At 52.0% G+C, this 115,343-nt stretch carries 107 protein-coding genes and 3 pseudogenes (1 of these 110 running past the window's edge); 62 read left to right on the top strand and 48 right to left on the bottom strand.

The features are described from left to right. Both CKL79_RS06650 and CKL79_RS06655 read right to left on the bottom strand, forming a co-directional pair. A partial coding sequence (locus tag CKL79_RS06650; protein ID WP_170943993.1) for a leucine-rich repeat domain-containing protein occupies positions 1–475 on the bottom strand: 475 nt, incomplete at its 3' end. Between the two features lie 60 nt (positions 476–535). Continuing rightward, the gene (locus CKL79_RS06655) at positions 536–778 is read right to left on the bottom strand and encodes a hypothetical protein (RefSeq protein WP_121968813.1); all 243 of its coding nucleotides are present in this window, start codon (positions 776–778) and stop codon (positions 536–538) included. A 57-nt stretch (positions 779–835) separates the two neighbouring features. Here CKL79_RS06655 and CKL79_RS06660 point away from each other — a divergent pair, with 57 nt between their 5' ends. The 5 genes from CKL79_RS06660 (at position 836) to CKL79_RS06680 (ending at position 3,388) form a co-directional block, all read left to right on the top strand. Beyond that, a complete protein-coding gene (locus CKL79_RS06660) occupies positions 836–1,195 on the top strand; it encodes a nucleotidyltransferase family protein (protein ID WP_121968814.1) in 360 nt (119 codons plus the stop codon). A gap of 156 nt (positions 1,196–1,351) precedes the next feature. Then, a complete protein-coding gene (locus CKL79_RS24345) occupies positions 1,352–1,543 on the top strand; it encodes a HepT-like ribonuclease domain-containing protein (RefSeq protein ID WP_346427053.1) in 192 nt (63 codons plus the stop codon). Positions 1,544–1,846: 303 nt separating this feature from the next. Beyond that, positions 1,847–2,188, top strand: coding sequence for a hypothetical protein (locus CKL79_RS06670; RefSeq protein ID WP_121968815.1), 342 nt, complete (start codon positions 1,847–1,849; stop codon positions 2,186–2,188). Beyond that, positions 2,178–2,435, top strand: coding sequence for a hypothetical protein (locus CKL79_RS06675; protein WP_121968816.1), 258 nt, complete (start codon positions 2,178–2,180; stop codon positions 2,433–2,435). Before CKL79_RS06670 ends, CKL79_RS06675 begins: the two co-directional genes overlap by 11 nt. Positions 2,436–2,488: 53 nt before the next feature. Further along, positions 2,489–3,388: an ROK family protein gene (locus CKL79_RS06680; RefSeq protein ID WP_121968817.1), complete on the top strand. Its 900-nt coding sequence runs from the start codon at positions 2,489–2,491 to the stop codon at positions 3,386–3,388. A gap of 260 nt (positions 3,389–3,648) precedes the next feature. On the opposite strand, the gene CKL79_RS23775 is transcribed toward CKL79_RS06680, so the two are convergent. Then, positions 3,649–4,149 (bottom strand): TetR/AcrR family transcriptional regulator C-terminal domain-containing protein, encoded by a 501-nt coding sequence (locus CKL79_RS23775; protein ID WP_240518721.1) that lies wholly within the window; start codon positions 4,147–4,149, stop codon positions 3,649–3,651. On the opposite strand from CKL79_RS23775, the gene CKL79_RS06685 reads away from it, so the two are divergent. Together CKL79_RS06685 and CKL79_RS06690 are read left to right on the top strand one after the other, a co-directional pair. After that, entirely contained in the window at positions 4,093–5,121 is a 1,029-nt protein-coding gene (locus CKL79_RS06685) for an HlyD family efflux transporter periplasmic adaptor subunit (RefSeq protein ID WP_240518731.1), read from the top strand. The two genes, CKL79_RS23775 and CKL79_RS06685, sit on opposite strands and share 57 nt — an antisense overlap. After that, positions 5,118–6,083, top strand: a complete 966-nt coding sequence (locus CKL79_RS06690) for an ABC transporter permease (RefSeq protein WP_240518722.1) — start codon at positions 5,118–5,120, stop codon at positions 6,081–6,083. The genes CKL79_RS06685 and CKL79_RS06690 overlap by 4 nt, the downstream gene beginning before the upstream one ends. A gap of 5 nt (positions 6,084–6,088) precedes the next feature. Here the strand turns inward: CKL79_RS06690 and CKL79_RS06695 are convergent. Then, positions 6,089–6,250 (bottom strand): annotated as a pseudogene (locus CKL79_RS06695) (DUF2442 domain-containing protein); the annotation flags it as partial. A 138-nt stretch (positions 6,251–6,388) separates the two neighbouring features. Here CKL79_RS06695 and CKL79_RS06700 point away from each other — a divergent pair. Both CKL79_RS06700 and CKL79_RS06705 read left to right on the top strand, forming a co-directional pair. Continuing rightward, positions 6,389–6,727, top strand: a complete 339-nt coding sequence (locus CKL79_RS06700) for a DUF4342 domain-containing protein (RefSeq protein ID WP_121968820.1) — start codon at positions 6,389–6,391, stop codon at positions 6,725–6,727. Positions 6,728–6,901: 174 nt separating this feature from the next. Next, a pseudogene (locus CKL79_RS06705) lies at positions 6,902–7,193 on the top strand (PEP/pyruvate-binding domain-containing protein); the annotation flags it as partial. A gap of 117 nt (positions 7,194–7,310) precedes the next feature. On the opposite strand, the pseudogene CKL79_RS24350 reads toward CKL79_RS06705, so the two are convergent. Together CKL79_RS24350 and CKL79_RS06720 are read right to left on the bottom strand one after the other, a co-directional pair. Further along, positions 7,311–7,406, bottom strand: a pseudogene (locus CKL79_RS24350) (ABC transporter ATP-binding protein); the annotation flags it as partial. 13 nt (positions 7,407–7,419) lie between these two features. Then, the gene (locus tag CKL79_RS06720; protein ID WP_121968822.1) at positions 7,420–8,502 is read right to left on the bottom strand and encodes a DJ-1/PfpI family protein; all 1,083 of its coding nucleotides are present in this window, start codon (positions 8,500–8,502) and stop codon (positions 7,420–7,422) included. A gap of 321 nt (positions 8,503–8,823) precedes the next feature. Here CKL79_RS06720 and CKL79_RS23125 point away from each other — a divergent pair, with 321 nt between their 5' ends. Beyond that, entirely contained in the window at positions 8,824–8,967 is a 144-nt protein-coding gene (locus CKL79_RS23125; protein ID WP_170943994.1) for a hypothetical protein, read from the top strand. A gap of 76 nt (positions 8,968–9,043) precedes the next feature. After that, the gene (locus CKL79_RS06725) at positions 9,044–9,505 is read left to right on the top strand and encodes a universal stress protein (RefSeq protein ID WP_121968823.1); all 462 of its coding nucleotides are present in this window, start codon (positions 9,044–9,046) and stop codon (positions 9,503–9,505) included. Positions 9,506–9,545: 40 nt separating this feature from the next. On the opposite strand, the gene CKL79_RS06730 is transcribed toward CKL79_RS06725, so the two are convergent. Then, positions 9,546–9,782: a DUF4327 family protein gene (locus tag CKL79_RS06730; protein WP_121968824.1), complete on the bottom strand. Its 237-nt coding sequence runs from the start codon at positions 9,780–9,782 to the stop codon at positions 9,546–9,548. 187 nt (positions 9,783–9,969) lie between these two features. On the opposite strand from CKL79_RS06730, the gene CKL79_RS06735 reads away from it, so the two are divergent. The 3 genes from CKL79_RS06735 to CKL79_RS06745 all read left to right on the top strand — a co-directional run bounded on the left by CKL79_RS06735 (position 9,970) and on the right by CKL79_RS06745 (position 13,410). Continuing rightward, the gene (locus CKL79_RS06735) at positions 9,970–11,517 is read left to right on the top strand and encodes an NAD(P)/FAD-dependent oxidoreductase (protein WP_121968825.1); all 1,548 of its coding nucleotides are present in this window, start codon (positions 9,970–9,972) and stop codon (positions 11,515–11,517) included. Positions 11,518–11,614: 97 nt separating this feature from the next. Further along, positions 11,615–12,889, top strand: coding sequence for an FAD-dependent oxidoreductase (locus tag CKL79_RS06740; protein WP_121968826.1), 1,275 nt, complete (start codon positions 11,615–11,617; stop codon positions 12,887–12,889). A 287-nt stretch (positions 12,890–13,176) separates the two neighbouring features. Beyond that, complete coding sequence (locus CKL79_RS06745) at positions 13,177–13,410, top strand: Nif11-like leader peptide family natural product precursor (protein ID WP_121968827.1); 234 nt, start codon at positions 13,177–13,179, stop codon at positions 13,408–13,410. Positions 13,411–13,726: 316 nt separating this feature from the next. On the opposite strand, the gene CKL79_RS06750 is transcribed toward CKL79_RS06745, so the two are convergent. Further along, the gene (locus CKL79_RS06750) at positions 13,727–14,602 is read right to left on the bottom strand and encodes a LysR family transcriptional regulator (protein ID WP_121968828.1); all 876 of its coding nucleotides are present in this window, start codon (positions 14,600–14,602) and stop codon (positions 13,727–13,729) included. 130 nt (positions 14,603–14,732) lie between these two features. On the opposite strand from CKL79_RS06750, the gene CKL79_RS06755 reads away from it, so the two are divergent. The 3 genes from CKL79_RS06755 (at position 14,733) to CKL79_RS06765 (ending at position 17,713) form a co-directional block, all read left to right on the top strand. Beyond that, positions 14,733–15,221, top strand: a complete 489-nt coding sequence (locus CKL79_RS06755) for a redox protein (protein ID WP_121968829.1) — start codon at positions 14,733–14,735, stop codon at positions 15,219–15,221. A gap of 391 nt (positions 15,222–15,612) precedes the next feature. Continuing rightward, positions 15,613–17,232, top strand: coding sequence for a 2-isopropylmalate synthase (locus tag CKL79_RS06760; protein ID WP_121968914.1), 1,620 nt, complete (start codon positions 15,613–15,615; stop codon positions 17,230–17,232). A gap of 340 nt (positions 17,233–17,572) precedes the next feature. Continuing rightward, positions 17,573–17,713 (top strand): hypothetical protein, encoded by a 141-nt coding sequence (locus tag CKL79_RS06765; protein ID WP_240518723.1) that lies wholly within the window; start codon positions 17,573–17,575, stop codon positions 17,711–17,713. A 96-nt stretch (positions 17,714–17,809) separates the two neighbouring features. On the opposite strand, the gene CKL79_RS06770 is transcribed toward CKL79_RS06765, so the two are convergent. Next, complete coding sequence (locus tag CKL79_RS06770; protein ID WP_121968831.1) at positions 17,810–18,190, bottom strand: hypothetical protein; 381 nt, start codon at positions 18,188–18,190, stop codon at positions 17,810–17,812. 375 nt (positions 18,191–18,565) lie between these two features. Beyond that, positions 18,566–18,775 carry a hypothetical protein gene (locus CKL79_RS22860; protein WP_141242165.1) on the bottom strand — a complete coding sequence of 70 codons (210 nt, stop codon included), beginning with the start codon at positions 18,773–18,775 and terminating at the stop codon, positions 18,566–18,568. Between the two features lie 62 nt (positions 18,776–18,837). Here CKL79_RS22860 and CKL79_RS06775 point away from each other — a divergent pair, with 62 nt between their 5' ends. The 9 genes from CKL79_RS06775 (at position 18,838) to CKL79_RS06815 (ending at position 28,030) form a co-directional block, all read left to right on the top strand. Further along, positions 18,838–20,442, top strand: coding sequence for a type I restriction-modification system subunit M (locus CKL79_RS06775; RefSeq protein WP_121968832.1), 1,605 nt, complete (start codon positions 18,838–18,840; stop codon positions 20,440–20,442). Continuing rightward, positions 20,439–21,698: a restriction endonuclease subunit S gene (locus CKL79_RS06780; RefSeq protein WP_121968833.1), complete on the top strand. Its 1,260-nt coding sequence runs from the start codon at positions 20,439–20,441 to the stop codon at positions 21,696–21,698. Before CKL79_RS06775 ends, CKL79_RS06780 begins: the two co-directional genes overlap by 4 nt. 51 nt (positions 21,699–21,749) lie before the next feature. After that, on the top strand, positions 21,750–22,361 hold the full coding sequence (locus CKL79_RS06785; RefSeq protein ID WP_121968834.1) for a Uma2 family endonuclease: 612 nt from the start codon (positions 21,750–21,752) through the stop codon (positions 22,359–22,361). Positions 22,362–22,373: 12 nt separating this feature from the next. After that, complete coding sequence (locus CKL79_RS06790; protein ID WP_121968835.1) at positions 22,374–23,558, top strand: AAA family ATPase; 1,185 nt, start codon at positions 22,374–22,376, stop codon at positions 23,556–23,558. Continuing rightward, positions 23,558–24,121 carry a DUF4276 family protein gene (locus CKL79_RS06795; RefSeq protein ID WP_121968836.1) on the top strand — a complete coding sequence of 188 codons (564 nt, stop codon included), beginning with the start codon at positions 23,558–23,560 and terminating at the stop codon, positions 24,119–24,121. The genes CKL79_RS06790 and CKL79_RS06795 overlap by 1 nt, the downstream gene beginning before the upstream one ends. Before the next feature lie 62 nt (positions 24,122–24,183). Then, on the top strand, positions 24,184–24,477 hold the full coding sequence (locus CKL79_RS06800) for a nucleotidyltransferase domain-containing protein (protein ID WP_121968837.1): 294 nt from the start codon (positions 24,184–24,186) through the stop codon (positions 24,475–24,477). Beyond that, positions 24,474–24,773, top strand: a complete 300-nt coding sequence (locus tag CKL79_RS06805) for a DUF2281 domain-containing protein (protein WP_205879017.1) — start codon at positions 24,474–24,476, stop codon at positions 24,771–24,773. The genes CKL79_RS06800 and CKL79_RS06805 overlap by 4 nt, the downstream gene beginning before the upstream one ends. Then, positions 24,752–25,150: a type II toxin-antitoxin system VapC family toxin gene (locus CKL79_RS06810; RefSeq protein WP_205879018.1), complete on the top strand. Its 399-nt coding sequence runs from the start codon at positions 24,752–24,754 to the stop codon at positions 25,148–25,150. The genes CKL79_RS06805 and CKL79_RS06810 overlap by 22 nt, the downstream gene beginning before the upstream one ends. 3 nt (positions 25,151–25,153) lie before the next feature. Next, positions 25,154–28,030 (top strand): type I restriction endonuclease subunit R, encoded by a 2,877-nt coding sequence (locus tag CKL79_RS06815; protein ID WP_121968839.1) that lies wholly within the window; start codon positions 25,154–25,156, stop codon positions 28,028–28,030. Positions 28,031–28,097: 67 nt separating this feature from the next. Here the strand turns inward: CKL79_RS06815 and CKL79_RS06820 are convergent, their stop codons facing one another. After that, complete coding sequence (locus tag CKL79_RS06820; RefSeq protein WP_121968840.1) at positions 28,098–29,294, bottom strand: Coenzyme F420 hydrogenase/dehydrogenase, beta subunit C-terminal domain; 1,197 nt, start codon at positions 29,292–29,294, stop codon at positions 28,098–28,100. 162 nt (positions 29,295–29,456) lie between these two features. Between CKL79_RS06820 and nei the strand changes: the two genes are divergently transcribed. Beyond that, the gene (gene nei / locus CKL79_RS06825; RefSeq protein ID WP_121968841.1) at positions 29,457–30,278 is read left to right on the top strand and encodes an endonuclease VIII; all 822 of its coding nucleotides are present in this window, start codon (positions 29,457–29,459) and stop codon (positions 30,276–30,278) included. Positions 30,279–30,551: 273 nt separating this feature from the next. Continuing rightward, entirely contained in the window at positions 30,552–32,765 is a 2,214-nt protein-coding gene (locus CKL79_RS06830) for a response regulator (protein ID WP_121968842.1), read from the top strand. A 17-nt stretch (positions 32,766–32,782) separates the two neighbouring features. On the opposite strand, the gene CKL79_RS06835 is transcribed toward CKL79_RS06830, so the two are convergent. Continuing rightward, positions 32,783–33,124 carry a hypothetical protein gene (locus CKL79_RS06835; RefSeq protein WP_205879019.1) on the bottom strand — a complete coding sequence of 114 codons (342 nt, stop codon included), beginning with the start codon at positions 33,122–33,124 and terminating at the stop codon, positions 32,783–32,785. A gap of 160 nt (positions 33,125–33,284) precedes the next feature. On the opposite strand from CKL79_RS06835, the gene CKL79_RS06840 reads away from it, so the two are divergent. Both CKL79_RS06840 and CKL79_RS06845 read left to right on the top strand, forming a co-directional pair. Beyond that, complete coding sequence (locus tag CKL79_RS06840; RefSeq protein WP_121968844.1) at positions 33,285–33,659, top strand: response regulator; 375 nt, start codon at positions 33,285–33,287, stop codon at positions 33,657–33,659. Positions 33,660–33,892: 233 nt separating this feature from the next. Beyond that, positions 33,893–34,108, top strand: coding sequence for a universal stress protein (locus tag CKL79_RS06845; protein ID WP_170943995.1), 216 nt, complete (start codon positions 33,893–33,895; stop codon positions 34,106–34,108). Positions 34,109–34,379: 271 nt separating this feature from the next. On the opposite strand, the gene CKL79_RS24160 is transcribed toward CKL79_RS06845, so the two are convergent. Both CKL79_RS24160 and CKL79_RS06855 read right to left on the bottom strand, forming a co-directional pair. Then, positions 34,380–34,511, bottom strand: a complete 132-nt coding sequence (locus tag CKL79_RS24160) for a hypothetical protein (RefSeq protein ID WP_276299349.1) — start codon at positions 34,509–34,511, stop codon at positions 34,380–34,382. A 49-nt stretch (positions 34,512–34,560) separates the two neighbouring features. Then, the gene (locus CKL79_RS06855) at positions 34,561–35,451 is read right to left on the bottom strand and encodes an AEC family transporter (protein WP_121968847.1); all 891 of its coding nucleotides are present in this window, start codon (positions 35,449–35,451) and stop codon (positions 34,561–34,563) included. A 159-nt stretch (positions 35,452–35,610) separates the two neighbouring features. Here CKL79_RS06855 and nblB point away from each other — a divergent pair, with 159 nt between their 5' ends. Beyond that, positions 35,611–36,288: a phycobilisome degradation protein NblB gene (nblB, locus tag CKL79_RS06860; protein ID WP_121968848.1), complete on the top strand. Its 678-nt coding sequence runs from the start codon at positions 35,611–35,613 to the stop codon at positions 36,286–36,288. 871 nt (positions 36,289–37,159) lie between these two features. Further along, on the top strand, positions 37,160–37,717 hold the full coding sequence (locus CKL79_RS06865; RefSeq protein WP_276299352.1) for an anti-sigma regulatory factor: 558 nt from the start codon (positions 37,160–37,162) through the stop codon (positions 37,715–37,717). A 74-nt stretch (positions 37,718–37,791) separates the two neighbouring features. Here CKL79_RS06865 and CKL79_RS06870 read toward each other — a convergent pair whose 3' ends face one another. Next, positions 37,792–38,109, bottom strand: coding sequence for a DUF6439 family protein (locus CKL79_RS06870; protein WP_276299354.1), 318 nt, complete (start codon positions 38,107–38,109; stop codon positions 37,792–37,794). A gap of 65 nt (positions 38,110–38,174) precedes the next feature. Here CKL79_RS06870 and CKL79_RS06875 point away from each other — a divergent pair, with 65 nt between their 5' ends. From CKL79_RS06875 to CKL79_RS06930, 11 genes are all read left to right on the top strand, one after another. Next, positions 38,175–38,528 (top strand): hypothetical protein, encoded by a 354-nt coding sequence (locus CKL79_RS06875; RefSeq protein ID WP_121968849.1) that lies wholly within the window; start codon positions 38,175–38,177, stop codon positions 38,526–38,528. Between the two features lie 77 nt (positions 38,529–38,605). Further along, complete coding sequence (asnS, locus tag CKL79_RS06880) at positions 38,606–40,012, top strand: asparagine--tRNA ligase (RefSeq protein WP_121968850.1); 1,407 nt, start codon at positions 38,606–38,608, stop codon at positions 40,010–40,012. Between the two features lie 111 nt (positions 40,013–40,123). Next, the gene (locus CKL79_RS06885) at positions 40,124–40,771 is read left to right on the top strand and encodes a ParA family protein (RefSeq protein ID WP_121968851.1); all 648 of its coding nucleotides are present in this window, start codon (positions 40,124–40,126) and stop codon (positions 40,769–40,771) included. After that, positions 40,768–41,445, top strand: a complete 678-nt coding sequence (locus CKL79_RS06890; protein ID WP_121968852.1) for a hypothetical protein — start codon at positions 40,768–40,770, stop codon at positions 41,443–41,445. Before CKL79_RS06885 ends, CKL79_RS06890 begins: the two co-directional genes overlap by 4 nt. Before the next feature lie 58 nt (positions 41,446–41,503). Continuing rightward, the gene (locus CKL79_RS06895) at positions 41,504–42,286 is read left to right on the top strand and encodes a thioredoxin domain-containing protein (RefSeq protein WP_121968853.1); all 783 of its coding nucleotides are present in this window, start codon (positions 41,504–41,506) and stop codon (positions 42,284–42,286) included. A gap of 38 nt (positions 42,287–42,324) precedes the next feature. Then, positions 42,325–43,131: a hypothetical protein gene (locus tag CKL79_RS06900; RefSeq protein WP_121968854.1), complete on the top strand. Its 807-nt coding sequence runs from the start codon at positions 42,325–42,327 to the stop codon at positions 43,129–43,131. 46 nt (positions 43,132–43,177) lie between these two features. Beyond that, positions 43,178–44,521, top strand: a complete 1,344-nt coding sequence (locus tag CKL79_RS06905) for a four-carbon acid sugar kinase family protein (protein ID WP_121968855.1) — start codon at positions 43,178–43,180, stop codon at positions 44,519–44,521. A 93-nt stretch (positions 44,522–44,614) separates the two neighbouring features. Then, a complete protein-coding gene (locus tag CKL79_RS06910; RefSeq protein WP_121968856.1) occupies positions 44,615–45,604 on the top strand; it encodes a cysteine synthase A in 990 nt (329 codons plus the stop codon). Positions 45,605–45,853: 249 nt separating this feature from the next. Next, positions 45,854–46,606 (top strand): glutathione peroxidase, encoded by a 753-nt coding sequence (locus tag CKL79_RS06915; RefSeq protein WP_121968857.1) that lies wholly within the window; start codon positions 45,854–45,856, stop codon positions 46,604–46,606. A 350-nt stretch (positions 46,607–46,956) separates the two neighbouring features. Next, complete coding sequence (gorA, locus tag CKL79_RS06920; protein WP_121968858.1) at positions 46,957–48,309, top strand: glutathione-disulfide reductase; 1,353 nt, start codon at positions 46,957–46,959, stop codon at positions 48,307–48,309. Positions 48,310–49,059: 750 nt separating this feature from the next. Continuing rightward, positions 49,060–49,350: a Mo-dependent nitrogenase C-terminal domain-containing protein gene (locus tag CKL79_RS06930; RefSeq protein ID WP_121968860.1), complete on the top strand. Its 291-nt coding sequence runs from the start codon at positions 49,060–49,062 to the stop codon at positions 49,348–49,350. A gap of 249 nt (positions 49,351–49,599) precedes the next feature. Here the strand turns inward: CKL79_RS06930 and CKL79_RS06935 are convergent, their stop codons facing one another. From CKL79_RS06935 to CKL79_RS06945, 3 genes are all read right to left on the bottom strand, one after another. Further along, entirely contained in the window at positions 49,600–50,610 is a 1,011-nt protein-coding gene (locus CKL79_RS06935) for a DUF4922 domain-containing protein (RefSeq protein ID WP_240518724.1), read from the bottom strand. Then, entirely contained in the window at positions 50,565–51,653 is a 1,089-nt protein-coding gene (gene aroC, locus CKL79_RS06940) for a chorismate synthase (protein WP_121968861.1), read from the bottom strand. Before aroC ends, CKL79_RS06935 begins: the two co-directional genes overlap by 46 nt. Positions 51,654–51,759: 106 nt before the next feature. Next, on the bottom strand, positions 51,760–51,957 hold the full coding sequence (locus CKL79_RS06945) for a M23 family metallopeptidase (protein ID WP_121968862.1): 198 nt from the start codon (positions 51,955–51,957) through the stop codon (positions 51,760–51,762). Positions 51,958–52,262: 305 nt separating this feature from the next. On the opposite strand from CKL79_RS06945, the gene CKL79_RS06950 reads away from it, so the two are divergent. Continuing rightward, positions 52,263–53,036 carry an MBL fold metallo-hydrolase gene (locus CKL79_RS06950; protein WP_121968863.1) on the top strand — a complete coding sequence of 258 codons (774 nt, stop codon included), beginning with the start codon at positions 52,263–52,265 and terminating at the stop codon, positions 53,034–53,036. On the opposite strand, the gene CKL79_RS06955 is transcribed toward CKL79_RS06950, so the two are convergent. Further along, positions 53,037–53,522 carry a hypothetical protein gene (locus CKL79_RS06955; RefSeq protein ID WP_141242166.1) on the bottom strand — a complete coding sequence of 162 codons (486 nt, stop codon included), beginning with the start codon at positions 53,520–53,522 and terminating at the stop codon, positions 53,037–53,039. 184 nt (positions 53,523–53,706) lie between these two features. Here CKL79_RS06955 and CKL79_RS06960 point away from each other — a divergent pair, with 184 nt between their 5' ends. Continuing rightward, the gene (locus CKL79_RS06960) at positions 53,707–54,201 is read left to right on the top strand and encodes a DUF1499 domain-containing protein (RefSeq protein WP_346427054.1); all 495 of its coding nucleotides are present in this window, start codon (positions 53,707–53,709) and stop codon (positions 54,199–54,201) included. 68 nt (positions 54,202–54,269) lie between these two features. Here the strand turns inward: CKL79_RS06960 and recA are convergent, their stop codons facing one another. Next, positions 54,270–55,412, bottom strand: a complete 1,143-nt coding sequence (recA, locus tag CKL79_RS06965; RefSeq protein WP_121968866.1) for a recombinase RecA — start codon at positions 55,410–55,412, stop codon at positions 54,270–54,272. Positions 55,413–55,806: 394 nt separating this feature from the next. Between recA and CKL79_RS06970 the strand changes: the two genes are divergently transcribed. Beyond that, the gene (locus CKL79_RS06970; RefSeq protein ID WP_121968867.1) at positions 55,807–55,998 is read left to right on the top strand and encodes a hypothetical protein; all 192 of its coding nucleotides are present in this window, start codon (positions 55,807–55,809) and stop codon (positions 55,996–55,998) included. Between the two features lie 46 nt (positions 55,999–56,044). Here the strand turns inward: CKL79_RS06970 and CKL79_RS23785 are convergent, their stop codons facing one another. From CKL79_RS23785 to CKL79_RS06995, 4 genes are all read right to left on the bottom strand, one after another. Next, a complete protein-coding gene (locus tag CKL79_RS23785; protein WP_240518726.1) occupies positions 56,045–58,042 on the bottom strand; it encodes a glycoside hydrolase family 15 protein in 1,998 nt (665 codons plus the stop codon). 171 nt (positions 58,043–58,213) lie between these two features. Beyond that, positions 58,214–59,146 (bottom strand): mechanosensitive ion channel family protein, encoded by a 933-nt coding sequence (locus tag CKL79_RS06985; protein ID WP_121968868.1) that lies wholly within the window; start codon positions 59,144–59,146, stop codon positions 58,214–58,216. A 25-nt stretch (positions 59,147–59,171) separates the two neighbouring features. After that, positions 59,172–60,620, bottom strand: coding sequence for a MarR family transcriptional regulator (locus CKL79_RS06990; protein ID WP_121968869.1), 1,449 nt, complete (start codon positions 60,618–60,620; stop codon positions 59,172–59,174). A 99-nt stretch (positions 60,621–60,719) separates the two neighbouring features. Then, positions 60,720–61,682: a mechanosensitive ion channel family protein gene (locus tag CKL79_RS06995; protein WP_121968919.1), complete on the bottom strand. Its 963-nt coding sequence runs from the start codon at positions 61,680–61,682 to the stop codon at positions 60,720–60,722. Between the two features lie 129 nt (positions 61,683–61,811). Here CKL79_RS06995 and CKL79_RS07000 point away from each other — a divergent pair, with 129 nt between their 5' ends. Then, complete coding sequence (locus tag CKL79_RS07000) at positions 61,812–62,756, top strand: DMT family transporter (RefSeq protein ID WP_240518727.1); 945 nt, start codon at positions 61,812–61,814, stop codon at positions 62,754–62,756. A 137-nt stretch (positions 62,757–62,893) separates the two neighbouring features. On the opposite strand, the gene CKL79_RS07005 is transcribed toward CKL79_RS07000, so the two are convergent. Then, entirely contained in the window at positions 62,894–65,992 is a 3,099-nt protein-coding gene (locus tag CKL79_RS07005; RefSeq protein ID WP_121968870.1) for an efflux RND transporter permease subunit, read from the bottom strand. Positions 65,993–65,995: 3 nt separating this feature from the next. Then, entirely contained in the window at positions 65,996–67,339 is a 1,344-nt protein-coding gene (locus CKL79_RS07010; RefSeq protein WP_240518728.1) for an efflux RND transporter periplasmic adaptor subunit, read from the bottom strand. 376 nt (positions 67,340–67,715) lie between these two features. Here CKL79_RS07010 and CKL79_RS07015 point away from each other — a divergent pair, with 376 nt between their 5' ends. Further along, positions 67,716–68,972, top strand: a complete 1,257-nt coding sequence (locus CKL79_RS07015) for an ABC transporter permease (protein ID WP_121968871.1) — start codon at positions 67,716–67,718, stop codon at positions 68,970–68,972. Between the two features lie 210 nt (positions 68,973–69,182). Here CKL79_RS07015 and CKL79_RS07020 read toward each other — a convergent pair whose 3' ends face one another. Continuing rightward, positions 69,183–69,611, bottom strand: a complete 429-nt coding sequence (locus CKL79_RS07020; RefSeq protein ID WP_121968872.1) for a hypothetical protein — start codon at positions 69,609–69,611, stop codon at positions 69,183–69,185. Between the two features lie 231 nt (positions 69,612–69,842). Here CKL79_RS07020 and CKL79_RS07025 point away from each other — a divergent pair, with 231 nt between their 5' ends. The 4 genes from CKL79_RS07025 (at position 69,843) to CKL79_RS07040 (ending at position 76,040) form a co-directional block, all read left to right on the top strand. After that, positions 69,843–70,445, top strand: coding sequence for an ester cyclase (locus tag CKL79_RS07025; RefSeq protein WP_121968873.1), 603 nt, complete (start codon positions 69,843–69,845; stop codon positions 70,443–70,445). 202 nt (positions 70,446–70,647) lie between these two features. Next, entirely contained in the window at positions 70,648–71,202 is a 555-nt protein-coding gene (locus tag CKL79_RS07030; RefSeq protein ID WP_121968874.1) for a hemerythrin HHE cation-binding protein, read from the top strand. Positions 71,203–71,868: 666 nt separating this feature from the next. Further along, positions 71,869–72,582 (top strand): SDR family oxidoreductase, encoded by a 714-nt coding sequence (locus CKL79_RS07035; protein ID WP_121968875.1) that lies wholly within the window; start codon positions 71,869–71,871, stop codon positions 72,580–72,582. 314 nt (positions 72,583–72,896) lie between these two features. Continuing rightward, on the top strand, positions 72,897–76,040 hold the full coding sequence (locus tag CKL79_RS07040) for an amino acid adenylation domain-containing protein (RefSeq protein WP_121968876.1): 3,144 nt from the start codon (positions 72,897–72,899) through the stop codon (positions 76,038–76,040). On the opposite strand, the gene CKL79_RS07045 is transcribed toward CKL79_RS07040, so the two are convergent. Next, positions 76,037–78,364 carry an ATP-binding protein gene (locus tag CKL79_RS07045; RefSeq protein WP_121968877.1) on the bottom strand — a complete coding sequence of 776 codons (2,328 nt, stop codon included), beginning with the start codon at positions 78,362–78,364 and terminating at the stop codon, positions 76,037–76,039. The genes CKL79_RS07040 and CKL79_RS07045 overlap by 4 nt on opposite strands. A 152-nt stretch (positions 78,365–78,516) precedes the next feature. Here CKL79_RS07045 and CKL79_RS07050 point away from each other — a divergent pair, with 152 nt between their 5' ends. Next, a complete protein-coding gene (locus CKL79_RS07050) occupies positions 78,517–78,714 on the top strand; it encodes a hypothetical protein (protein ID WP_141242167.1) in 198 nt (65 codons plus the stop codon). Positions 78,715–78,814: 100 nt separating this feature from the next. On the opposite strand, the gene CKL79_RS07055 is transcribed toward CKL79_RS07050, so the two are convergent. The 3 genes from CKL79_RS07055 to CKL79_RS07070 form a co-directional block, all read right to left on the bottom strand. Then, positions 78,815–80,131 (bottom strand): hypothetical protein, encoded by a 1,317-nt coding sequence (locus CKL79_RS07055; RefSeq protein WP_121968879.1) that lies wholly within the window; start codon positions 80,129–80,131, stop codon positions 78,815–78,817. 102 nt (positions 80,132–80,233) lie between these two features. After that, positions 80,234–80,776 carry a histidine phosphatase family protein gene (locus CKL79_RS23465; protein ID WP_205879021.1) on the bottom strand — a complete coding sequence of 181 codons (543 nt, stop codon included), beginning with the start codon at positions 80,774–80,776 and terminating at the stop codon, positions 80,234–80,236. Positions 80,777–80,973: 197 nt separating this feature from the next. Continuing rightward, positions 80,974–81,225 (bottom strand): hypothetical protein, encoded by a 252-nt coding sequence (locus CKL79_RS07070; RefSeq protein WP_121968881.1) that lies wholly within the window; start codon positions 81,223–81,225, stop codon positions 80,974–80,976. Between the two features lie 110 nt (positions 81,226–81,335). Here CKL79_RS07070 and CKL79_RS07075 point away from each other — a divergent pair, with 110 nt between their 5' ends. Continuing rightward, entirely contained in the window at positions 81,336–82,661 is a 1,326-nt protein-coding gene (locus CKL79_RS07075) for a DUF697 domain-containing protein (protein ID WP_121968882.1), read from the top strand. Here CKL79_RS07075 and CKL79_RS07080 read toward each other — a convergent pair. The 9 genes from CKL79_RS07080 to CKL79_RS07115 form a co-directional block, all read right to left on the bottom strand. Further along, positions 82,651–82,908, bottom strand: a complete 258-nt coding sequence (locus tag CKL79_RS07080) for a hypothetical protein (protein WP_121968883.1) — start codon at positions 82,906–82,908, stop codon at positions 82,651–82,653. The genes CKL79_RS07075 and CKL79_RS07080 overlap by 11 nt on opposite strands. A gap of 431 nt (positions 82,909–83,339) precedes the next feature. Further along, complete coding sequence (locus tag CKL79_RS22865; protein WP_141242168.1) at positions 83,340–83,534, bottom strand: hypothetical protein; 195 nt, start codon at positions 83,532–83,534, stop codon at positions 83,340–83,342. Between the two features lie 207 nt (positions 83,535–83,741). Next, a complete protein-coding gene (locus tag CKL79_RS07085; protein WP_121968884.1) occupies positions 83,742–84,071 on the bottom strand; it encodes a hypothetical protein in 330 nt (109 codons plus the stop codon). A 178-nt stretch (positions 84,072–84,249) separates the two neighbouring features. Beyond that, complete coding sequence (locus tag CKL79_RS07090; RefSeq protein ID WP_121968885.1) at positions 84,250–85,209, bottom strand: orange carotenoid-binding protein; 960 nt, start codon at positions 85,207–85,209, stop codon at positions 84,250–84,252. Positions 85,210–85,638: 429 nt separating this feature from the next. Then, entirely contained in the window at positions 85,639–87,099 is a 1,461-nt protein-coding gene (locus CKL79_RS07095) for a 1-acyl-sn-glycerol-3-phosphate acyltransferase (protein WP_121968886.1), read from the bottom strand. Positions 87,100–87,219: 120 nt separating this feature from the next. Continuing rightward, positions 87,220–87,705 carry a translation initiation factor IF-3 gene (gene infC, locus CKL79_RS07100; RefSeq protein WP_121968887.1) on the bottom strand — a complete coding sequence of 162 codons (486 nt, stop codon included), beginning with the start codon at positions 87,703–87,705 and terminating at the stop codon, positions 87,220–87,222. 270 nt (positions 87,706–87,975) lie between these two features. After that, the gene (locus CKL79_RS07105) at positions 87,976–89,763 is read right to left on the bottom strand and encodes a vanadium-dependent haloperoxidase (protein ID WP_121968888.1); all 1,788 of its coding nucleotides are present in this window, start codon (positions 89,761–89,763) and stop codon (positions 87,976–87,978) included. 418 nt (positions 89,764–90,181) lie between these two features. Continuing rightward, positions 90,182–91,735 (bottom strand): GMC family oxidoreductase, encoded by a 1,554-nt coding sequence (locus CKL79_RS07110; RefSeq protein WP_121968889.1) that lies wholly within the window; start codon positions 91,733–91,735, stop codon positions 90,182–90,184. Between the two features lie 448 nt (positions 91,736–92,183). After that, positions 92,184–92,786, bottom strand: coding sequence for a GIY-YIG nuclease family protein (locus tag CKL79_RS07115; RefSeq protein WP_121968890.1), 603 nt, complete (start codon positions 92,784–92,786; stop codon positions 92,184–92,186). A 390-nt stretch (positions 92,787–93,176) separates the two neighbouring features. Here CKL79_RS07115 and CKL79_RS07120 point away from each other — a divergent pair, with 390 nt between their 5' ends. The 5 genes from CKL79_RS07120 (at position 93,177) to hepA (ending at position 101,230) form a co-directional block, all read left to right on the top strand. Further along, positions 93,177–94,904 (top strand): hypothetical protein, encoded by a 1,728-nt coding sequence (locus tag CKL79_RS07120; protein WP_121968891.1) that lies wholly within the window; start codon positions 93,177–93,179, stop codon positions 94,902–94,904. Between the two features lie 490 nt (positions 94,905–95,394). Further along, positions 95,395–96,426: a glycosyltransferase gene (locus CKL79_RS07125; RefSeq protein WP_121968892.1), complete on the top strand. Its 1,032-nt coding sequence runs from the start codon at positions 95,395–95,397 to the stop codon at positions 96,424–96,426. An 81-nt stretch (positions 96,427–96,507) separates the two neighbouring features. Beyond that, positions 96,508–97,977, top strand: coding sequence for an NAD(P)/FAD-dependent oxidoreductase (locus CKL79_RS07130; protein ID WP_121968893.1), 1,470 nt, complete (start codon positions 96,508–96,510; stop codon positions 97,975–97,977). A gap of 334 nt (positions 97,978–98,311) precedes the next feature. After that, positions 98,312–99,241, top strand: coding sequence for a glycosyltransferase family 2 protein (locus CKL79_RS07135; protein ID WP_121968894.1), 930 nt, complete (start codon positions 98,312–98,314; stop codon positions 99,239–99,241). A gap of 129 nt (positions 99,242–99,370) precedes the next feature. Continuing rightward, positions 99,371–101,230: a heterocyst formation ABC transporter subunit HepA gene (hepA, locus tag CKL79_RS07140; RefSeq protein ID WP_121968895.1), complete on the top strand. Its 1,860-nt coding sequence runs from the start codon at positions 99,371–99,373 to the stop codon at positions 101,228–101,230. A gap of 111 nt (positions 101,231–101,341) precedes the next feature. On the opposite strand, the gene CKL79_RS07145 is transcribed toward hepA, so the two are convergent. The 7 genes from CKL79_RS07145 to CKL79_RS07175 form a co-directional block, all read right to left on the bottom strand. Continuing rightward, the gene (locus CKL79_RS07145) at positions 101,342–102,271 is read right to left on the bottom strand and encodes a glycosyltransferase (protein ID WP_121968896.1); all 930 of its coding nucleotides are present in this window, start codon (positions 102,269–102,271) and stop codon (positions 101,342–101,344) included. A 27-nt stretch (positions 102,272–102,298) separates the two neighbouring features. Next, entirely contained in the window at positions 102,299–103,384 is a 1,086-nt protein-coding gene (locus CKL79_RS07150; RefSeq protein WP_121968897.1) for a glycosyltransferase, read from the bottom strand. A gap of 52 nt (positions 103,385–103,436) precedes the next feature. Continuing rightward, entirely contained in the window at positions 103,437–104,711 is a 1,275-nt protein-coding gene (locus tag CKL79_RS07155) for a glycosyltransferase (RefSeq protein WP_121968898.1), read from the bottom strand. Between the two features lie 101 nt (positions 104,712–104,812). Further along, complete coding sequence (locus tag CKL79_RS07160; RefSeq protein WP_121968899.1) at positions 104,813–105,796, bottom strand: glycosyltransferase family 2 protein; 984 nt, start codon at positions 105,794–105,796, stop codon at positions 104,813–104,815. Positions 105,797–106,581: 785 nt separating this feature from the next. After that, positions 106,582–106,794, bottom strand: a complete 213-nt coding sequence (locus tag CKL79_RS23470; RefSeq protein ID WP_205879022.1) for a hypothetical protein — start codon at positions 106,792–106,794, stop codon at positions 106,582–106,584. Between the two features lie 85 nt (positions 106,795–106,879). Further along, positions 106,880–108,031 (bottom strand): glucokinase, encoded by a 1,152-nt coding sequence (locus CKL79_RS07170; RefSeq protein WP_121968900.1) that lies wholly within the window; start codon positions 108,029–108,031, stop codon positions 106,880–106,882. Positions 108,032–108,180: 149 nt separating this feature from the next. Next, positions 108,181–108,945, bottom strand: coding sequence for a Uma2 family endonuclease (locus CKL79_RS07175; RefSeq protein WP_121968901.1), 765 nt, complete (start codon positions 108,943–108,945; stop codon positions 108,181–108,183). Between the two features lie 192 nt (positions 108,946–109,137). On the opposite strand from CKL79_RS07175, the gene trpB reads away from it, so the two are divergent. Both trpB and CKL79_RS07185 read left to right on the top strand, forming a co-directional pair. Further along, on the top strand, positions 109,138–110,346 hold the full coding sequence (trpB, locus tag CKL79_RS07180; protein WP_240518734.1) for a tryptophan synthase subunit beta: 1,209 nt from the start codon (positions 109,138–109,140) through the stop codon (positions 110,344–110,346). Positions 110,347–110,406: 60 nt separating this feature from the next. Continuing rightward, entirely contained in the window at positions 110,407–111,030 is a 624-nt protein-coding gene (locus tag CKL79_RS07185; protein ID WP_121968903.1) for a ribonuclease H-like domain-containing protein, read from the top strand. A gap of 6 nt (positions 111,031–111,036) precedes the next feature. Here the strand turns inward: CKL79_RS07185 and CKL79_RS07190 are convergent, their stop codons facing one another. Continuing rightward, entirely contained in the window at positions 111,037–112,083 is a 1,047-nt protein-coding gene (locus tag CKL79_RS07190) for a hypothetical protein (RefSeq protein ID WP_141242169.1), read from the bottom strand. 720 nt (positions 112,084–112,803) lie between these two features. Between CKL79_RS07190 and CKL79_RS07195 the strand changes: the two genes are divergently transcribed. Further along, positions 112,804–115,343, top strand: partial view of a choice-of-anchor I family protein gene (locus CKL79_RS07195; RefSeq protein WP_121968905.1) — the start only. The gene runs 3,757 nt beyond the window's last position; 2,540 of the gene's 6,297 nt are visible here — the first part of the coding sequence; its start codon is at positions 112,804–112,806; the stop codon falls past the right edge of the window.

Raw genomic sequence — 115,343 nt, forward strand, 5'->3', positions numbered from 1 at the left:
CTGCCGGTAACTCCGTCAGCTGGTTGTAACTGAGGTCGAGCGTTTGCAGGCTGCTCAACTGCCCGATGTCTGCCGGTAACTCCGTCAGCTGGTTGTAACTGAGGTCGAGCGTTTGCAGGCTGCTCAACTGCCCGATGTCTGCCGGTAACTCCGTCAGCTGGTTGTAACTGAGGTCGAGCGTTTGCAGGCTGCTCAACTTCGCGACAATTTCTGGCAGCTCTGTAAACTGATTGCCATAGAGAAAGAGCGATCGCAACTCTGTCAACAGCCCAATCTCATCCGGTAGCGCACTCAAATTATTGCTGCGAGATTCTTCCTTTTTCTTATCCCAACGTCCCAAAACCAGCGTCTTCAAATTCGTCAGCTTGCCAATCTCCGGCGGCAGCTCGCTCAGGTTCTCTCCCGATAAATCCAAAGTCGGGCGACCATCCGCCGCCGCTTCATCAATCAGCCTGAGCAATTCTTCCTGAGTCACCGTTTTTCGCCATGCTTGCTGCGGCTAGCATATCGCATAGGCTTTCTAATTCATGCGGCGCTACACCGTTTCTTTATCGGCGGGCTGAGGCATTGCAGCAATCAAGGCTCTCAGTACTTTATTAACCGACTCCGGTGTTGTAAATACTTGAGCGACATCCTCATCTAGCACCACAACTCTCTTTGCCGATGCCCCTTCCTGGCTCGCAAAACGATTAGGCTTTGCCTGCGCGTAGTCAAATCTATATTCCGGTAAAAGTTCGTCGTTCAGATTTTCCATGTTTTCAGAAGACGTTTTGCTCATCATAAACGTCTGAAACTAGGTAAACTAAGGCAAACGACGACATACCTGTAGTCAACGATGTCTGATCAACTACCAAGCAGCGTTCAATTCGTAAAACCTGTGCAGACAGTAAAGACAAAAGCTCAAGTTCTATCGTCGCTGTATGAGCATCGTCAAAAGCTGCAAGACTTTGGAGTCGAGCGCTACGGGGTTTTTGGCTCCTTTGGACGCGATCGCAATATTCACCCCCTCAGCGACGTAGATATCCTGGTTTCTTTTACGCCAGAGAAAAAGACTTTTGACAACTTCATGCACCTCGGGTTTTTCTTAGAAGATCTGCTTGGCAGAACCGTCGACCTGGTAACCACTGAGTCATTAAGCCCACATATTGGCCCACATATTCTAAGCGAGGTAGAATATGTCTCTACAGGTTCGTGAGTTTTTACAGCATATTCTTGACGAAACTCACTACATCATGACTAGCTCAGAGGGTGTGACCAAGGCTGATTTCTTAGAGAACGAAACGCTTAAAAGAGCTTACGTCAAAGAGCTTACGTCAGAAGTATCGAGGTCATCGGAGAAGCCGTTAAGCAGTTGCCAGAAGCGCTACGCCAAAAGTATGAAAAAACGGAATGGCGTAGTCTAGCGAGGATGCGCGATCGCCTCATTCATCATTATTTCGGCATTGACTACGATATCGTTTGGGATGTAGTCAGCACTAAAATCCCGACGTTAAATTCTGAAATACAGCACATCTTAAGCCAAGAATATTCGCAGGACAGCTAATCAGAGCGTAAGAAAGCAGCACTCCCCGCTGAAAATTTCTCAGCAAAAATAGTTGACGCCTACAAAATAAGACTGTACGCTATTCGTCATAGTTGTTGCCGCGTGGAACCGTCGCAATTGCTCAACCGCTCGAAAATTTAGTCGCTGCCGCTGATTGCTTGGAACCAATCAACGACAGCTAGCCCACTGAACTGACAACAGCAGTCCAGGTGACTACGGCCATGATGCCATAGCCGCCCTGACTTTTAGTAAGTTTGGGCGGCTAAATTTTCGTGCTTTTTTCAACCCCGCACTGAAAAAATCATGAAAACCATTGCCTATCTCGCCAGCGATCTGCCCAAACTCAGTCAGCGCAACGAACAGAGCCGTCTCTATCAGACCGATGCCGATCAGAGCAACGAGCCCGCACCGTTGACGCTACCGACACCGCTCCGCCCTACCCCAGCCGAAAGCCGTCCTCCCCGAGAAGAACTGCGCCACATTTTGCTAGGCAGTCCTGACGCCATTGAGCAGACCATTCACCTGCTCTATCGGCTGAACTACACAGAGCCAGGGCTATGGAGCCCCATTACCGCAGTAGGCGATCAGCTCATCATCACCGCCGCGCAAGCAGAAGCGATTAGTCTGCTCAGGCGTGCGATGTAGGCTTGAGCGCAAGCTGCTACGCGAGAAGTGTGAGCTACTCAACGAAAAGCGCAAGCTGCTACGCGAGAAGTGCGAGCTGCTCAACGAAGAGCGCAAGCTGCTACGCGAGAAGTGTGAGCTGCTCGGGGAAAAGTGTAAGCTGCTGCGCGAGAAGTGCGAGCTGCTCGGGGAAAAGTGTAAGTTAGTGTTGCAGAAGGGCGAGTGGCTCTGTGAGAAGCGATCGCCCTTTGCACTCAATTTGTTTTAAGTCACGCTACCTGAGTAAATGTCCATACCCACCGCTCACACGAGGGCCACCGCATGTCACTTCTAGGCGCGATCGAAGCAGGCGGCACCAAATTTATCTGCGCCATCGGCACCGGCCCAAACGACCTGCGAGCAGTCACCCGCATCCCCACCACCACCCCCGCCGAAACCCTCCCTCAAGTCATTCGCTTTTTTCGTCAGCAAATAAAACAACAAGGAACACTAGCAGCGATCGGCATTGGCGCTTTTGGCCCCGTAGATGTCCGCCCCGACTCTCCCAAATTTGGCTGGTTCTTAAACACACCAAAACCCGGCTGGCAACAGATTGACTTTGCAGGCATGATTCAGCGCGAGCTAAATATTCCCATCGGCTTCGATACAGATGTCAATGCAGCCGCCTTGGGCGAGCATCAATGGGGCCATGCGCAAGGCTTAGAGACCTTCATCTATCTGACCGTGGGCACCGGCATTGGCGGCGGCGGCATGGTCAGCGGCCAGCCAATTCACGGACTGCTGCACCCCGAGATGGGCCATATTCTCATTCCTCACGATCTATCTGCCGATCCGTTTCCGGGGGTTTGTCCCTTTCACCAAGACTGCTTAGAAGGCTTAGCCTCCGGCTCTGCCATCGAAAAAAGATGGCACCAAAAAGCCGCCTCCCTCCCCGCCGACCATCCCGCCTGGGCCTTAGAAGCCAACTACTTAGCCATTGGCCTGGTCAACTACACCCTGATGCTTTCACCAGAGCGGATCATTCTCGGCGGTGGCGTCATGGAACAATCACAGCTCTTTCCGCTAATTCGCTCACAGGTTCGCCAAAAGCTAAACGCCTACCTGGACATACCCAAAATCACAGACGACATCGAAGCGTATATCCTACCGCCGCAGCTAGGCGCTCAGGCGGGCATCATGGGCGCATTCGCACTGGCACAGAGAGCCACCCAGAGCAAATAGCCGCGAGCCCCAGTCTAAACCACAGCTTAAGAGGATGTTTTAAAAGTGCTAATAGTTACTGCGTGGCCCCCCGAGCCCCAATCCTGGGGGCTCTGAGTTCGCGGGCTAAACGTCTCAGTTTCAGATAGCTTAGCTGCGCTCTAGCTTCCCCCAGGATTGGGGGACTGAGGGGGCCAATGCAGTAAGTTTGATACTTTTCATACAGCCTCTAAAACGATCAAAACTGTTCTTGAGAAAAGCAGCCCTAAACAACACCGCTCCTATCGAATAATCAGCTCCAGCAGACTATCAATCATCACCTCCTGCTTCATCGGCAAAATCTCTTGCCCGTGGAGCAGCTTTTGCGTGAGCACATAGCTCATCAGCGTACCCATAAATATGCGAGCAGTGGCCTCAGGGTTAGTATGGTTTAGCTCAGGGTGGGCCTCAAAATATTCCTCTAGCAAGCGCCAAACCCGCTGCGGCAGCGCTCGAAAAAATAGCTGAGCCAACGCCGGAAACCGCCCCGATTCGGACAGCAGGGCAGCCTGAAGAAGAAACTGCGGCGGCCGATTCCGCTGGGGCTGCTGATTGTCGCCGCCGGGTTTGGCATTCGCTACTGGCTGACCCGGCCTGACGACAGCGCCATTGAGCTGAGCGGACGACTCGAAAGCTACGAAAGCGATTTGGGCGCTAAAGTCGGCGGCAAAGTGAAGTCTGTGGCCGTGCGGGAAGGCGACAGGGTGAAACAGGGCCAGGTGGTTGCCCAGCTTGACGATCAAGAACTCAGGGCACAGCTAGAGGCCGCTAAAGCCAAGGTGAATGCGGCGCAGCAACAGGTGACGCAGGCCGGGCTACAGATAGAGGTGGTAGAAAGCCAGGTGCAGGAAGCGCAGCTAACCTTAGAGCAGTCTCAGGGAGACACTACTGGCCGGGTCAGTCAGGCTGAGGCGACGGTAGCCACGGGGCAGGCGCAGCTTTCATCGGCCCAAGCCCAGGCACAGCAAGCCCAATCAGCCTTAGCGCTGGCACGAACAGACCGTGATCGCTTCTCTACTTTAGTCTCCCAAGGCGCAGTCTCCCAGCAACAGTTCGACCAGGCCCAAACCCAGTTTGAAACGGCTCAAGACACGCTAACCGCGCAGCAAGCCGCCGTCGCCGCCGCCCGTCAGCAGGTCGCCGCCAACCAGGGAGCCCTCACCCAGACTCAAACCAGCCAGCTCAACCCAGACATTCGCGCTGCTCAGGTCACCCGCACGCAAAAGCAGCAGGCCCAGGCCCAGGCTCAGCTAGCCGCCGCCCAAGCAGAACTGGCACAGGCAAAAGCAGCTCAAGCTGAAATCGAATCGCGGCTCAGCGCCCTAGCAATCACCAGCCCCATTAATGGCGTTGTGCTCACCCGCACAGTAGAACCTGGCGAAGTAATCTCGCCGGGAACGACTGTTCTCACGGTGGTCAATCTAGAAGAGGTTTATCTACGCGGCTATATTCCTGAAGGAGAAGTTGGCGAAGTGCGGGTTGGTCAAGCCGCACAGGTGTTTTTAGATTCTGCGCCGGAGCAGCCGCTAGCGGCAACAGTGACGGCCATTGATACTGAAGCCTCTTTTACGCCTGAGAATATCTACTTTGAAGAGGATCGGGTAACGCAGGTGTTTGGGCTAAAGCTAGAGATTGACAACCCGAGCGGCTTTGCCAAACCCGGCATGCCCGCTGACGGCAAGATTTTGCTAGAAGCCGCAGAGGCAAGTGAATGACAGTAGCGCCTCTCAAAACAACGGCTGAAATGGAAACGGCAGATAGCGCGATCTCCGTCCACAGTCTGCGCAAATGCTACGGCTCGACCGAAGCGCTCAAAGGCATTGATTTTACAGTAAAGCGCGGCGAGATCTTTGGCCTGATCATTCCGCCCGACTTTGCCCCAAAGCTCGCAGCGGGTAAATCTGTGGATGTGCAAGTGCTGATTGACGGCGTTGATGCTAATACTGCCGGTATCGCCAACGGCTACACCAATCAGCTAGTCAATCGCTACGGTCAAACCCTGGGCCAAACTCTGGGCCAACCTGAGAGAGTGCCGCCGGTTCAGACAGCGGTGATTTTTCTCTACAATCCCGGTTTGCTCAGCAGTTGGTTTTTCGTGCCGGGTGTGATTGGCGTAGTCCTAACGCTGACCGGCTCATTAGTCTCGTCATCGACGGTCATTCGTGAAAAAGACGTTGGCACGCTGGAGCAGCTTTTGATGACGCCCGCCGCCGGTTGGGAGATTTTGACGGCTAAGATTGCGCCGCTGTTTGTATTGTCAATGGGCGATGTACTGCTGGCTTCGGCGATTGGCCGCGTGGTGTTTGGATTGCCGTTTCGCGGTAATTATTTTCTGTTTCTGGCGCTGTCGGGCATTTACGTGTTTGTCTGCATTGGCATCGGTATTTTGTTGGCGACGGTCTCTCGCAATCAGCAGCAGGTGATTTTGACTTCGTTTTTCTTTAACGTGCCGCTGATTCAGCTTTCAGGGGCGATCGTCCCCATCGAAAGCATGCCAAAATTCTTCCGTATTCTCTCCTTCTTCGACCCCTTACGGCACTACGTCACCATCGCCCGCAGCCTCATCCTCAAAGGCGTTGGCGTCGGCGTCCTGCTCCCCGAAATCGTCGCCCTCACCGTCTTCGCAGTACTGCTATTAGGCGTCAGCATCAGCCGATTTCGCGCTCAGCTCAACTGATACTTTCAGGCAGTTTCTACTCGCGAGTTTAGCCAGCGCTGAAAAGATTTTTGACTCTCTCCAGAAGGCTGTCCAAGCAGCAGGTTCTTCAGACTAATGTCTTCGTCAAGCTCATGCCAATGAATGCCGCTGCCGTTACCGACGAATCGATAGTCACTGCGCTCTTTTGGATATCCAGAGCTGACAGATTCTTCTTTGGGGCAGCCCAAATGCGGCCACCGTGACTTTTGAGCAGCGACTCACCTCACAGTTTCCTCACAAGTTCTCTGTAAGCTGAAATCATAATTGTTTAAGAGAAATCTGCAATGAGTACGAATCCTGACGAAGCCGTTTTTGTGTCGGATACAGTCGCTACCGACACCCCACCGGAAACAGGCGCTGAGGAAAAAGTAACGGTAGAGGAATTTAAGATTTCAGGAGATGCGCTGGTTACCCGTATCAAAGCGCTAATTCAGCGAGGCAATATTCGCCGCATCATTATCAAAAATGAAGAGGGCCATACGCTGATCGAGATTCCGCTGACGGTCGGGGTGATTGGCGGCACGATTGGTGCAGCTTTGTTTCCGGTGGTCGCTGCGGTTGGGGTGATTGGCGCAATGGTGGCCCACCTGACTGTGGTGATCGAGCGCCAGGCATCCGACTAAATCCAACCGATGCTTTCTAACAGAATTTCAGTGTATAGGAGAAGGCAATCGTCAGCTTCTACAGGTTGTCTCTCAGAGTGAGTTTTTATGGTACAGGCGACACATACAGCTTCGGCGACTCCCCACGGCAGCACAGACCACGGCAGCACAGACCACGGCAGCACAGACCACGGCAGCACAGACCATGCCTACCGAGACTTTATCCGTGAGGCGGGGTTAGAGGCCCAGATGCGATCACATTTTGAGTCTCTCAATATTGAAGATCTCGAAGCCCTTCGCCAGTGCAGTCGCCGGGTTCGAGACCTGATTTTGGAAACGCCCTTTCCATGTCGCGCTGATCACAGCGGCCTACGGCCTGGGTGAAAATGTTGTACAGGGCGCGGTCATTCCAGATGAGTATTTAGTCTTTAAGCCTACGCTGGCGCAGGGCTATCGGCCTATTTTGAAGAAACGTTTGGGTAGTAAAGGCAACTAACGGACTCTATTCATCAACCGAGTTTGTTATTTACGACTTATCTAGCTTCGACTTTTCGCCCAGATTCGAGCTGTTCAATAGCTTTTTGCCCAGTGCTTTCATCGCTCTCTACCATTCCAGTTCGGCAGGCGATCGCTTATTCACATTCCGCTTAATCTCAGCAATATTGCCGCTGCGCATGTACACGACGCGATCCGCCATCGCGACCCGCTGCTGTTCACCCCCCGATAGCAGCGACGGTAGTGGGCAGGGGTGGCTGTGGGGGCAGTGACTGATTGCGATACAGCGCGGCTAAGTACTGTTCATATTTAGAAAGATCGGTGACAATGGTGTCCAGGATCTCTGCTGTGACCGGATCGCTCAGCTGGTTGCATAGCCTATAGGCGTCGATAATCCCGGTTTGTAAGTCACCGAGAGTTCGTCGGATAATGGCGCGATCGCCGCTAGATTGCAGCCAGCTTTGGAGGGCCGCTAAGGCTTCTCCCCCAAAGGCTTGCCAGGTGACGGCTTCACCAAAGCCATCGTGAAGTCTGTCACTGAGCTGTTTGATATGATGCTGTTTACTGTCGATAATTTCTGTCAGGATCGAAACAACACTGGGATCTTTGGCCCGGTAGCTGTACTGCTTTAACAACTCCAGAGTATAGCGTTCGCCAACGATGGCCGTGTTCAGCGCTTTCACCAACTCCACCCGGCTGGTTCCGCCCCAGGCTTCACCCAACGCCCACCAGTCATGATGGTGGAGGTGGTTCGTTGACGGAAGCTCTTTGTCAGGGGGCAAAATCTCCAATAGCCTGAATAATGTGGCCATCACAATCGGCAAATCGCCAGGTCTGCGGGCGGTGATCAAGGGAGTGTCAACCGCCGTCGGCGTGTCTATGTAGGTCGCACCTGCATTCTCAATATCTTTGCGAATGGCGCGAAAGCCAGTGACCTGTTTGCCTGAGAGCTGATCGGCCTCAATTAAAACCTGAGGGCCAGTGCCAATGGCGACGATCCATTTTTGCAGGGCGATCGCCTCTCGAACTAGCCTGATCACGTTGGGGTTCACCCGAATACTGCCTCCCAAAATCACAAAGGCATCAAAATCTTCTGCGTGCACCTCTGTCGTTGTCGCATCCGGCGTTACGCTCACTGTCCCGTGATGGCCTTTGTACTCATCGTTCATCCGCGCGCCTAGCACAGTGACGACCACGCCCGCTTGCTTGAGAGCGGCGTTAGGAAGCTTAAAGGTAATATCTTCGAATTCGTTTTCCACCAAAATCGCAACTCGTCTCGTTCTTTGGATTTGAGCAGTCATGGTTTTATCCCTTCCAAGCTAAATTTATTCGACAACGTCGATAACGCTTTGTCGATAACGCTTTTCTCTCAGGTTAGCTAGAAAACTTGAGGATTTTCTGAGGATTTGCAGGCAGGGAGATGATCTACTGTAGATATTTCGTAACAGTCAAACCCCACGAGAACCTCACGAAACGTAAAAATTACTGACTGCTTTAGTCGGTACGGTCTAGCATGAAGGGTATAAGGGAGGGAGCCCCTGACCACTTCAGAGCCTGACCACTTCAGAGATTGAGAGGAAGCCTCTCTCTTCTATAAGCCCATCTTATCTCGAAGGACAACTATGATCTTCAATATCTTTGCATCCTGGTGGCAAAAGGTTCGGCAAGATCCGACCGGTTGGGGGGCGCTGTTGCTGTTTGCCGGTGGGGTAAGCACGCTACTTATCCTGATGAAATGGATGTCTACGGTGCCCAGTACGGTCTAAAGCGGCAGTCTAAAGCGGCAGCCAGAAGCGGTGGGCAGCTTTCTTAGCCTGCCCTCTACATTTAACGAAAAAAGCTATGAATATTTTAGTCGCTATTGACCTCTCTGACGCCACAGAAACGGTTGTAAACAAGGCAGAAGAAATTGCCAAGGCGCTTTCAGCTCAGATGTGGATTGTCCATGTCACTCAGCCCAAACCAGAGCTGCTTGAATTTGACGCAGGTCCCCAAGCCGAACGAGATTTTCTAGCGGAAAGATATCACGATGAGCACAGCCAAATCCAGGAGATTTCAGCGCGTCTGCGACATGAGGGACTGAAGGCGACTGCGCTGCTGGTTCAAGGCGAAACAGTTGAGACAATCTTAGCGGAAGCATTGAAGCTCCAAGTGGATATGATCGTAGTCGGGTCGCATGGACGTGGCATGATGTCTCAGCTTTTTGTGGGGAGTGTGAGTCAGGGCATTCTCTCTCAGTCGAATCGACCTGTGCTGGTTATTCCTAACACCTATCTGGGGGCTGTCCTGGGCGTTGATGCTTAAGGGCGATCGCTTCGATTCGTTAAGCTAGCCGTGCGTCTGGTTAGGCGTCTTCTTCCCAGCTTTCCTGGCTGAGCAAATCGACAATGTGGTCGCGCTGCAAAAACTCGTTTTCTTCTAGCTCGATTTTAAAGCATTCCCATTCACGGCCTGGAATGTAGCGGCACAGTGTATAAATGGGCTCCTGGCGAGTCACAGCGCCTTTGTCCACTAGCGCTCTGGCTTCATCGCGCAGCATATCGAGGGTGTAGATATTTTTCTGGAGCTTGATCGTGTTCATGGCACTCTTCCTTAAGGCAGAGAAAGCCTTTTCTGGTTCATCTTCATAGTACGAACCAATGTTGATGGAAATATGAGGAGCCAACTGTCGGCCAGTCTCTAAGGGCGATCCCGGATAGTCCTCACAGATTCTTCATTGTTTGCTTCTACTGTAAGACCTATGGTTTCGGTCGTAGGTTATAAAAGCGATGCGAGAAAATTATCGGATAGACTATTTGATTTTGGGTAGCGGCCTATCTGCGCTGGCGTTTGGAGCGCTGATGGCAAAGTCTGGAAAGACCGTTTGCGTGCTCGAAGCGCATGAGTATCCGGGTGGATTTGGCCACACCTTTACCATGGCCAAAAAATATCACTTCAACGCCCAACTGCACTACGTTTGGGACTGTGGTGAAGGGAATACCGTTAATCGGGTACTGAAAAAGCTTGGACTCGATCAAGACGTGACCTTTGAGCGCTACGACCCGGATGGGTTTGACCACATGCATCTACCGGGCTACTCCCTGGAGATTCCTTCTGATTCGGACCAGCTCTCGCGGCGGCTATCGGCTCTGTTCCCTGAGCACAAGACCCATATTCAGGGGTTCTTGCAGGCGGTACAGCAAGTCCGCCAGGGGCTGAAGTGTCTCTCGCCGCCCGTGCGCCCTCAGCTATTGCTAACACAGCTCCCAGTGGCGGTAACCGCGCTCAAATACTATGGCAGCACGCTGCAAGACGTGTTTGATGAATACCAGCTTCCTGAAGCCGCGCAAGCTCTGCTGGCTTTGCAGTGGCCCGATTTTTTACTGCCGCCCGAGCAGCTCTCTTTTTACGCCTGGGTGATTTTGTTCACGGGCTACCAAGAAGGGGCCTACTACCCGACGCAGCATTTTGAACAGGTGATCAGTTCTCTGGTGAATACCATTGAAGAGAATGGTGGCAAGGTGCGCACTGAAACAGAGGTCACTGAGTTTCTAGTTGAGGGCAACACGGTTAAAGGCGTCAAGGCACTCGATCAGCGCAGTCATGAAACCATTGAGTTTTTAGGCGATCGCGTCATTTGTAATATCGATCCCAAAAAAGCGGCGGAGATGATTGGCCTGCAAAAATTTTCCCGAGGGGTGCGGCGTCAGCTGGACTATGACTATTCGCCATCGAACTTTATGGCCTACTGCGTGGTGAAAGATCTAGACCTTCGTGAGTATGGGTTTGGCCCCTGGAATACCTTTCATAGTGAAGATCCTGACCTCAATGCGGCCTTTAAGCGAATGTACGAAGACAATGATTTTTCTCGGCCAAGCTTTGCGATAACGACGCCGACGCTGCTGACGACGGCAAAGCGAGATTGCCCTGAGGACTGCCAGATTATTGAATTTTTGACGGTGGCGAACTATCGCTATTTTGATGAGTTGCAAAGGAATGATCGCAAAGCCTACAACCGCAAAAAAGAAGAAATCTTAGAGACCCTGCTGGACATTGTCGAAAAGCATTACGTCCCCACTATTCGAGAGCATCTGGTCTTTAAGATTACCGGTAGTCCCACCACGAATGAGCGCTTTTGCCGGTGCCCTCAGGGCAATTCCTACGGCTCTAGCCTCACGCCAAAGAACATGGGACTGGGCCGGTTAACGCATAAAACCTCTCTCAACCATTTCTACTTCTGCAATGCCTCTTCGGGCTATCCGGGGTTTGCGCCCACTTTTTGGACAGGTGCCCTGCTGTACCAGCGGCTATCGGGTGAGCCACTCCTTACCGCGTAGCCGCCGAGTAGTCACAGAGTAGTCACAGAGTAGTCACAGAGTAGTCACAGAGCAACCTTCGGAGCGATCGCTTATCTCTCATCAGGAGCAAACACGTATGAAAATCGCAATCATCGGCGGCGGCGCTAGCGGCATGGTTTTGGCCTACTTATTAGACCGGCAGGGGCACAGCGTGACGGTCTACGAGTGGCAGAGCACGTTAGGCGGGCATATTCGGACGTTGAATGGGAATATTCAGGCTCGAACAGATTGCCCAGAGCGATTGGAGACTGGGGTCTTGGAGTTTTCGGCTAAGTTCACTAATTTTCTAGCGCTGATGAAGGAGCTGGCCGTTCCGCTAGCGCCGGTTGAAGTGGGGTCTGGTCTCTTCTTTAAAGATGGCCCTCATTTTCTCTCACCCGCCATGATTGATCGCAATTTTCGGGGCGTGCAAAAGTGGCGCGAGTTTTTACACCTGGAAATCCTTTATGCTCAGTCCTTGGGACTTTGGCTAAAGACCCATCGGGCGCGATTGGAAGATCTAACGGGTCAGCCGCTCTCCAAGTATTTTTCATCTGAAAGCGATCGCACGACCTGGCTCAAGCTGCTAACGATGTACAGCTATTCTATGCCGTATGAAGCCATTGATGACTTTCCCGCCGCTCTGGCGATTCCATCGCTGTGCCGCTATATCTTTGGTGACTGGTATCGCATCAAAGGGGGGGTCTATTCTTACATCGAAAAGATCCTCTCTAAATTTTCGGGAGAGGTGTGCTTAGGGACGACTGTTACATCGGTTCGCCGCTCGGATGAGGCGGTTCAAATTGAAGGCAAAGGGAGGAATGCGCCTCCGTTTGCAGAGCAGTTTGACAAGGTTGTTTTCGCCACGCCACCGGATCAGATCTTATCACTGCTAGAGGATGCCAGGCCGGATGAGGTCAGGCGGTTTCAAGCTTGGAAGCCAAATTACATCACGACGGTTTTGCACAGCGATCGCGCCCTCTACAAGCCTTACAACATTACCCGAGGCGCTGAGTTTGACTTTTTCCAAACGAACGCAGGCTGGGGCTACAACGCCTATCTCAATCAGTTGTGTGGCATTACTTCTGAGCAATTCTACAGTCTTGCGTTTAATTTAGAAAAAGCAATCTCCCCTGAGAAAATTATTCATACGCAGCAGCACCATACCCCGTTTTATGATGCCGACTCTTTTCGGTCCCGGGATGAGGTAATTGCGACCAATGGCGAGAACAACACCTATCATGCAGGCGCTTACCTGAGCGACGGCCTGCATGAAGGCGCGGTGACATCGGCCATGGCGGTAGCAGAGGCGATCGCTGCTACCGCCTCAAATGACCCCGTCAGACAATCACAGCCTCAACTGGTCGCCTGAATGATCGCGGCATTTTCGGCCCATGACCAAAATGTTTAATGCCGCCGCCTGCAGGACAAAACAATGCTGTCTACTCTGTTTGCAGCGCCAGTGATCTACGCAGTCAGCCTGAGTCGTTGCAAATCTGATAGAATAAAGAGAGCTCATAGCATCTTTTTTATGCATTGCTGAGCCTGACTAACAGCTAAACCTGGCAGCTAAACCTGGCAAAAAACAATAAGCCCATCATTATTGTCAGATAACGCTATCAGTCAAAGTTCAATCCTTTTCTCCAGGAAATTAAGATCATGCCAGAACAAAACGCGGCACGACTATATAAGAGCGTTCAAAAAGCCCACGCCAATCAGGAGAGAACCGCTGCTCTGAATGACCCGGCGGCGTTTGTTAAGCTTGCTGCTGCGCAAGGCATTGCCTTAAATGCGGAAACGCTGGAAACGCAAATCAGCCAACTGTCTGACGAAGAAGTTGCGGCCATCTTCAATCCAGGCATTTCGCCTCGCCGTCACATCTTTCCTCGCTAGTCCAGGTCTAAACAAACGTATTCGGTAGATCAATGGGCAAGATCAACGGGCAAGATCAATGGGCACCGGGCAGGGTGAAGTAGACATTGGTGCCCACGCCGGGTTCGGAAGCTACCCCAATACGGCCCTTGTGGTTTTCAACAATCTTTGATCTCGCCCTTAACCAGGTAGTCTTGGGCTCCTTCGCGAAGGGCTGCGATCGCACTGTTTTCATTATCAAGCCCGGTCGGGACAATAATCGGCAGCTCAGTATCGGCTGTACAGAGGTGTTAAAAGGGGATGGGGCGCAGCTCGTCATTGAGCCGTTACCGCCTGTCTACACTGCAAACCTCCCCTGATTTTGCAAAACGTCTAAGAACATTTTGACGGCGGGTGCGGGCGGGGTATTGGCTAATATCGCTGCGCCGATGATGCGATTGAGGCGAATGGGGAGCGATCGCACATACACCCCTTCTGGAATTGGCAGCGCTGCTAGCCTTGGCAAAACAGCCGCCCCTAACCCCTGAGCCACCATACTCACAATTGTGGAATCTTCTTTGATCACATAGCCCACTTCAAAAGGCTGACCGCACTGCGCCCAGTGGTCGCGCACTGCGCTGGTGCATTCGGCATAGTTAAAAAGAATAAAGGAATACCCGGAGAGGTCTTCCCAAGTCAGATTTTTGGGCGGCAGTGCTTCTGTCTTAGGCAGTAGAACCACGTACTCATCCCGAGCGATTTCTAACGTCTTAAACTCTTCCGAGCGAGGCAGGGGAATTAAGCCTATATCGGTTTGCCCTTCGCGCAAAGACTGTTCTACCCCAGCCGGATCGAGTTCGGCAATGGTGACTTCGACATGGGGAAACTGTTTGCGAAAGCGGGCAATATTAGCCGGTAACAAATGTGTCGCGGCGCTGCGAAAGGAGGAAATCCGCAGGCGGCTATTGTAGAGCCCTTTTTCTAAATTAACCTCGTAATCTATATGTTCCTTGAGGTCTAGCATTTTTTGGCTGTACTCAATCACCCGTTCACCCACAGGCGTTAGATTGGCTCCAAAGCGGCCTCGGGTCAGCAGCGGCACGCCCAATTCGCTCTCTAGCGAGGCCACGGCTCGGCTCACCGCCGACTGCGAAACCTCCAGGTTAACTGCCGCATCCGAAAAAGTACCGCATTCTGCCACGGCAGACAAAACCTCAAGGTGAAAGATGTTCATAGCCAACTTCTATTCGCTTTCCGCATAGACATACACCAGTAGCCGGTTTGATCCTAAATATGGCTAAGGCTAAGGTAGCAACAATTCATCAATTCGCTGGAAATCTTCAGCCAAGATTCACGGGGTTCCTATGTTCCAACTGCTGCAGTTCCAAAAGTTTAGAGACACACCCAGCGTTCAGTTTTTTGATATTACGGTACCCTCCTCCAACGCCAGAGACCTGGTTTCTCACGCTGGCCCCGCCATTAGCCCAAACAACGCTCAAGATAGCAGCTGGCAGTTTTATCTCCATCCCCGTCAGGAAGATAACCTATTGGCACTGTCGGGCGGACGCACCTTTCATTTGGTCAATTTTGACTGGGAATGTCCGTACCATGTCGTTCGGCTAGATGCCAACCGTCACATTTTGCGCATTCCCCCCGGTACTTTCCACCGCTCAGAATCTGATGTCGGCGGCTCTTTGGTTATCAACCAGGCTGTTCGCACAGAAAGCGCCAAGCTTGACAACGAATTTCGGGTCTATAACAGTGGGGAGATTCCTAAGCTACAGCAGCTCTTAGCCTCAGGTCTTCAGCCTCAGTATCATGGCTTTGAGGTGGAGTATTTACGAGCCGCTTAAATCGGACGATAAGTCAGCCTCATTCGCCGAAGCGACTTTGACCTTTAGATAAAAAATCGGATAGAATTTTCGACAAAAAGGCATCTGCGACAGAGACGACTGAGTCTTTGCAACGGATGTCTTTATTTTTTAGTTTTTTTAGTAGCGGATTGCCCAAGCTTGCGGTGGCGGCGGCCTTTGAACCTTGCGGGCTGGCTGGGAGCGTTGCTCACTGCCCAAATGACTGCTGAAAACGTTGCGTATGGCGGGCAAAGTGGCGCGGGCAAATGAATGCATCCCTACGCTTGCTATAGAATAATAAAGCGGGCTTCACACTAGCATTTACGCGCCCATCTCACAGCAGGTACCCTTTGCGATGACTCAGCCAAATTCAGCAGATACCATCCAGTCCTTGAGCAGTCAGCTAGACCGGGTGCTGATCTTTGACACGACGCTGCGCGATGGCGAGCAGTCACCAGGGGCGACGATGAATGTGGCTGAGAAGCTGGCGGTGGCTAAGCAGCTAGCGCGGCTGAATGTAGATATTATCGAAGCGGGGTTTCCGTTTGCCAGTCCCGGCGACTTTGAGGCGGTGCAGACGATTGCCGGTGAAGTCGGTACGCCGAATGGCCCGACGATTTGCGGACTGGCACGAGCGACTAAAGGCGACATTGAGGCAGCGGCGCGGGCGGTGGCTCCGGCGGCAAAGGGGCGGATTCATACCTTTATCGCCACTTCCGATATTCACATGCAGTACAAGCTGAAGAAGTCGCGGGCAGAGGTGCTGGCGATCGCTGAAGAAATGGTGGGCTATGCCAAGAGCTTTACAGGCGATGTGGAGTTTTCGCCGGAAGATGCGGGCCGCAGCGACCCTGAATTTTTGTATGAGGTGTTGGAGCGGGCGATCGCTGCTGGTGCCACTACGTTAAATATTCCTGACACAGTGGGCTACCTGACCCCCAGCGAATTTGGCGACCTGATTCGCGGCATCAAGGCGAACGTGCCCAGCATTGACCAAGCGATTATCTCAGTTCACGGTCACAATGACTTGGGGCTGGCCGTGGCGAACTTTTTGGAAGCGGTGAAAGCGGGTGCCAGGCAGCTAGAATGCACCATCAACGGTATTGGCGAGCGAGCTGGAAACGCGGCGCTAGAAGAACTGGTGATGGCTCTGCATGTGCGCAGGCAGTATTACAATCCTTTCTTTGGTTTGCCGCCCGAATCTGAAGCGCCTCTGACGAATATCCATACGCAAGAGATTTACAAGGCTTCGCGGCTGGTCTCGAATATGACGGGCATGTTGGTGCAGCCGAACAAGGCGATTGTAGGGGCAAATGCCTTTGCGCATGAGTCGGGCATTCACCAAGACGGCGTGCTAAAAAACCGGCTGACTTACGAGATTATGGACGCGCAGCTGATTGGCCTAAATGACAACCAGATTGTGCTGGGCAAACACTCGGGCCGCAATGCGTTTCGCACTCGGCTGAGCGAGCTAGGCCATGAGCTGGGCGACCAGGAGCTAAACAAGGCCTTTTTGCGGTTTAAAGAAGTTGCCGACAAAAAGAAGGAGATTAGCGATCGCGATCTTGAAGCCATCGTTAATGACGAAGCTTTGCAGGTGGCCGAACACTTTAAGCTAGAGCTGGTACAGGTCTCTTGCGGCAGTAACGCGCAGCCAACGGCCACTGTCACCATCCGCATGCCAGACGGCGAAGAGATTACTGACGCCTCTATCGGCACCGGGCCAGTAGACGCCATTTACCAGGCGATTAACCGCGTGGTCGATATCGAAAATGACCTGATTGAATATTCTGTTCAATCGGTAACGGCAGGTATTGACGCGATGGGAGAAGTCACCATTCGGGTGCGTAACGGCGCGAGAATTTATTCGGGTCATGCGGCGAATACTGACATTATTGTTGCTTCAGCCCATGCCTATGTCAATGCGCTAAATCGGCTGTATACGGCATTGCAAGCAGGCGTTTCGATTCATCCGCAGCGCGACAAGGTACCGGCTGGGACAGGGGTATAGATTAGATCAGGTCTTTGCCCTTTCAATTGCGCTAGCGAGCCGCCTGCGTATTTATCAAGATTCCCTGTGTCAGATAGTTGACGCTTTTGAATGGGGGCTGATACGCTGTTTTTTAGTGATTGCGCTTCTCGCAAGCTGCGGGAACCGGTGCGATCGCTAAACTGCCTCGAAAAATTTAGCCGCTACCGGCGTTGGGGTCCAGCCAACACCGATAGCTCGCCCCTAACACTGACTAACCAGTGAGAGAGGTTGTGGTCATTTTCCCACAGCCCCCCTGACTTCTGGCAAGTGTGGAGGAAGGCGATCGCTCCGCCACATTTTGCTCGGCCACCCCGAAGACGTGCGCCAGACGATCCATCTGCTGCACACCCTGCACTATGCCGAAACTGTGCTGTGGAGCCCGGTTATGACCATAGAGGAGCCGCTAATGATTGCGCCTGCCCCCAGTGAAGCGATTAGCCTGCTGCGGAGGTTAGTCTAAGCGGCATTGAGCGAAAAAAGGGAGATGGCCGCTGTCATCTCCCTTAGGGTCGTCATAGCAAATAGTCAAATCAGAGCAGGCAAACAAGAGCGATCGCTATACAGGCGCTGTCACCGGAGCTACTGCCGGACGAGCTGCCGAACGAGCTGCCCGTCGCCGCTCACTCCGACGCACCCCACCGGCCATTTCATATTCGCTGCTGTCTTTGCCATATTTTACAGCGACGGATAGCAGCATCTTTTCAGATAGGCTAGACAGCAGTTTTTCGGTTTGCTGAATATCGTTAGAAGCATGGTCTACTTTAGAGAGCAGCGTATTGTAAGCCTGTATTTTTAGGCGAAGCGCGCCGATCTCTTGCTCAAAGGTTGCTGCTGTCATGCCGTTGCCCAGGTCGAGTTTGGCATCAATCGACTGCATCCCGGCCAAACGGCTTTCGGCCTTGGGTAAAATGCTAGATTTCTTTTTTCGTCTTGCCATATGTATTGCCTGATCCTTTTGTAGGTGAATTTTTGGCAGTAGAATTTTTCTGCTGAGGCAGGGGTGTTCTGCTGCTATCACTATGCCCGTAGCGACAGACGAAAATTACAGGGCAATCTCAGTACAACTACAGAAGTTTTGAGTGGGGCAAAAGTGGGGCGCTGCTAATGCTCGTGATTTTACAGGCGAGTAAGGAGTATTTGCTACTCTGCGAGAAGCGTGAACGACTCGCAGAGTAGTGGGAACGACTCACAGAGTAGCGTGAACGACTTATAGAGAAGTGCGAGCTTCACCGCCACAAGTGCGAACGACTCACAGAGAAGTGTGAGCTGCTTCGCCATAAGCACGAACGGCTCACAGAGAAGTATGAACGGCTCACAGAGAATCGTGAGCTGCTCGGTGAAAAGTGCGGGTTGCTCTGGCAGAAGGGCGATCGCTTCCCTGACCAGTGCGAGCTGCCATGTAAGCAGTAGTTGGCACTGCGGAATGGTGGGGCGTGACGATGGTGGGAATGGGTAGCGCTCGGTGGGAACGCTTGGGCGGGTTGAAGGCGTGCTGGGTCAGCGGTGGCTGCGGTGGTAGCATGGCTAAGCGTTTAGAATGCTGATGGCGCGATCGCCCTGCCTCAAGAGATACCTAAGAGATATATGGATAACGGCCAAAAGAAAAAGTTAGAGACTCAGCTTTGGAATATTGCCGATTCGCTGCGGGGCAAGATGAATGCCGATGAGTTTCGGGACTATTGTTTGGGGTTTATTTTTTATAAGTATCTGTCTGAGCGTCAGCATCTGTATGCGAATGGCATTTTGGCTGAAGATGAGATCGATTTTTTAGAGATTGATGAGGGCTCTGAAGCGGGGCAGGAGTATTTGGCGGCGCTGCGGGAGGAGTCGATTGAGACGCTGGGTTATTTTCTGAAGCCGTCGGAGCTGTTTGGGGCGCTGGCGACGCGATCGCTGGGCAACCAAACCGATAAGGATGAGGTGAGCGACGAGGATTTGGAAAAAAGCTCGGTCTTCATTTTGGGCGATTTGGCGGATGTGTTGAGCAATATTGAGCGCTCGACGATGGGGAAGGAAAGTGAGGAGGATTTTGATCATCTGTTTGAGGATCTAGATCTCACTTCGACGAAGCTGGGCCGCACGCCAAAGGCGAAGAATACGCTGATTGCGAAGATTTTGGTGCATCTGGATAAGATTGATTTTCGGCTAGAAGATACCGAGAGCGATGTGCTGGGCGATGCCTATGAGTATTTGATTGGGCAGTTTGCGAGTGGGGCGGGTAAAAAGGCGGGGGAGTTTTATACGCCGCAGCAGGTGAGTAAGGTGCTGGCGAAAATTGTGACGACGGGGAAGGATCGGCTAAAGGCGGTGTATGACCCGACTTGTGGATCGGGTTCGCTGCTGCTGCGGGTGGCGCGGGAGGTGACTTCTGTGGGCGATTTTTATGGGCAGGAGATGAACCGCACCACTTACAACCTGGCACGAATGAATATGATTTTGCACGGGGTGCACTATCGCAATTTTGACCTGCGGCAGGAAGATACGCTAGAGAAGCCGCAGCATGAGGGAATGCGGTTTGAGGCAGTGGTGGCGAATCCGCCGTTTTCGGCGAATTGGAGTGCGAGTGCGCTTTTTGAGAGTGATGATCGCTTTAGTCAGTATGGCAAGCTTGCGCCTAAGTCTAAGGCGGATTTTGCGTTTGTGCAGCATATGTTGCATCACCTGGATGATAACGGCACGATGGCGGTGGTGTTGCCGCATGGGGTGCTGTTTCGCGGGGGGGCGGAGGGGCATATTCGGGAGTATGTGATCAGGGAGCGGAATTGGTTGGATGCGGTGATTGGGCTGCCTGCGAATATCTTTTATGGCACGAGTATCCCGACTTGTGTGCTGGTGTTTAAGAAGTGTCGGGAGCAGCCGGAAGATGTGTTGTTTGTGGATGCGAGTGCGCATTTTGAGAGGGCGAAGAGTCAGAACTTTTTGCGGGATGAGGATGTTGATAAGATTGTTGAGACTTATCGGGGGCGGTTAGAGGAGGAGAAGTATAGCTATCGGGCGGGGTTGGCGGAGATTGCGGAGAATGATTACAACCTAAATATTCCGCGCTATGTGGATACGTTTGAGGAGGAGGAGCCGATTGATTTGGCGGCGGTGGTGCGGGAGTTGCGAGAGGTTGATCGGGCGATGGAAGAGACGGATCAGCTTATTCGCGGTTTTTGTGAGGAGTTGGGGATTGAGTCGCCAGTATGAGAAAGCCTGAAAGAGATATTCCCAATGTAAGATTTGTGGAATTTACAGAAGATTGGAAAAAGCTTAAAGTCGAACAGATTAGTGAATGTGTTACAAGCGGCTCGCGTGGCTGGGCAGAGTATTATTCTACTCAAGGTGCTAAGTTCATCAGAATGACGAACTTAGATCGCAACAACATCCAATTACAGCTAAGCGACCTAAAGTATGTATTGTTGCCCAGCCATAGTTCAGAAGGGAAAAGAACTGCTTTAAAGACTGGCGACATCTTAATATCTATCACAGCAGAGCTTGGAAAGATTGGGATAGTTCCCAATAACTTAGGAGAGGCATACATTAATCAACACGTATGCTTGGTTCGTCCTAATCCTGCCTACGTCTTTCCTCATTTTCTAGCTTTTGGGCTGTCTACTTTCGAATCGCATAAGCGTTTGAATAGGCTAAATGACTCTGGAGCGAAGGCGGGGCTAAATTTAGGCAGTATCAAAAAATTCTCAATTAAGACTCCGACTATCTCAGAGCAGAAGAAGATTTCTGGTTTTTTAGAAGCGATCGCAACCCACCTAACCCAACTCCGCCGCAAACACGAACTATTGCAAACCTACAAACGGGGCGTAATGCAAAAAATATTCTCCCAACAAATTCGCTTCAAACAAGCCGACGGCACCCCCTTTCCTGAATGGAATGGAAAGAGATTAAAAATGCTGGGTGACTTAAAAAACGGTTTTAATGCGGATAAGCAAGCCTTTGGAGAGGGAACACAGTTTATAAATCTGATGGATATTTTTGGACAAAATGAAATCACTAAAACAACACTTGGCAGAGTTAAGATAAGCTCTAAGCAAATAGAACAATATAAAATTCAAAAAGGCGATGTTTTATTTGTTCGATCATCGGTAAAAAGAGAGGGTGTCGGCCAATCTTGCCTTGTAAATGATGATTTTTCTGACACTGTTTATAGTGGTTTTATCATCCGATTTAGAGAACACTCAACTGAATTGAACCATCTATACAAAAAATACTGCTTTTCATCCGCTCAGTTTAGAAAAAAGCTACTCTCACTAGCTACATCTAGTGCCAATACAAATATAAATCAGGAATCATTATCTAATATCCAGTTATCTTATCCTCATCCCAAAGAGCAAGAAAAAATAACTAATCTTCTAAGCGCTATTGACGAAAAGATAAGACTGATATCTTTTAGGATTGAATGCGGAGAGAAGTTCAAGCAAGGCTTACTACAAAAGATGTTTGTGTAAATCATTAGAATAAAACTAAGCAAATAATCGCTGACTCGGAGCTGACTCATCATGATCGCAGCAAAAGAAAATATCCCACAGCTCACCCCCGAAGAATACTTTGCCTGGGAAGAACAGCAGCTCGAAAAACACGAATACATTGACGGTCAAGTCTACGCACTGTTTCGTAATAACAAAAGTGGCGGCAGCAAAAACCATAGCCTAATCTCCGTCAGACTTACTACACTACTCGCTAATCACCTAGAGGGCAGCGGCTGCGAAACCGGCAACTCAGACCTGAGAGTAAATATTGTAGAGACTAACGATTATACCTATCCAGACATCAGCGTCACTTGCGACGAACGAGACAAAGCAACCACTCAATACATTACATACCCTTGCCTAATCGTCGAAGTCCTATCCAGCAGCACCGAAGCCTACGACCGAGGCGGCAAATTCAGACTCTACCAAAACAACCCCGCCCTACAAGACTACCTACTCGTCAGCTCCACCCGCATCGAAATAGACCTGTACCAAAAAACCGACACCGGCAACTGGCTCATCATCAACTACAAAGCAGGCGACGCGATCAACCTCAAAAGCATCAACCTCACCTTCCCCATAGAGCAAATCTACCGCAACCTCACCCTAGGCCCAAAAGACACCGCCCAACTGAGTTCCTAAGCTGTTAAGCCTATGAAAATCACCTCTATAAAAATCAAAAACTATCGCCTCTTTGAACATCTAGAAATCAAAGACCTCCCCGCCTTTTGCGTCATCATCGGAGCCAACGGCACCGGCAAATCCACCCTATTCGATATCTTTGGCTTCTTACGCGACGCCCTAAAAAATAATATTCGCCAAGCCCTGCAAATCCGAGGCGGCTTTAACGAGGTCGTCACCCGAGGCAAAGAAAAAGAGGATATCGAAATAGAACTAAAATTTCGCATGAAGATTCTGGAAACAGAACGCCTCGTCACATACATCTTAATTGTCGGCCAAGACCAAAACCGCCCTGTCATAAAAAGAGAAATTCTCCGCTACAAACGCGGCGAATACGGTTCCCCCTACCACTTCTTAGACTTCCAACAAGGCAAAGGCTACGCCATCACCAACGAAGAAAACTTTGAACAAACCGACGAAGAACTCGACCGCGAAGAACAACAGCTCGAATCGCAAGACATTCTAGCCATCAAAGGCTTAGGCCAGTTTCAACGCTTCAAAGCCGCCAGCGCCTTCCGCTCCCTAATAGAAAACTGGCACGTCTCCGACTTCCATATCAGCGAAGCTAGAGGCAGCAAAGCCGCCCTCTACGCCGAACACCTCTCCCCCACAGGCGACAATATGGCCGTCGTCGCCCAATACATCTATCAAAACCACCCCGATATCTTTCAAGCCATCCTCGACAAAATGCGCGAAAGAGTCCCCGGCATTTCTCAAGTAGAAGCCAAAGAAACCGAAGACGGCAGACTCATTCTAAAATTTCAAGACCAAGCCTTCAAAGACCCCTTCATTGATCGCTACGTCTCCGACGGCACCATGAAAATGTTCGCCTATCTCATTTTGCTCTTCGACCCCAACCCTCACCCCCTGCTCTGCGTCGAAGAACCCGAAAACCAGCTCTATCACACCCTCCTACGCGAACTCGCCGAAGAATTTGCCAGCTACGCCCACCGAGGCGGACAGGTCTTTGTCTCCACCCATTCCCCCGACTTTCTCAACGCCGTTCCGCTCAGCAGCATCTTTTGGCTCACCAAAGCCCAAGGCATTACCCAGATCTTTCGAGCCAGCGATAGCGAAGTACTCACAAACCTGGTCAAAGCAGGCGACCTACCCGGCTACCTCTGGAACCACAACTGGTTTGAAGGAGTCGCCCCTTAATGAGCTACGACCTGATCTTTTTACTCGAAGAACCCTCTACCAAAACCGTCCTAGAAACAATCCTGCCTAAACTCATTCCTGAAGATATCCGCTACAAGTGCATCGATCATCAGGGCAAGCAAGATCTTCAAAACTCAATCCCTAAAACCATCAAAGGCTTTAGCTTTAGCCCAAGCACAAAATTTGTAATCGTTCACGACCAAGACTCCCACGACTGTAAAAAGCTAAAAGCTGAGCTACGGCAGCTTTGCCAAAGCGCTAGGAGCCCAAAGGTCATCATCCGAATTATCTGCCACGAGTTAGAATCCTGGTTTCTCGGCGATCTAGCAGCCGTCGAAAAAGCCTACAGTCTAAACGCCCCAAGCCTGAGTAAAAACCAAACTAAAAATAAGTTTCGCAATCCTGATCGACTCAACTCCGCAAAAGAAGAACTCAAAAAACTCGTACCAGAATATTATCCTGGTACTCACTCTAGAGCGATCGCCCCTCACCTATCTCTCACCGCCAACACTTCTCACAGCTTTCACGTCTTCCTCAACGGCATCAACCAAATCTTAAGCTAAAGCGCTACAACCCAAGTCAAAGCCCAGCCGAAACAAAGTCAACATCACACACAGGCAAAACCATGACGCTTAACGACCTGACCCCAGAAACCAAAGCAGCCATTAAAGCAATCTGCACCCAACACGGAGCCTTTAACGTGCGGATATTTGGTTCTGTCGCCAGAGGACAAGCCGATCAAAACAGCGATCTAGATCTGCTAGTAGATTACGACCTAGATAAAATTAGCCCCTGGTTTCCTGTGCGCCTCATCCGCGATCTTGAAAACCTTCTAAGCGTCAAAGTAGATATCGTCACCCCCAAAGGACTAAAAGCCAGAATCCGCAGCGAAGTTTTGCAAGAGGCGCTAACCCTATGAGAAGCGATCAAGAAAGAATGCGCGACATTCAAGAATCAACCGATACCCACCGAACAACCATGCTAACCCTAGAAACAGCCATTCAAAAGATCCAGCAGCTCCCGCTTGAGCAGCGTAACAAAGTCATTGAATTCATTGAATTCCTAGAATTTCAGTCTAACCAACGCCAAAAAGAAAACTTGGCGCAGGAAGATCAGTCTACTCAGGAATTTTTTGAACTAGCCGGAATTTGGAAAGATAGAGACATCACAACCGACTCTATCCGCAGCCAAGCATGGGGCGAAAACAGACAGTGATTTTATGCGATACCAATATCCTTGTAGAGTTCTATAAAGGCGACTCAGCCGTCATCAGCGAGCTACGACAAATAGGCGTCAGCCAACTAGCAATTAGCGCTATCACACAAGCCGAACTTTATTACGGTGCAATCAATAAAGCAGAACTTAAGCGCATTCAAAAGCAGATCGGTTTATTTCACAACTTTCCTGTTGACCAAGCCATCTCAATCCGGTTTATTCAACTAATGGAAGAATACTCTCTTAGCCACAAACTGGCTATCCCAGATGCACTCATTGCCGCCACAGCATTAGTAAATGACATCAGCCTCTACACACTCAACATTAAAGATTTTCGCTTTATCGAAGGACTAACCCTACATACCTATCAGCCATAGCCCATGCCTCAATCAGAACTAGAACTAGAAAAAAACCTAATCGAACGCTTAACAGGGCTCGGCTACGAACGCGCCACCATCCGCAACGCCGCAGACCTCAAAGCCAACCTCAAAACCCAGCTCGAAAAACACAACGCCACCACCCTCAGCCCCCAAGAATTCGCCCAAGTCCTCAACCACCTCGACAAAGGCACCGTCTTCACTCGCGCCAAAACCCTGCGCGACAAAATGGAACTCCTCCGCGACGACGGCACCACCACCTATCTCGAATTCCTCAACACCGAACACTGGTGCCAAAACCAATACCAAGTCACCAGCCAAGTCACCCAGCAGGGATCATACAAAAACCGCTACGACGTAACCTTACTGATCAACGGCCTGCCCCTCGTCCAAATCGAACTCAAACGCCGAGGACTCGAACTCAAAGAAGCCTTCAACCAAATCAACCGCTACCAGCGCCACTCCTACAGCGCCGAACTTGGCCTCTTCAACTACGTCCAAATCTTCGTCATCTCCAACGGCGTCAACACCCGCTACTACGCCAACAACCGCAAACAAGAATACAAACAAACCTTCTACTGGGCCAACGAACAAAACACCCTAATCACCCAGCTAGACGACTTTGCCGACAGCTTTTTGGAAAAATGCCACCTCTCCAAAATGATCTGCAAATACATCGTCCTGCACGAATCCGACAAAGTGCTGATGGTACTGCGCCCCTACCAGTACTACGCCGTAGAAGCCATCATTAAACGAGTCGAAACCACTCACAAAAATGGCTACATCTGGCATACCACCGGATCGGGCAAAACCCTCACCAGCTTCAAAGCCGCCCAAATCCTCACTGCCCTACCCAAAGTACACAAAGTCCTCTTCGTGGTAGATCGCGCCGACCTCGACTACCAAACCAGCAAAGAATTCAACTACTTTAGCGAAGGCTGCGTAGACACCACCGACAGCACCCGCCAGCTCGTCAGCCAAATGACCGGCGACAGCTCGCTAATTGTCACCACCATTCAAAAGCTCAACACCGCGATCAAAAGCCAGCGCCACGAAGCGGCAATGGCCCCCCTTCAAGATCAGCGCATCGTCTTTATCTTCGACGAATGCCACCGCTCCCAATTTGGCGAAACCCACAAAAATATCGTCAAATTCTTCCCTAACGCCCAACTATTTGGCTTCACCGGCACCCCCATCTTCGCCGACAACGCCGCCAGCAACGAACACGGCAAACGCACCACCAAAGACCTCTTTGAAGAACGCCTACACCGCTATGTGATTACCAACGCGATCGCCGACGAAAACGTCTTAAAGTTCTCCGTCGAATACTGGGGCAAAATTAAGCGCAAAGACGGCACCCTCATCACCGAACCCAAGCTAGATAGAGACTTCTTTGAAAACCCCGACCGCATTTCTCTGATCGTCGATTGGATCATTGCCCACCACGCCCGCAAAACCAGCGGCAAAAAATTCTCCGCCATGCTCTGCGTCAGCAGCGTAGACACCCTCATCACCTACTACGAAACCTTTAAGCGCAAGCAGCAGCAAGGACTGCACGATCTGCGAGTCGTCACTATCTTCACCCCCGGCACCAACGAAGCCGACGAAGACGCCAACGGCCTAATCGGCGAACCCGACTTTAATATCGTCGCCGACACCAGCCGCCCCCACAGCCGCGACAAACTCAACGAATTTATCACCGACTACAACCAGCAATACCAAACCAAACAGTCCGCCAAAGACAGCAAAGCCTTCTACACCTACTACAAAGACATCGCCAAGCGCATGAAAGACCGTGACAGAGAAGGCTTTCAAGACAAAGACCGCGCCGATATCTTGCTAGTGGTCAACATGTTCCTCACCGGCTTCGATGTCAAACACCTCAACACCCTCTACGTCGATAAAAACCTCAAATACCACGGCCTGATTCAGGCATACTCCCGCACTAACCGCATCCTCGCCGAACTCAAATCTCAGGGCAATATCGTCTGCTTTCGCAACCTCAAAGCCAACACCGATCAGGCCGTCGCCCTCTTTTCCGACCCCAACGCCAACGAAGAAATATTCATTGAGCCCTACGAGCACTACACCGAACAATTTAATGAAGGGGTGCAGGTATTGAGAGCGATCGCCACACTCCCCAACGATGTTAACCAGCTCATCAGCGAAGACGATCAGGTCGAATTCGTCAAAGCCTTTCGTACCCTCATCCGCCTGCTAAACGTCAGCAAATCATTCACCGAGTTTGATTTTTCTGACCTCAACCTAGACGAACAAACCTTTGAAGACTACAAAAGCAAATATCTAGACATCTACGATAGAACCCGCTCCCCAGGTGAAGAAAAAGAAGACTCCCTGATCGAAGAAATCGACTTTGAGCTAGAGCTAATTCAAAGAGACAACATCAACGTTGCCTACATCCTCAAACTGCTAGGAGACCTACAGCGAGACATTAAAGACGACGCCACCCAAGCAGACTATCAGCAGAAAAAAGCATCCATCCTTGAGCTACTCGACAAAGAAGCCCAGCTACGCGGCAAACGCGATCTCATCGAAAAATTCATTGAAGATCGGATGCCTGCCATAGAGCCAGAAGAAACCGTCGAAACCGTGTTTAAAGACTTCTGGGATCAGGAACGAATTGAAGCCGTTCAGCAGCTCTGCGCCGCCGAAAACCTCAACGAAGCCGCCGTCAATAAAATGATCGCCGACTACAAATTTTCAGGCAAAGAGCCCCTGAGAGAAACCATAATCAGCGCCTGCAACGAAAAGCCCAAGCTCCTGGAGCGCAAAAAAATATTCAAGCGAGTCGTCTCGCAGCTACTCACCATCATTCACAAGTTCGATGATGCACTAGGCGAATTTGAAACAGAAGAATAAAACCGCTTCGAGCCCTGGCAAACCGTTTCAGCGTATCCCCATCCGTCTTTATTTGAGGCAGACGGTCTTAATCTTTAGGCAGCTTGTACTGCCCGACAATTCGCTTGGCAAATTCTGGCACATGCGCCGCTAGCTTCTCAGGATAATTGCGCCGCGTATACAGATAGTTGCGCGTAAAGTGCGAGTCGATAGAAAAGCGAGCGTACTCCAGACCCTTCGGGCCAATTTTTTCGATCACAACGCCCATGAGCTTCGCCGCCCACATCGGTAGGGTGACGCCCTTGTCATAGGCAGGGATGCTGTTTTGTACGGCTTGTTTGCGATCGCCCTCACTCATTACCGGCTGCGTCTCAATGATTCCATCCAACAGCTCAAACATTTCCTGCCCGGTGTCATTGCGCACCACAATCCACTGCCAGCCAAAAGGCGCACCCATATAGCCCACCACAATATCCGCCAGCGAATTGGTGTAGTCAAAGCAGCTCATACAAGACGGCGCAAACACATCCTTCAGCTGGTTCGTTTTCAAGCCAAAGAATGGCACTTTCTCCTCCGAGCCATCTTCATGCTTAAAATGCACCTGAAAATCTTGCATAAATTCGTAGGCGACGACCGTATCCGGCGAGCGGCTCGTCGTATCTAAAAACTTCTGCAAGCCCGCCCGCGTCACATTATCTACACAGGGCATTCCCAGCACGTATAGTTTCTCTATCCCGAGCTTATCTTGCACAGATCGCAGCGCCTGCACCTGACAGCCCACCCCAATCACCAGCAGCCGCTTCATCCCCGACTGTTCTACCTGGTCAAGCACCGACAGGTTCGGCGACAGTGTCGGCTTATTCACCCGCGCTGCCAAAATATCTTCGGGCGATCGCGCAATCACCGGCAGCGGCTGAAAGCGATCGTCTTCAGTATGCTGCACGCACACCACCCCCTCAACCAGTCCCCGGTTTAGCATTTCTATTGCCAGCGTGCTGACAATGCCTGTCCACTGTGCGCCGTCAATCGGGGCTAGCTTGCGGGCTGCCACCATCTGCTGCTGCACGCCAAAATACAGCTCGTCTTCATTATCCAAATCGCGACTGCGCCCATGATTAGCCGCTTCCAAATCGCTTACCTGCTGGTTTAAAAACGCGCAGGCATCTTTGACATAGTGAATGTATGAGGTATCGCACAAACCGCACTCACTGCACAGCTCTTTAGCAGGCTTAGCCGCACCGGGCTTGAGAGGTCGGGCTTTGGCATGGGGCTGAGCTAGAGACATAGAGGTAAGGCCGTTCCTAAAGCAATGTAACCGTGATTTAACCTATGATCACAATAGCGCAACGGCCTCTCAGGTTTACCTGCAGTCAACCTTTTTGTAACCTTTCAAGAGAATAACCGTTCGCCCCTTCCCCTTTCTCCCTTTCCCCTCCTCTCCTCCCCCATGCCCGAAGGCCCCGAAATCCGCATCGCTGCCGACAAAATCGAAAAAGCCATCTGCCCCTACCCCGCCACCGAAATTTTCTTCGCCTTCGACCATCTCAAACCCTTTGAAGCCGACCTCACCGGCTGCCGGATAACCGGGGTCGAAACGCGGGGCAAAGCCATGCTCACCCATTTTGACAATGGCCTGAGCGTATACAGCCACAACCAGCTCTATGGTAAGTGGATGATACGCAAAGCTCATGATCTGCCCGACACAAACCGTCAGCTACGCTTTGCCATTCACAATGCCAAAAAGTCAGCCCTACTCTACAGCGCCTCCGATATCCAAATTTTGAGTGAGCCTGAGATTGAGGCGCACCCGTTTTTGAGCAAGCTCGGCCCCGATGTTCTCAGCTCAAAGCTTCAGCCGGAGCAATTGCAGGCTTCTCTCAAGGCTAAAAAACATTACCGCCGCCGCTTAGCTACCCTCTATCTCGATCAGCATTTTCTAGCAGGCATCGGCAACTACTTGCGCAGCGAAATTTTATTCATTGCCAGGCTCCATCCGCAGCGCCGCCCGATGGACTGCACAGGCGATCAGCTACTGGCGCTAGCAGAAGCCTCGATCTCAACCGCCTATCAATCGTACAAATACAGGGGCATTACCAATGATCTGGATTTGGCTAATAAGCTGAGGGCAAAGGGCGATCGCTACCGAGACTATCGGTACTGGGTCTTTGGCCGCGATCAAAAGCCTTGCTATATCTGTAGTACACCCATCGTCAAAGAGCGAGTGAGCAATCGACGAATTTACTACTGCCCGCAATGTCAGCCCGTCTGAGCTAGGCTCAAGAAGCGGACTATTGAGATGAGAAGCCCATTTAAAGGCGGCGGGCACAGTTGCCCTTGTCGTCGCTTTTTGTCAGATATCGGTCTTCAAAGCCGCTATATAGCGTTGGTCACTTGGCTTGAATACAGCAACGTAGGCATAACTTTTGCATAACAACAGGCCAAGTGACTCGCGTTACCCGAATGTATCCGGGTAACGCTATATTCGACACAGAGGCAGCACAGTTTTGACCAGACAGCCGCAGACTTTCCCGGAGCTACCCCAATGCGCATACTGCTAGTCGATGATGACGAAGCCCTAATGGAGTCTTTGGCAGAGCGGCTAATTCAGCAGCGCTACGCAGTAGATATTGCCGTCAATGGCCGCAGCGCGCAAGACTATGTCGATTTGTTTAACTATGATCTGGTCGTACTGGATTTGATGCTGCCCGACGGCGATGGCATTCAGTTTTGCGGGCAGTTTCGTCAGGGGGGCTATACCAATCCGCTGATGATCCTCACAGCCAAAGGGAGCACGGCTGAAAAAGTCAGCGCCCTGGATGCAGGAGCCGATGACTACGTCGTCAAGCCGTTTGATTTTGATGAGCTGTGCGCCCGGATTCGGGCTTTACTGCGCCGCGATGCTCAGGGGCTGCCGCCGGTTTTGCAATGGGGGCCGCTGTCTTTAGATCCCAGCACTTGCGAAACCACCTATCAACAGCAGCCCATTCACCTGACGCCGAAAGAATTTTCGATGATGGAGCTGTTTTTGCGTCAGCCTCATCGGGTTTATAGCTTGGGAGCCATTATTGACGATCTCTGGTCGTTTGAAGACTCACCCGGCGAAGACGCCATTCGCACGCATATCAAAGGGCTCAGGCGCAAGCTACAGACAGCGGGTGCGCCTAAAGACCTGATCAAAACGGTATATGGCCTTGGCTACCGCCTCAACGAGAAAATTGTTTGGAGCCACGACGAGCTGGCGCTGACCGCTGAGGTTCGTGAGTCTGAGGTTTATGAGTCCAAGGCTTATGAGTCTGGGGTTTATGAGCCTGGGGTTTACGAGAAAGATGCTTACAAGGAAGGCGACGCAGATGTAGCACTGACTTCGCAGGCGATCGCCAAAGCCTGCCAGCGCTATCTCAGCAGTGCTAGCCAGCAGGTGACCATCCTCGAAGCTGCCGCTAGCGCCATCAGCCGCGACGCGCTAGACCCACAGCTCCGCTATGCCAGCCAGATCAATGCTCATAAGCTAGCCGGATCTTTGGGCTGCTTTGGCATTGCCGAAGGCTCACAGATCGCCCGGCAGATAGAAACTCAGCTGCGATCGCTCTCTTCATTTTCTGCGCAGGAGACAGCAAACCCCGTCTCGCAGAGTATTAACCAGCTCGTACAAGCGCTGCGCCAACAGCTCGATCAAGCCTCGGCTGACGTGGCTACTCAGTCGGTGTCAGCGCCGGTGCCAGCAGGCAAGCCGCTCCTGCTGATCGTCAGCGAAGACGAAAATCTGACGCAGCAGCTAGTGCAAATTGCAGCGGCGGATGATCTGCAAGCTCAGGTCGTGACGGACCCCCAGCAGGCAAAAGATCTGTTTGACCTGAGGCGGCAGTCGGCAAAAACTGAAGATAGCTTCTGGTCAGATTCGATTTCATACGACCCGATTTTATACAATCCGATCAGCAGCCTAGCAGCCTGTGCGGTAGCGGCGGTTAATGGCTCTGGTGCCAGCCAACTTGCCAGCCAACTACCCGATCTGCTGCTGCTCGACCTCGCTGCCGATGCCACTGCTTTCTCAGGGCTGATTCGAGCGGCCAGACAAGACTACGCCATGCCTACGATGGTTTTAGCAGACCGTCAGCTAGCGCTAGCGGATCGGCTTGAGCTGGTAAAACAAGGGGTCGCGCTGATGAGCGATCGCACTGCCCCGCCAGCGCAGATTATAGCCTCTGCAGCCAGCCAGCTCAAAGCGAGGGTGAGTTCTATTCGGATTGCGATCGCCGCCGCCGACCCGCAGATATTGGCCCTGCTCAAAATCCGCTTAGAGCCCCAAGGATTTCAGGTGCAAACCTTTGAAAGCGCCCTTGACCTGTGGCAGTGGCTGACTGCCGCTAGTACAGCTGCTAGCCCTACAGCCGCTAGCCCTAACAGTGCAGAAGCCACCTCAGAGCCCAAGCCCACCGCCCCCAAAGTTGACATGCTGATATTAGACGTAGAGATGCCAGAGATGAACGGCCTGGAAATTTGCCAGGTACTGAGAGCCGACACTCGCTTTCAGACGCTGCCTATTCTATTTTTGACCGCGCACCCAGAAGACAGCTTGCGCAACCAGGCGTTTCAAGCGGGCGCTAATGGTTTTATTGACAAAGCGATCGCCCCTACTGATCTCGCCGCCCGCCTACGCAATCAGCTCGATCACCAGCCGCTAGCTCATCACCCATCCATCAATCCCCCTCAGCGCGAAGCGAGCAGCTCGACCACCTGCCCACTGATCCGCTCGTAGCTGCGGTTATTTCTCAGCTAAACCAAACTCGGCGGGCAATAGCCTAAGCCCCGCACAAAAGTCGCCCGAAAATCTTCTATATCGGCTGGCTGCAGGGCACCGTGAGAAACTACTACTACCTGGCATCGGTTCATCACCTCAGTGATCGACATACTGGCATCTAGTCCGTCGAGTGCTCGCGAAATCGGCACAGACGGCCGATATGAGCAGCCGTTTTCATTCAGAAAAGCTCTAAAATCGAGGTCTTGGTCAGGCAAAAGAGAGTCTTTTAGCTTAATCCGGACCACCCACCGGTCTACCAGATAGATCACCGTTACCGCATCGAGGTTGATCGCTACCCGCTTCGATAGGTAGGTCAAAAGGCGTATAACCAGGCTTGTGTTAGCAAAACAATAGAGGTATTGCATAGTCTGAAAAGCTGCTGACTCGAAAAATTGCTATGAGTAGCGTAGCCCTCAAATCTGAGTAAACTATGAAGATACGCGTGCTTTTGTCAGAAACACGCTGTAAACATAAGCAATGACTCGCAAACAGATTTTGCTGATCGATGACCAACCCGATATTCAAACAGTTGTCCGCCTGAGCTTGAAAGTCGTCCGGGGCTGGCAGGTATTCACAGCTAGTTCCGGTAAAGAAGGCATTCAGCAGGCCAAAACCCATCAGCCCGACGCTATCTTACTGGATGTGATGATGCCAGAGATGGATGGGCCAGCGACGCTCGCCGTCCTCAAAGCCGATCCGGTCACTCAGTCTATTCCGATCATTTTTCTGACGGCTAAAGCCAGAGCTATTGACCGTAAAAAGCTCTACGAACTTGGCGCACAAGGCGTCATCAATAAACCCTTTAGCCCCACTACCCTCGCCAGTCAGATAGCGGGCTTTTTGAGCTGGTAAGACCAGCGCTGGCATATCGGCGTGCTAACACAGCTTTAAGCAATTCTGCTCTTCATAGTTTCCTCAGATTGTTGTCTTACAGTTTTTATAGAGTTAATTCATCAGACACAAAAAATTCTAAAGTCTATCTCCAAAGACCTATCTCCAAAGGGCTTGCAGCATCTGACAACAGATGTATGAGAGCAAATAAAATGCCGGGAGAGGCTTTAAAGAACGTTGCCAGGGAGGAAGCTATGTTCAAAAAAGTATTAGCTGCGCTTGACTTGTCAGATGCTAGCGAGGCCGTGTTTGAGAGTGCTTTGGAGCTGGCGATCGCCTCTCACTCACAGCTTATGCTCCTACATACCCTCGTTGCCGAGCACAATGGCGGCCCCGCGCTACCTGTTTCTGCCCCTTGGGACTACTATGCCGATGAACGAGTAGATGAACTGGCGGCTTCAAACTTATGAACTATCCCATGAACACTTGTATTTGCTGCGATCGCACTCTCCTCAGACACATTCTCCACGGCCAGACTTACTGGTACTGCACTCACTGCCGTCAGGCAATGCCCCGTTTAGATAGACGCACTAGCGTAAGCAAGCCAATCGGACTGTCTTCTGATCAGTTGACAGCTGCTCAGACTGTCACATAGAAATAGTAGGTTTTGAACGAGGCGAACTGATTGGTCCGGCCGTTGACTGCGACGGCGATGGCCTCAGCGACGATCTCGACCCAAATTTAAACCAGCCGCTGATCGTTCAAGCCCCGGTTGATGGCATTCGCTACGACTTTGACCTGTCGCAAGCTGACGAATTCTACGAGTATGCGATCGCCAGTTACAGCGGCGATGTCGGTCTGTACATTTACCAAAACGGCGCACAGATTTTCGCGCCCCCCTGCGAGCCCGTTCCCGCAGCGGCTAGCGCGTCACCAGCCACAGCACCAGCGGCAAACTCGCAAAGCTGAGCACAGTCGATAGCACGATAGTCTTAGCGACTCGCACCGTATCGCCGCCCAGCTCAGTCACCCAAATCAGCGTATTGACGGCCACCGGCATCGCTGCCTGCATCACCAGCACAGCCAGATCGAGCCCCGCCAACCCCAGCAGCCGACCAATGCCGTAGGCGCTCAGCGGCGAAACCAGCAGCCGCAAACCCGCTGAAAGCAGCTCATAGCGGCCAAAGACAAGCTGTGTCCGCGCCAGCTGAATACCGAGTGTCAGCAGCGCCACTGGGATCGCCGCATCGCTTAGCAGCGCTAAAGCCCGATCTATAGCCAGCGGCACTGACCAGGCAAAGGCTTGTAGCGCCAGGCCCATCAGCGTCGCCCAAAAAACCGGCAGATTGAGCGTGACTTTCACCCCGGGGCGGATGCCTTCTCCTTTGAGAATGATGGGACCGGCGATCGCAATCGAAATCGAAGACGCCACCAGATAGACAATGGCGCGCTCTAGCCCTGCCTCCCCTAAGGCAAACAAAATAAACGGCAGGCCGATATTCCCCGAGTTAGCTAGCAGCGTCGTCGCCACCAGGCTTTTGCGCGTGTCAACTGGCAGCTTTAAGCCTTTGCCGAGGGCGATCGCCAGCAGATAGAGCACCACCGAATTCAGCAAAAACCCAGCGACAATGCCCAGCGCACTCCCTAGCGCCAGGGTGTTGTCATACAGCCCCGTTAGCACCAGCGCCGGTAGCAGTACATAAATATTGAGCCGGGCCAGCGTTTTGATATCTAGCGGAAACGTGCGGCCCACCCAAACGCCCGACAGTGCAACCAAAGTAACCGGCAGCACTGCCGATATCAAGACACCCATAAACTCGCCGCCGCCTGATGCTTAACCTTTTGTTACTACAGTCTAGACCGCCCAGCCCAGCCCAAGGCCCGCTTGCGATCTGTGCCTGGCGATGCGTGATCGATGAAATGCTCAGCCCTTATGCTTAAGAAGGTCGCTATAAAATATCCTCAGAAAACCATGAATGCTAACGATGCTGCCAACGCCCCTACCCCAGAGCAGATTAGCCAGGCGCTAAAGTCAGAGAACTTTGGCGATCGCATCAAAGCCCTCAATCAGCTACGCGATATCGATCCGGCAGTCGCTTTTAAGCTAATTCAGCCGCTTTGCGACGATAGAAACACCCGCGTTCGCTACGCCGCCGTCAGCCAGATATCTACCCTGGGCGAACAAGATAAGTCCACTGCCCTCAGCGTGCTTACAGCTTCCTTAGGCGACCCTGAGCCAGATGTCCAAGCCGCTGCAGCAGACTCACTCGGCGCGCTCAAGCTCACCGCCGCGCTAGACGATTTGCACGAACTCTATCAGCAAACCCCTGAGTGGCTGGTAAAAATGAGCATCATCGCTTGCCTGGGTGAAATGGGCGATCGCCGCGCCTTTGATCTACTCCAGTCAGCCCTGACCAGCGACAACGCCTTAATTTCTGTCTCGGCCATCGGCGCACTCGGAGAACTCAAAGATGAACGCGCCCTGCCGCTGCTATTGCCCTACGCCGACAGCGACGACTGGCAAGTCAGACACCGGGTAGCTCAGGCCCTTGGTCACTTCAGCGATCAGTCCGAAGCTGCGCAAGCCCTGCAAAAGCTAGCCAAAGATGAATCCGCCATTGTTGCTGAGACCGCCCAGAGCCACAAATAAGTCAGCGCCGGGCAGGACACTTCTCAGCAACAGCTATTGCCAATCAACAGCGCGATCATTTTGAGTTGCGCAACAATTCTTAATACCTTTTGACCGGACAAAGCTGAGTAATCAACCTCTCCAGCCAGATTTGTATGACTAGACAGATAGCAACTGTAAGATTACGCAACTGTTTTAACTTTGTCCGGGAGAGTTCACTATTTACCGTAGCGATCGCCTCAAGCACTCTCTAGAAAAGGAACAAACTATTACCTGAGTACAAGCCTGAATTGAATACATAAAAGCGCTCTTCCCGGTAAGAACAGCGCTCTTATTCACACTGACAAGCAGACTCGTTGTCCATCATCAAAACTTTATCTTCAGACAGTTTAATACCTTTATTCATGTCAACTTCAACACCCAAAACCCGACCGCTTTGGCTCGCACTCGCCATCCTAATCTTGCGTTTTACTTCGCGCATGACATCTAGAATCCTTGTGTACACATAGGTCTGACTCTATGCTAAGCGTCTTCTGCGAAATTTTCCTCTCCGTAGATTTCGCTAGTTGCGCAGACCAACCATGATATTCACTGGCTTAGTCAAAATCACAGCCTGACAGCAATACTACGGAGATTACTGAGGGCCAATATTCCTATACTTGGCAATCTACTGATATGTTCTGATAAACTAGGAACATATCAATATGGATTTATTTCAAATCAGATAATCTTCGAACGGGCCATCTCAAACAAGTTAATTTCAAATAGATAAAGGCCGGTATTGTCCAATACAGTTTTTATTTTATTTTCTTTGTAATTAAAGTGCTCTATTTCTAGCTGTCGCCTAGCGCGAGGGATTGTTCAGCTATGTCTAGATTCCTAAACTGGTTTTTTGAATACGAGTTTTCCGGGAGAGTCATCTAACTTGATTTACTCTGCTACCTCTGTTGTAAAGTCGCCTGCTGCCAACCGGTGGGAGAGCTTGAGCTTTACCTCTACTCTGTATCTCTGCCCTATTCTAGACGCGCTTCTAGAGCCGACACCCGATCCGCTGCGCGATGAGCTACGGCTCGGCCTGCAAGAGGCGCTGGTCAATGCGGCCAAGCATGGCAATGGCCTAGATCCTCAAAAGGTCGTTTCGGTTCGCTATGCCAGGGCTCACGGCTATTACTGGTGGATTGTCACCGACCAGGGCAACGGATTTGAACGGCCCGCTGCCTGCCTTTGCCCTTCGACAGAGAGTCCGCTGGTCAGTGAGTGCGGTCGCGGCCTCTACATCTTGCATCAGGTTTTTGATCAGGTTTGCTGGAGTGAAGACGGTAAAGAAGTTCATCTGATTAAGCAGATGCAGCCTTCCTTTTTGCCCGGCTGGGTTAGTGCCGTTTTTATGATGAGAGCGATTGAAGCCTGGTGGCGAAAATGGTTGCCTATCTCTATTCGCAGCGCCTGAAAGCACGACCTGAAAGCACGATTAGTAATCAACTGGTCAAGGCTTAAGGTCAACTTCTAACCCACCACAGGATTTTACTGAAGCGATCGCCGCTCCCCGTGAGTTGGGCAAGGGGGTGCTTTGAGGGTTTTATCTAACCAGCCGACGGCCTGAGTGAGCCGAGGTAAAGCTTCCTCTGGTCGGTCTTTGAGCAGATAGACCAGGGCCGCTGCCGCCTGCTCACGGGCGCGCACGGTGCGGTTAGCACTCAGCCGATGCCAGTCATTGGGTGAAATTGCCAGCTGTTCAGCTAGGGCCTGAGCCAATACTTCAGGGCTAAAAGATTGGAGTACCGAGCGGTCGGTCGGTGCAGCGCTAGCCGCTGACTGCGCGGGAGAAGTCGGGGGTACCAAAGCTATGTCCCTTTATAGTGATGGCCATCTATACTCTACTTTAGCGATCGCACTCTACTAAAGCCATGAAATTATTCCGCCGAGCCTCCAAGCGCAAACCCCATCTGCCGAGCGATGAAGACCTGGCAGCCTTTGAGAAAGATCTCAAAGCGGCGGCTGATGATTTCTTGCTATTGCGCGATCGCTTCTTTGCCATTCGTCGGGCCAAAGCCAAATATGAGCAAGATACCTCCATAGACATCAGCCGCCTTCCTGCCGAAGAACTTGCCCAGATGAGAGATCGAATTGAAGCGCTCAAAGTCACCTTAGAAAGTCATCTGCTCACTTGGCGCGAGGTGCAAGAACCCTTCTGGCAGGTGGTGCAGTTTGCCGGATTGGGGCTGGTCGTGGGCTGGTTTTTACGCGGTTGGCTCAGCTGAGCTGATGATTGGTTAGTTACGATTAGCCCAATAGAGCAGTCTGCCTTCATCCATCCACACTGCATAACTAAAGACATATGACGACTTCCCAGCGCATTAAGCACATCCTTAAGACCGGACAGCCCGGTGAAGCGCTGACCATTCAAGGCTGGGTCAGAACCAAGCGCGCCGCCAAGAAATTTACCTTTATTGAAGTCAATGACGGCTCTTCGATGAATGGGCTACAGGTAGTAGCGGGCGCAGATCTGCCTGACTATGTGGCCAGTATGGAGCGCCTCAGCACCGGCGCATCGGTCGAAATTAGCGGCACGCTAGCCGAGTCACCGGGTAAAGGGCAGCGCGTCGAGCTACAGGCCAAAACCATTGAAGTATTTGGCGAGTCAGACGGGGAGACTTACCCGCTGCAAAAAAAACGCCATTCATTCGAGTTTTTGCGCACGATTGGCCATTTGCGCAGTCGTACGAATACGCTGGGCGCAGTTTTTCGGGTGCGCAACGCCTGTGCCACGGCCATTCATCAGTTTTTCCAGGAGCGGGACTTTTTATGGATGCACACGCCCATTCTTACCGCTAGCGACTGTGAAGGGGCCGGCGAAATGTTTACGGTGACTCGCTTTAACCTCGACCAGATTCCGACCGATAAAAGCGGTAAAGCCGACTATGGGCAAGACTTTTTTGGCAGACCCGCTTACCTCACCGTCAGCGGTCAGCTCGAAGCCGAAATTATGGCGATGGCCTTCAGCAATGTCTATACCTTTGGCCCCACATTTCGCGCTGAAAACTCAAATACCTCGCGCCACTTAGCCGAATTTTGGATGGTAGAGCCCGAAATGGCCTTCTGCAACCTGGCGGGCAATATGGACTTGGCGGAGGCTTTTTTAAAGTACGTTTTTGCGTACGTGATGGAGCACTGCGCTGACGATATGGAATTTTTCAATCAGCGGATTGACAATGCCGTGCTCGAAACCGCTGAGAATATTATCAACAGCGAGTTTACCCGGATTAGCTATAGCGAGGCGATCGCCCTGCTCGAAACTGCCATCGAAAAAGGGGATAAAAAGTTTGACTATCCAGTTTCCTGGGGCGTTGATATGCAGTCAGAGCACGAGCGCTACCTGGCCGAAGAGTACTTTAAAAAGCCCGTGATCGTCACCGACTACCCGCGCGAGATTAAAGCCTTTTACATGCGCTTGAATGACGACGAAAAAACCGTCGCCGCGATGGACGTATTAGCCCCACGCCTGGGCGAAATTATCGGCGGCGCGCAGCGAGAAGAGCGGCTAGACATATTGGAGCAGCGCATTACCGCCGCCGGACTGCCTAAAGAAGACTACTGGTGGTATCTTGACCTGCGCCGCTACGGCACTGTGCCTCATGCTGGCTTTGGTCTGGGCTTTGAGCGCCTGGTTCAATTTATGACCGGCATGGCCAATATTCGCGACGTGATTCCCTTTCCGCGTACGCCCGATAATTTAGACTTCTAACGCGCCCCAGACACCCGGCGTAACAGGAAGATACAAACTCAGCCCAGCGCGACCAATAGCCTTTATTCTTAGATCTCGTCGGCTGTTTACTTTTTGGCTGACTCCCCCCTTATGGCCCCCAAAATTCTGGCAGTCTTTAACGGCAAAGGCGGCGTTGGCAAAACAACTACCGCAGTTAATCTGGCGGCGATTTTGGCCGAGACGCATTCGGTGCTGCTAGTCGATGCCGACTCGCAGGGTTCAGCTAGCTGGTGGGTGGGTAGGGGCGATCGCACGAAGACTCGTCCCCCTGGCTTTGATGTCAGTCAGGAAGCCGATCCGACATTGCTTGGTAAACTAAAGAAAGTCGAAGGGTATGAGCTAATTGTGGTGGATACGCCCCCCGCCCTCAACTCACAGTCGCTGGCTGCGGTGATCCCGATTGCTGACTACCTGCTGCTGCCGACACCGCCCGCGCCGATGGACATTGCCGCCCTGGTGCAAACGGTCAAAAAGGCGATTGTTCCCTCGGGAGTTTTACACCGGGTGCTGCTTACTAAAGTCGATTCGCGCAGTCTGGGAGAGGCGCTCGAAGCCCAAAATATGCTGATGGAACTAGATATTCCTACCTGCCATGCCTTTGTCAGAACCTACAAAGCCCATGAGCGGGCTGCCCTAGAGGGCGTGGCCATTACCCAGTGGAAGGGTAAAAACGCAGCTGAGGCCAGAGCTGACTATCACCGTGTTGCCAACGAAATTCAAAGGGACTGGAGATCATGACTAAAAAGCGGATTGCTGACCTGCTCAAAGAAGAAGTAGAGAAGCCAGCTGCGGGAGAAGCAGGCCCGACTGACGGCGACGACACAAAAGGTACTCGCAAACGCGCCGCTGCCAGCCAGTCTACCGCTCAAAAAGCGGCGGCTACTCAGACCCCATCGTCTAAGGCTCCGGCAGCTAAGGCTAAAGCCCCGGCTGCTAAAACTTCTGCGGCTAAGTCAGCGACAAAATCGACGAGCGATCGCCAGCTCACGGCCAAAATTACCGAATTAGAAGCCGCTCTCGCGCAATCTGCTGAAAAAGTGAACGCCCTGCAAACCGACGTAGACACGCACCAAAACCGCATTTTTGAATTGAAAGATAGTTTGGAGAAGACTGATGGCGATCGCCAGGCGCAAACCGTCCAAATCACCCAGCTCACTGCCGAACTCGATGAAGCCAAGCAGGTCATCCTCAAGCTGACTGAGGCCAATCAGCAGGCTAAAGCTCAAGCTCAAGCACGGGCCGAGCAGGAAGAAGCCGCTGCCAAACCAGCGGAGCGCCAATCCTTAAAGTTGGGGCGACCACCTTACGGCAGCTACAAGTCCATTCCTGAATATGCCATTCAGCGGGGCACACCCGCAGGCGGCCAAAATAACAGTATGCTCAGCGATGACGATATTGGCTGGGTGGATTAAGCCACTGCCGGTAAGCTAATCGGTTAGGATTGCCAGTAAGTTTCGGTGAAGGCTTTTTATGACTTCAGATCACCCAGAGCCCAAAGATCGCTCATCTTCCCAAAAACGTCGGCGAACTGTGCTGCTGTGGGCGATCGCCCTCGGCTCAATAGGCCTATTGACTGTCGCCCTGGCGCTGCTGATCCCTCGGCAAACCGAGCCGTCCCCCGAGGCCATTGCGTCAGCGCAGGCGGATGCGTCACCCGAAGCTGAAGCCGCTGCTCGGGCTGAGTGGGAAGCGCAAATGCAGCGAGTGCAGGGCGTACTGCAATCGATGGATCGCGCCGAACTGGTCGGCACTTCTCCGACTAAGGGCCCGCAAGATGCTGAGATCGTACTGATCAAGTTTTCAGATTTTCAGTGCCTCTACTGTGCGATCGCCGCTGCCGATATGAAGACCTTTACGGCGGCTCATACGACAGATGTGCTCTACGTCTATAAGCACTTTCCGCTAGTTAGCATTCATCCAGAAGCCATGCCCGCTGCCAAAGCCGCCTGGGCCGCTGGCCAGCAAGACCGGTTTTGGATCTATCACGATGGCCTGTTTGCCTATCAGAACAAGCTCGGTGAAGACTATTACGTAGAGCTTGCTGGGCAAATTGGGCTAGATATGGAAAAGTTTAACCGCGATCGCAATAGCCCCGAAGCCCAAGCCGCCGTCGAAAAAGACGCCGAACTCGCTCAGCAGCTCGGACTCCAGGGCACGCCCACCTTTTTAATGAACGAGCTTTTGATCCCTGGCGGGGCTCCTCTAGAATTATTTGAAGAAGCAGTTGTCAGGCTAAAAGCCGCCGCGCCATAGCTTGAGCCGCAGCTGGCTACGTCCCTGACAGAAGACTCATGGCATACGACTCTGAAACCTACGGCCAAAGCCCGTTTGGCACCCCTAGCAAGCCAGGCGGTAATGGCAGTCAGCCCGGAAAGAGCGCTGTCCCTGCCCAGAGCGGTCCTGATCAGAGGGCCGATCAGCCCGGCCCAGCAGATAGCTTTCCGGCTGTGCCAGCGGCGACTCCAGCAGCGGCTCCATCAGCGCCTAAGCCTACTAGCCCTGCGCCCAAAGCTGCCAGCACACCAGTCAATGCGCCACCTAATACCCCAAGCACAGGTGCAGATAAGGCCAGCAGCAAGCGCAAGTCACGGACCAGCCGTAAACCCGCCGCTCGTAAAAGTAAAGCTAAAGCAGCTTCAGCCGCTCAGCTCTCAGACACCGCTGCTCCCGAAGTCGCTAGTCGGTTTGATGAAGAAGATCGTCGCGCCTATCTATCGCTGCTCTATAAGACGGGCATATCGGGCCTGGTGTGGGCAGTGCTGCGGCTCTCCCGCTATGAGATTTCCGATCAGGCGATCGCCATTGTCAATATCATTCTCCATCCGCTAGTGATGGCTGCTGTTGCCCTGCTCGCCATCGTCGGGCTCACCTTTTGGCTGCGCTACCTGCTCAAAGACTTTGCTCAGCACACCCAGCAGCTCCATACCGATGCCGAAACGCCCGACGCCCAGAACTATCGCCCCACGCTAGAGATTGTCGGCGACGCGCTCGAATACAACCCTAAGCTGCGCAAAAATTTTGCGGCTTTGTTTAATGCAGCCTCTATTCTGGTCTGTAGCCTGGTGAGCTATCTGGTTACCAGCGCCGTTTTGCCCTAGCCCTAGAGCACCTCCCAAAGCATCCCCAGAGCATCCCAAAGCACCTATGAATCAGCCCACCAGCCAGCCCGCTAGCCAGCCCAAGATTATCGTGCTAGATGACGATCCGACCGGGTCACAGACGGTTCATAGCTGTCTGCTGCTGCTGAAGTGGGATGTAGAAACGCTGACCCTGGGGCTACAAGATGCTGCGCCGATTTTCTTTGTGCTGACCAATACGCGATCGCTCACCCCTGAAGCTGCCAAAGCCGTCACCGCCGAAGTCTGTGAAAATCTCAAGCTGGCGCTAGCAAAAACGCACACGCCCAATTTTCTCCTGGTCAGCCGCTCAGACTCTACGCTGCGGGGGCACTATCCGGTTGAGACAGATGCGATCGCCCAGCAACTCGGCCCGTTCGATGCTCACTTTCTCACCCCGGCCTTTTTTGAAGGCGGTCGGGTCACCCTTGATAGCACTCACTACATTGAATCAGATGGCAAACGGACGGCCACTCACGACACCGAATTTGCCAAAGATTCAGTGTTTGGCTACAGCACTAGCTACCTCCCCGACTACGTGGCAGAAAAGACAAAAGGAAAAATCCCTGCCAGTCAGGTAGAGCGCTTTCTGCTTGACGACATTCGCCAGGGTTCTTTAGCCCGACTGATGAATTTGCACGATAACCAGTGTGTCGCCGTCGATAGCCAGCAGCAGAGCGATCTCGATAAATTTGCCGAAGATCTGATTGCTGCCGCCGCTCAAGGCAAAAAGTTCTTATTTCGCAGCGCCGCCAGCCTGCTCACGGCCCTAGCCAAGCTGCCGCCACAGCCCACCCCACCCGAGGAGATGAACCGCATCACCCGATCTTCATCGGGCGCGATCATCATCGGCTCTCACGTCAAAAAAACGACCCAGCAGCTGCAAAAACTGCTCGAAGTCCCTGGTATTAAAGGTATCGAGCTTGACGTTGCCCGGCTTAAAGAGAATCCCGAAACTAGCCATGACGCGCTCTTACAAGAAGTCACCAACCAGATAGAACAGATCCATACCAGCGGCCAAACCCCCGCTGTCTATACCAGTCGCGAAGAGCTGACTTTCTCAAATGCTCAAACCCGTCTGGCTTTTGGAGAAGCTGTCTCTACGCTGCTGATGGATATTGTTAAAAGTCTGCCCAGCGACATTGGCTTTTTGATTAGCAAAGGCGGTATTACCTCCAACGACACTCTCAGCAAAGGGCTGGCGCTCACCTCCGCGCGGCTGCTAGGCCAGGTCATTCCGGGAGTATCGATCGTCACGACGGCTGCCGATCACCCTCAATTTGCCAATCTGCCAGTGGTGCTTTTTCCCGGAAATGTGGGCGATGATGACGGGTTAGCTTTAGCCTATCAACGCCTCGCCTCGCCAGCCTAGACCCTCTTTTTGAGATGAGCCTGTCTAATCTTTAGCGTGCTATCGGGCGATCGCGTAGGATAAAAGAGTTGAATGGCAAAGCGCACGTAGCAGATGGATATTAAATCGGGATTTGTAGGCACCGTTGGCAATACGCCCCTCATTCGGCTCAATAGCTTTAGCGAAGAAACCGGCTGTGAAATTTTGGGCAAAGCAGAATTTCTCAATCCGGGCGGTTCCGTCAAAGATCGAGCAGCGCTTTACATTGTTGAGCGGGCCGAAAAAGAAGGCCGACTGAAACCGGGCGGTACTGTTGTAGAAGGCACAGCGGGTAATACCGGCATTGGCCTGGCCCATATCTGCAATGCCAAGGGTTACAAGTGCATCATCATCATTCCCGAAACGCAGTCCCAAGAAAAAATAGATCTGCTGCGCACCCTCGGCGCTGACGTGCGGCCCATTCCCGCTGTTCCCTACAAAGATGAGAATAACTACGTCAAGGTCTCCGGTCGCCTGGCCGATGAGCTAGACAATGCCATTTGGGCCAATCAGTTTGACGATCTGGCCAACCGTCAGGCTCACTACGAAACCACCGGGCCTGAGATGTGGGCGCAGACCGACGGCAAAATTGACGGTTGGACAGCAGCGACTGGCACCGGCGGCACCTATGCTGGAGTGGCCATGTTTCTCAAAGAAAAAAATCCGGATGCGCGCTGCGTCGTCGCCGACCCCATGGGCAGCGGCCTCTATAGCTATGTCAAAACGGGCGAAATCAAACCCGAGGGGAATTCGGTCACCGAAGGCATTGGCAACAGCCGGATTACTGGCAACATGGAAGGCGCGCCCATTGACGACGCCATTCAGATAGACGATCACGAAGCGCTGCGAGTAATTTACCAGCTGCTGTACAAAGAAGGGCTGTTTATGGGTGGCTCAGTGGGGATCAACGTGGGCGCGGCGGTGGCACTGGCCAAACAGATGGGGCCAGGTCACACAATTGTGACTATCTTGTGCGACGGCGGCTCGCGCTATCAGTCGAAAATCTTCAACCGTGAATGGCTCGACTCTAAAGGGCTCTGGTCTGACGATTTTTTGCCAGCCTAGTAAAAGAGCCAATGCAGGAGCCAATGATGTTTCCCTGGGCTAGGCGTCTTTGCTCTGCAAAAGGATTAATCTATGCCCTTTGAGGGTTTTATTGGCGCAGCCTGTTAACTCAGGTTGCTAAAACGTACTCATAACGAGTATGATTTAATTTGTACGCAGTACACACAGTATTTTTAGGGCTATGGCTGAGTCATAGCATCCTAATTCAGTGCTTCAAGTTGACTAAAGTGATAAGGAGATTTCTGTTTCATGGCATTAGAAAATCGTGAAGGGCAAAAAGTTCCTAACGTCAAGTTCCGCACCCGTCAGAATGACGAATGGGTGGATGTGACGAGTGACGAGCTTTTCAAAGGCAAGACTGTTGTCGTCTTTTCGCTGCCGGGCGCATTTACCCCGACCTGTTCGTCCACTCACCTGCCTGGCTACAACGAGTACGCTGGACTGCTGAAAAAGAACGGGATTGACGACATTATCTGCATGTCGGTTAACGATACGTTCGTAATGAATGCTTGGGCTGAAAATCAGGAAGCTGAGAACATTACCGTTCTTCCTGATGGCAATGGCGAATTTACGGAGCAGATGGGCATGCTCGTTGACAAAGCTGACTTGGGCTTTGGGGCTCGCTCTTGGCGCTATTCTATGCTGGTCAAAGATGGCACCATCGAGAAAATGTTCATTGAGCCGGAAGTGCCTGGCGACCCGTTTGAGATCTCTGATGCGGAGACGATGTTGAACTACATCAACGAAAAAGCGGGCAAGCCTCACCGCGTATTTATGATTAGCAAGCCCGGCTGCCCCTTCTGTGCCAAGGCCAGAGACCTGCTAGACGCGCACGGCATGTCTTACGAACAGGTAGAGCTAGGCGGCGGTATCACTACCAAATCGCTCTATGCGGTTTCGGGCGCGGGTACGACGCCTCAGGTATTTGTAGACGGTCACTTAGTTGGCGGCTCGGATGACCTGGAAGCCTACTTCCAAAAAACGGAGAAGGCCGCTGTATAGGGATCTAGCCCTTGACGGCCTATCTCTAATCTCTGTATGGCTTTTGAGTGTGCTGCTCTAAAGCTGTAACAAAAGAATATTCCCCCTTCTTAGTTGCCTCACTCGCCCTGCTCTAGCTAGTCAGGTCGGTGGGTAAAGGGAAGGGGGATTTCATTTCTCAGACAGGGAAAATCATCATTTTGTAAATTCATTTATGATTTATATAGATGATCTCGATAGAGTGGCTGCCCATAGTTTTTATTTTCCATAGCGGCTGGGTGCGTTTTTTGCCCGCTAGTTTTTACTGATATTTCTAACGACATTCTCTGTCAGCATCGAACTTTTTATTGTTTATCCGGAGTAGCTCATTGATGGCTTACGATTTTGACCTTTTTGTAATTGGCGGCGGCTCGGGTGGAATCGCGACTGCGCGGCGAGCGGCTTCTTATGGGGCCAGAGTCGCGGTGGCCGAGAGCGATCGCCTGGGCGGCACCTGTGTAAACCGGGGCTGCGTACCTAAAAAACTGATGGTATACGCCTCTCGCTTTCCTAAATACGCCGCCGAGTCGGCAGGCTATGGCTGGGATGTTAAACCCGGTAGCTTTGACTGGCACCAGATGATCACCGATGTCAACAATGAGGTAAAACGGCTCAACAGTATCTATCAGCGTATGGTAGACACCGCCGAAGTCAAGATATTTCCTGTTCACGCCAAGCTACTCGATGGTCACACGCTAGAAGTGGGCGACCAAAAAGTCACTGCCGAAAGAATTTTGCTCGCTGTTGGCGGTAAGCCTGTTAAGCCTGATATTCCGGGAATTGAGCACGCAATCACCTCTGATGGCATGTTTGAGCTGAGCGAGCAGCCCAAGCGAATGGTCATTTTGGGCGGTGGCTACATTGGCTGCGAATTTGCCTGTGTGATGAATGGGCTAGGGACTGAAGTCACTCAGATCATCCGCAAAGAGCAGATTCTCAACGGATTTGATACCGATGTACGCAATGAGCTGCACGAGGCGCTGGTGAAGCATGGGATCAAGATTCTGACTAATTCTGAAATCGTAGGCATCGAGAAAACCAGCGATGGGGTGACCGTCACTATCAGCGACGGTAAAGACCAGCAGGTAATTGTTGCTGACGCGGTGAGCTTAGCGGCGACCGGACGGCGGCCTAAGCTAGAGAATTTGGGTTTGGAGAATACGGCGGTGGAGACGCACAAGGGCGCGATCGCCGCTGACAAATATAGCCAAACTGCAGAACCGAGCATCTATGCCATCGGCGACTGCACCGACCGGATTAACCTGACGCCCGTCGCTATTAACGAAGGCCGGGCACTAGCCGATACGCTCTATGGCGGCAAGTCACGCATTATGAACTACGAGGCCGTTCCTTCAGCGGTCTTTACCACGCCCGAAGCTGCCAGCGTTGGCATCACCGAAGCGGAGGCGATTGAGCAGTACGGCGAAGACAATATTCACGTTTTCCGATCGCGCTTTCGCTCGATGTACTACACCTTGCCCAACAAAGACGAAAAGACCCTGATGAAGCTGATTGTGCATACTGAGAGCGACAAGGTTATCGGCGCGCATATGGTTGGCGACAGCGCGGCTGAAATTATTCAGGGGGTGGCGATCGCCCTCAAGATGGGCGCGACCAAAGCCGACTTCGATGCGACCGTTGGCATTCACCCCAGCTCAGCCGAAGAGTTTGTCACTATGCGTTAGACAGACAGGCGTTAGACGGACAGGCAACGCTTCCCTTTGTAATCTAATAGCGCTCCCCAGAGACGGTCTGAGAATTGTCTTTGGGGAGCGCTTTAGTTTGGGCTTTAGAAGAGAGTTAATGACGGTCAGTAGATATACTCATCTGGCCGAAAAGCCGCATGAACCTTATGTGAACTTCGCATAATCTGAGCAAAAATGTTCTCTGTGAACCTGCATGCAAATTTTCTACGGTTACGATAGCCACCAGATTAGTAGATGCGAGGCTTATGCATAGCGATCGCCGCTTCTAAAAAACCTCAACTGTCACACCCATGACTATGACGCTTCGCAAACGTGCCCCCTGACCGGCAGTAACACAGCTCAGCATCGTTAACGTATTAGTAGATCGCCTAGATCTAACAACGATGCCCGCCTAGTCTGTGTTAACCCAAGTGCCTTACGCCCCGATTACCTCACTCACTTTACTGCTACAGCTCAGGGGGCAAGTTATTCACATCCCCCACATCTTTTCGATTATCAGCTCTTATAGCGTGAGTTTGCAGCCTTCTGTGGGCCTAGCCACGGCTGTTGAAAATCAAAAGACTGTCGAGGCTTGCCTTCATCAGAGTTTTAGCTGATTTGCATCAAGTTTATCGGTTGCTTTAACCAGTAATTCCCTCGAATGATTATCTTAGAGCCGTGGGAATGTTTAGCAAGTACAGCTTTCTCCGTCACTGAATACTACTGGGTCTATCCCAATACGTTTTGATCATGAATTCTTCTATCCTCAGAAACAAAAAATCATTAGACCTTCTAACACCCGTGCGACGCCGGATTGAGCAGATTCCTGTCGAAAACCAGCAAACTGCTCGCCGCATCGTTTCTCTCATTCCCGCCGACTGCCCGTTTGAGAGAGACCTGAAGCTCTTTGGCCGCACGCTCGCTCACATTCCGCCGATGTGTAAGATCAACCCACTATACGAGCCGCTGGTCATGCTGCGCTTTAAGGCACTCTGCTACTTAGTCGATGAGTGCGGCGAAGATATCACGGCATTCAGCTAGGGTCCCGACGGTTTTTCCGGTAGGTGGGGATCAGCGATCGCTCCTCAGCTGTTCCAATCCACTCAGGCTTAAGCCCGTGCTCTGACTAATCATCTCGGCAGTACACCGAGCAAAGAACAGCAATTTCATCTGAGCGTTGCTTAGGTCGGCTTTGGCAGGCCCCTTCAAAATCACTGCGCGTAGCCGACACCTCTATATGAGCGAGGTCCGCTTGAGCCGCTCCGCGTTTTCGAGCCAGCTTTAGTAGCACTAGCGTCGGTAGCCTACTGCTTGTAGCAGATTGAGCGGGCCGACCGCTTTCAGCCGGGTTAGTGTCTTTTCGTTTTTAACCAGCAGCGATCCGGCAAAGCCGAGCGAATTGACTGAAATGTCTAAGTATTTTTCCTGGCTGCGCGGAACGACCATCATCCACTGCCGGGTACAGAGCAGGTTATACGCGGCTGTTTGCGTTCCCTGCCAGTTGTTGTTACTCGATATGCCGACAGCGCTCAGCAGCTGGTGGTAGCTAGTCAGATATCGCTGGGCTGCATTTGAGCCTTCAGCAGTCTGCTGGTCGGCAGGTTGAACGAGACTGGCAAGACTGTCTGAATAGGCAAATTTGGTGATCGTATGGCGAAAAGGCAAAAGCGATGATCTGCCTACTGCTTGTTCATCTTCGCTCTGCTCATGCCTGGCCTGCTCGTATTCCACTGCTGCGATCGCCGCCGCCATCGAAAAATCCACCTGTTCTCTGACGTTGGGCACAACTTGCAAATGCTTATGAGGCTGACTAGACCCAGCCACCGTGCCGCCATTAAAGAAGGCCAGTCCTTCTACTTCTGAAAGACATCGAACCAGGGCTTCAAAATCTGCCAGCGTCAGCCAGTTTTCCTGCGACTCGTACTCGCGGGTGACGATTAAAAAGTGATGGTCTACGACGTTAAATTTGTTGAGCAGGCACAGGTGAGTCTCTGAAATATCGGTGACGTAAAGGTCTTCTTCGTAAGGCAAAAAAGGATTGGCGGGGATCGTTTTGCCTTGCTGCTTGCGGGCCTTTTCTTTGCGCGACAGGTTGGCTAAGATTCGCACGACAAAGCGCATACCTACCGATTCGAGATATTCGGCAGTCGTCTCAATGGACTCTAAAGCGCCGGTGCGTAACCCATGCGCACTCCGCGCCTTGAGCCGAGCCCAAAGGTGACCTGTCTGCCAGGGAATGCGATCGCCTGTCTCGCTCAAAGCGTGCCGCACTGCGCCTGCTGACGCAGCAGATGGTCGCACAGCACCAGGGCAACCATCGCTTCTACCATCGGGACGGCTCTGGGCAATACGCAAGGGTCGTGACGGCCTTCAGCCGCTAGCGTGGTTTCTTGCCCATCGCTATCGACAGTTTTTTGGGCTTTGCGAATGGTGGCCGTAGGCTTAAAGGCGACCCGCAAGACGATGTTTTCACCGTTAGAAATGCCGCCCTGAGTGCCGCCGGAGCGATTGGTGCGCGTGCGAAAGCCGCCGTCTTCGCCCCGATAAAACTCGTCGTTATGCTGACTGCCGGTGAGCAGCGTGCCCGCGAAGCCCGATCCCATTTCAAAGCCTTTGGTGGCCGGTAGTGACATCGCTGCTTTAGCGAGATCGGCGGTCAGCTTATCAAATACGGGCGATCCCAACCCTTTTGGCACGTTTCTAGCGACGCATTCGACCACGCCCCCAATCGAGTCGCCTTCTTTGCGAACCTGATCAATCCGCTCGATCATCTGCTCGGCTACGTCCTGATTGGGGCAGCGCACGATGTTGCTTTCGACCTCTGCCAGGGTGACGGTGTCAGGATCTAGCGGTGCTTCGATGTCTTGAATGCGTTTGACATAGGCGATGATTTCTACCCCAGCCACCTGCTTGAGAATTTTTTTGGCGATCGCTCCCGCTGCCACCCGGCCAATCGTCTCCCGCGCCGAAGATCGACCGCCGCCCTGCCAGTTGCGAATGCCGTACTTAGCGTCGTAAGTGGCATCGGCGTGAGAAGGCCGATATTTTTTGGCCATCTCGTCATAGTCCTGAGAACGAGCGTCTTTGTTGCGCACCAGGATAGAAATTGGCGTGCCCAGGGTTTTTCCTTCAAACACACCGGAGATAATCTCGCAGGTATCGGTTTCTTTGCGAGGGGTGGTGATTCGGCTTTGTCCTGGCCGTCGCCGGTCGAGATCGACCTGAATTTCTTCAGCCGAAATTTCCAGCTGGGGCGGGCAACCGTCAATCACAACCCCGACCCCGCCGCCGTGAGATTCTCCAAAAGTCGTGATCCGAAAAAGATGGCCGAAGGTGTTGCCCATATACTGCTCGTCTGTCTACATTTGGCCTGGTTGCGATCGCTTAATCGCCAGGAATTCTTACGATCCTATCGTATTTAGGGCTTGCAGATAGATCCTTGTAGCGCGTCTATTGAGGATTACTCGCGGCGCGAGATTCAGATAGCTTCAGCAGCTGACGCGGATTGACCGCTTCGTCGTTTTTATAAATGCTGTAGTGCAAATGAGACCCAGAAGACCGCCCGGTACTGCCGACATGGCCAATGACCTGACCGCGCTTGAGGCGATCGCCCGCTTCCACATCGCTATTCAATGAGGTTTGTTGCATGAAAGATTGAAGGCGTTTGCTTGCGCAGTGCTTAGAAAAATCGAGATTCTGTGATGATTTTCGCAACTCCGAAATTATACGGGGATCATGGACTCAGCTACTAAAGACTTCTGATTTTTTGTATGCAATCTTGATATGTCACAAGAAAAACTTGAGACAATTTGTCTATATTTTTCCGGCAGATCTGACGCGGCAATTGAGATCTGAGCGCCACTATTATTCCGTTTTTATGGCGCTAGAGGGTTGTCGCGATCGCCCAATATTCGTCAAAGTAAGACATTCATGATGTGGCAAGTAATAACGCGATGAAGCTTACCTGGTTCGATGCAAATACCTGGCTAATCGAAGCTGGAAATAAACGAATTTTGATTGATCCCTGGCTGGTTGGCGACCTGATATTTGGCAATATGCCCTGGTTAGTGCGCGGCAGCAGGCCACAAGCGGCTACTATTCCGCCGGATATCGATCTGATTTTGCTCTCTCAGGGGTTAGCTGACCATGCCCATCCGCCGACACTGCAGCAATTAGACAAATCGATTCCGGTATGGGCCTCTCCCGATGGCGCAAAAGTCGCAGAGGGATTGGGTTATCAGTCAGTGACGGTGCTCAACCACGGCGACACGCTGCGTTTAGACGATGTTAAGATCCAAACGTTTGTCGGGGCTGTAGTCGGCGCGACGAAGCGGGAAAACGCCTACGTGTTGACCTTTTTGACAGACGGCACCCGGCTGTACTACGAACCGCACGGCTACCCCGATGCTGAGCATCTGAGCGATATCGGTAGCGTCGATGTGGCGATCACGCCCATGGCCGATCAAACGCTGCTGGGAATAGCGCCAGTCATTCGAGGGGGCGTTGCCGCGCCGCAAATTGCTGACCTGCTCAAGCCTCGGGTAATGTTGCCGACGGCAGAGGCGGGCCGGGTGACCTACGACGGGCTGATTTCGCCGTCGCTGACGACAAAGGGAGGCGCTGCCAGAATGCGATCGCGCTTTGCCGATGAAGGTAAAGATATTCGGATTATTCAGCCGGTTTCGGAAGAGGTCATTGAGCTAGATTTGCAAGCGGTAGCTGGCTAGTCAGTTAAAGTCCGCCTGAGATTTGGCAGTGGCGACTGTTGGCATAGCCTGAGCATTTGCCTTTGCCGAGGAATCGATGGTGTCAGAGGTAGCCAGATCGGTGGAGACGGCTTTGGGCAAAGCCAGCAGGGACTTAATTTCGGCGACGACCTGGTCTTGCTCCTGGCGCAGGGCGTCTAAGCGGGCCATGAGCTGGCTAATTTGTACCTCCTCTTCAGTTGGGGGCGTCATCGTTGCTCGTCGCCATAGCCACTGACTCAGCGCTAGCGGCAGTTTTAAAACGAAAGTCAGACCCGCCTTCAGGGCGCGCTTAATCAGATCGGCAATAATTTGCAGCAGCGTGATCGTCAGTACCACCGCAGCGATCGCCCGAATCGGATGGCTGACCGCAGCTGTGATCGCGCTCTGTAGCTGAGCGGCCAAACTGCCCAGCGTATCTAGAGAGTCAGGCAGACTGGCCCAGGGCAGCGCCAATGGAAGGTTCAAAGTAATTAGCCACATGGGGCGTCGCTGATATTTGGTCTATGCTGAAAAGCGATGATGGCGAAGACACTCAGGAATTGCCTCAGTATCCATTTTCAACACTACAAGGTTTCAACACTGTAAGGAGCGACTGATCGCAATGAGATCTGTTTTGTCTATTTTTTTAACGATTGCTTTAACGGTGCTGATGAGTCTGAGCATACCGGCTCAAGCGCTGGCCCAGCCAGAACCCTTGGCCGTATTACCAGGCTTGAAGGGCGTTTTTGCCAGCAGTCGCCCCGACAATATTGGCGTAAAGGATGGCACGCTCGCTAGCTGCCCGGCTTCGCCTAACTGTGTAGTCAGCCAGGGCGCAGATGAAGACCATGCGATCGCCCCCATTTCCTACAGCACAGACCGGGCTACGGCGCGTCAAAGCCTGATCGATATTTTGGGCGTTGTGCCCCGCACCCAAATCATTGAGCAGCAGGACGACTATATTTTGGCTGAGTCTGAGAGCCGGCTGATGGGCTTTGTCGATGACAGCGAATTTTACTTTCCTGCAGACGAGAAGGTCATTCAGATGCGGGCAGCCGCTCGACTGGGTGAGTCAGACCTGGGCGTAAACCGTCGCCGTCTGGAGCAAATTCGCCTAGCCTTTGCAGACTTAGCGCAGCGAACCGCCCAGAGCAATACCCGGTAGCAATCCGCTGTGCCTGTTCCTTTTTTCAGAAGCCTAGCGCTAGCTGAACAGGCGAATTGTTCAGAGGGCTACTGAGCCTTACTTTTGCTGCGACCTTTTTTGCTGGCCTTCTCTTCAGCCTCAGCAACGACTTCCTCAACCTCTTCTTGCATCTCGACATCAACTTCGACGGGTTCAATCACCTCGCTTTCAGTCTCGGGCTCGATGGGAATCGCTTCAGGCTTGAGCTTGGTCATCACCTGAGCTTTGACCTTGGCGGCAAATTCGGGGTCTTCTTTCATGCGGATGATGGTGTTATCGCGGCCCTGCCCCACGTTCGCACCTTCAAAGCTATACCAGGCCCCTTTGCGCACGACAATATCGTACTCTTCGGCAATGTCTAGCAGGCAGCCCAGGGTGGAGATGCCTTCACCAAAAATGATGTCAAATTCAGCGATGCGGAAGGGCGGCGCGACTTTGTTTTTGGCAACCTTTACTTTGACGCGGATACCGAACTGGTCATTGCCCTTTTTCAGCGTCTGAATGCGGCGAATGTCTAGCCGGACAGAGGCGTAAAATTTCAGTGCGTTGCCGCCGGTCGTGGTTTCGGGGTTGCCGTAGGTGACGCCAATTTTCAGGCGCAGCTGGTTGAGAAAAATTACCGTACACTTCGATTTGCCGATGTTCCCGGTGATTTTTCGCAGTGCCTGGCTCATCAACCGGGCCTGCAAACCCATGTGCGAGTCACCCATCTCACCTTCGATTTCGGCACGAGGGGTAAGGGCCGCAACTGAATCGATCACGATCAGGTCAACGGCAGAAGAGCGAACGAGCTGGTCGCAAATTTCCAGACCCATTTCGCCGGTATCGGGCTGCGAGATCAGCAGGTCTTCGACGTTAACGCCTAAAGCAGCCGCGTAGTAAGGGTCGAGCGCGTGCTCTGCGTCAATAAAGGCGGCGACGCCCCCCTGCTGCTGAATTTCGGCGATCGCATGCAGCGCTAGCGTCGTTTTACCCGAACTCTCCGGGCCGTAAATTTCAATCACTCTGCCTTTGGGCAGACCGCCACCGAGCGCCATATCGAGCGTGAGCGCGCCGGTGGGAATAGTTTCTACATGCATACGGCTGGCTTCACCTAACCGCATAATGGAGCCCTTGCCAAAGTTGCGCTCAATCTGGGTGAGCACTGAGGTCAGGGCTTTTTGCCTGTCGGAAGAAGCGTTGGCAGCCATAGGTGTGTCCGAGGATTCCTTTGAGTTTGCGTTGAGGGAGGGGGAGTGAAAAGGTTGATTAGATAAAATTCGCTATACTAATTTTAGTACACTTGAACTAACTTGAACTAACTTGACATCGATAAATTAGCGCTTGGGGGTCTGCCAGCCTGTCTACTCCAGTTTATCTAGCAACGGCATCTATAGATGAGCCTGATAATAGCCCTGACAATAGCCCTGACAATAGCGCAGTCTACCGCTTACTTGCAGGGGGCTCTTTACACCCTATATATGTATAAATTAAAGATGAATTAGGATGACATACTGAGTGACCGGGCGACTAATTTTGAGAGATTGGGTTCAAGGGTGATGCGCGATCGCGACCGTCCTTTTTACATACCTTACGCTTCAAATCATGCAAGACTGTGAACTCGTCGATGTTTTGACCTATCCCGGCTGGGCGATCGCCATTGGTCGCACTGCGCTGGGCTATCGCTGCTGGGTATTTACGCCCGACTTTACGGTGCTAGATGACGGAGAATTTTATCCGACCAGTGAAGCCGCTGCTGAAACAGCCCGCTGTTTGATTATCGATTCTAGAGAATAATTCTAGAAAATATTAGAAGAAACAGCGCTCTTAGTCCCGCCGCCAGCTATTTTTCGAGAGCTTCACTGAGGTTCCAGGCCGCACTGATTAGCGCAATATGAGTAAAGGCTTGCGGAAAATTGCCTAATGCTTCGCCGCTGATGCCGGTTTCTTCGGCATAGAGACCGAGATGGTTAGCGTAGGTGAGCATTTCTTCAAAGATCCGGCGGGCTTCGTCGAGCTGCTCAGGATCGGCTCCGCCTGCGCGGGTCAGAGCTTCAACCAGCCAGAAAGTACAGAGGTTAAAGGTGCCTTCTTCTCCGGTCAAACCATCGCTAGATTCGCCACTGTCGAGAGAGTTATAGCGATACACCAGGCTATTGGCAGTGAGCCCACCCTCCTGCGGTGGTTTTTTGACAGCGCGGATGGTTTTCAGCATTTTAGGATCGCTCGGGGCCATGAAGAAAACCAGTGGCATAATCAAGCAGCCCGCATCGAGGTCTTTTTCGCCATAGGCTTGGACAAACGCCTGACGGTCTTCGTCCCAGCCTTTTTCTAAGATTTCTTCGTAGATTTCATCTCTGACTTTTTCCCAGCGCGATCGCTCTGCCGGAAAAGATCGGCTCTCGGCAAGGCGTAATCCTCGGTCAACGGCGACCCAGCACATCAGCCGGGAATACACATGATCTTTCTTACCGCCGCGTGACTCCCAAACGCCTTGATCTTTACGCTGCCAGTTGTCGCACACCCAGTTGGTCAAATAGCGCAGATGAACCCAAAAATCATAGGAGATAAATTCACCATATTTGTTGTAAAGATAGGCTGAATCCATCAGCTCGCCGCAGATATCGAGCTGGAGCTGCTCAAAAGCACTGTTACCGATGCGCACAGGCTGAGATCCCTTGTAGCCCTCTAAGTGATCGAGAAAGTCTTCTTCTAGATCTAACTTACCGTCGATGCGGTACATGACTTCTAAACTGCCGCCTTCACCTAGCTCCTGGCAGCGGGCTTCTAACCAGCCCATAAAGTCTCTTGCTTCGGTTGTAAAGCCAATGCGCATCAGGGCATAGACGGTAAAGGCCGCGTCTCGAATCCAGGTGTAGCGGTAGTCCCAGTTACGCTTGCCGCCTACATGCTCTGGCAGGCTAGTTGTTGGGGCGGCAATGATGGCACCGGTTGGTTCGTAGGTCATCAGCTTGAGAGCTAGGGCCGAGCGCTCCACCTGTCTGCGCCAGCGGCCAGTGTAGACACACTGTGAAAGCCATTTCCGCCAGTAATGAGTGGTCTCATTGAAAAACTGTTCAGCCGTTTGGTTGAGATTTTCGAGCTGCGTCTGAGAAAGTGAGAGCGCAGGCTGAATTTGACCATCTTGCTGTCTGGCCTTTTGGGTGTTGATGGGTCGATCTGACTTCTCTTCTATCTCCTCGTAATCAGCTATTTCACAGTCATCACTCTGATTGGTGGCTGGCTTAAAGATAAAAGTTGCTGTTTCTCCTTCCTTGAGAGTGAACTCGGCAAAAGCGCCTTTGTCGTTAATGGTCAGCGGCACCTCGGTAACGAGTTCAAAGCATTGGCACTGCGCCTCAGCAGGATTTTCAACTGGGTCATTATCGCCTTTGCAAGGATCTTCATCGCAAAAAAATCTAACGCCTGTGTCTGTTGTTATGGTTTTATGAGCGGCGCGGCCATAGTCAAAGGCGGGGTAGCACTCAGCGCGAAAAGAGATTTCTTTGCGAACGGTGCGCACCTGACGAACAATCCAGTTATGTACGGTCGAGTTGCCCAGAGGCATAAAGTCAACCACTTCGCCCACCCCGCAGTCACAGAGAAAGCGGGTGATCAAGATGTTGGTTTCGGGATAATAAAATTGCTTGTGGTTGTCTTGTGACACCGTTGACTCAATTTTGAAGTGGCCGCCTTTTTGGCCGTCTAGAATGGCCGCAAATATGCTGGGTGAGTCGTGACGAGGATGACAAAACCAGTCAATAGAGGCATTCAGCCCAACTAGCGCAGTCGTGCGCATGTTGCCAATAAGGCCATAGTTCTCAATGGGCTGATAGCTCACAAAAATCCCTGCCGGTATAACTTTCTCGCCTTATTTTATGCCATTCCGCAATATTTCCTGTGTGGATCAAAGAGTGCGATCGCAACTTCTACCTTTCGAGCCGTTTGTCGCTTCACCATAACGCTCTGAAGGCTGGTTTCTCAGCGACAACCCTATCTCTTTAGAGCGGTTTTATGGACTGTCAGGTTCTGTCAGGTCAAACCGTTTGGGGTAGGGCAGGTTGTGTTTGGTAAATTCCTTTTTGGCGCGAACGGTGAGGTCAGTCGCGTAGTCAAATTCGTCGCGAGCATCTAGCGGGTATGAGCGCAGCTTAAACAGACTGCCCCAGCTATGGTCTGACATCACCACTTTAATTGGCAGCTTCAGATGGGTGTATTTGCTGGTATAAGCAATGCGATACAGAATGTTTTCAACCTGCTCGGGGTTGGCTTCGTGCGCCAGGTAAAATTCGGTAACGACCTGCGCTTCTAACTTGCCCACGTTAGCGTTAGAGACAGAGTTAGTCCAAATATAATTGTGCGGGACGGTGACAATGTTGTCGCTAGGGGTGCGCAGGCGAATGCCCCGGAGACCGTAGTTGACAACTTCGCCATATTCGTCGTCTATGGCAATGCGATCGCCCACCCGATAAGGCGCTTCAAACAGCCCTACAATGCCCGCAATCACCGAGCTAGCATAGTCTTTAAAGGCAAAACCCAGCGCGACTGCTACGGTACCGGTAACAGCTAGCACATTGTCTCGCGAGAGATTTAAAAACATGTTCATCAGCGTAATGATGGTGACCATCATCACAAAGGTGCGCACAAAAGGCTTAAACTGCTTGATTTGCAAGCGGTTGTGCCTGGCTACCCGCTCTGAGATAGTCACGACCAGCCAGTCTACTGTTTTGATGATGACATAGGCTACAACGATGACAATCGCCGCCTGCAAAATTTTTGGCCCAGTAATCTTAGTGAGAATCTCTCTGGTTTGATTGGCCGTTTCGCTAGCGGCTTCTCCTGCACTCTGGGCGGCACCCTTGGCAGCATCACCGGCTTTTTCTCCGGTTGATTGAGCAAGCAGCAGCAGACCTAGATATTGACTATTCACGATAGAATTCACCATTGACGACTACTCTCCTTACTAGGCCCTAAGGCATCTCAATGATGAAATTGTTCTTAGCCAGCTCGCGACGGAGCTTGGGATAGTGAACCGGATTAGCCTTAATGACTTTTCCCTTTTGCTCAATCACGCCGGTTTTACGCAGTACCTGCACCTGATTGTTGACAATCTGAGGGGCATCACCCAAGCTCTCCGCCATCGCCCGAATGGTCAGGTCGCCATGGAGCATTAGGGAGTAAAGCAAATACATATCGCTTTGGTCGAGTTCAGGCAGAGGGGGCAGCTTAGGAATGCCAGCGACCATTTGGCGATCGCCTTGCGGCTTATCCTTTTCTGGCGTTTCTTTGCCGGCCTGCTTTTCGGTCTCTATAGCCTCGGCTTCTACAGACTCGTCTGCTTGCTGCTCTAGCTCTGCCCCCTCTTTGCAGCGCAAAGACTTGATAAATAGCTGTACAGCTACTACGCTCACGCCGTCGGAGATATCGGCTAACCGCTCAAAGTAATCGCGCTCTGGGCTTTCGTCTGCCTCTTCATGGACATCTTCCGGCGTAAACTCGTCTTTAATCGCGCGCACTGAGGATTGCAGCGTGGCGCTCACTTCCTGACTAATTTCAGAAATTGCTTCAATGGGTTTATCTGCCGAAACATCTATTTCTAGCAGGCTGTCTGGATGCTTAAGACGCTTGTGCAGCGCCGCGTCACTGAAGTGGATATCGAACTGATCGACAATAGGTCTAAGCCAGTTTTGCAGCTCTTGGCCTGTCAGCTTAGGAAGGATTACCGTCTCGCCGCAGTAAGCGTGAAACTTGAGCGTTGATTTGAGGTATTCCCAGCTCACCATACCGCTACCAATCACCCAAAACTGCGAGCGGTCTTCTAGCAGCGTATCGCGCAGATAGTCTACCCCGTTCAAACCTTCAGCACTGCGTAAAAAGCACCAGCCTAGATTGGGAATGACCGCTAAGTTTTTGCCGTCTCTCTGCTCCAGTCTGTCTGAGGTTTGACTGACGCGATCGCTCGCTGAATCGCTTTCTGAAGCTTCAGCATCAGACCAGCCTAACTCTTCTCGAAGCTGCTGCTCAATTGACTTAGCCTCGGGCGGGCGCTCTACCCAGCCTAAGAGATTGACTGGCAGCAGCTCGTCATGAACATCTCGGTTGCCTAGAGTGTCAACCAGGATGCGAGAGACCGAAGTTACCGACGTGCTCAAAATCACCATAGAATTGGCTGACGTGCGGGGCCGGTCTTGCCATTGAGAAATCGCTTCATCCAAAGCATCTAAAACAGCCGCTTGTTCGCGAGGAGGAGTAGGCAGTGCTTCAACTGCTGCTGTGAGCGCCTCGGCCAGCTCGTCAGGCATCTGAGAGAGCGCTTCTTCAGGCTGCGGTTTATACTGCGGATCTTTGGCAAACCGCTTCACCCTGAAAGCACGCCTCTCAAGTAGCCAGTCCTTAAACTTTGTAATTCGATTGGCCATTAACGATGATCAGGCGCTGACTTGGCTAACTTAGTCCGCTCTAAACGCTGGTTTAAAGTTTGGAAAAACATCTTCTATTATGCTCCTACTATTATGCTTCTATTGGTGGTTGCTTTGTTTTGCGGGGTCAGTTTGACGCTGGCTGCGCTGATTCTGCACCATCGTTAATACCGAGCGAGACAGGTTGAGGGCGCGGGGTGGGTCACTCTTAGGTGAAACCGGCCAGCCTTCTCGCTGCCGGGATCTATCGCCATCGGTTTCTTCGGTTTGGTCGTGAAAGAGAATTTGCTGAGTGGGAAAGGGTAAATCAATACCAGCAGCGACCAGCTGGTTACAGATATTCTCTAGCACCCAGTCCATTGAGGCCACCGCATCGGCGCGGCGCGGCGGCTCTATCCACCAGCGGGCGCGAATATTAATAGTACTGTCGGCCAGCTCCACAACCAGCGCTTCAGGCTTGGGATCTTCAAGCACTTCCGGGCGACTGTTGAGCGTTTCTAAAATAATGTCTTTAGCGCGGGCAATATCATCGCCGTAGCCAATGCCGATGTCATACTGCAAGCGGCGGTGATCATAGGCAGTATTGACCATGACGGCGTTGGTAAATAGCTCCGCGTTGGGGATGACCACTCGCCGACCGTCGTAGGTGCGAATGGTAGTGGCGCGCGTTTCGATATGTTCGACCGTGCCTTCAAAATCTTTGAAGACAATTTGATCGTCGAGTCGAAAGGGCTCGGTGATCAAAATCAGAATGCCCGCCAGAAAGTTTTGTAGAATGTCTTTGAAGGCAAAACCGATAGCGACACCGCCGATACCCAAGGTCGCTAGCGCGTCAGCCGGATTGAAAGAAGGAAAGATAATAGTAGCCGCGACTAGAAAGCCGAGAATGATCAGTCCGCCTTGAGACAATCGCCCGAAAACTAGCCCAATATTTCTCGTGTCGCGGTTTTGCGTGCGCTGGCGGACAAAGCTGCGGAGAATCTTGCCAATCAGCCAAAAAACAATGAAGACAACCAGGCCAATGACTAGGTTGGGGATAAGGGCGATCGCCCCCTGAACCATGCTGACAATCTTGTCCGATGCGGCTGAGAGCGAGATGTTATCTTCCACTAACTTGTTTTAATATCCATTATCTATACTCTGACACCCTACAGGGACGAATACCGCTGCTAACTCTACCCTAAGATAGGGGTGCAAACGTTCTGGCACAGTTTGGCAATGGTGACTACGCCCCGCGCGTCTGCTCTGGCCTGGGGCTGTTTAGCGGCATTCACCTGGGGCCTGACGGGGAGCTTTATTAAGCTGCTGCCTGGCTTTTCAACCGTTGAGGTTTTAGCCGTTCGGATTTTGATAGCCTTTGCTGTTACGCTACCGATCTTTTTGGTCCAGCCGGGGCTGCTGTCGGCGTCTTTAGCCTTAGTGCGCAGGCCAGTTGGTATTTTGCTCTCTAGTCTGATGGTGTTTTACTACCTGTTTGCAGTGCGGGCATTTCAGCTAGCGCCAGTAAGCGATGTGACGCTAATGGTCGGGCTGTCGCCGATTTTGGGTCTGGCTTTTAAGCTGTTAACCAGAAAAGCGCTGGTGCGTTCAGAAATCGTCGGGGCGCTGACTGCGTTTGCCGGGTTGCTGCTGTTTGTCTTGCCCAAACTGCAAGGGGCTGCGGGCGATCGCAAGACGTATTTAACCGGTCTGTGTTTTGCTGCGCTCGCCGCCTGTGTTTCACTCGGCTATGCGGCCCTCTTTAAGCACTGCGCCGCTAGTAAAGTTTCGCTGAGTCCGATTGCAGTCTCCTGTACGACTTTTGCGATTGGCTCAGTAGCGATCGCCCCCATTGCCCTGGTCAGCTCGCCCGCCCTCTTAAGCAAACTAGCGCAGCCTCATGCGCTCACGATTGCGCTTAGCCTGGGGATTGTCTCAACGGTCGTGCCGACCTTTTGCTACAGCTATGCGGCCAAGCATTTGCCGCCCGTGTTGACGACTGGGCTCAATTTGCTTGTCCCGATTTTCGCCGCCCTACTGGCCTTCTTTTTGCTGGGTGAAACACTGCCGGGGCTTAGCATGGTGGGCGCAGTTCTGGTTTTAGTTGGCGTTATGGTACTTTCTACCGCTCGGCTAGGGGCTAGCCTTGAGCGATAACATCGGGGCGTAGCAGCACAAAGTCCCAATAGAGCACGACCCGGCATGGTATCGGCGATCGCCTTTGTCATACTCTATCTGAGGGCGCTGAAATATCGATTCAAGACAATACAGGGACGGTACTGTAAGGGTCTCCCTTAGTCAGTGATTGGGACTTTGGGCATTGATTTTTTGCCGATGCCGGTGGCACGGCTGAGCACCCGGGCGCTACGGCTACGGGCTCCGCTGATGTAGGTGAAAAAGACAGGGACGACGACCAGCGTGAGCAGCGTGGACGTGGAGAAACCGCCGATGACGGCGATCGCCATCGGGCTTCGGGTGTCGCCACCTGCGCCAATTGCCAGCGCGATCGGCACCATTCCGGCCATCGTCGAAATCGAGGTCATGAGAATAGGCCGCAGACGGGTCATCCCCGCTTCAATCACGGCCTGACGACGAGACTTGCCTTCCTGCACCGCAAGCAGCGCGTAGTCCACCAGCAAAATAGAGTTTTTGGTGACCAGGCCGATCAGCAGCACCATGCCGATCAGGGCAAACAGGCCCAGTGGCTTTTGGGCAATTAGCAGACCCATCAGGGCACCGCCCAGACATAAAGGCAGCGCCACCATCACTGCAAACGGATAGAGAAAATCGTTGTACAGCAGCACCAGCACGGCGTAGATAATCATTACCGCTGTACCTAGCGCCAGGCCAAAGCGGCTGAAAATCTCTTTTTGAATTTCGGCGTCTCCTGTGGGCTGCTGTCTCACGCCAGCGGGCAGATCTTTGAAGGCGGGTAGTTCGTCTACGGCTGCAATCGCTTCGCCCAGGGTAATGCCCTGTAAGTTCGCACCGACGGTGACCTGACGGGAGCGGTCAAACCGATCAATCTGCGCGGGGCCACTGCCAAACTCAATGTCGGCGACGGCGATTAGCGGTACCAGATCGCCATTTTGGGCGGGTACCTGAAGGTTTTGCAGGGTGCTGAGGTCGTTGGTAGAGTCGGGATTGAGACGAACGCGGATGGGAATTTGGCGATCGCCCGCATCAAAGTCAGCCAGATTCGATTCGGTATCTCCCATCGTCGCTAAAGATGCCGTGCGGGCAATACTGCTGACCGACACGCCTAGATCAGCTGCTCTAGCCGCATTTGGCTGGATCAAAATTTCGGGCTTGACCAGCGCTGCCGTAGAACTAACTTCGACTAGACCGGGTAGCTGCTGCATCTGCTGAGTAAGGTTTTGGGCAGCTTCGTTTAGCCGTTCTGGATCTTCTCCGGTCAGGACGACTTCAAACGCTTTGCTGCTCCCTGCGCCCCCCTGATTTTGGAAGTTAATACGCGCCCCTGGCACAGTTCTGAATTCATTTCTCAGTTTCTCTTCAAACTCCGCTCTGCCAATTCGCTCACCTTTGGGTTTAAGCTGCACAAATGCGGTTGCCTCCGCCGGTGACTGCACGATAAACACGCGCTCGGTAGCGTCGTCGGCCAACAGCAGATCGCTCACCCGGTCTGTGAGCTGCTCCGTTTTCTCCAGGGTAGAACCGGGCGGTAGCTCAACCGACACTCGGCTTAAGTCCGTATTGCCCGCGTCGAATAGAGACGTGGGAATAAAAGGAACCAGAGCCAGACTGGCGACAAAGAAGGCAACGGCCAGGGTGATGGTCATCAGACGATGCTTCAATGCGCTGTTAAGCAATCGGTGATAAGGCAGCAACCGCCTGGGCACGCGCGTTCCGTCTGCGGCTAGTACGGTGTTCTCTTCGCTGGTGTCAGACTTCGGCTTGAGTAAGTAGGCCGACATCATTGGCGTCACCAGTCGGGCAACTAGCGTAGAGAACATGGTGGCAACGGCCACTGTGACCCCAAAGGGCTTGAAGAACTGACCGGGAATGCCGCCCATGAAAGCGACCGGGATAAAGACGGCCACAATGGTCGCCGTGGTCGTGATCACGGCTAGCCCAACTTCAGCGGTAGAATCTAGCGACGCTTGAAAGGGCGATTTGCCCATTTGAATATGGCGCTCGGCGTTTTCAATTTCGACAATGGCGTCGTCTACCAGGTTGCCGACGGCCAGCGTCAGCGCCAGCAGCGACATGCTGTTGAGGGTGTAATTGAGCGCTTGCAACACCAAAAAAGTCGGGATGATAGACAGCGGCAGCGCGGTTGCTGTGATCAGCGTGGAGCGCCAGTCGCGGAGGAAAACACCGACCACCACAATGGCCAAAATACAGCCCAGCACTAGCGAGTCAATAGACGCCTGATAGGAGTCACGGATTTCGGTCGCTTCGGTGTAAATGAGCTGAAAGTTGATGTCGTCGGGGAGGGTGGCTTCAAGATCGGCGATCGCTTCTTTTACCCCTTCTTCTACCGTAACGACGATACTGCCCTTACTCCGGTAAACCTGAAAGCCAACCACCGCTTCGTTGTTGAGGTAGGCCGACTGCCGCACTTCAGCAAAGTCATCTGCGACGGTTCCCAAACTATTTAAAGGCACCGTACCGCCACTGGGTAGGACGACCTGAAAGCTTTGGATAGCCGCAACCGTCTCAGCGCTGCCCAGCGTACGAATGCCCTGCTCTACGCCAGAAATATCGCTGCGGCCACCCGGCAGGTTGATATTGAACTGGCGGATTTGGTCATTGACCTGAGTAGCGGTAATGCCCAGCGCGTTTAGCTGCGAGGGGTCTAAATCTACGCGAATTTCCCGGTCTAAGCCGCCCGTGCGCTCCACCCGGGAGACGCCTTTGGCCGACAGCAGCCGACGGCTGATGGTTCTATCTACCAGGTCGCTGAGCTCTTCGACTGAGCGCTGATCCGAGCTGACGGTGTAGATCACGACAGGCGCGCCGCCGGAGAACTCCAGTCGTCTCACGGTGGGGTCTTGCGCATCTTCGGGGAGGTCTTGCCGAATGCGGGTAATCGCATCGCGCACGTCGTTGGTCACCTGATCGGTATCTACGCCAAGGTCAAATTCGATCACGGTGGTCGAAAATCCATCGCTCACCGTGGAGGTGAGATTGTCGATATTGCCCAGGCCCGCGACGGCGTCTTCTACTTTTTTGGTGACCTGAGTTTCTAGCTCTTCGGGGCCAGCGCCGGTTTGCTGCACTTCGACAATCACAGCGGGCACGTCAATATTGGGGTTGGAGTCGATGCCGAGCTGACCAAAGGCGACAATCCCGGCGACCGTCAGCACCAGAAACAGCACAATCGTGGGCACCGGGCGCTTAATTGACCAGGCAGAAATATTGAACATAGGTTACTTTACGACCTCTACAATGTCGCCATCCTGGATGTAGCTAGCGCCTTCGACGACGACCGCAACGTTGGGCTGCAATCCTGAAGTAATTTCGGTTTTGGCGGGGGTGTCGCCACTAGCTGAAATGCGATCGCCCACTTCCACCGTCCGGGCCACGGCTTTGCCTTCTGCGCTCACGGTATACACCACAAAGCCGCCGTCGGGCTGGGGTAGCAAGGCTTCAGCCGGAACCACAACGCCCTGACGCGAGCCTGTGACAATCGCCGCTTGCAGAAACATGCCGGGACGGAGGCGATCGCTCCCCGGCAACCCAATTTTCGCCGTGGCCTGCCGGGTCTGCGGGTCAACCGTTGGGTCGATGCTGCGAACGCTGCCCTCCAGTCGTAAGGAAGGGTCAGAATCGGAGGTGATTTGCACTGGCGCGCCCAGGTTGACCTGAGCGATCTGAGTCTGAGGGATCTTGACGGCTAGCTCTAGCTGGTCGCCGCTGATAATTTTGAACAGGGGCGTGCCAGCTGAGGCAATATCACCGACCGTAGCAGTTTTCTCGGCGATGATGCCGCTCTCCGGAGCGAGTACTTCAGTCTGCGCGAGCTGAGTCTGGAGCTGATCGACTTCGGCCTGACGGCTGCGAACGGTGGCCTGAGCGCTTTGAATCGCGGCGGCACCTGCGCCTACCGTCTGTTCTGCGGTCGCAACCTGGGTACGGCGACTGGTCAACTCCTCCTGGCTGATCGCCCCCCGGCTGTACAGGCTGGCGTAGCGGTCGAGGCTTTCTCTCGCTTCGGCCAGAGAAGCGGCAGACTGGGCTCTTTCAGCTTCAGCCTGGGCGACCTGGGCGCGGGCGGCGGTGACTTGAGATCTGGCCTGTTCTAGCTGCGCTTCTAATACTGAGCTGTCGAGGATGGCGAGGACTTGACCGGCGCTGACGCGATCGCCTTCCCGCACCCGCACCGACTGAATCTGCAAACCGCTGGCCCGAGGTGACACTGAAAGCAAGTCAAAGGCTTCTACCGTGCCATTAGTGGTGATAGTTTGGCGAATTGGCGCAGTTTCAGAGCGCGCTACCGTCACACTGGCGCTAGCGACCTGCTCACTCTCAGCCGGGGCTGCCGGCGGCGAAGATTGCGACATCAAGCGGTTGCCCAATAGCGCCAATCCCAAGCCAATCCCTAGCCCAATTAGCAGCCCCTGCGGGCCGCTCAGCCAACCTATTCCCTTTTTCTGAGGCTGGGGCTGACGGGTGGGTCGCTCTGTAGAAGATCGCTCTGTAGAAATAGGAACAGGCGGCAGACTCGAATTCAGCAAGTTATCTTCGCTGTTATTGAGGTTTGGGTAGGTCACAGGTAAGGTCAGCCAATAGGTGCAGACGAATAGATCGAGACTGAAGTATCAGACCGGGCCTCCGCGTCAACCCAACTAAACCGAGCAGGCTAGATCTGTCAGAAAAAAACGCCGAGACATCGCCGAGACATCAGATGAGGGCAGTTAACAAAAGTTCATTCTAACCAAATTATTACGGAATTGTTACGGATTGCTCACTGCCTAGGAGACGCTATCGGCCACCCGCAAAACAGACACATCCCCCCTTGTATTTGTGGGTAATTGCGCTAGTCCATCTTTAAAGCGCCACTTGACAATCGCGGCCTTAACCCGTCAGAGCGCTAAATTACTGCTACTCTGAAGTTTCAAAATAGCGTTCAGTCATAGCGCAGCAAATATGGAAACCCGATCCTGGTGGCAAAAGCTCAAAAACAACTCCATGGCTCGCTTTGGGGCGACCGTGCTGATTATTTTTTACATTGCGGTCATTTTTGCTGACTTTGTTGCCCCTTACGATCCCCTTGCTCAGCAGCCTAACGGCTCTCTGCTACCCCCTACCCAAATCTATTGGCGTGGCGCTGATCGTTGGCGCGGCGCTGAGCGGGAGTTTATAGGCCCCCACGTTTATCCAACGATTCAAGGCCCCATAGACTTAGACACGGGCCGTCAGGAAATAGAGGTAGACTACAGCCGCCCGGCCCCCATTCGTTTATTTGTGCGCGGCAGCGAATACCGTCTGTTTGAGCTGAGCATACCCATCATCACTAGCTTGTCTTTCGATGGTGAAATTACCATGAGAGAGCAAGACATCTTTCCAGGCATTCCAAGCGATCTGCATCTGTTTGGCACGGTGGGTCCGGCTAGCCCAAATGCGATCGCCGCTGACCCTACGATTGGTGAGGCAACCGAGGGCGAAGACGCACCTGAAGCGGTCTCTATTTCTCCGGCCTATATAAACCTGCTAGGTACCGACAACGCGGCCCGCGATGTGCTCAGTCGCCTGATATACGGCGGACGCATCAGCCTGAGCATCGGACTGATAGGAATTGCGATTTCTTTTCCTTTGGGGCTTTTAGTCGGGGGAATTTCTGGCTATTTCGGCGGTTGGATCGATTCGGTGTTGATGCGCCTGGTCGAAGTAATTATGACCATTCCTTCGCTTTATTTGCTAGTGGCGCTGGGGGTGATTTTGCCGCCTGAGCTGAATAGCTCTGAGCGATTTTTGCTAATTATTTTGATTATTTCGTTTGTGGGCTGGGCGGGGCTAGCCCGGGTGATTCGTGGCGAGGTGCTTTCCATTAAAGAGCGGACGTTTGTGCAGGCTTCGCGGTCTATGGGTGGGCGCAGTCTTCACATCATCACTCGCCACATCTTGCCGCAAACGGCCACCTACGTCATTATCGCTGCTACCCTATCGATTCCAAGCTACATCGTTGCAGAAGCCGTTCTCAGTCTGATTGGGTTAGGCATTCAGGAGCCGGACCCGTCTTGGGGCAACATGCTCTCAGCCGGTACCAATGCCTCTATTTTAGTGCTCAACCCCTGGCTGGTATGGCCCCCGGCAGCGCTGATTGTGATCACCGTTTTGTCTTTCAACCTGCTTGGCGACGGCCTCCGCGATGCGCTAGATCCTCGTAGTTTGCAAGAACGTTAGCCACGCTGCTATCTGCAAAAAAAAAATTAGGATTTTATACTCTACAGGGAAACTAGATGGCACATTTTCCTGAGCAGCTTTTCTATCTGCCTCCTGCAATAAAAAAGCCTCTGACCAGGCTGCATCTTATGAGACCACCTCTACTTTTCTACTTTCTTCACACAATGGCCTCAGGGCTTGCACAGGCAGATAGGTACTAGCAGATAGGCACTATAGGACAGCGCGTGTATCAAGGTCTCTCAAATAGTAAAGCGCAAAGCAGGCGGCGAGCATTGGCCAAGCGGCGTAGAACAAAATGTTACCGCTCTCAAAAGGAGCTAGATATTTAGGGAACGATACCAGCGTAGAGGCGGTGTGCATCAGCAGTACCAGTCCATAGGTAATTCTTTTCTGGTAGCCCAGCAAAAAGCCCACCATGATGATTAGCTGTAAAGTTCCTAGTATGTAGACCAGGCCGGTAGTGACGCCGCTCACCCCATAAAAGGCTTTAAACACAGCAGCCGTATGATCTGGCTGTACGAATTTGTCTATCACCCAGATCATCATGGCGACGAATACGCTGAGCCGGGTCAGCAATAGTACCCGCGATACGCGCTGAGCGATGGGGGTGCTGGCTGATTTTATATTGGTTTCTATCATGAGCTTTGCGCCTGTCTGCGTAGGTAGGGCCTGTGTAGATAGCGTTATTGTGGCGCGATCGCCCCACCCCTAAATGAGTGCCGACTTAAATCGCGCTTAATTCTTTAGCTGTCTGCCCCGAAATCATCGGGCCTCACCGCCGTTTGCAGTATAGTTTTCTACAAAAGGCCCCTCATAATAGAGCTAGTTGCCTCTGCTCGACTTAGCCGCCTGCTTCTGAGAAAGTTGCCCATGTTTTATGACCTGCTCGCCACTCAAAATAGAGCCCTCGTCCTGCAGTTTTACAAGGCGTTTGATAATCGTCGCCAGCAAGAAGGTCTGTCGTTGCTCTCTACAGAAATGGTGGCCCATATGGCCGGGATAGAGGCCCCTCTCAGTCAGGCAGACTTTATCAATGTCGGCACAGAACTATACAACGCTTTTCCCGATGGGCGTCACAGTTTTACTCAGGTGATTGCTCATAAAGACACTGTGGTAACCAGCGGCTTTTTTGCCGGCACTCATTTGGGGCCATTTCAGGGCTTACCCCCGACTGGTAAAGCTGTTCGCTTTGCGGTGATGCACATTGACCGGGTGAGCCATAGCAAAATTGTGGAGCATTGGGGGCAGGGAGATAGCCTCTCGCTAGTACAGCAGCTAGGTGTCAAACTTGTTCCTGGCCCTGGCATTTTGCTAAAAATGGGGCTTAAAGCGGGCAGACGAGTGCAGAAAGAAGCCTTCAGTCGGTTGAGCGCCGTGACTCAGCCCGATCAGGTCGCTGACCTATCTGGTGTCGAACCTGGCGCTGACTCATCGAGCTATTCGTTGGCAAAACCACAAGATCCATCGCTATAGCATTGAAAACCTCTTCTTCTCTCTGTTGTCATTCTAAAGAGAGACTTTTCGGCCATAGACGTTATCAATCGGCCTATCACAATAGATGTCGGCTGAATCACCCTGAAGGAGGAAGAGACTTTTTGAAAATCACGGAATCATGATAGGGGTGATTTAATTGACCGCAGAGACTTAAAAAGAACTGTGGTTTGGAGATAACAATATGGCTGATATGACAACACTGGCAACTAAGCTAGCTGACCTAAAACTGTTTCAAAATGTTTTGATCGAGGCTGGTCAAAAACTGATGGCAGAGACGACTGACAGCACGATTAAGAAGCGGTTAGAAGGGATTGTGAAGAGCGATCGTGACAACCTTCCCGTAATTGAGGAAGCAATTACTAAATTTGGCACTCGCGCCGAACCGCGTGACATCACACAAAAGCATGCTGAAGCCGTCAGCAAAATGATGAACGGCTCCGAGCTAACCCCATATGACAAGTTCTTTCAATTTGAGCTGCTTAAGCATCAGCAGTCCATGACCGGCTTAGTTTTGCACAAAGCCGCTCAGTCTTTAGACAAAGAGCTGCAAGATGCCATGGAGCCCTTGAACAAAGTCAATTTCGAGAACCGTGCTCATCAAGAAGTGCTCAAAGGTGTTTTATACTTTGTTGGCACCCGAGAGCTAGCTGGCAAAGAGCCTGATATGGGCCTGTGGGCTAGCGTTGAGCAGGGGGTTGCCGCACTTAAAGGAGCTGTCGGTAGCGCTACTAGCTAGTTACCGTAGCCACGGGGCATCTGTAGATTCCCCTTCTGCTAGCTGCCAAGTCTTAGCGACTCTGATACTGTAATCAGAGTCGCTTTTGCTATCTAATATCAGCTGGCTTTTTGCTGCTCAATCAGGAACGTGTTTCAGTGTAGATATCTTATAGAGGCTTCAGTCAAGCAATTGGGCGCAGCTACCGCGTATTCCCGTTCAAAAAGTGTATTGCTATGAAATTTCAGTTCTCTTACACCAGACTGTTCTTTGAAGACTATACAGCTTGCTATGAATTTTATTGCACATTTAAGGGTTAGACGTGACCTTTACCTCCGAAATTGATTTTTATACAGCCCTGATGGATGGCAGGGTTGGGCTGTCGCTAATCAGCCGCAAGGAAATTATTGAACATTTTGGTAGAGAGACCCCGCTCTTTTTTGAACATAAGAACGATAGCATTGCGCTGAGCTTTCAGAGTAGATCACGTTGAGGAGGCCTGTCAGTATTTGAAGGCAATAAGACATAGAGATTGTTAGATCGCCCCGGAACTTTTTGGGTTGGGGGATTAGAGCGGCTTTGGTGAGGGGCCCGGAGGATAACTCAATTGAGATATCGCAGATGGGTGAGATAGTAGGCGTAGAACAGAGATAAGTTAAGACGTAAATCTAAGCTGGGTAAACACGAATGGTCTCTCAACCGATACACAAGACGGCCTTGGTAACAGGTGGTAATAAAGGCATTGGGTATGCGATTTGTCAGGGGCTATTGAACGCTGGATTTGATGTTTTTTTAGCGGCTAGAGATGCCGAGCAGGGTAGGCTGGCCGTAGAATCGCTATCTGCTGAGGGCAAATCAGCACGGCTAATCGTGTTAGATGTTGCTGATGATGACAGCATAGAGGCCGCTGCTAGCAGCATTGCTCAGATCACAGGTTCCCTAGACGTGTTAGTTAACAATGCTGGCATTTATCCAGATGAGGGTGTTGATATTCTTACGGTCTCTAGAACAGTGTTAGCTCAGGCTATGAACACCAACGCCTTTAGCTCGCTCGAAATGACTCAAGCTTTTCTCCCTTTCTTAGAAAAAGCAGACAGCCCCAAAGTCATCAACATCTCTAGCGGCAATGGCCAGCTCGAAGGCATTTCTGAAAATGTTCCGAGCTACTCCCTTTCTAAACTGGCGCTCAATGGCGCAACTATACTGTTAGCCAATAGTCTGCGCCCGAAAGGTATTGCCGTCTATGCAATGTGCCCGGGATGGGTAAAAACAGATATGGGCGGTCCGTCGGCCCCGCGATCGCCAGAAGAAGGCGCAGACACAGCAGTTTGGCTAGCAACAGCCGCTGGCATGGCAGAGAGCGGGAATTTTTTCCGCGATCGTACTCAACAACCTTATTGAGCGTCGCTGTCCTTGAAGTGAACTACACCTGAGCAAGCAGCTAGACAAAACGATGGGCACGGTTACCTGATTATTAGAAACGGCTACGTAGATTCACCGATGCTAATCTACGTGGGTTCAGTGATATTATTGCCGTGTAGTGCTTGCAATACTTTACATCTAGCTAATTTTACTGAGGTCCAAGTAAATAGACTTGGCCGGGATTCCTTTCGGATTTTCCTATTGTTTTCTTGAGTGTATTTCTATGTGTTGTTCTCCTTGGGAAAATAACACTACAGAGTGAACTCTTATTAAGATCAACGTAGATCATTTTCATGAAAAATATTTCTTCCGGACGACTGGTTCATTGTCAGTTTGAAGCTCAGGTTGCCCGGACGCCAGAAGCGATCGCCCTCATCGACCAAGGTCGCCAGTTTACCTACCAACAGCTCAATGCTAAAGCCAATCAGCTCGCTCACTATCTGCAAAAACAAGGGGTAGGGCCAGAAGTGTTGGTCGGTCTGTGCATCAGACGTTCTCCCGATCTGATCGTTTCCCTGCTGGCAATTCTCAAAGCTGGGGGTGCCTATGTTCCCTTCGATCCAGACTATCCAGCTGAGCGTCTAGTGATGATGCAAGAAGATTCTCAAGTCGAGTTGATTTTGACTGCTCGGCACGATCTTGTCGGTTGGGCAACAAACGTCCAGATTATCTGTACAGACACTCAAGGCAATAAGATTGCACAAGAACCTACAGAAAACTTAAACAGTGCCGTCGCGCCTCATCATTTGGCCTACGTTATTTACACCTCAGGATCTACCGGCAAGCCTAAAGGAGTGATGATCGAACATCGATCTCTGGCGGCTTATGTATCAACAGCAGCGATCGCCTATGCGATTCAGCCAGCTGATCGGGTACTGCAATTTGCCTCTGTTAATTTTGACACCTCAGCAGAAGAGATCTATCCCTGTCTGGTACGGGGAGCCACGTTGGTCTTACGCACAGCCGAGATGATTGGCTCAGTTCAATCCTTTTTAGAATACTCACAGACCTGGGGCATCACCGTTTGGAATCTGCCCACAGCCTTCTGGCATTTCCTCTCTACTGAACTAGCCCGCCTGAGCTTAGCCCCGCCTGCTAGCCTCCGATTAGTCATCATTGGCGGCGAAAAGGCGCTGCCTACAAGATTGGCACTATGGCGGCGGCAGGTCGGCGAACAGGTGCGCCTGGTCAATACCTATGGCCCTACCGAAACAACGATTGTTGCGACCATGTGTGACCTGACGGGAGCCCAGGCAGTAGACGCCTCGGCAGAACTGCCTATTGGCAAAGCAATTTCTCAGACGCAGCTCTACATCCTCGACGATTTTCTGCAGCCTGTTGTCCCTGGTACAGTTGGGAATCTCTACATTGGCGGCGCTGGTGTAGCGCGCGGGTATCTCAACCGCCCCGAACTTACCGCTGAAAGCTTCATAGCCAGTCCATTAGGGAACCGAAAGCAGGCTGAGACAGACTGTGACAGCCCGTCTGCTCCTGTCTCTCGGATGTATAGGACAGGCGATCGCGTGCGAGACCGAGGTGATGGCTTGTTGGAATATATAGGTCGCGCCGACCATCAGGTCAAGATCAGAGGTTTCCGAGTCGAGCTGTTTGAGATTGAATCCGTTCTCAATCAGCATCCAACCGTTCGTGAAGGCATTGTGCTTGCCAAAAGAGATGCGCTGGGAAATCAGCGGTTGGTGGCATATGTGCTGCCAGAGAACAACTCTGCGAAGGTGACAGGCGAATGGGTTTCGACGTTAAAATCGCATCTCAGCGTCCGGTTGCCCAACTATATGGTGCCCGCCTTATTTTTGCTACTTGACCACCTCCCCCTCACCCCCAACGGCAAGGTTGATCGGCGTGCCTTGCCTGAGCCTGGTAGCACCTCCCCCCTGCCCGACTCGCCCAAAACGCCGCTGGAAACGCCACTAGCCAGGCAAATCGCTGACCTTTGGACTCATGTTTTAGCTATACCCTCTGTAGGTGGTCAAGATAACTTTTTTGAACTGGGCGGCAACTCTCTTTTGGCAGCGCACCTGGTCAGTCTCCTACGAGAAACTCTATCAATAGATCTTCCTATTCGCTGTGTTTATGAAGCGCTCACCCTCCAAGACCTGGCAGAAACTATCGAGGCCATTCAACAAAACGAGGGAACCCTGCAGATCGGCCTTACCGATCTCAAGACTCAAGCAATTCCTGCGCCACCTCAAGTGCTAATACACCAGCGGGGGATTGCCCCCCTCGCTACCCCCAACGCCATCTTTTTGACTGGGGCCACCGGCTTTCTAGGTGCCTTTCTACTGTATGAATTGCTACAGCAGACCCAGGCCGATATCTACTGCCTGATTCGCTGTGACAATCGTAGTGAAGGGCTGACCCGATTGCGAGCGACCTTTGCTAAGTATTCACTCTCGGCTACAGCACTAGACCGACGCCTTGTTCTAGTGCCCGGTTACCTCGATAAGCCCCGGTTTGGCCTCTCTCCGGTTCAATTTGCCCGTTTAGCCGACAAAATAGATACGATCTATCACGTGGGGGCAATGGTCAACTTTGTGAAACCCTATTCGGCGTTAGCTGCCACCAATGTTCAGGGTACCTACGAGATATTGAGGCTCGCCAGCCAAGGCCGATTGAAGCCCGTTAATTACATTTCGACCGTAGGCGTTTTTGGTGCCACTGCTTACTTCACCGGACTGCAAACAGTTTACGAAAATGACAATGTCGACCTCAGTCGCGACTTTCTTTGCTGGGATGATGGCTATGCCCAAACCAAATGGGCTGCCGAAAAACTAATCCTCGCGGCCCGCGCTCAGGGCATCCCTGTCACCATCTTCAGACCTGGCTTCATCATGGGACACAGCCATACCGGAGCTACTAACACTCAAGATTTTCTTTCTCGAGCCGTGATGGGATGTATTCAGATAGGCAGCTATCCCGATCTGGCCAACTTCAAGAACCAGATAGTCACTGTCGACTATGCCAGTCGCGCTATCGTCTACCTCTCGCAGCAATCAGCCTGCCTCGGTCAGACCTTTCATCTGACCCCCTGGTCAGCTGCTCACGATCCAGCCTGGAACGATCTTTTTCAATGGATCACCGACTACGGATATTCTCTGATCAAGCGGTCTTACGCCGACTGGAAAGACGAGCTTATTCACCAGAGTAAAGCCTCTCAAAGCAACTTCCTCTACCCGCTGTTACCTTTTCTAAGTGAAAAAATCTACAGGCAAGAACTCACTATTCTCGAACTCTACGAAAACACATCGGATTTTAATTGCCAGAATGCAATCAATGGCTTAAGGGGCAGCCGTATTGATTGCCCCGTTATTGACGCAGATTTGATTTATACCTATTTATCGACGTTTGATCTCAGCACCGAGCTAAAGCAATCTGCCCGCCTGATTGCGAAAAGGGGAGATGCTACCCTGGCCTGCTAGAGGGTTAGCTGTGGCCCAATCAGTTTTGACGAAGCAAACTTATCAGACATCGCCGGTTGAGTCTGCTGAGCTGGAATCTCAATGACAAACGTTGTCCCCTCCCCTAGCTGAGACTGGCAAGTTAGATATCCTCTATGTTTTTGGATAATAATCTCGTAGCAGATGGCTAACCCCAGCCCGGTTCCTTTCCCCACTGGTTTAGTCGTGAAGAAAGGGTCAAACAAACGAGTTTGCACATCTGCTGGGATTCCAGGGCCATTATCTGCGATTGTCAGTGTCACCCACTCGCTATTCAGCCTACGAGTTTGAATGCGAATAGCGGGACGATCTAAGGGCAGCTCCGTGAATATGCCAGGTTTATCCAGGTCAGCTTCAGCGGCTGAAAGCGTAGTCTTTGCCTCTAAAGCATCAAGAGCATTCGACAAAATATTCATAATCACCTGGTTTAGCTGCCCGGGGTAACATTCTATCAGCGGTAAATCATCGTAGTCTTTGATAATCTCTACCCCAGGCCAATCGGGTTTTCTTTTAATGCGATGCTGTAAAATCATCAGCGTACTATCGATACCCTCGTGGATATCGGCTGTCTTGAAGTCTGATTCATCTAAGCGAGAAAAGGTTCGCAGAGACTTAACAATTTCACGAATTCGTTCAGCTCCAACATGCATAGATTTCATGAGCTTGGGCAGATCTTCGACGATAAATGTGAGATCAATCGACTCGATCCAGTCATCAATTTCACTATCAGGCTGAGCTTGTTTTCGCTGATAAAGATCAACTAGATTGAGCAAATCCTGGATATTGCTATCGGCATACTGCAAGTTGCCGTAGATAAAGTTGATGGGATTGTTGACTTCATGCGCAACCCCTGCGACCATCTGCCCCAATGCTGACATCTTCTCACTCTGCAGCATTTTAGCCTGAGTGCGATGCAGCTCTTGCAGCGTGTTTTGTAGCTCTTGCGTGCGCAGATCGACTCGACCTTCTAGATCTTCGTTGAGTGTTTCTAATTCAATGAAGGTCTCTTGGAGCTGCTGAGCCATCAGCATAAAGGAGTCAGCCAACGCGTCTAGCTCTTGAATGCCAGCTCTATCTACATTGACTGCTATCGGCATTGCCCTGTCGTGCTGAGTTCCCTCAGAAAACCGGGCGCGGGCCGACTCCGCTAGCTTCTGACTGGCCTGACTTAGTTTAAAAATAGGTCGGGTGATTTGCTGAGACGTAAAGATGCCCAGAAGAGTTGCTACCCCTAGCGCGCCTAGACACAAGAAGAAAGTTGTCCGACTGTTAGCATCGATGGTGCTCATGAAGTCCGATTCGGGAACTACCGTCACAACGACCCAATCTAGCCCGTACTCATCCCGCCAGGGCTGTGCGTGAATATAGTAGCGATCGCCCTGAAACCGAAGATTCAAATCCTGCTGCGAGACAATTTCAAAGCGACCTAGTTTCTGTGGCAATGCTTGAATGATTGCCTGCGTCAGAGGATCGGCGCTATCGGCAACATTGACTCTTTGAATGTCGTCACCTGATAGCTTAAAAGGTTTGTCGCTGCCAGAGTTGGCAATCAGCATACCGTTCCGTTCCATGATGAAAATCTGACCGGACGGGCTAATCTTTAGATCCTTCAGAAAGTTGCTGAGCTTAAGCAGATGAACGTCAGCGGCGATCATGCCCAGCAGCTGCTGATTAGAGTCGTAGATAGGGCGGCCTGCCGATGCCGTGATATAAGGATAACCACCCGGGAAAGACCACACATAGATACGAGACCAGATAGGACGCCCGGCCTTAACTGGCTCGTTGTACCAAGTCTCGTTAAAGTTGTCAAAGTCAAACTTCTCGTTTAGGCCAGCGCGGTTTCCCTGATCGTCGGCTGCATAGTTGGAAACATTATTAGGTAGCTGGCCAGTCCATTCTTCTAAAGTAATGGTTTTACCGTCATATTTAGCGGCCCCCGCCCCTGCGCCAGTCGTCAGGCCATAGCCTACGTAAGTCAGGCTGTGAGTTTGCAGCTGCCCCCAAAAGTATTGAGCTGCTTGTTCTGGGTTGTTAACATCCAGCAGACCCAGCTTCACAGCACTGGCATTAATTCGGTTAATATCTTGAGGAACAGAAAGATAACTGTCAAGATGATTGGCGACCGAATCATTCGTTTTGTTGATAATTTCTTTCGCCAGGGTATTAATAGATCTCTCACCGTTACGAAATGATAGATAACCTACTAAACTGACAACAGCAAAAGTCTGAGCGACGAAAGGAACGACTAGGACCAGCCTCAGGGGCAGCTGAATGCGCGAATGGAATGGTTTTTCATTTGTTTTCATTTATCTTAAAAATAGGGAACGCACTATTGCCTATCGCTACTGACTCTTCGGTATTATTCCCAGAAAGCAAAGGGCGTACCCCCTATTTTTGCTGAAAGGTTATGGCGCAAGGCGAAACGACGCATTGCATTAAACTAAAGCACCGAATCGCGATGGCAGGGCCACTCCTTTGGAGTATCGCCGTGATGGCATTGACTGGGCCAGACCTGGCGGTGCGTCAGGAGTTATTTGACTTCGCTGAAACCGAACTCAAACAGCGGGCAGGCAAGCAGTATCTGACAATCCGCAAGCTCAGGAAAGCCCCGCACAATCAGCGCGATCAGTTGCTGGCCTTAGCTACTCGGCTTTGAGCGCTTCCAGAGAGCGTAGAAATTAACGGAATAAGCAGGTTGAGCCATTGACAACGATGGCCTAATTTGGGCTGCGAGTGTGACCTAAAATCGGCTGTCTTTAACCCACGCCTGTTTTTCGATGAGAGCGCAACCACAATTTCTGCAGCAGTAGATAGTTGCGCTCCTTTATGAAAAAGTAAATATAAACGCTGAGAATAGCGACAACGCAGACGCTGCCAATGCTGTTGTAGGTATCAATAATCTGCTGATCGCTCCAGCCGTATACAATGTGTAGCTGATTCATATCGCCGCCGATATGGTCAGAGCCGCCAAACAGCGTCCCCCAGGGTATATCGGCCAGCCCCCGATCAATTTGCCGCCACTGCCACAGCGACCCTAAAAAAGTGAACCCGGCAAGTAGGACGGCTGGATAGCGGAAAAAGTCCCAGCGCCAGTACGCAGGCAGCGGCAAGTAAAAGCCGATAATCAGCAGGGTCGATAGATAGAACTCGCCCCCGATGCCGCCGAATGACAGCAGCATATCAAAGGTATCTGCCGAAATCACCCAGGTCATAAAGAATTGAATGACGGTAAGTGCGATCGCCAGACCCATTGGCCACCGGCGCTGTTCTTTTGCTCCTGTCCAAAATAACAATCCAAACAGCGTCAGCACGCCAAAGTAGACAAACAGAGATCTTTCTTCGCCTATGTTAGTCCAGCCAAAGGGCAAGGGTGTTGCCTGGTGTCCGCCCAGCCAGGCGACGGTTGCATGGCCAAATTCATGAATCCAAATATGTATGCCAAACAGCAACAGCTTAATCATTTCTACGCTGTTGAGCAGGGCTGCTGCCAAAAGCAACCCTGGAAAGATAAACGTATTGCTGTAGCGATTTTCAAAAGAATAGAGATCGCTGTCGTCGGCTTGGCTGTGCTGTTGCGGTGGCGCAAAAGACTTTTTCCACCGAGGCTTACCTCGTCCGTCCAGTCCGTAGATCGTGATGGTTTCAATCGGTTCAAAGCTATAGACTTCTGTAGGAATTTCTTCCAGACATCGACGAACCTTCGTCAGCACCTGAGATGATGAGAGCGCCGTGTCTATCTCGATTCCCAGATGAAGAGTCTGCGCTTTTAGGCTAGCTTTTGCGGTGAGACGGTCGTTGGCTAGCGCCGTGGTTAGCACGCCTAATTCGGTAGGCAGTTGCCTGTGAGCTACTGCCTGCGGAATTTGAGAGGGCGCTGCCTGCATCATCTGCTGGCGCAGAGTTTCGCGGGCAGCTTTGAGCTGATCAATACCGGTACGATTGCCGCTATGAATTTTCTCTACTTTCAGTCGAAAGTAAGCTTCATCTACTTCTTTCAACGTCGCATCTGCTTGCAGTTGCAAGCATTGATAGCATGCCGCCAGATCGTTCACGAAATCATCAGCCTGAGCCATCGCCACTCAACGCTTCACCTCTGAGCGAAGCTGCTACTCCTTTGTCTCAGGGTTCCCGATTAAACCACAATTTCTTTAGGCAGGAAAATTGATGGCTCGTTGTCAAAAATGCTGGTCGTTGGCTGTACTGCGATCGCGAAAAAAAGAATTCAAAGCTGGGAAAGGTTCTACTGGGCCAACAGCCATCAGCTCAGCCGTTTCTAGACACCGGCACCACTGGCTAGAAAGTATCTCTATGACAGGCGTATTGCGGCTCCGAAAAGCCTCACTGATCGCGATCGCCTGCTCTCGCCCAGTCTCTGAAAGATTGCGCTGGGTAGAGCAGTCATTGAGCTGAAAGTTGGCAGGGTCGCCTGTGCCAGGAGCTAGCGCATGACGAAGCAGCACTACATAAGTCTCTTCATTGGCCTGCGCTAGCTTCTCCCAAAGCATGTTTTCTGCTGTCTTAGCACTAGCGGCAGGCGTAGGCGGCGGTTCCGATGGCTCAGGAGCTGGCTCAACAACTGCTGAGGAAGGCTGTTCAGTTTTTTCAATTTGCGCTGGCGATTGAGTGCTAGTACAGCCCGCTATCAGCACACTCAAGCAGAGACTGCACCACAGCCAGCGACGAAGAATAGGATTACCCGTTAGGATGGTGAGCATCATCTGTATTTACCAACATCATCTTCATTATGTCGATTCTCTCGATGCAGGCGTATTGATAGGCTTTGCGATCGCCGTATTTCACTGGCCGTATTTCACTGTGGGAGATGACGGCAAAGTCGCCTTCTAAGCTTTTACTCGACCTACCCTTTGGCAGCATTAAAAAAGTAACACGGACACTCATGTACGGATGTGTCATATCAGCTAGCTGCTTCTGACAGCAACGTAAGGCCCATAGCTATCTGTGCCGTATCGGTAAAGCTCACGCCAAACTCCGGCAAGCGTTTCGGCACGCGCAGGGCTTCCTCGCGATCCTTAGGTGGCCCCATCATACCGGGACTACTGTGTAAAGGCGGCTTTTTAGCAAACCCCGCCGTCAATTTTGGCTGACGCTGTTTGCCACCATCTACTCGGTATGTGAGGAGGTAAATTTCACGAATGACGCCTTTCATGAATTGCTATCTGCGATTCTCTGAAAAAAACCTCGCGGCATAGTCGCAGCGCCGCCTAAAATAAGTCGGTTTAAGATAAGAGTGTCTCAGGCAAAACCGGGTGAAAATTCATGCCGAAAGAAAGTCTTCCTAACTCACCGCAGTCGCCAGACGAACCTGGCGATCACAACCCCCTCTGGCAAAACCTGGTCGGTATTTGGAAGGAAACAACCGTTCAGGTGCGACGCTGGCTACCCACCGATGCGATCCAGCTGCGCAAAGCCTATGACAATGCTCAAAATATCTTCAAGTCATTCAGCGTCAACGATGACAAAATTGCTGAGATTTTAGAGCAAATCCGAGCTGAGCTACCCACTACAGAAGCGCTGCTCATCGGTAAGCCCCAGGCAGGGAAAAGCTCTATTGTCCGTGGCCTGACCGGTGTGTCCGCAGAAATTATCGGGCAGGGTTTTCGCCCCCACACGCAAAACACACAGCGCTATGCCTACCCCTCAGAAGATCTGCCGCTGCTGGTCTTTACAGACACTGTAGGACTCGGCGATATCGGGCAAGATACTGACAGCATTGTTCAAGAGCTGACAGGCGAGCTGCAGCAGGAGAGCAGCTATGCCCGCATTCTGATCTTGACAGTCAAAATTACTGATTTTGCAGTAGACCAGCTCCGGCAAATTGCTCAAGAGGTCAGAGCGGCCTACCCAGGAGTACCCTGCCTGCTAGCGGTTACCTGTCTACACGAGATATACCCGCCAGAAATGACGGACCATCCGAGCTATCCGCCGGAGACCGACCAGGTCACTCGGGCTTTTGACGCCCTACAGTCATCTTTTGCAGGCTGCTTCGACCGGGCGGTGCTGCTAGACTTCACCCGCGAAGAAGACGAGTTTGATCCGGTTTTCTACGGACAGGAGGCGTTGCGAGACGTGCTGGCAGAGCTACTGCCCGAAGCGGAAGCTAACGCCATTTACCAGCTGATAGACGACCAAGAGATGGCTAGCGACCAGTTAGGCACGCTCTACCGCGACGTGGGACGGCGCTACATTTCTGCTTTTGCGGTGATTGCGGCAACGCTGGCGGCGGTACCGCTGCCTTTTGCCACAATGCCTGTGCTCACAGCCCTGCAAGTTTCTATGGTAGGACTGCTGGGCCAGCTCTATGGGCAGCGGCTGACGCCTTCTCAAGCCGGGGGGGTAGTCAGTACGATCGCGGGCGGTTTCTTCGCACAAGCGATTGGTCGCGAGCTGATTAAGTTCGTTCCCGGTATCGGCAGCGTCATAGCAGCTTCATGGGCAGCGGGCTATACTTGGGCGCTGGGAGAAGGAGCCTGCGCTTACTTTGGCGACTTAATGGGCGGCAAAAAGCCTGACCCTGAGAAAATTCAGCAGGTGATGGCCACCGCCTTTGAATCAGCCAAAGAGCGCTTTCGGGCTAGTCGGTAGTTGCCGATGGCGAGGCCTCGTTGGCGTTGATGCGAGCCGCTCTTGAGCGCATCGGCTTGAGAAACAACCAGCTCACAAAAAAGAAAGCAGCGGTAAATAGCTGAATGATATCAATTGCCGATAGATAGCCATCCATAAACGCAGCTAGCGTTCTATCCGAGATACCAAACAGCCAGGAAGCTGTACCTACCGACCAAATGCCCGTCTTGAGCATCCATAAAAACTCGTGTGCTCCAGATGGAAGCATGTCAATCTTTCCTCACTGTCAAAGTAAACGGGCAAAGTAAACGGGCAAAGTAAACGGGCAAAATGAAAATGGGTCAAAAAAGTGGGCTATGAAGCACTAACGGTGAGAACGATTGAGCAACCCGTTGATGAGCCGGTTGATGAGCGTGCGTGAAATCAGCCGCGCTCTGACAGAGCAGCAACTTTTCTAACTGTATGAAGATTTGTTATGTATTTACAGTTTTAGCGACTTATCTCAGGCAATGGCTTCTGTCTTTAGGCAGGCATGTGTCTCTGTCTGCGGGTACTATTTCGCCGCTGAAACGATTGATATCTTCCCTCAGAGAGATGTTTTTAGTACAAATCGTATCTGCGGGCAGGGATTTTCTTTGTCATACGGACACGCTAACGATATGGATTCTTCTAGCCCTTATGTAAAGTCAAGAGATGTTGTTAATTGCGAAACCCATCAGGGGCGGTAGATAATTGGCATGAAGGGGCGTCATTGCTCGCGCGGTAAGAGAGTCGTCTACCCCCAGTATTCGCTGCTAACGCTGTGCCTCTTGAGAGGTGCGATCGCCCCGCTTCCGGCGGCGCGGCGGCGCTGATAGCCCGCACTTTGCCAAAGCGCTGAGCGAACGGACGCATGCTCAGCGGCTCACTCGTATGCTCTTTTTGCTGAGCGCTCTAACCCTACTTGACTGCCATCAGACAGTTCTCCATTGCATGGGCGACCTCGCCAGTCAGCTGGGCCATCATCAGCGACTCCAGGCAGTCCGACTTTCTCAAAAACCATCCAGATTTCTGCAAAGCCAACAGCTTAATCGTCTACGGTAGCTGTGATGAATAGGATCTCTACATCCTTTTGAGAACGTTGACCTTGGCTCTTTTGTCTGCCGTTAAGCCCTGTAGCTCTGCCATCTCTAGCCAGCCGTCTTTCACAAGCCTAGATAGCGTGTACAACAGAGAGTCCTCTCTGTTGTCATACTTTCCGTCAATGTCGTGTCTGCTGGCACTCAGAAAGTCATGCAGTTGCCAGACATCCTCAGGTTCAGTGACTAAGCTTACTCTCTGTTGAACACTTCTGATCAGCGCCTCAACTTCGCTGCCATAAGCCTTCTTGAGCGCGGCTTCGGCGATTTTCTTTTCTGTCGTACTCCACTGAACTTCAGTTTGTTGCGTCATCTAAATTGAAATTTACATCCTTTCTCGGTCATACTCAAAGCGATGCTGCACTCACCACTCAGCCAAGAGACTGCTTGCGCTTAGCGGCTTCAGTCCCCAAGAGATCTTTCATCAAAAATGTCAGACCTCTCAGGATGCTTATATCGCTTGCTCTTTCACAAGCTCTTTTACTGATTGATCAGCGAACCAGGTTTAATAGCTCCTTGGGAGAAGCCAGCAAATCAATCGCTACAAAGAATATTTTACCATCAGGATTTAATAGGAACCGCCAAGCGATATTCATCCCAACCGCTGCGCCAAACCAGGGCGTTTGGCACTTGCCAGTGACTTTGACCTGAGTGTAGCCATCTTCAGCCGGTTCAGTTACGCCGCGCTCGGGCACCAGCTTCAGATTCTGACATTCTTCTTGGAAAAACCGCCGTACGGCTTCTTTGCCGACGACTGGCTTGCGGAAAGGCGGTTGCAGGGCTCCATCTGGCGCGAAGAGTTCGATCAGGGCGTCGAAGTCATTCGCATTCAGGTTGTTCATGTAGCTGAGCACAGTGGCGTTATCAATGCCTTCAATGGAAACCTGAGTGCGCTGCCCAATCGACTGAGGGACGACTACAGGCTCAGAGACCCGCTCGTAGCTGCCGAGCTTGCTGGTGTCATAGCCCATGTCTACGACAGCGTTGCGCAAGACAGTGATTTGCTGACCTGACTCTAGCCCTCTGATCGTCTGCAGTACAGCAGCGGCATTGGCCGAGAGCTTATAGCCCTCAGGGATGGGGGCAACGAAGCCCTGTTCCATCCATTCGCCGAGTCGGTACCAAAAGCCTAGCTTGATGTTTGGCGTCCAGGTAGCGTAGGTTCTGGAGATCTCGGTATCGGCTCTGTTCGCCAGGTCACACATAACCTGTGACTGCTCTACAGGCGTCATTTTCTTGATTCTTTCCATGGTGAGCTCGGCAAACTGCATATTGGCAGCGCCGGGGGCAGCGATCGTGATTGCCTGCCCCATCTCCAGATAGGCAAACCAGATCAGGGCGAGCTGATCTTCATCACTGAGCTGAGCAAATCTGGTAATAGTCGCCGGCACCTCAGCAGCGGACAAGGTGTTGGGAAAGATATTACGAGCTTTATCAACGGTGTAAGTCATATGTTGGCATCTTTAAAAACGGCAGTGTTGAACGCTGAGCACCAATCGAAACCCAGTACTTTTCTGAGTTTTGTGTACTTAGCGATCGCAGATATTCTCTCTTTAATCGGTTGTCTCTAAATAGAACGTGAAATTTTCCACACAGGGCGGCCTGAGACCTTTAGAGTACCTATCTGAAGATGGCTTCAGTCTTAAAAATTGAGTCGCCTTATCTTTTCGTTACAATAGTTTATATTGTCTCATACTGGAGCCGCTTGTCAAACAAGACTGTGACTTTGCCCAGCCGAGCATCTTCTTCTGATGACTGCTATGTCCTTATAAATAGGCACTTTCAGCCTGCACATCTGCTGTCAAAAATCATAGGAGCTGAGAGATATTAACGGTTCGCAGCCCATTAGATCGGCCAGTTGAGTTCAGCCGCATACGCCATCAGCGCTCTATTGTCTCTTCTAGAGCTTGACGAATCTCTTCAGTCAGGGTGGCAACGGCGGCTCGCCCGGCCCGCCGGTTTTGCTGATAGTCTGCCAGGCGAGGGGTCACGGCAATCGGCGGCTGCACGGTCATTTTTATCCAGCGCTGCCCAAGCCTGGGTCTGCCGGGTAATTTGTCGCCCCCCAAACGGGCTAGCATATCCGACATTAGCAGCGTTGTTTCAGCGCAGCGCTCAAATGAGGGTTTCTCTTTAATGTAGCGACCGTCCACCGCCACAAACCCTTCGACGATGCGCATATGCAGCTCTCTCAGGCTGGCCTCTTCCGCTGCCCAGTCTGCCAGCCCTCTTTCCAAAGGAGAAAGCGTTGCCAGGTCAGGCAAATCTTCCCGGTAGATATAGTTCCAGCTAGCCTCTTCTAATCGCCGGCAGCGGTCTACTAACGTGCCCTGACTGGATACAGTAAAAAACTGCTCAGCGACTTGCAGCGACCGATCTAGCAGCCGCAGCAGCCGCTCTGAGCAGACTTCATCTGTAAGATCTTTCTCAGATTCAGTCGCGATCGCCTCGACTGAATTCCCGGCTTCATCCTGCTCAGGCTGCTCAGGCTGCTCAAGTTGCTCAAACTTTTGGTGGTAGCAGCGGCTATAAAAGCGCTCCATGGTCTCTATCAGGTGCGCCCCCAGTCGCAGTATGCGCCGGTAGCAGTCTTTATCGGGCGTGGGGGCTAGCTGCACTGTACTCAGCCCGCTCTGAGTTTCTAGCTGTGACAATAGCTTTGCCAGCCTGTCCCAGTTAGGCTGCACGTAGCGATACTGAATGCCGATAGGCACTATCCAAACTGATTCTATGCGCTGCGATCGCTGCAAATCTTCCGCACACCAAAAGCCCATCTGAGCGACACCGGGTTCTAAAGGGCCGAGTCGCTCACTGTGGCCATTAGTGGCTCCCTCAGGAGCTACCACCATCGGCATAGTGCCTTCTACCATCAGCTTACGAGCCGCCTTCAGCCCCACCCAATCGGGCTTACGCCCGCGCCGAATCGGTGTCCCCCCGATGCGAGAGAGCAGCCAGCCAATGCTCTTGCCTGCCCAGATCGTCATCCCTCGCTCATAGATAAAGTGAGTATGCACCGGCTGCTGCAAGGCAATACCCCGGCGCTTAGCATCCCGAGCAACCGCCCGCGAGCACAGATACAGCCCGCTTAGCGGATCGTCAACTTCCACATGACGCACCGCCATCAAAAACCGTGCCTGCCCTGTTTCAAACTGGGCGTAAAGATCAACCAGCCGATCTACATAAGCAACCTCGATCCGCTGAATGCCTACCGGCAGCCAAGGCCGGATACGCACCCGCAGTAGTACCGGCAGCAGCCAGTGAACAGCCCGCATCAACCAGGGATTGTAAGCAGTTGGAATAAACGCTAGCGGCGACTGCACGCGGCGGACAAACTGAGGCATAGACGGAGGCTTTTGAGCAGAGGATCTAACAAAAAAGGGCAAGACGTGATTTTATCAACGCCTCGGCCCCTTCAGGATTAAGTTATGTCTAGCGCAATCTGGCGCAATCTGGACAGCTTGCTAGTTGGGAACAACCTGAACGATTAGCGATCGCCGATCAAACGTCTGCACCTTGCTCACTTTCGAGAGATCTTCCACCACTCGGTTGAGCAGGTCGGTAGCGCGATCGCGGTGCTGGTGTTCACGACCTCGCAGCCGTACCTGAAACTTCACCGAATCGCCCCGCTCCAGCCACGCCAGGGCTTTGTCAATTCTCACCTGGTAGTCAGAGTCACCCACGTTTGGCCGCAGCCTGACTTCTTTGACTGACGTGCGAGCGCTTTGCTTTTGGCGCTTGCGACTTTGATACTGGTGTTTGCCGTAGTCCAAAATTTTGGCGACAGGCGAATCTTCGTCCGGTGAGACCACCACAAGGTCAAGTTTGGCAGCCTTAGCCAAAGCCAGCGCCTCTGACGTATCCGTCAGGCCGCGATTGGTGCCTTCGTTATCAATCAGAAGAACCTGTGCGGCTCGGATCTGTTGATTGATGAGTGGTTTTTTAGCGATTGTATTTTCCTCTTAAAGAACGCAACAGGGATGGGAGTCAATAGGTAACCCACTGTAAACAGGTTAGGCTGATAATGGCTAAATAAAATGAGCCCTGATCGAGTGCTTCATCAGATCCGGTTAGATCCGGTTCCGATTGATAGCACGCATCGTTGATTACATATGTATAGGCTATTTTAAACCAACTTGCCAGGGTGAACTCACACCCCGGCAATGTGTCTTTACAAACCTAGCAAAACCAGACCCGCAAGTTATCTACCCAGAGGCAAATTAGATGCGGGCGCAGCCCCCGTCTAAGAGAGGAACGGTCATGCTGAAGTTTTCACCATAGGTGAGCTTTTGCTCTTCTAAAATGCCCAGGGCAATCTGCTCTCCTAGCCGCATCGACTCGTAGTAGTCGGTGAAGTAGTGAACGCCTGCCCAGTCGCGGCCAATGGCAATGTTGGCTGCGAGCTTGTTCAGTTCGCCCTCTACCGTTAGCGTCAGCGTACTGTCTTGAACGGACTCTAGCTGAGTACCGTTGCGAGAAACCACATAGGGCTGAGGCAGGACGTAGCCATGGTCAAAGAAGGCTTTGAGAATGGTTATGCAGGCCCCGGCGACCGTGGCATGGCCAGCGCCGTAGGAAGGGTGCATGGGCGATCCCTCAGGAAAGGCCATCGGCAGCAGATAATTTTCGCCGTCGAACTCTTGCTTGAGGCGATCGCTGCAGCCGTCGGCACTGAGTTCGGCCAAAAACTTTTCGTTTTGAACCCGGTTGTGCTGCGATACCTGGTGCAGGGTGTCGCTAATTTTATTGCTGAGCTGAGAAACCGGGGCCAGGTTGGGAGCTTGAGTCTCACGCCACTGGTGAATGCGGCCAGCGATCGCCTCAGGGCGCAGCCGCCGGTGCACATTAAACTTTTGATAGCGAACGGCTTTGAGCGCGCGGGTGGCCACTTCGGTAACCAGCGATAGAATGTGCGGGCCGCCAAAGTGAGCAAAGCCCTGCTGATGGTCTTGGCGATCGCGCCCCTGAAAGGGAACGCCGGGATCAAAGGGAACTTTGAGCGCCATCAGGGCCAGGGTGGCGTTGAGATACGCCTGATAGAGAGCGTCGTAGTGAACGTAGGTGGCCAAGTCGCGGGGGGTGGTGATAAAGCGATATTTGTTATCGCAATTTTCGTAGGTTTCTTTGCCGCGCAGATCAGCGCCATTTTGCACATCGAGCCACCACTCCCAGGTGGTCATGTAGTCTTTGTAAGGGGTAGCCGTGCGTACTTTGTTGGTAAAGGCCATCGCGCCGTAAGCAACTAAACCATCGAAGACACCGTCGCGATCGCCGCCTAACTCGGGCGTACCCCGCAGCAAAAACTGAGAAATGTAAGGGCCAGTTGTGTCGCCGACAGCCACGCCGCGAAAGGCAGTTTGTGCGGTGAGCTGACCCCGACGACGAGCCTGAGCGGCATCCGTCAGCGGCAGCGGCGTATTCTGAAACCAGGTCAGCTTGTTGAGCCGGTCAATTGCAGCGCCCACTTCAGGGTTACAGCCAAAATCTACAAAGGGAACATCGCGCAGCAAGGCCATCTCATAAACTTCGGCGACTTCGGCAACCAGTTCGTCGCTGTCAAGGACCGGCGCAGGCGGCATGGTGATCGACTGACAATCTGGGCCTTCCAGGTCAAACAGTAAGCCAGCGCCTGCACTTTCCCAAGCTCGCACGTCTGCTTTATGCTGCTGAGTATAGTGAGATTTCCATTCAATTTGCTCCTGGGTTTCAGATCCTTTCGGCCCCAGGGGCGTATCTCGAAAGTCGCGCGAGTCGCCCGAATCAATTCCCCGGACAAACTGCTGATAGTCGGCAGAGCAACAGATCAAACCGTCTTTTTCATCGTGAGGCAGACCCTTGGTGTAGTTAGCCAGGTGGGAGGGCTGACCGGCTCGCTCTTTGTTAGAGACGTCTTCAAAGCGATAGCGTAGCTCTTCGCCGTTGGCCCAGTGCTGCGCATGGGCGCGGTCGTAGGCAACTTTAGCAGCAGCAGTTCTCAGGTCTAACGCTCTTTTCTTTCGAGATTCCATAGCTGGGGTGTCCTTATCTAGGAGTGATGGTCGATTGATGACACTAATCTACGAAAAACCTTCTGAACGGCGCAGTACCCGTCAGGGTCATTTGGGAGTGCCCGTAACGAGTTGTTATTGTTAGCTATCTTCGTATGAGAGCCACACACAGGGGCACCGGCTGACACCAGCAGTGACTCAGGGCTATTTCATTCCAAAGAGAGATTTGAGCAAGTTGAGACCATGTCCAGCTTTGCGTTGAGCTTGGGCCAGATTGTCAAAGCCGTGGTCACGATACAAATTGAGGGCTAGATTACGAGCTAAAGCAAAATTGTTCGGTAAAGGCTGCCCCCGAATCCTGGCGGCATCTTCTCCCTAAGTCACATCGTCTCCTAATTCTGTCCGGAGTATTGTTGGAGGTATTATCTGTTTCGAACCGCTACGGATTAGGCGATGTGGTCGCGGTATAGGCAGCACTGCCAACCGCCGCAGGCACGGTCTCAAGCAAATGCTGACCCAAACGACGGGCGATCGCCAAAATTGTAAAAGTAGGTGAGTACGATGGCCCCGTTGGGAACACCGCCGAACTGGCTATGTAGAGATTTTCGGTTCCAAACACCCGACAGTTGGTATCGACAACGCCTTCTTCAGGACGGCTCGCCATACGAGTTGTCCCCATTTGGTGGGCAGCGTCGGTCATCGTCTCCAGGCTTGGCCGATCTTCCCCAAAGTCAAAGGTTCCTAGCCCAGATTTAGCAAATCGCGCTGTCAAAAGCTGCAGCGTCTTCTCAAGCGATCGCCGGTCCTGGTCGGTAAAGCGCCAGTCGAGTACCGGCTTGCGTTTGCCAAGCGCGTCACGTTCCGTTCCGAGCATCACCCGGCTGTCTCGCTGTGGCACTTGCTCTGTGACAAACTTGACCCGGTAGGCGGCGATCGCGCCATTTCCATCGAGGCAAAGCGGCTGCCTCAATAAGAGCCGTTTCAACCGATCCATACGCTTTTCGTAAATCGGCTTTATGTATAAAACATGCTCAAGCAGTTCATGCTCTCGCTGAGTCGCGTCGTCAAGCGCAAAACATATGCAAAAACGTGGCTTTGGGGCATATTGCAGCTCATGGGCATAGACCCTCGTCAGGGGGCCAGGCCGCAAGGCTCCCGTATGGTGTTTGGGGTGGTCGGTATAAAAGCGACCCACCAAATCATGGGCGTTGCCGATCCCCGTGGGCAGCTGACGGTCAGAAGCGAGCAACAATCGCGCCGCTTCTAAGGCACCTGTCGCCAAAACGACCTGTGTCCCCTCAACTTTAAGCTCTCTCCCTTCCAGCGAACGGCAGACGACCGCAGTCACCCGCTGACAAGACTCATCCAGGATGAGTTCAGTTGCTGTTGCACCTAGCAAAACCTGCAGATTTTTTGAGCGATGCATCTCCTCACCAAAGCGTATCGCTGTCCGAGTGGGGGTTTCTTCCCAATAGAAACTGCTCATCTTTAGTCCATCTGCAGCAATCTTTTGATGAAGCGTCACAATCTCAGGACGCCTGGCCTCGGCTTCTAAATCGCCAAATCCGTAGTCTTTTGCAGCCGAACGGTAGTGCTCTAAAAGATCTTCAAAGTCAATAGGCCAACCGCTATTTTCAAGCCAGGGGCTGACCTCAAAATCTGAGGGCTGTAGGTATTTCCATTTACCGGTCCAGACATTGCTCGTGCCGCCGAACTGACGCAGGCGGCTAATGCCACGTAGCTCGGGCGGTAAGTAGCGATGATAGTAAGTATCTGGGTTAAGCTCGCGATGCCGTTTGCCTGCAAATATCAGGTCGTTTAGCCCTTGAATGGCAGGATCGAACTGTTTGCGCCCACTTTCTAAGAGCAACACTTCCCGACCGTGGCGGGCAAGGTGTGTTGCTACCTCAGCGCCCGCAATCCCAGAGCCAATGACAATTACCTGCTTTCGCAGGTTCACATGCTCTTCTATGTCAAGAATATCGGTAAACATGTAGTCTCCATGGGTCAAATATTAGTCAAAAATGGGCGCTGGTCCAACATGGATCAGAAACTGTCGGGGAAGCGAAAATCTTCAATAGTTTGTAAAGAGCTGATGTTTATAGATGTCGGTTTATAGATGTTGGTTGTGCACCAAAACGATTGCAACAGACCTCCGTAGAGGCCCCTAAGAAAAGTCGCCGACTGACTGCTGCAGGGAGATCTCGGCTATTTTAATTGGAGGCTGTAATTTAGCAATGGCTGCACAGTCAGATAGTTTCAACAAACAAGAGTTAGGCGACAAGCTACCTTTTTGTATGCGTCTGTAAATCGAGACAAGAGCAACCTAAAGACTAGATCGGTGGGAAATCATTGTCTGGCCTGCAACCTGCTGCTAAACAGCATACTCGATTTGATAGAGATGTGGTAGCAACAGCCAAAGTCAACAGCTAGGATTGGCACTATTTCCCGCCGACAAAAGGGGTATTCCAGTAGCGCCAGTTTTCTTTGTTGAAAGGCGATCGCCATCGGTAGATCAAGCCTGATTCTAGCTGCTGGCGAGGCTGTCGATCGGCAGGTGCGTGGGGCCAAAAAGCGATGCCCAACTCGCTTTTTAGCCCGTTGTCATAGTGGGCCTGCCGGTAGTTGAGTAAGTAGCGCTTACAGTCGTGTTCGCCCTTCCAACGCTGGTTTGACTTGACGGTTTCACCGATATATAGCAGCAGGTTTTCGCCGCTGGTGGCATAGTCAATGACGAAGTACATGGCAGCGACCCCCACCTCGTCAAACTGCCAGCGCCAAAACTCAGTATTCTGGCGACGCAGCATGAAAGGATCAATCGTGTCGACTGGATTCGTCGAGGCCGGGGCGGCGGCGAACAAGCTGCCCTGCTGCGTAGCTGGTGCGATCTGAAGACGAGCTTGAAAACTGATGACTCGCTGTTTCCAAGCCCGTAGCTCTGAGGCTCCAACCGCGAGCTGGGGCTGGAAGTTTTGATAAGTAGAGTAGCTAGCGGCCTGCATCGCCGAGTCGGAAAGCAAAAAGAATTGGCTGTCTTTCGGCATGATGATGGTCACTTCCTTTTATCGCTTTCTTATCGCTAGCAACTCTACAGATAGCGTAAGCCATTAAGTATTTTTGTAATGTACCGCTATATGTTGATGCTTTCAAGCGCTTTTGTAAAACTGGGCTTTATCCTGTCAGCTTTGGTAGGGCACTGTATATGTAGGGCACCACTGTATGTAAAGACTGTATATAAAGACGAATTGTAGCTATGCAGCCGATTGGATAAAGACATCAGTTGGGTATGCTCTCCGAAGTGATGCAGGGCGCTGGCATAGGCTAGGGTTCTCATCAGGACTGTTGAGATGCCGGTCGTGAGCTGCCCAAAGACTTGTTTTGAGTCAGTTCCATCTTGTTTTTTTGAACCATTCCCTCTCTACGTTTCCTAGACCATGCTCTATTTCATCGCAGTTTGGACAGGTCTGCTCATCGTCTGTTTGACGGTTGGCTGCGGGCTGCTGCACTGGCTGCGAGCTACTGCGCTAGAACGACCGGGCGATCGCGCGATCGCAGCTACATGGCTGGGCCTGGTAGTGCTTGCTATTTCCCTGCTGGCAATCTCAATTGGTATACCGCTTTCGCCGTTGGTCGGCATCGGCGTAACTCTGTTTTGGCTGCTGCTGGCGGTCTGGTCATCGTCCGTGCGGGCTGAATTAACTAGCTGGCGCTGCCGTTTATCGAGTCGATGGGGACTGGGGTATGGGCTGAGTGCCGGGGCGATCGCCGCCTTTTCAAGTCAGCAGGTCACCTGGCTAGATACCGGCCAGTACCACTATGGGATGATTCGCTGGTTTGCTGAGTATGGAGTGACGCCAGGGCTAGCGCTGCTGAATGAGCAGTTTGGCTTTGTTTCAGCCTGGTTTGCGATCGCTGCACCGTTTAATCCTGCTGGGCTAGACGGCAGCGGCAGCAGCGTTATGAACGGATTCGTTTTGCTCATAGCGACTCTCCAGGTGGGGATGACTATGACGCAAATTGTGCAGCAGCGAGGAAGGCTGAGCGATTGGTTCTTAGCGACTTTTTCGCTAGCGGTATGCCTGTTGCTAACTCAGACTTCTTTTTTGTCCGCCATTACCGTCTCGCCCTCGCCTGATATTCCCGTCGCGCTGCTGACTGTGGTCGTCGCGTGGCTGATCTTGGCGATCAAGCCTGCAAAACCAGCCCAAAGCCAGACCCTGATCAGCGCTGACCTGCTGCCGCTAGTGATGTCTGTAGGCGCTGTCTCAATTAAGCTGACGGCGCTGCCGCTACTGCCAGTTGCCGCTGGGTTTTATCTTTTCAAGTCCTTTACCTGGCAGCGTATTGCCTTGTGCGGTCTGGCTGCCAGCTTTCTGCTGCTACCGTTAATTACATCCGGAATTTTAGTTTCAGGCTGTCCGCTCTACCCGTCTACCTTCGCCTGCCTAGACTTGCCCTGGACCTACTCGGCTGCAGTCACAAACGAGTTAGCAGCCGCAACGCATGGCTGGGGCAACTGGTTTGGGCAACCGCCAGCGGGCGCTCATCGATCCCTGTGGCTGTTGCAACAGTGGCTCATCAGCAATCAGTCAAGTAAGCTAATTGCCCTTTTAATCTGCTTTTCGACTGGGTCTGTCATTTATCTGCTGAGGTGCTCGCAAGGCTGTCGTGACAGATACAGACTATTCTGGCTTTTTGCCCTGGCAGTAGCCGGAACGACATTTATGATGCTGAAAGCCCCCCTCTTTCGCTTCGGTATGGGGTATGTCTTACTGCTGCCTATGCTTTCGGGTGCTACTTTCTGCTACGGCAGGGCTCAGCGGGAGCAAGGGAGCCAATTCATAAATCGCTCAGCCCTGCTGTTTAAAAAATCGACGCTGCCACTTCTATTTTTAGGTGCCTTTGGAGTCGTTCTTCTCAACGGTCAATCTTATCAAAGCATTGGCGATCGCCTGCTCCTAGCGCCCTCGTTACCAACTCCCCCACTGCGGATACAAGCAAAAAATGAAATCACCTACTTCATCTCCCAAGATAAAAGAGGGCAGTGCTGGTCGGCAGCGCTACCCTGCGTCATGGAAGGTCGCCCAGCTATCAATCTCCGGGATCCCACCCTGGGGCTAAAAGGCGGTTTTATAAAAGGTGACTCTAGCGCAAAGCTATGACCGTCTTCGTAAAGAAAGCGTAAAGCATCTCTAAATCACCCCTGCACTTCTAACAGGTTTGTTACTCTGGGCTTAAGCATACTTTACTCAAGGCATTCTGCCGCGTATCGCCTTCGTCCCTGCTAAATAGCGCACATTTTCTCCGGGTTGTAGGTAGCCATTGTTGTAGGTAGCCATTACAGGATTAGCACCACTTGAGCCCATGTCCGCCGGGATCTCTTAATTAGCTCAGTGCAGCGATCGCCGTTACAAATTCTCAACTTTCTTTTCTATTACTTTTATGCAGTTGCACTGCCCTCCAGTATCGCAGCTGGCAGGTAGCTTTCCGACTAGTTTGTTTCCTTTTGGAAACATTCTTTTTAATCTTTCGTCATCATATTTAATAACGCACGGTTGATAACCAGCATGGCCAGGCGCGATCGCGCTCTGATGCTATCAAACTTACCTAATCGCGCTCGTTCGGGGCGGTATCTCACACACCATAGGTTATATGTCTCAGCAGTCACTGCCACCGCCTCAAGTCTCTATTGTGGTTCCTGTCCATAACGGCGGCGATAGCTTTCGCAGATGTCTTTCCAGTATCCGTCAATGGGCTTTGCAAGCTGAGCTAATCGTAGTCGCCGATGGAGAATCAGACGGCAGTTGGAAGTTGGCAGAGCAACACGGCGCTCAGCTAATTCGCCTGCCTGAGTCAGGTGGACCCGCCCGGGCTCGTAACCTCGGTGCAGAGGTTGCCACATCAGACATCTTGTTTTTTGTTGATGCTGATGTAGAGATTCATCCGACAACGGTGGAAAGGGTAAGACACGCTTTTCAGCGCGATCCTGAGCTGGCTGCGCTCATTGGCTCGTACGACGATTCGCCGGGGGCAGGCAACTTCCTATCGCAGTACAAAAATCTTTTTCATCATTATACGCATCAGGACGGCTGTGAGGAAGCCTCTACATTTTGGGGCGCTTGCGGAGCCATTCGCAAAGATGTGTTTCTGTCATTAGGGGGCTTCGATGAGAGCTACCGCAAGCCCTGCATTGAAGATATCGAGCTCGGCTATCGGCTCAGACAAGCTGGCTATAAAATTCGGCTCTGTAAAGATATTCAGGTCAAGCATCTGAAGCTTTGGACGCCATTTTCTCTGTTGAGGGCCGAGGTATTCTACCGGGCGCTGCCTTGGACGGCACTGCTGCTAAAGATTCGCCAAAGCAATCCGCAGCAGTACCAGCGGTTTTCTGGTGATTTAAACCTGCGGTGGTCTAGCCGACTGAGCGTGATTTTAGTCTACTGCGCTGTGCTTGGGCTGTTGATGACTTGGTGGCAGCCCAACTCGCTCTGGGTCACATGTATTGCAAGTCTTGTGCTAGTCGTGATAAATCTGCCGGTCTATCGGTTTTTCTATCAAAAGCGGGGGGCGCTGTTTGCACTGCGTGTTTTACCCTGGCACTGGTTTTATTACTTTTACAGCGGGTTAGCATTCGCTATAGGAACGGGACGGCACCAGCTTCGTCGCTACCAGCCAGCGAAGTAAGACAGTACCTGGCCCAAGCAAACTCAGCATTTAGCAATTGACAGCGAAAGTTTACTATTAGTCAATCTTAGAGGTATTTGAATGTCCAGTACGGTTGTTATTGGTGCAGGGCCAGCAGGCTTAACGGCTGCTTATGAACTGGCTAAGCATGGCGAAAAGTCGGTAGTGCTGGAGCAGGCGGATAAGGTCGGCGGTATTTCACGAACTGAGGTGTATAAGGGTTACCGCTTTGACATTGGTGGGCACCGTTTTTTTACTAAGGTTGGTGAGGTTCAGCAAATTTGGAAAGAGATTCTGGGCGATGAGTTTATTCAGGTGCCCCGACTCTCGCGGATCTATTACCAGGGCAAGTTTTTTGACTATCCGCTGTCTATTGTCAGTACGCTGTCTAACCTGGGCGTAACTGATAGCAGCATGATTATTTTGAGCTATCTCAAATCTAAGCTCAAAGGTAAATTGCAGCCCGGCCCTGAGGCAGAAAATCTAGAAGACTGGGTGATTGAGCGCTTTGGTGGTCGGCTCTATCGTACCTTTTTTAAGTCATATACCGAAAAAGTCTGGGGTATTCCCTGCGACAAAATTCAGGCAGAGTGGGCAGCGCAGCGCATTAAGGGACTATCCTTAAAGAAAGCGGTGATCAACGCCATGTTTGGCAGCAACAACACCAAGACACTGATCAAAGAGTTTGACTACCCGATCTACGGCCCTGGCATGATGTGGGAACGCTGCCAGAAGATTTTAGAAGAAAAGGGATCGCCAGTGTATATGGAGACACGGGTCACCCGAGTTGAACACGATGGCAAGCGGGTGCAGCGCGTGATTGCTCAAAAGGGCGAAGAAATGCTCGAACTCTCAGGAACCGACTTTGTCTCTAGCATACCTATTACCGCTTTAGCCCGGTGTCTTGACCCTGCACCGCCCGAGCCCGTTTTGAATGCGGCTCGGGGATTGAAATATCGAGATTTCTTAATTGTGCCACTGGTGATTGATCTCAAAGATATTTTTCCCGACAACTGGATCTACATTCACAGTCCTGAGTTTAAGGTTGGCCGCATTCAAAACTTTAAAAACTGGAGTGCGGCAATGGTGCCAGATGCTAGCAAAACTTGTGTTGGTATGGAGTACTTCTGTAACGAAGGAGATAATCTCTGGGAAATGTCTGATGAAGAGCTTATTCAGCTGGCCAGTCAAGAAATCGTCGGGCTGAAGCTAGTTCCTGACATTAAATACGTAAAAGATGGCACGGTGATTCGGCAAAAAAAAGCCTACCCCGTCTACGATGGCGAATATCGTCAGCATCTTCAGGTCATTCAAGACTACTTGCAGCAGTTTGAGAATCTGCAAACCGTGGGGCGCAACGGGATGCACCGCTACAACAACCAGGATCATTCAATGCTAACAGGGCTGCTCGCTGCTAAGAACATATTAGGAGAGGAGCATGATCTTTGGAATGTGAATGTCGAGCGTTCGTATCATGAAGATTTTACAAAAGAACAGTGGACTGAGGCAAAAGAGAAGCTAAAGCAGCCAGTAGGAAGTTACGCCGGGTGAAGGCGGCATAGCTGAGGGACAGTAGTCTGTTTGTTTCTATCATTATCTCTGTCTTTGACAATGCTAAGCGACTGCGAACAGGTTTGCAGTCGACGGTATATTAAACCTAACAGCCGGTACGCAGCCATGTTGTCCGGCTGTGGTTCGGATGCCAGTCGGTATATCGCCGATGTGGCTGCTGACTTTTCTGAGGCTACATACGACTGTGAACTGTAGGCAGGTTCTTACGCAGTCCTTAAATAAAAGACTGAAAATAAAAGACTGGTCTGGCCGAGGGTTGAAATTCTGGTGCTTGCTGATGCTGACTACACTCTAAGTTGATCTACCCTGACTTATGCCCAATCCACTGCTCACTGTTATTATCCCCACCTATAACCGTCCGGAGCTGCTACAGCGGTCAGTGCGAAGCGCGCTGGTACAAGCTGCAGATATGCCGGAGGGCAGTCTTGAGATTATCGTTGTTGACGATGGGTCTTCTGTCCCCCCATCACTGCCCGCGCATGCTGGCCTACGCCTGATTCAACTGCCAGAGAATCGCGGTGGGGCGGCAGCACGTAACGAGGGTGCTAAAGTCGCTCAGGGCCGGTATATCACCTATTTAGACGATGACGATCAGCTCTTGCCCGGAATGGCCGCCGCCGCCCTTAAGGCGCTGCGGGAGACGACGCTGCCTCAGCCAGTCGCGGTACTCGCAGGCATTGAGGTAGTTAGCTCAGCCGGGCAGATCATCAACACCCGCCTGCCGCCTACTTTGCCCAAAGGATCTTACTTTTCTCTGGAGGCGATTCAACCGGGAGAATCCTTCTTAACGAAGCAAACCCTGGTGGTTGAGCGTGAGGTGCTGCTCAGTATCGGCGGATTTGACGAAACTTTTCAATCCCGTGTTCACTCAGAGTTGTTTCTGCGGCTGAATCCGGTTTGCTCGCTTTTAGGGTTGCCTCTTGTCACCTACCAGCTTGCTGCTCACGAGGGGCCACGGGTTTCTCGTAATCCAGCGCTGCGTCAGGCGAGTTTTGAGCAGCTCGTTCAGAAGCATCGCGCCCAGTTTGAAGCACATCCTAAGCAGTTCGCTCGGTTTGTCTATCAGCATGCCCAGGTTTGCTGGCGCATAGGTCAGAGAAAAGCGGCGCTCGAAGCGCTGGTTTGGGCGACGCGGATACATCCCTTACACAGCTCGATGCTGATCATGAGGGAAATCAAGTGTCGGCTGGGTCGTTATCTCGCTGACTTTAGAGCTGAGCCACTAAAGACCTCTCAGACCTGAAAATATCTGCTGGCGTCGAAAGCGTCCTAGCATTAAGAATATTCTGAACAATCTCTTGATGCCAGTGTCTTTTCCCTGGCATCTTCTCCTGAAAAGAGGGTTTAATTCACTCCAGAGCGTTAACTGCCCATGAGACTAAAGCTGCCTGTTGCGATCAGAAGAGCCATTAAAACCACCGATTTTTGGCGAGAAAATCATTTAATCCTGCGCGAATTCAGAAACTTCCGCAGAATTGCCCTACTCGCTGTCTTATTTGCCTTGGTCGCCGCTTTTTTCGAAGGAATCACAGTTGGCTTCATTGCGTCATTTTTACAGGGATTGACGAATCCCGAAGAGCCTCCCCTGCAGACCGGAATCGCCTGGTTCGATGTCGTATTTTTAGCCACGGAGGCGTCGGCTACCGACAGAATTTACCGGCTTTCTGGGCTGCTGCTGGTGGGTGTGTGGCTGCGAGCTGGGTGTGACTATTTAGGCGTCGTATATTCTAAAAAAGCCTCTCTCACTTTAGTCGACTGCCTGCGCCGTCAGATTTTTGACCAGCTCAAGAGCTTTAGCTTGAGCTTTTATACGACCGCCAATCCTGGCGCTTTGATCAATACGGTTAGAGGAGAAGTAAAGCAAGTTCAGCAGGCCTTTGACCTGCTGTCTACTTCTCTGGTGTTTGGGGCAAAGCTACTGGCCTATTTGATCGCCATGCTGCTGCTGTCCTGGCAGCTATTTCTCGCCTCCTTCCTGGTCTTCGGGCTGATGTCTGTCGGCTTATCTTCTCTGACGAGCCGGGTGAGAGAAGCTAGCTTTGGCGTGCCTAAAGCAAACAAAATATTTACGTCTAGCGCACTTTCGTTTGTCAACGGTATTCGAACCGTGCATGCGTCGGGGACACAAGAGTTTGAGCGCCGACGCTATCATGCGGCGACCCACGATGTCTACCAGTCTCAGATCAATGTGATTAAGCTCTCGGCACTGGTACAGCCGCTGATTGAGGGTGTGGGCGCGACGCTGCTGGTAGGGCTGGTGATTGTCTCTTATGGTCTGCTGATCGCGACCGGGCAGATGAAAGCTGCGGAGCTGCTGACGTTTTTGTTTGTGTTGATTCGGACGACACCTATGCTCTCTGCGCTCAACGGTGCGCTGATCGGCTTTATGTCTTCTCAGGGATCGCTGAGCTGTGTAACTGATCTTTTAAGGCGTGACGATAAGCCCTACTTTGAAGACGGCCATCGGGCGTTTACCGGCCTGCAGCGCTCGATTGATTTTGAGACGGTTGACTTTGCTTATAACCCCGGTGAGCCGGTGCTAAGCGAGATTACGCTATCGATAAAACGAGGTGAGACGACGGCTTTGGTTGGTGCTTCAGGCGCGGGCAAGACGACCCTGGCCGATTTGCTGCCGAGGTTTTACGACCCAACTCAGGGCCGAGTGCTAGTCGATGGGATCGACCTGCGCGAGCTCAAGATCAACTCGCTGCGGCAACGCATGGCAGTTGTGAGCCAGGACACTTTTATTTTTCATACGACGGTGAAAGAGAATATTGTCTACGGGGTTGAGAGTGCCAGTGATACAGATGTTTATGAAGCGGCGCAGATGGCCAATGCCTTAGACTTTATCCTGGCGTTGCCGCAGGGGTTTGACACGGTTCTAGGCGATCGCGGTGTCCGTCTGTCAGGCGGGCAAAGGCAGCGAATTGCGATCGCCCGAGCCCTGCTGCGAAATCCAGAAATCCTGATTTTAGACGAGGCCACTAGCGCCTTGGACTCGGTCACTGAGCGGCTGATTCAAGAGTCGCTTGAGCGGCTGTCGGCAGGGCGCACGGTGATTGCGATTGCCCATCGCCTATCGACTATTGCGAATGCTGACAAAGTTGTAGTGATGGAGAAAGGGCGAATCGTAGAGCAGGGCGGCTATCAAGATCTGCTCAGGAATCGGGGGAAACTATGGAAATATCATCGAATGCAGTTTGAAACCAGCGGAGTTGGAGCAGACAAGTAAGTCTATTTTCGAGCCTTTGGCGCTGTCGGATGCTGTCGGATAGAGTATGCTACCGACAGGCACAACTCCGTAATATTCTCTGCAATCCAGCCCCGTCTTTCGGAAGCAGTCTTATGCTTTTGACCGAGATTCCTTTCCGGAGCTAGAAGACTCTCCTGAGTCAGGATGCTGATACTGAAGCATTTCCTGAAAGAAACCAGCAGCATTGGCAACTTGAGATACAAATAGCACAGCGGTTAAAGCTAGCCCTTTATAACCTTCACCATTTACAAACGGATAGCGCAGTAAGTTTAAGTAGTAGTTTTCTTCGATTTTAAAGTTACCCCAGCCCTTTTCTGCGCGAGTTTTGTGGAAGCGAAAGGCTCCTTGCCCATAGCTATAATGCTGTTTCCAAAAGCTCTTTAAGGACATGGGATGCGCATGATAGATGATGACCTCAGGGGCGTAGGTCATCTGGTATCCCTGATGCAGCCAGCGATCGCACAACTCCCGATCTTCTGAGGTTATAAAACTTTCATCGAACCCATTCAGTTCTCGAAAGCGATCAGCAGGTACCACCATATTGTTAGAGGCAAAGAACCGGGCCTCGTCGCGGACCGCGTTGTAGTGGTCATACCCCATACTGATGATATTTTGGCTGGTGGCAGAATAAGGATTATCTGGCAACGCATTGACCGTTCTGCCCCCGACGATATGGTCAGGTGCGGTAGAAAAGCAGGCTTCCAACGAAGTTAGCCAGTCTGTTGCAGGGCGACAGTCATCGTCAGTAAATGCCAGGTATTTTCCATTGGCCAGTTGAGCGGCGTGATTGCGCGCAGCGGCAGGGCCAGCATTTTCCTGCCGCTGTAGGCGAATATCCAGGCGATCAAGGAAGGGCGCAACCACTGAATCTAACCGTTGGCGGCTACCGTCATCCATGACGATAACTTCAAAGCGATCGCGGGGATAATCCATCTGAGCCAACGACTCCAGGCAACCCGCTAACTGCTGCGGACGATTATAGGTGGGAATGATGATTGAAAATAAACAATCTTGTGTCATAAGTCATCTCAGCTAGGTAATTGATTGCTAACGCTTGGCATAGCTGGCAGTTGAGGCTTCCATCAACACCTGAGAGTCTTGCTGTTGCGCAGAATGATGTTTTGCGTGACGAGTCGTCAACGTGCGATTCAGCATTCGTTCGGGCCTGACCAAAACGCTTTCTATCTTTCCGCTCCCTAGACCCAGCGTTAGTTTCGTCACAAATGGGCTGATAATCGTGCCTCGCCGACGCCATCCCTTCTGCAACTTTTTGTATTTGGTTTTAAAGTAGCTATCTTCAGCGAGATTCCATTTGCTCCGCAGACGCTTAAGGCTTCTCATTGTCCAAGCATCGCTCCAGCGCAGCATATAAAAATGCAGATCAGACCATTCTAAGGGAGGGCCAGGAACATAGGTCACAATACTGTCTGGTTCAAAGTAAACCGTCCCGCCCAACTGACGCACGCTCATACAAAAGTCCAGATGTTCTTTGGTATTGAGCATCTCTTCATCGAGAGCGCCGAGCTGATCAAAAATTGAACGGCGGACTAGAACACAGTGAAATTCTGCGAGTTCTGTCTGAGTCTGCTGCAGGCGATCGCGAATATTGGCAACCCGTTTGCCCTGGTGATACATTTTTTCTCGCAATCGCTGCTGCCCAGTTTTATCCGTCCAAATATGAGATTCCCCGCCAGCAAAGTGGACGACTTCATGAATCGGCTCGTATTGACACATCAAGGGCCCCACAACGGTCGCCCCTGTAGTCTTTGCGCACTCGACAAGAGCCGTGAGCCAGTTAGGCGAAACGATGACATCGTTGTCTAAGAAGACAACGTATTCCGTTTTGGCTTTCGACAGTCCCAAATTCCTAGCATGATTGGGGTAAGGATAATACTCAGTGCGCACTATCTGAAAGTCGTGAGCGATCGCCTGCTGCCTCAAATAGTCTCGAACGGGTGCCGGGGAATTGCCATCGACATAGATAAGCCGGTAGGGAAATTGAGTGTGCGCTAGTACGCTTTCTAAAGACTGCTGCGTGCAGCTAAAACGTTCGCGAGGAACGATTACAATTGTTACTGAAGGCTGCTCCAATGAGGAGGAATCGCTCGGTTTTTGAGCAATAGAGATAGTCATAAGGAATCTTTCCGGTATAGCTAATTAACTCAAAGGCTGTTTAACTTGCTGTTTAACTTAAAAAAAGGGCAACTTTTGAATGGGATACTGAACCGTCATTCAATAGTGATTGATAGAGGGATGAAAGCGCATCATTCAATCGGTCGAGATCATAACTTTTCTCAACAAACAGGCGTCCGGCACGCCCCATTTCTGGCCAGCGTTCTGGATGTTCGACTAGATCAATTAGCCGAGCTGCGATCGCTTCGGCGTCCCGTTCAGGCACTAAGTAGCCCGAGATCCCGTCTTCTACTAATTCTGGAATGCCGCCATGAAAGGTACTAATGACTGGTAGCCCCATCGCCATAGCTTCCTTCAAAACGTTTATGGGTGCATCTTGGTTCCCATTAGCAGCGGTCACACTAGGCGCAATAAATAGATGCGATTCTGCCAGGATCTCAATCAACTCTGCCTGGGACTTTTGCCCGATCAGTTTAATCGAGTCTTCAACGCCTAGCGAACAAATCAAATCTTCAAAATCTGGTCGTAGCAGACCTTCTCCAATGATTGTGTATTCTATATTGGGATACTGCTTTAGCGTTTGGGCCACGCCTCGAATACCATATTCGATACCTTTTTTTTCCACCAGACGGCCCGTCGTTGCAATGCGAATCACGCCATCTTTAGGAAGCTGACGAACCCGAAAAGGAAACCGGCTGTAGTCCAGGCCTGACCCGTGAACCCGAATTTTTTCCGCAGGGCACCCTAAACTGATAGCCCGGCGCTTAAAGAATTCGCAGTTTGCAAGAAAATAATCCCCGTTCTTAAACAGGGGAGCATAAATATTGTCGCCATGCTCCTGAACGAAGTTGCTGATGTCATGGCCTCTAAAGATTGTAATGAGTTTTGCAGAGGGGCAATTCATCGTCCGAAATGCCATGCCTCTGAACCCTACCGTACCAAATTGGCAATGGACGATGTCGTAATTGTAATCGTGCTGAGGATCTAATAGCAGCGTGTATAGTAACCAGAGTGAGATCGCCTGCTTCTCGTATCGGAAAAAGTTGAGAGCTTTTAAAGTTGACCGTGGGGCCTTAATAAAGTTAGAGGCCAGCAGCCTTGTTCCTTTAACAGCGCGCAGAAATAAGTTCTCAGGTATTTCTGGAAAGACGTAAGTCCTGTCGAGTAAGTGATACTCGGCCACATCTTTATGAGCTTTTGCGTGCTCGACAAGCTGGTCAGCGAAAATATCTACTTCATGACCTTGCTTCAATAAGCCTACTGCTTGATTGATAATGAATGTTTCGGAGATTACAGGAAACTCACCGACAATGAAGGCAATTCTCATAGCTGTCTTAGGAAATGGCTGCTTTGGGGGAAGAGAGTCGATGATAACTTAGACTTGTTTAAAGCGTATTTGAAAGAAAAGCTGCCCGGCATCCAAATCACCTAGTATCTAATCGATACTTGACCAAACTTCAGATGTAGCTTAGCCCAAGCACTAATGTAGCGAATTCTGAAAATTACCCAGGCAACCTTCGATTTCTCACTCCAAGTCGTGAGCTTTGGACTGCGGCAGGAAGTCTTTACATAATTAATGGGGGGGATTAAGTCCTGCATCAAAATAATCAGAAAAATGATTTCTTTGAGCAGAGATTTAGGTAGAAACTTTTGTTCTGTTAGGGTAAATAACAAAGTGTGTCTGTGAAAGAAATGATAAAGCCCGCGTTCTAATAAATCGTAGTGTCCACCCGCAAGTCGGATAGTTTTTTGCCTGATTTCCTTAAAGGAGAATCTTGCAGGATGTTTTAGCCGTACTTCTTCAGCATAAACCTGCTGATAGCCTGCTTCGTAAACACGTATGCCCCAGTCTAAATCTCCACCTGACTTGAGAGTTTCATCGAAATTTCCTACCTTCTGAACCACAGAGTCCCAGGTAAACAAATTGGCTGTTGCCCCGTACTTCATCTGCTCTAGATGTTCCGCTTGGGGAAAAGCGGTCGTCAGTTCAAACAGTTCGACTGCAGTAGGACAACTAGCATCCTTAGGAAATATCTCAATCTTGCCTGAGACCAGACCACAGTTTGGGGTGTCCAGCAATCGCTTGATACCTTTCTCAAGCCAGTCTAGGGCAGGAATGCAGTCGGCATCGGTAAAGGCAATGGCCTCTCCCTTAGCTAAGGAAAGACCTGTGTTACGCGCAGCATAGGAACCAGGCGTCGGTTCGAAGGCCAAGGTCACGTTGCTATAGGGCAGCACTGTTGTTTTAATTAGCTCTAGCTCGTTAGAGCCATTGTCTACGACGATAATTTCGAAGTTCTCTAAGCCGTAGCTCTGGTGAGCTAGCGCCGTCAAGCAGAGCTTCAATCGCTCTCCGTCATTAAAAACGGGAATAATCACCGAAACAAAGGGGCATCGTGCACCGGTCAGCATAACTTCTCTCCCTCCACCTAACTTAAACTGCACAGAAGAACGAACGAAATTCTGCTGGTGCTTTCATATCTTGCTGCCTCAGCCATGCCATTCTCTAACTGATAAGTTTTCATGGCATGAGCGTTCGAATCAATATTCCAGAGGTCATGCTCCTTTCGGGCGCTATTCTTCGTAGCTGCTAGGGTAGCTGATAGGGCTAAAAGCATAGAATGATCCCGATTGTTATAGCGGTCCCACCATCACGTCAGAGTGCCTGTGCCATTTTCTTCAACGGCGCAAGCGTAGTTGTCAGGTATTCATAAATGCTAGTGAGTTACTCCGGGCTCAGTACCATCAATATGATAGACAATGATCCAAAAACAAGTGTTCGCAATTAGCAGTTGACGTTGTTTTTTGATCCGCGACTCAATAGATTACGTCTCAGTTTTACGATCCATTAAAACTTCCAAAAGGATGCCTGATACACGCAAAATAAGAACGCTTTCGTTCGAGTAACAATGCCATCAAGGAAGTCTTAATCTAAATTGCTTCCACATTACTTCCACATTACTATAGTATTCAAAAGCCTGATGGTGCGTGAATCTTCTTTGAATCCCAGGCAAAATACCTCACCCTTCATAGAAGATTTATGCAAGCTTTACAGTCAGTGCAGACCTTAAGCCTCGCACACCCTTTCAAAGTCTTGCTCACCTGCTGACGATTGAGGGTAAGTATTGGGCGGACTGCTTGAGCAGTTCTTGATAAGTCTCAAATGAAGCCGAGGCACTCTTGTGCTTCAATACCCGTCAAGCTAAAGGCCCCGCCCGTCCTTGATGCACCACCGCCAGCCGAATCAGGCAGTATTCCTCCCAAAACAACGAGGTGTCTAAACTCAGATAAAGGCACTCTGCTTCCCACGTCGCTAACGCTGCCTGAATCATCGGGTTTGTATAAACGGTGGATGTTGATGCGACTATTGCCGAGCCAGTGCCTGACTCGTCTCTGTTTGCTTTGCGCATAGGGGCCACGGCAGGGCAAGTAAGTCGTCCATTTCGTAACTTCTCTGCACCACTAAGGGCCAGACCAGTCAAATTGACCCCATGACTAACCCTTCTGCTTCCCCTTTCCCTTCTTCCTTGCCGCCTTAGCCGCCGCAGGCTCTGCCAGGTGAGCCGTCTTCAGTCCTTCCCGATGATTGCGAGAGGCTTTGATCGTCGCCCCGATCAGGCCCACATGCTGATTGAGCACCACCCGTACCGGAATCTCATCAAGCAGATGGCTGACTCTCCCCTTGCTGGCAAAAGCGTACATAAATTCACCGCCTGTAATCAGCGGCAGGTTTTTAGCTGTCACCCCGCCCGCAATGTATAGTCCGCCTTTGGGCAGCAGCTTTAGCGACAGATTTCCCGCTTCTGAACCATACGCCTGAATGAAAATCTCCATCGTTTTTTGAGAGAGCAGATCGGTCTTTTCGGTTGCGGCCTTAGAGATCATTGCCGCTGGGTCGTCAAGTTCGCTGCGCTGACCTGCACTGCGCTCCCACATATCCATAATTTGGCCAATTTCGTGAGATTCGCTGGCATACTGGCGATCGCGCAAAAACTGGTAAATCGAAATCAGCCCCATCCCCGACACTACCCGCTCCTCAGAGACCCGCGAAATGCCGTGCTTTTCGATCAGATACTTACGCAGCTGAAACTCCAACTCCGACTGCGGTGCAAAGTCTACATGCCCCCCTTCAGAAGGAAACACCCTGTACTCACCGTTGCAGGGCAGCAAAAATCCTTGGCCCAGCCCCGTCCCGGCCCCGAGCACGGCAATCGGCGCAGACTCATCGGGCTTGCCGGGCTGTAGCTCGTAGATATCTTCAGGTTCTAAGCCCATTACGCCATAGCCAATCGCCTCAAAGTCATTGATTAGCTGCACGCTCTCAATATCTAGCGCCGCCATGAGAAATTCGCCCCGCAAAAACCAGGAGAGGTTCGTGAGCTGCGAGGTATTGCGGACGATGGGGCCAGCGATCGCTAAACAGGCCGCATGAGGCTTAATCTCAGGGACCGTCTTAGCGGCAGCGGCGAAAAACGCTTTTACCATCGGCACAAATTCGGAGTAGTCAGCGCTAGAAAATTTAGCTTCAAACAGCGTCTCTATCGGCAGTTCGTGGCTAGCATAGCGCTGAATATCTTCATCTTTGGCTTGAGCGAGCCTCAAAATAGTTTTCGTTCCGCCAATGTCTCCAGCAAGCAGTTGTACCATAGGTCTGAATGGATTTTAAAAGAGGGCTACGTTGGCAATTATCCTGAGAGCGTTCAGGCGCAAGACCAGCGTAATCAAATATTTCAGGGCTATGCTATCGGGCGTAAAAACTATTCACAATCCCTCGGAGGGCTGCTTTATGTCGTTAGCTACTCCAACCCTGCCGCCCGCAGCTTAGCTAATAAAGCAGCTTTTTCCTGCTCCGCCTGCTGAGCGCGAGCCTCAGCCTGCTGGGCCTGAACCTGGGCCTGCTGAACCTGAACTTGGGCCTGCTGAACCCGCTCTTCTGACCAGGGCACGAGCTCACCAGCGGCTGTCCACCAGCGCAGCCACGGCCCGGTGCGCACTTCATGAGTGCCTTCCCACACGCCCAAAAAGAGATCGAGCCCCGGAATAAAATAGCGGCCCTGCTCGTCAGCGGTTTCTAGCTCGTAACGGTTGTCTTGCAGAGCATATACCTCTAATTCAGCCGAGTCAGGATCGAAAATGACATATCTCGGCACTTCGATAATGCGCTCATAAAAGTACCATTTGCCAATCTTGCGGCCCGGTTTCATTGAGTATTCGCCGCAGTCGCGCTCAGACAAAAACTCCATCACCACTGGGGGAACGACGCCTTCTGTATGCGGCGTGTAGCTGCGGCGGATGCGATCGCTGGGCGGTACAGGCGCAACGTACATCCAGTCAGGCGCTTTGCAGATGATCTGACGGTTGATACCCGCGCACAGCGCAAAGTTCGAGACAATAAGCGCGTCTTTAATCACCGCTGGCTGACTGGATAGGGCCTGGGTAAGGGCAGCGGCGAGTAGCGGTTGAGCTTCGTTTTCCACAGGGTCATCCGGTAGGACAAAATCGTCTGGCAATAGCGGCCAGGTAATGCTGTAGGGCGAGGTGATAGGGGTAGTAGCGGTCATGATGACGGTGCTCTTGTCTACTCTGTTTCTATTTTAAGGTGCAGCGGTTTATCGGGTTTGACCCTTTATAATGGGGAACTTGTAAAATTTGGACTATAGACTGCTCCAAACATATTGTTCACAACTCAGGTAATCGCTGTGACTGTTACTCCTCTCTCTGCTAAAAAAACCCTTCAGGCGACAGATGAATCGCTGTCGCTCAATGCCCGCCCGGATAAGCTCGGTCGATTTGGGCGCTTTGGCGGTAAGTATGTGCCCGAAACGCTGATGCCAGCGCTGAAGGAGCTAGAAGACGCTTACTACCAATACCGGGACGAAGCTGGGTTTAAAGCAGAGCTAGAAGGACTGCTCAAAGACTACGTAGGCCGGGCCAATCCATTATATTTTGCCGAGCGGCTCACCCAGCACTATGCCAGACCCGATGGCAGCGGCCCGCAGATCTACCTGAAGCGCGAAGACCTCAACCATACGGGCGCTCATAAGATTAACAATGCGCTGGGCCAGGTGCTGCTCGCTAAGCGCATGGGCAAGCAGCGGGTAATTGCCGAGACCGGGGCCGGTCAGCACGGGGTGGCGACGGCGACGGTATGCGCTCGCTTTGGCCTAGAGTGCGTCATTTATATGGGCGTCGAAGACATGCGGCGGCAGGCGCTGAACGTGTTTCGGATGCGGCTGATGGGGGCGACAGTGAGCCCGGTCACAGCCGGTACCGGGACGCTCAAGGATGCGACATCTGAGGCGATTCGCGACTGGGTGACGAATGTGGAGAGCACTCACTATATATTGGGATCCGTCGCAGGGCCGCACCCCTACCCAATGCTGGTACGCGATTTTCACGGCGTAATTGGCAAAGAAACCCGCGCTCAGTGCTTAGAAAAGTGGGGCGGTAAGCCTGACCTGCTGCTGGCCTGCGTCGGCGGTGGCTCAAATGCAATGGGGCTGTTTCACGAGTTTGTAAGCGACACTGAGATTCGCCTGATTGGCGTTGAAGCGGCGGGCGAAGGGGCTGAGACTGACAAGCACGCGGCGACGCTGACGAAAGGTCGGGTGGGCGTGCTGCACGGGGCGATGAGCTATTTGCTGCAAGATGGTGAAGGGCAGGTGATAGAGGCGCACTCGATCAGCGCCGGGCTGGACTATCCGGGCGTGGGGCCAGAGCACAGCTATCTCAAAGATTTGGGGCGGGCGGAGTATTACAGCGTGACCGATGCCGATGCGATCGCTGCTTTCCAACTGGTCTCACAGCTAGAGGGCATCATTCCAGCGCTAGAGACGGCTCATGCGTTTGCCTACTTAGAGACGCTCTGCCCAACGCTCACCGATGAGAAAATCGTGATCAACTGTTCTGGCCGGGGCGATAAAGATGTGCAGACGGTGGCGGAGGTGCTGAAGTTTGAGTAAGCGGACGGCTGTCGGTCTGCTGAGCTGTTAAGCTGGTCTGCTAATAAAGGGGAGTGATGAGTGGAAAACTTTGAGGTGTGCGATCGCGATCTGTCGCCCGCACTGCTAGCGCGCTACCAAAAGGCTAGTGCGCTGGCAATAGATACGGAGACCATGGGGCTCAATCCGCTGCGCGATCGCCTCTGCCTGATTCAGATCAGCGACCCGGATGGCTACGTTTGCGCCATTCGGATAGAGCGCGGCCAAACCGCAGCGCCTCATCTCAAGCAGCTGCTAGAAGCTGAGGAAATTACCAAAATTTTCCACTTTGCCCGGTTTGACCTGGCGACGCTACAGCATCATCTGGGCATTGCCACCACGCCAGCTTTCTGTACCAAAATTGCCAGCAAAATTGCCCGCACCTACAGCCCTCGTCATGGGCTCAAAGCGCTGGTACAGGAGCTAGAAGGCATCGAACTTGACAAGAGTCAGCAAAGCTCCGACTGGGGCAATGCCCAAGCCCTCAGCGACGAACAGCTCAGCTACGCGGCTAACGATGTGCGCTATCTCCACTCGCTGCGCGACAAACTCACCGCCATGCTGAAGCGAGAAGATCGCTGGGAGCTATTTCAGCAGTGTTTGACCTGCCTGCCAACCTTTGTAGCCTTAGATTTGCAGCAGTACAGCGGTGTTTTCGAGCATTAGGTTCTTCTAAGCCGACAGCGCCTCAAATAAAAACCCACGCCCTTTCCGAATGGCCCGATCCAGGTAGCTAGCTGACTGCGTGGCAATCAGCACCTGCTGCCGCTGCCGGGGAGAATACTCGCACCATTCCGCGTAGGCAGGCACCGCTATCACTTCTAAAAATACTTCCCACTTGCGCAAAATCTTCTCGGGAGTGTAGTCCTGTGCTCTCAGGCTGCCCTGAGTGATTAGCGATCGCCGCCAGCTCGCATCTGCTTTTAGCCGGTCCAGGCTGTCTAGCAGCTCCCGAAAAGATTTGGCTTCCACATAGTCCTGTCCGGGCTGGCCGGTCTGCCGGTAGGCGCTTTCTACCCCTAAAACGGCAATGGTGCCGCTCAGCCAGGCGTTGTAGAGTTTGGTCGCAGGCTTACCGGCAAAGCCTCGGGTTAGCCGTCGTCGCCAGGTATCAAAAGAGCGAACGGCAATAATCGCATCGACATCGCTGTAGTCATTCCATCGGGTGTCCAGATCACTGTAGTGATTCCAGTGATTGCTATTGACGACCATGCGACCGCGCAACCCCCGTTCGGCCAGAGCAATTTGCCAGTCGCGCGACTGGAGTTCGTCGGCCAGACTATTTTCGTGGCCGAAGAAAGCAACCATCTCGAAGCGATCGCCTCGGTCAGCCTGACGCGGTATCAGCTGCGGCTGCGGCCAGTGAGGAATGTAGTAACGTTCAGCCGCAGCCGACGCCTCCGACGGATTCTGAACAATATGCATTGACGCCACTGCGCAAAGCGGTGCTTCTGCCTTCATGCAGATCAGCAGTCTCTTGGCAGCAGGCGCAATCTCGACCGTGCGAAGGGCATTGCTATGGCAAAAAACGATCCCTTCAGCGGGTAGCTGACTCGTCAGTTCGCAGGCTACACCTGCTGCCTTGAGCCACATGTAGGTCTGCACCGTCCAAGCGTAAAGCCCCAGCCCGTAACCCGCCCAATTTTGATTAGGGCCAGTCGGCAGCTGATCGGGCCAGAGAGAAGGCGGAATAAAAAATGAGATGGACGGCGTCGTCACAGCAGTATTTGGCCGATGATCATGGAGCGGGTCAATTAGGCTACAGCTTTTCACTCCGTAGACTATAGAAACAAGACATTAAGATAAGACCAAGATAGGGTTATGCTGCGCGCACAAAGCCTGCTCTACTTGTCGCCTGACAAGACCCAATGACACACACCATTTTGCCAAGAATGTCTCAGTTGGTATAAAAACAAGAGATTCCGTCCTGAAAATCTAGAGGCTTCAACAGAATATTAGCAGCGGCTAACGTCGATGTTCACTTGATAGCTTTTTCTAGCATTTGCTTCATCTGGAGCGATCGCAGTCTCTAGTCAGCGAAAACAGGCCGCGCATTGATAACCCTTTCATAACCTTCCCTTTACCTGTAGGGAGAAGAACTCTGGTAGCTTACAAAAGACATCAAAAACAATTGATAACAAGAGGGTTTACAGCCTGTAATCCTGACTCCAGTTAAGGCTAGGAAAAACTCCCAAGTCTCTGCTGAATGCTGCCATTCGGCAATATCAAGGTGTGTATCTGTGCCCGCTCCACTAGCTAGGGCACTGTCTGCGTAAACGTCATGCCAAATTCTCATAGGTTTGTCTAACGGGTTGTTCTTAAATTCTGTTAGTGACACTTACTGCGCTGGTATGCGGAAAGTGAGCTATTGGGCTGAGAACTGGCTGTAGCAGGCGCATGTAAGAACTTCGGCAGCCGCGAAAGAATATTAGGAAAATCATGACGCCCTCTCTTGAAAGAATCGGTAGCTTTGTCAGCGAAATTGGCGCTGAGATTATTGCCTTCGACGATACCCAAAAGCTGCTCTATGTAGTTTCCGGGCAAACCACGATTCAAATACTCAGTCTGAGCGACCCGACTGCGCCCGAAGAAGTTCTTTCTTTAGACTTGGCGACGTTGGGTGTGCCCATTGCCGGGGCTAACAGCGTCGCTTATCGCAATGGGTTGCTGGCAGTCGCTTTACAAGCTGCTGTTAAGACCGATGCGGGCACAGTCGCTGTGATTGATCTGGCCCTGTCCGAGACAGCTGGCTTGCCAGGTGCGTCCCAACTCTTCACGGTGGGCGCACTGCCCGACATGGTTACCTTTACCCCAGACGGCAGCAAAGTGCTAGTCGCTAATGAAGGCGAACCTCAAACCGATGAGGAGGAGGCAGACTTTGGCGTTGACCCCGATGGTTCTGTCAGCATTATTGATGTCTCTGGCGACTTTGCCAGCCTTTCTCAAGCGAACGTTTCGACCGCTGATTTTCTGAGGTTCAATGGTAGCGAAGCCGATTTACGCGCCGATGGGGTGCGAATTTTTCCCGATGCGATGGCCGCGCAAGACTTTGAGCCTGAATACATTGCGGTCTCGCCAGATGGCACCAAGGCGTTTGTGACGCTGCAAGAGAATAATGCGATCGCCATCATCGACATTGAGAGCGCTACCGTAGAAAGCGTTAAGCCACTAGGATTAAAGGACTTTAGCCTTGAAGGTAACGGCTTAGATGCCAGTGACGCCGACGGCGGTATCAATATCAGGCCGCAGTCAGTGTTTGGGCTGTATATGCCCGATTCGATTGCGTCTTTTGAAGCGAATGGTGAGACTTACTATCTAATAGCTAATGAAGGCGATGATCGTGGCGATGCTGACGAAGCCGGGCGGGGCGATGCTATTCGGCTCAACGGTCTGGCCGATGTCGTCTCTTTGGGCCGCAGCGGTTTAGCGCTTGACGAAAGCTTTGATGCCGCCGTAGAAAATGGCCTCTTAGCAGATGAAAACCTGGGCCGATTAACCATTTCCTCGATTGACGGCGACCTCGATGGGGACGGCGATCTTGACCAGATTGTGGCTTATGGGGCGCGGTCTTTTTCAGTGCTCGATGACAATGGCAATCTGGTCTTTGACAGCGGCGACCAGATTGCTCGGATTACTGCTGAGCAAACGCCCGAACTGTTTAATGCAAATGACGGTGATCCAGCCGAGGTAGATACCCGCTCTGACAACAAGGGCGCAGAGCCCGAGGCGATTACCACCGGCATAATCGGCGGGCGCCCCTACGGATTTGTCGGCTTAGAGCGCGCAGGCGGCGGCATTTTGGTCTACGACCTCTCAAATCCGCGTCAGCCTGAATTTGTGCAGTATGTGCGCAGCGATGAAGATATTGCGCCAGAGGGTCTAGCATTCATCTCGGCTGATAAAAGTCCTAACGGTCAGCCTCTGTTAGCGGTGGCAAATGAAGAGTCTAATACGGTCGCGATCTACGAGGTTGATATTCCGGCAGCGGCTGTGAGTGAAATTCAAGGGGCCGCGCATCTCTCACCTTTAGCCGGTGAAGTGGTGAAGACCGAGGGCATCGTCACGGGCGTGGCCTTTAACGGGTTTTACCTGCAGGGCAAGAGCGATGGAGATGACGCGACTTCGGACGGTATTTTTGTCTTCACAGGCGCTCAGCCGACGGTGAGCTTAGGTGACCAGGCGCGGGTATTTGGCACCGTTAGCGAATTTATCCCCGGCGGAGCAGATACGGGCAACCTGTCGATTACGCAGCTGACTTCGCCCGATGTGGTCGTGCTCTCTGAAGGCAATGAGCTGCCAGCGGCGATGGTGATTGGCCAGAGCGGTCGGGTGGCACCCAGCGAGATTGTAATTAGTGACGATGAGCTGCCGGTAAATCTGCAAAGCGATCCGGGTAACTTCGACCCTGAGCAAGACGCGATTGATTTTTATGAAAGCTTAGAAGGGATGCGGGTGACGGTAGAAGATGCGATCGCTATCTCCCCCACTCGTGTCTTCAACCCATTTTCAGCCGAAGCCTTTACCCTGCCCAACCAGGGCGCAACCGCTACCCCAGAAGGCGCACTCACAGCACGCGGCGGCATCAACCTGCGCTCCGGCCCAGAGAATATAGGCGACCAAAACCCGGAGCGGGTACAGATTCAGTTTGATCCGAACCTCTTGCCTGAAGGATTCGAGACGCCAGCGCTCACGGTCGGCGATCAGCTCGGTGATGTCACAGGCGTGGTTGGCTATAGCTTCGGCAACTTTGAAGTGAACGTGACCGAAGCCTTTGAAGTGACGCCTAGCGGCTTAACTCAAGAGGTGACTTCCCTAGCCGGTAACGAAGGCGAGCTGACAGTTGCTAGCTACAACGTGCTCAACTTGAGCGCCCTAGAGGAAGATGACAGCCAGCGCATGCTGCTAGCTGAGCAAATTGCTAATAATCTCAACTCGCCCGACATCATTGGCTTACAGGAGATTCAAGACAATGATGGGGA

The organism is Leptolyngbya sp. BC1307 (assembly GCF_002286735.1).
Lineage (GTDB): Bacteria > Cyanobacteriota > Cyanobacteriia > Phormidesmidales > Phormidesmidaceae > Phormidesmis.

Coding starts and splice junctions, on each gene's coding strand:
- CKL79_RS07020 (WP_121968872.1), bottom strand. CDS start 69,611: ATGATAGAAACCAATATAAAATCAGCCAGCACCCCCATCGCTCAGCGC.
- CKL79_RS06770 (WP_121968831.1), bottom strand. CDS start 18,190: ATGGCAAGACGAAAAAAGAAATCTAGCATTTTACCCAAGGCCGAAAGC.
- CKL79_RS06790 (WP_121968835.1), top strand. CDS start 22,374: ATGAAAATCACCTCTATAAAAATCAAAAACTATCGCCTCTTTGAACAT.
- CKL79_RS06735 (WP_121968825.1), top strand. CDS start 9,970: ATGCGAGAAAATTATCGGATAGACTATTTGATTTTGGGTAGCGGCCTA.
- CKL79_RS07105 (WP_121968888.1), bottom strand. CDS start 89,763: ATGGAATCTCGAAAGAAAAGAGCGTTAGACCTGAGAACTGCTGCTGCT.
- CKL79_RS07175 (WP_121968901.1), bottom strand. CDS start 108,945: ATGACCGCTACTACCCCTATCACCTCGCCCTACAGCATTACCTGGCCG.
- CKL79_RS07075 (WP_121968882.1), top strand. CDS start 81,336: ATGCCGAAAGAAAGTCTTCCTAACTCACCGCAGTCGCCAGACGAACCT.
- CKL79_RS06815 (WP_121968839.1), top strand. CDS start 25,154: ATGCCTCAATCAGAACTAGAACTAGAAAAAAACCTAATCGAACGCTTA.
- CKL79_RS06720 (WP_121968822.1), bottom strand. CDS start 8,502: ATGACTGCTCAAATCCAAAGAACGAGACGAGTTGCGATTTTGGTGGAA.
- CKL79_RS06900 (WP_121968854.1), top strand. CDS start 42,325: ATGGCATACGACTCTGAAACCTACGGCCAAAGCCCGTTTGGCACCCCT.
- CKL79_RS07045 (WP_121968877.1), bottom strand. CDS start 78,364: ATGAAAACAAATGAAAAACCATTCCATTCGCGCATTCAGCTGCCCCTG.
- CKL79_RS07115 (WP_121968890.1), bottom strand. CDS start 92,786: ATGCCGAAAGACAGCCAATTCTTTTTGCTTTCCGACTCGGCGATGCAG.
- CKL79_RS06990 (WP_121968869.1), bottom strand. CDS start 60,620: ATGGCCAATCGAATTACAAAGTTTAAGGACTGGCTACTTGAGAGGCGT.
- CKL79_RS06855 (WP_121968847.1), bottom strand. CDS start 35,451: ATGGGTGTCTTGATATCGGCAGTGCTGCCGGTTACTTTGGTTGCACTG.
- CKL79_RS06985 (WP_121968868.1), bottom strand. CDS start 59,146: ATGGTGAATTCTATCGTGAATAGTCAATATCTAGGTCTGCTGCTGCTT.
- CKL79_RS06740 (WP_121968826.1), top strand. CDS start 11,615: ATGAAAATCGCAATCATCGGCGGCGGCGCTAGCGGCATGGTTTTGGCC.
- CKL79_RS06890 (WP_121968852.1), top strand. CDS start 40,768: ATGACTAAAAAGCGGATTGCTGACCTGCTCAAAGAAGAAGTAGAGAAG.
- CKL79_RS07050 (WP_141242167.1), top strand. CDS start 78,517: ATGGCAGGGCCACTCCTTTGGAGTATCGCCGTGATGGCATTGACTGGG.
- CKL79_RS06775 (WP_121968832.1), top strand. CDS start 18,838: ATGGATAACGGCCAAAAGAAAAAGTTAGAGACTCAGCTTTGGAATATT.
- CKL79_RS07035 (WP_121968875.1), top strand. CDS start 71,869: ATGGTCTCTCAACCGATACACAAGACGGCCTTGGTAACAGGTGGTAAT.
- CKL79_RS06840 (WP_121968844.1), top strand. CDS start 33,285: ATGACTCGCAAACAGATTTTGCTGATCGATGACCAACCCGATATTCAA.
- CKL79_RS23470 (WP_205879022.1), bottom strand. CDS start 106,794: ATGCGCAAAGCAAACAGAGACGAGTCAGGCACTGGCTCGGCAATAGTC.
- CKL79_RS06810 (WP_205879018.1), top strand. CDS start 24,752: ATGGGGCGAAAACAGACAGTGATTTTATGCGATACCAATATCCTTGTA.
- CKL79_RS07005 (WP_121968870.1), bottom strand. CDS start 65,992: ATGTTCAATATTTCTGCCTGGTCAATTAAGCGCCCGGTGCCCACGATT.
- CKL79_RS06950 (WP_121968863.1), top strand. CDS start 52,263: ATGAAGCTTACCTGGTTCGATGCAAATACCTGGCTAATCGAAGCTGGA.
- CKL79_RS06730 (WP_121968824.1), bottom strand. CDS start 9,782: ATGAACACGATCAAGCTCCAGAAAAATATCTACACCCTCGATATGCTG.
- CKL79_RS23465 (WP_205879021.1), bottom strand. CDS start 80,776: ATGATGCTCACCATCCTAACGGGTAATCCTATTCTTCGTCGCTGGCTG.
- CKL79_RS07080 (WP_121968883.1), bottom strand. CDS start 82,908: ATGCTTCCATCTGGAGCACACGAGTTTTTATGGATGCTCAAGACGGGC.
- CKL79_RS06690 (WP_240518722.1), top strand. CDS start 5,118: ATGACAGTAGCGCCTCTCAAAACAACGGCTGAAATGGAAACGGCAGAT.
- CKL79_RS07030 (WP_121968874.1), top strand. CDS start 70,648: ATGGCTGATATGACAACACTGGCAACTAAGCTAGCTGACCTAAAACTG.
- CKL79_RS06805 (WP_205879017.1), top strand. CDS start 24,474: ATGAGAAGCGATCAAGAAAGAATGCGCGACATTCAAGAATCAACCGAT.
- gorA (WP_121968858.1), top strand. CDS start 46,957: ATGGCTTACGATTTTGACCTTTTTGTAATTGGCGGCGGCTCGGGTGGA.
- CKL79_RS07070 (WP_121968881.1), bottom strand. CDS start 81,225: ATGAAAGGCGTCATTCGTGAAATTTACCTCCTCACATACCGAGTAGAT.
- CKL79_RS06800 (WP_121968837.1), top strand. CDS start 24,184: ATGACGCTTAACGACCTGACCCCAGAAACCAAAGCAGCCATTAAAGCA.
- recA (WP_121968866.1), bottom strand. CDS start 55,412: ATGGCTGCCAACGCTTCTTCCGACAGGCAAAAAGCCCTGACCTCAGTG.
- CKL79_RS07160 (WP_121968899.1), bottom strand. CDS start 105,796: ATGCTGACCGGTGCACGATGCCCCTTTGTTTCGGTGATTATTCCCGTT.
- CKL79_RS23125 (WP_170943994.1), top strand. CDS start 8,824: ATGATCTTCAATATCTTTGCATCCTGGTGGCAAAAGGTTCGGCAAGAT.
- CKL79_RS06820 (WP_121968840.1), bottom strand. CDS start 29,294: ATGTCTCTAGCTCAGCCCCATGCCAAAGCCCGACCTCTCAAGCCCGGT.
- CKL79_RS06945 (WP_121968862.1), bottom strand. CDS start 51,957: ATGCAACAAACCTCATTGAATAGCGATGTGGAAGCGGGCGATCGCCTC.
- CKL79_RS06700 (WP_121968820.1), top strand. CDS start 6,389: ATGAGTACGAATCCTGACGAAGCCGTTTTTGTGTCGGATACAGTCGCT.
- CKL79_RS22865 (WP_141242168.1), bottom strand. CDS start 83,534: ATGCGTCCGTTCGCTCAGCGCTTTGGCAAAGTGCGGGCTATCAGCGCC.
- CKL79_RS06745 (WP_121968827.1), top strand. CDS start 13,177: ATGCCAGAACAAAACGCGGCACGACTATATAAGAGCGTTCAAAAAGCC.
- CKL79_RS06905 (WP_121968855.1), top strand. CDS start 43,178: ATGAATCAGCCCACCAGCCAGCCCGCTAGCCAGCCCAAGATTATCGTG.
- CKL79_RS07015 (WP_121968871.1), top strand. CDS start 67,716: ATGGAAACCCGATCCTGGTGGCAAAAGCTCAAAAACAACTCCATGGCT.
- CKL79_RS06655 (WP_121968813.1), bottom strand. CDS start 778: ATGAGCAAAACGTCTTCTGAAAACATGGAAAATCTGAACGACGAACTT.
- CKL79_RS06885 (WP_121968851.1), top strand. CDS start 40,124: ATGGCCCCCAAAATTCTGGCAGTCTTTAACGGCAAAGGCGGCGTTGGC.
- CKL79_RS06845 (WP_170943995.1), top strand. CDS start 33,893: ATGTTCAAAAAAGTATTAGCTGCGCTTGACTTGTCAGATGCTAGCGAG.
- CKL79_RS07110 (WP_121968889.1), bottom strand. CDS start 91,735: ATGTTTACCGATATTCTTGACATAGAAGAGCATGTGAACCTGCGAAAG.
- CKL79_RS07170 (WP_121968900.1), bottom strand. CDS start 108,031: ATGGTACAACTGCTTGCTGGAGACATTGGCGGAACGAAAACTATTTTG.
- CKL79_RS22860 (WP_141242165.1), bottom strand. CDS start 18,775: ATGCTACCACCGCAGCCACCGCTGACCCAGCACGCCTTCAACCCGCCC.
- CKL79_RS06750 (WP_121968828.1), bottom strand. CDS start 14,602: ATGAACATCTTTCACCTTGAGGTTTTGTCTGCCGTGGCAGAATGCGGT.
- CKL79_RS07135 (WP_121968894.1), top strand. CDS start 98,312: ATGCCCAATCCACTGCTCACTGTTATTATCCCCACCTATAACCGTCCG.
- CKL79_RS07090 (WP_121968885.1), bottom strand. CDS start 85,209: ATGACTTACACCGTTGATAAAGCTCGTAATATCTTTCCCAACACCTTG.
- CKL79_RS07155 (WP_121968898.1), bottom strand. CDS start 104,711: ATGAGAATTGCCTTCATTGTCGGTGAGTTTCCTGTAATCTCCGAAACA.
- CKL79_RS06795 (WP_121968836.1), top strand. CDS start 23,558: ATGAGCTACGACCTGATCTTTTTACTCGAAGAACCCTCTACCAAAACC.
- hepA (WP_121968895.1), top strand. CDS start 99,371: ATGAGACTAAAGCTGCCTGTTGCGATCAGAAGAGCCATTAAAACCACC.
- CKL79_RS07130 (WP_121968893.1), top strand. CDS start 96,508: ATGTCCAGTACGGTTGTTATTGGTGCAGGGCCAGCAGGCTTAACGGCT.
- CKL79_RS06875 (WP_121968849.1), top strand. CDS start 38,175: ATGAAATTATTCCGCCGAGCCTCCAAGCGCAAACCCCATCTGCCGAGC.
- CKL79_RS06780 (WP_121968833.1), top strand. CDS start 20,439: ATGAGAAAGCCTGAAAGAGATATTCCCAATGTAAGATTTGTGGAATTT.
- CKL79_RS06915 (WP_121968857.1), top strand. CDS start 45,854: ATGGCATTAGAAAATCGTGAAGGGCAAAAAGTTCCTAACGTCAAGTTC.
- CKL79_RS07095 (WP_121968886.1), bottom strand. CDS start 87,099: ATGCCTCAGTTTGTCCGCCGCGTGCAGTCGCCGCTAGCGTTTATTCCA.
- CKL79_RS06960 (WP_346427054.1), top strand. CDS start 53,707: ATGAGTCTGAGCATACCGGCTCAAGCGCTGGCCCAGCCAGAACCCTTG.
- CKL79_RS06670 (WP_121968815.1), top strand. CDS start 1,847: ATGAAAACCATTGCCTATCTCGCCAGCGATCTGCCCAAACTCAGTCAG.
- CKL79_RS06930 (WP_121968860.1), top strand. CDS start 49,060: ATGAATTCTTCTATCCTCAGAAACAAAAAATCATTAGACCTTCTAACA.
- CKL79_RS07150 (WP_121968897.1), bottom strand. CDS start 103,384: ATGACTATCTCTATTGCTCAAAAACCGAGCGATTCCTCCTCATTGGAG.
- CKL79_RS06755 (WP_121968829.1), top strand. CDS start 14,733: ATGTTCCAACTGCTGCAGTTCCAAAAGTTTAGAGACACACCCAGCGTT.
- CKL79_RS07040 (WP_121968876.1), top strand. CDS start 72,897: ATGAAAAATATTTCTTCCGGACGACTGGTTCATTGTCAGTTTGAAGCT.
- aroC (WP_121968861.1), bottom strand. CDS start 51,653: ATGGGCAACACCTTCGGCCATCTTTTTCGGATCACGACTTTTGGAGAA.
- CKL79_RS06970 (WP_121968867.1), top strand. CDS start 55,807: ATGCAAGACTGTGAACTCGTCGATGTTTTGACCTATCCCGGCTGGGCG.
- nblB (WP_121968848.1), top strand. CDS start 35,611: ATGAATGCTAACGATGCTGCCAACGCCCCTACCCCAGAGCAGATTAGC.
- CKL79_RS06680 (WP_121968817.1), top strand. CDS start 2,489: ATGTCACTTCTAGGCGCGATCGAAGCAGGCGGCACCAAATTTATCTGC.
- nei (WP_121968841.1), top strand. CDS start 29,457: ATGCCCGAAGGCCCCGAAATCCGCATCGCTGCCGACAAAATCGAAAAA.
- CKL79_RS07055 (WP_121968879.1), bottom strand. CDS start 80,131: ATGGCTCAGGCTGATGATTTCGTGAACGATCTGGCGGCATGCTATCAA.
- CKL79_RS06830 (WP_121968842.1), top strand. CDS start 30,552: ATGCGCATACTGCTAGTCGATGATGACGAAGCCCTAATGGAGTCTTTG.
- CKL79_RS06995 (WP_121968919.1), bottom strand. CDS start 61,682: ATGGTTCAGGGGGCGATCGCCCTTATCCCCAACCTAGTCATTGGCCTG.
- CKL79_RS07025 (WP_121968873.1), top strand. CDS start 69,843: ATGTTTTATGACCTGCTCGCCACTCAAAATAGAGCCCTCGTCCTGCAG.
- CKL79_RS07120 (WP_121968891.1), top strand. CDS start 93,177: ATGCTCTATTTCATCGCAGTTTGGACAGGTCTGCTCATCGTCTGTTTG.
- CKL79_RS06785 (WP_121968834.1), top strand. CDS start 21,750: ATGATCGCAGCAAAAGAAAATATCCCACAGCTCACCCCCGAAGAATAC.
- CKL79_RS07145 (WP_121968896.1), bottom strand. CDS start 102,271: ATGACACAAGATTGTTTATTTTCAATCATCATTCCCACCTATAATCGT.
- asnS (WP_121968850.1), top strand. CDS start 38,606: ATGACGACTTCCCAGCGCATTAAGCACATCCTTAAGACCGGACAGCCC.
- CKL79_RS06725 (WP_121968823.1), top strand. CDS start 9,044: ATGAATATTTTAGTCGCTATTGACCTCTCTGACGCCACAGAAACGGTT.
- CKL79_RS06910 (WP_121968856.1), top strand. CDS start 44,615: ATGGATATTAAATCGGGATTTGTAGGCACCGTTGGCAATACGCCCCTC.
- CKL79_RS07125 (WP_121968892.1), top strand. CDS start 95,395: ATGTCTCAGCAGTCACTGCCACCGCCTCAAGTCTCTATTGTGGTTCCT.
- CKL79_RS06895 (WP_121968853.1), top strand. CDS start 41,504: ATGACTTCAGATCACCCAGAGCCCAAAGATCGCTCATCTTCCCAAAAA.
- CKL79_RS06660 (WP_121968814.1), top strand. CDS start 836: ATGTCTGATCAACTACCAAGCAGCGTTCAATTCGTAAAACCTGTGCAG.
- CKL79_RS07085 (WP_121968884.1), bottom strand. CDS start 84,071: ATGACGCAACAAACTGAAGTTCAGTGGAGTACGACAGAAAAGAAAATC.